Below are 115343 nucleotides of genomic sequence, written 5' to 3'. Positions count from 1 at the left end.
CTTGTCGTCGATGAGCCGCCCTGGGCGCGTGCTGCGCTCGTAAGGCATGTCGATGGCCCGATCGCAAGGAGAATCGAGAGGAACTGTGGAGCGCAACGCATGTCACGACCGTAGTCGTGTCAACTGCTCGGCGTCAACAGCGGGTGAAATCGCCCTGCGCGTGCATTTGCCGCGAGAAATTTCAGCGCGAGCTAGCAATGTTGTCATCTCTCCTGGGCGCCGAGTGCTGCGCGAGTGCGCAGGTGGCGCACGGGGACACATTGTCCTACCAAAATGACCCGGACCGTTCACTTTTCTGACCCCGGGAGGGCCGCTCAGACGTGCTACCGGCATGGGCAAGCCAGCAGGGACCTTCAGCAGCTTCGAGCTCTTCCGGCGCCTGGCGAGGCGCTTCGGGGTCCCGGCGCGCGATGCCGAGGACGTCGCGCAGGACGCGCTGCTGCGGGGGCTCGACGCGGAGGGACGGATCGAGGCAGGCGGGGACCCGGCGCCGTACCGCGTCGCGATCGCGGCCAACCAGGCGCGCGACCATGTTCGAAGCGCGCGCCGCCTGCGAGAGGTGCTGACGCCGTCGGGCGACCTCGAGCTTCACGACGACCACCCCACGCCGGAAGAGCTGCTCAGGTGGCGCGAGCGGGAAGCCGTGTTGCGGGAGCTCATCGACGGTGTCGAGCCGAAGTACCGGGACATCTTGATCAAGCACGACCTTGAGGAGATCCCGCTGGCCCAGATCGCCGTGGAGCTCGGGCTCCACCCTGACGCCGTGAAGACGCTGCACCGTCGAGCCCGCGAGCAGCTGGAGGAGGCGGCGCAGCGCCGGAGGGCGAAGCAACGCTCGCGCGGATGGGACGAAACTCCCTGCGTCGTTCCGTTCGGGCTCACTCCACGCCAGGGGAGGATGGCCTCCCTGCTCCGCTGGAGTTGGAGGTTTCTGTTGCAAGGTGCGACCATCGTGCTCATGAGCGCCATCGTCATTGCTGTGACCTCCTCGTCCACGCTGCAGGCGTGGGTTCGCTCGGCTCTCGATGACGGTTGGCCCGCGCTGTCGGGGCAGGCCTCCGCGCCGCTCCCCGCGGAGCGCCGCGCCGGGCAGACGGGGACGTCCTCCGCATCACCCGCAGCGCAGGCCGATGCGCTCCCCATGGAGCGCGGCGCCGGACAGGATGGCGCCGGAGCGACCACGACGCCGCCTCCGTCGGTAACGGCTGCTTCTCGTGCGTCGTCCTCGACGACGCACGAGAAGCAGGCGATCAGCGCGCGCGAGAGGAGCCTGATCAGCCAGGCCCGGAGGGCCATCGAGGCTCGCAGCCCAGAGGCGGATCTCGAGGCCCACCGGCTGCTCGAGGCACACGCGGAGGAGTTCCCGCGCGGTCGGCTCGCCGCGGAGCGCGAAGAGATGCTCAGGCAGCTTCGCTGACAGGTCGGCTGACCATCGACAGCCAAGCCAGCAGTGCGGTCGGTGCTGTCGCCGGGCAGAACGAGGCCGGGTTCCGCCATGCGTCGGACAAGAATGCTCACGGTTCAGGAGGGAAGATGGAGGACATGCTGGGTGCGATGTGGCTCGTCTCGCCGCTCGGGCTCGCGATGATCGCCTGCGTCGCGATCGGGTTCGCGGTCACCGCGCGCGAAGCGCTGGGACGCGAGCGCGGGCTTCGTGAGGCGCGCGAGCACGCGCACGAGGACGAGGTGTCAGCCCTCACCGAGGCGAAGGAGAAGGCGGAGCGGGAGCGGGACAGCTACCGTCGCCTGCTCGGTGAGCCCACCACCCGGCGCGAGGGCTCGGCGCGTCCGGCGGCGCCGCCCGCGCCGACCTCGGTACCGCCGAGTCCGCTCGCGATACCCCCTCGCGCATTCGATGCTCCTCCGCCTGTGGTGCCATCTCCTGAGCGCGCTGCCGAGAGCCCGCGGGCCAAGCTCCCGCCGCCTCCACAGCTGCGGCTGCGATCGCCGCTCCCCGCTCGCGCCGGGGCGGGGGCCGAGCCCGCGCGTCGCGCTGCCGACCTGACGAGCTTCCCGCTACAGCACGAAGATGGTGGCGAAAGCCCTGCACGCGGCTCCGATTGGGAGGACGTCGAGCGCTCACCGCTGAACACGACCCTGCCGGGCGTAGGAAGCGGAGGATGAGTGGAATCCGAGGACCAAAGATCGAAGCTCAAGCCATTGGTTCAACGAATGGAATGGCGTGTTGTCCCGTTGAGCAAGGGGCACGTGCAGGCGCTCATCGAAGAAGGATTCAATGCCTACCACAGCGCTCCAGCGGGTAAGGTGGCGGCGGCGCTCCTCTCGTTCGCTCGATCGGTCCTGGACGAGGCGACTCCTGGATGGCAGAGCGAGCCTGAAGCTCCCGAAGACCGCGCGCCGATCTGCCGCATCTCACCGCTCGAGGAAGCGATGAACCGTTGGGCCTGTGGCGACGAAGAAGGGCGACGGCGGGTACTCGCAATCCTCGACGCGATGGGCGCGAAGGACCCCGCCGCCCGCGCTGCGCACGCGGTCCTGGCCTGGGGCGCGCAAGTATACGAGCTCGCGACGAGAGCGGGCGTACACGGTTAGCCTGCGCCGGTGCTCTGGTGAGGGCACCACTCGGCTGGTCGGATCAGCGCGCCGCGCGCGCCGCTCAGCGGGTGACGCTGGTGTCCGGCCCGGCGCCCTTGGGGGGCTCATAAGGCTCGGGGCTCTTTCCGACGGTCCTGAGGTTCACGAGCTTGTTGAGCAGGTCGAACCAGAACGGCGCGCCGAGGGAGGCGGCGGCCGCGGTGATGAGGATGCCCGGGGTCAGGAGCCTGTCGAGCACCCCGCGGATCCAGCCGACGATGCCCTGACCGAGGATCGCCGCGATCGCGCTCCAGAGCTTCGGGACGCTCGTGTGCTCGGGGGCCTTCACGCCCCAGGTGATCTCGACGTCGAGCCCGGTGAGCCGGGAGCGAGCGCCGCTTCCTTCGGCGATCGCGGCCATGATGTCCTCGTTCTGGTCGACGCCGCCGGCCTGGGGCGCGGGGCGGGGCGGGGACTTCGCGATCTCCTGCGCCGCCGCGATCAGCCGGGCGCGCACCACTGCGTCGCGCGAGAGGGCGCCCGCGAGGCGGATGCTGTCGACGTTGAACCCGACGCAGAGGACGAGCGCCGTCGCGCTGATGATCAGCTGCGCGCGGCGCTTGTACCGGCCGGCGGCCCGGTCCATGGCGTCATTGAACCAGCGCTCCAGCCGGATGTTGGCCTCGCGCATGTCCTTGACCGTGGAGTCGACGATCGTGGTGAGGGCGCGCCGGAGATCGCTCTTCGGCGGCATGCTCCGGATGATGTTCTTCAGCTCGTCGAGCGGGTCCTCGTCGCGGCTCGGCGCCGCCGCGATCTCGCCCGGCGCAGGCGCGGCGGCGCTCGCCTGCGGCGGAGGGACGCCGTCGCTCGCCTGCTGCAGGGGCGCGGAAGCGGCGTCGCCCGCCGGCGCAGGCGCGGCGCCGGTCTGCGCAGGTGCGGCGCCGGCCTGCGCGGGCAGCGCCGCGGCGCTGTCGGGCCACGGGACCTGCCGCAGGGTGTCGATGAGCGCGGCCACGAACGCGTGCGACGGGATGTAGGACGGCCCTACCCAGCCGTACTTGAGATCCTTGATCAGCGGGTGCTCGCGGAGCTTCGCCGCGAGCGGGCTCGGGAGCGGCCCCGGCATCACCCGGGTGCGCACGAGCTCGACAGCGCGCCGCGCCGCGCGCCTCATGACCTGCTCCGGCGGAGAGCTCTTGGGGGCGGCGGTGTCGGCGGCGCCGGGCGATTGCTTCACGTGCGCGTCGAGCTCGCTGTCGGCCAGCATGATCTCGATGCTCTGCGCCAGGTTGAGCGCGCGCAGCCGGAGCACGCCAGCGAGCGCCTCGTGGATGGCCGAGCAGAGGACGCTGAGCAGGAAGAAGACGCTGACGAGGCCGATCGCGATGTCGAGGGTCGTTCCCATGGGCATCCGGAAGGGCAGGGCGCGCGGCGGCGCGAGGCGCAGGCCGGCGCGCGCCGCGCGCTCCCCCGGCCAGCAGGGACAGGGAGGAAGAGGCGGCCCTGCGAGCGCCCGCTCCCCGCCGCGGCCCGACCAGCATCTCCCCTCCGCGGCCCGATAAGCATACGCCACCCGGCGCCGCGGAGCGAGCGCGAGCGCGCTCGCTCCATCGCGTCATCCATCGCGTCATCCCGTGCTCGATACCGCGGGATCTTGATCTACCATCACGCCCCCGTGACGAGCTCCACGCTACCCCCCGAGTCGCGGCGCAGCAGCGCGCCGCAGCAGCGCGCCTCCTGGGTCCAGGAGAAGGCCGACCTCGACCGGCCGACGCTGCGGCCCAGGCGCGACAGGCTCGGGCACGAGCCGCCGCCGGCGTCGCCGCCCGGGACGCTCGTCATCGAGGACACGCGGCGGCCGAAGATCTTCGTCATCGACTACGACGCCGAGGTCGTGTCCGAGAAGGAGATCCAGAGCGTCGACGGGTGCATCCCCTACCTCACGGACGACCGGCCCTCCATCACGTGGGTCGATGTCCGGGGGCTCGGGCACAAGGCGACCTTCGAGCGGCTGGGCGAGATCTTCCATGTCCACCCGCTCGCGCTGGAGGACATGGTCAACGTGCCCCAGCGGCCGAAGGCGGACGTCTACGGCGGCGAGCACGTCCTCATCATCGCGCGGATGGCGCAGGTCGACGAGCGCTGCGTGCTGCGCACCGAGCAGCTGGCCATCCTGGTCGGCAAGAGCTTCGTCCTGACGGTGCAGGAAGAGGCCGACTGGGACGTCATGGAGGCCGTGCGGGAGCGAATCCGCACCGGCCGGGGCTCGATCCGGGAGCGGGGCGCCGATTACCTGGCGTACGCGCTGCTCGACGCGGTGGTCGACGGCTTCTTCCCGGTGCTCGAGCGGCTCGGCGAGCACATCGAGGACCTGGAGATCGAGGTCATCGACGCGAAGCGCCGGATGTCGAAGCCGATCCACGATCTGAAGCGGGATCTGCTCACGCTCCGGCGCGCCATCTGGCCGCAGCGCGATCTCGTCAACGCGCTGCTCCGCGAGGACAACCCGCTCATCTCCAAGGACACGCGGCTCTACCTGCGCGACACATACGATCACGCGGTGCAGCTGATGGACATGGTCGAGACCTACCGCGAGCTGAGCTCGGGCCTCATGGATCTCCACCTCTCCGGGATGTCGAACCGGATGAACGAGATCATGAAGGTGCTCACGATCATCTCGACGATCTTCCTCCCGGTCACCGCCATTGCGGGCATCTACGGGATGAACTTCCACCACGAGAGCTCGCCGTACAACATGCCGGAGCTCGACTGGTATTACGGCTATCCGTTCGTATGGTGCCTGATGCTGGCGAGCGTCGTCGGGCTGCTCACGTACTATCGCCGCAAGGGCTGGATCAGGAAGGACGACGACGGCGCCTGAGCGGCGGCGAGCGCGGCGCGTCAGCGCTCCTTCGCGGGCGCGTAGAACGCGAGGTTCCCGAGCAGGCGCGGATCGCCGGGGCGGCGCGCGAGGGCCTTGCGCAGCGCCGCCTCGCCGGCGGCGAGCTCGCCGACGTGGAACGCGCTGGTGGCGACGAGGTCGAGCAGCTTGTGGTCGTAGACCTCGGCGTCCACGAAGAGGGTGGCCTGGGCGGGGAAGGGGAGGGCGGCGCCGCGGGAGGCGAAGAGGTAGGTGAGCGGCCAGCACCGCTGTCCGTACCAGTGCCAGGCGACGGCGAAGAGCGGCTCGGCGCGGTGCGGGCTGTGGGCGTGGGCGTCGAGGTAGCGCTGCTGCACCTCGGGCCAGGGGCGCCCGAGCGCGGCGGCGGCGCGCGCCATGCGGAACAGCGATTCGTAGACTTCCTCGTGCCAGCCGCCGAGCGCGGCGCGCCGCTCGTAGGCCTCGAACGCCTCCGCGTGCCGGCCGAGGCACTCCAGCGTCTGCGCGAGGTAGAAGGCGGCGCGGCCGTCGCGGGGGGATCGGGCCAGCGCGGCGGAGAGCAGCTCCAGGTCGCGCTGCCACCTCCGGGTCTGGGCGGCGGCGTCGCGGCGAGAGAGGTCGTGGACGATGTGGGCGTCGGGGACGCGGATCGAGGGGGGCGGCTCGCCCTCCCTGGAGAGCACCTCGTGGGTGGCGCCGACGTAGCGCCACCCGGCCGAGGCGCGGGCGAGCCGGGCGGAGTCGTAGACGGAATCGCCGTAGCGCACGCGGACGTGGTAGGCGCCGTGCCCCGGGCCCGACGCGTCGCGGCGCTCCTCGCAGAAGCGACGGAGCGCGCCGCCGGCGACGAGGCGCTCGTCGCCGCTCAGCATGAGGGTGAACACGGCCGCGTCGCCCGCGAGGTCGAGGGCGCGGCTGCGCGTCGCGCCGAAGTCGACGAAGGGCTCCTCGACGAGATCGCCGGGGACGCCCGCCATGGCGGCGCGCGCGAGGGCCTGTGTGCCGTCGGTGGAGCCGGTGTCGAGGAGGGTGAACCGGTCGACGTGGGGCCTGGCCGAGGCGAGGGTCTCGCGGATGGAGGGGGCCTCGTCCTTGACGATCATGACGAGCGCGAGGAGGGGGGGCGTCACGGGGGCAGTATGCCGCCGGACGCCGGTGGGCCGGGGGTTTTAAAAAGTGAAGAGGGGGTGGGCGCGCGCACGCGCGCACCACCTCGCGCGCGCCGGAGCGGGAGAGGTGACGCGCGGCGGCGGAGGTGTGGGCGCTGTTTGCGAATTGGTCGCGGCCCTTTCGTTCTGTATACTCTGCTTGTCGTCTCAATGAGCATGCGCGGACGCTGGAGTGCTCTCCTTTTCATCGGCTTCATCGGCGCTGCGGCGGTCCTCGCGCTCGCCGGCAGCGCGGAGCGCGCCTCGCCCGATTCGGGCTCTGCTCCCGGGGGGCACGGACCGCCGGGCCGCCCGCGCTTCGAGAGGGCGCTCGACGTGGAGGTGTTCCAGCGCGGGAACATCCACACCCACACGTCCCTGAGCGACGGGGACAGCGAGCCGCGCGACGTCGTCCGCTGGTACCGCGAGAACGGGTATTCCTTCGTGGCGCTGACAGACCACAACCAGCGCGTCGATCCTGCGATGTTCCAGGAACCCTCGTCGACGTCGAGCTTCGCCGTGATCCCCGGCGAAGAGGTCACGATGTGGGCAGAGGGGAAGGCCGTGCACGTGAACGCGCTCTGCACGCGGGCGACGATCGGCGGGGGCGCCTTCATGACCAAGGGGGAGGCGCTGAAGTGGGCGATCGGGCGTGTGCGGGCGGAGGGGGGCGTGGCGCTCATCAACCATCCGAATTTCGACTGGTCGTTATCCGCCGGCGACCTCCTGGCGGCGCCTGCGGCGGAGCTCCTCGAGATCCACAGCGGGCACCCGTACGTGTACACGGACGGCGACGCGACGCGCCCGTCGCACGAGGCGTTATGGGATGCGGTGCTGACGGTGCGCGGCGCCGCGGGAGGGGGGATCGTCGGCGTCGCGGTGGACGATCTGCACCAGCTCACGGCCGGGTCGGGCGCGCCGCCCGCGGGGCCCGGCCGCGGGTTCATCGAGGTGTTCTCGCGGGAGGCGTCGCGCGCCGCGATTTGCAGCGCGCTCGCCAGGGGGCGGCTCTACGCGTCGTCCGGGGCGAGGCTGCGGAGGATCGCGATCGCCGGGGACGCCTTCTCGGTCTGGCCTGTGGCGGCGGGCGCGGTTGTCGAGTTCGTCGGGCGGAGCGGGCGCGTGCTGGAGCGGCAGCAGCCCACGGCGGGGCGGGCGACCTACCGGCTCCGCGGCGGGGAGCGGTACGTGCGGGCGCGGATCACGCGGCCGGACGGGAAGCGAGCGTGGACGCCGGCGTACGCGACCGTGGAGCCGTGAGCGCCGCGGGCGTCGTGGACGCCGGATTGCCCTCCGCAGCGGCTCACGCCCCCCCGCGCTTCCCGTCCAGGCGGGCCAGCACCGCCCGCGGCGACATCGTCGCCCGGTAGACGTAGATCTCCCCGGCCTCGTCGTCGCCCAGCACCTCCTCGCTCACGCGGAGCTGCTTGCCGACCGCGAGCAGGATCCTCGCCGGAAACCCCTTCCGGATCAGCTCGACGCGCCGCCACACCGCGTCCCGGCTCCAGAACCCGAACGCCTCGAGGTACACCTCCTCCCCGGTCTCCGCGTTCAGGAACACCAGGTCGGGGACGCACACCACCTCTCCGGGCAGCGCGAACAGCCGCTCGTTCGGCGACACGGTCCAGGGCGACCCGAGCTTCCTGAACCCCTCGCAGAACGCGTCCAGCTCGGGCGTCGTCTCCGCGAGCTCGCGCCCGTGGTACAGGAGGCCATCCGCCGGGCCGATCTCGACGGCGAGCGGCTCCTTGTCGCGCCCCCAGCGCAGGTCGGCGCGCAGCCGGAACGAGGCGCACGAGAGCACCGACGGCAGGAACATCGCGAGCCGCAAGCCATACCGCTGCACCGCGTCGAACAGGCTGAACGGGCCGTCGAGCGCGATCGTGTAGCCGGAGACCGGATCGCCCTGGACCACGTGGATGAGCCCGTGAAAGCGCGCCGCCCGGAAGATCCGCCGGTAGCGCTGGGCGCTCTCCCCCTCGACGCGGATCGTCACCTGCGTCGCCCGGAGGAGGATCGACTGCGCCAGCGCCAGGTTGTACCGATCCAGCAGGATCTCGGGCGCGTCCGCGGCCGCGCGCCGGAGGATCTCGGCGCCGCGCAGGTCGGCGTAGAGGCCCGCCTCGATCGCGGCGGGCGTCGTGCCGAGCCGGGCGGCCACCTCGTCGAGCACGGCGGCCCGGTCGAAGCGGGCGCGGACGTCGAGGGCGCGGTGCGCCGCCGCCGCCGCGTGGAACAGCTCGCGCCGGAGCGCCTCGGGATCGACGCCCTCCTGCACCTCGTACTCGCAGCCCTCCTCCAGCACCTTCCTCAGGCCGAGCGAGGCCACGCGATCCCGCGCGGGCACCTCGATGGCGTCGAGCGCGGCCTCGACGTCGTCGCGGCGCTCGCCGACGCGCTGCGCGAGGATGTCGATGTACGCCCGCGCGACCGGCAGCAGGCGCTCGGCGGCCGCCCCGCGGAGGTACTGCGGGACGACCAGCCCGCCCCGGCGGCGGACGCGGACGAGGTCACTGGTAAGCAACGTGCTCCCGGCGCTTGTCGCTCACCCGCTGCTCGCTCGTGCCGAGCGCCACGAGCTCGTAGAGGATCGCCGTCTTGTTCTCGCTCCGGCGCAGGATGCGGCCGAGCCGCTGGACGTGCTCCCGCACCGAGCCGCTGCCCGACAGGACGATCGCGACGTTCGCCTCGGGCACGTTGACCCCCTCGTTCAGCACCTTCGACGTGACCACCGCCGACAGCGTCCCGCGGTTGAACGCCTCGAGGATGGCGCTGCGCTCCTTCACCTTGGTCTGGTGGGTGATGGCCGGCAGCAGGAACTGCCGCGAGATCTGGTAGACCGTGGCGTTGTCCTCGGTGAAGACCAGGGTGCGATCTGCGCGGTGGGCGTGGAGCAGCCGCGCGAGGACGTCGATCTTGCCGGGCGCGCACAGCGCGAGGCTGCGCTGGCGGCGGTACGCCTCGAAGGCGCGGCGGCCGGCGTCGGACTGCGAGCTCAGCAGGATGAACTGGCCCCACCCCTCGGGCATGCGGATGCCGTTCGCGCGCAGGAAGCCGATGTACACGGCGCGCGCCGCCTCGTACGCGGCGCGCTCGTCGTCCGAGAGCGGCACCTCGAGCCGGACGACGTCGTAGGCCGCGAGGTACTGCCCGGAGAGCTCGGTGATCTCCCGGCGGAAGACGATCGGGCCGATGAGGTCGTCGTAGCCCCGGCCGTCGGCGCGCTCGGGCGTGGCGGTGAGGCCGAGGCGGAAGGGCGCGAGGCACATCTTCGCGGCGAGCGCGTACGACGGGCTCGGCAGGTGGTGGCACTCGTCGAAGATCACGAGGCCGAAGCGGGCGCCGAGCCTGTCCATGTGGGCGTGCGCGGAGTCGTACGTGGTCACCGTCAGGTCGAGGACGTCGTGGTAACCGCCGCCGAGCAGGCCGATCGGGACGCCGAACGCGGCGGAGAGCCCGTCGTACCACTGGTTCAGGAGATCCAGGGTGGGCACGACCACGAGCGCGCTGCGCTGCCGCGCGGCGATGGCGAGCGTCGCGACGAACGTCTTGCCCGCGCCCGTCGGGAGCACGACGACGCCCCGGCTGCGCCGCCCGGCCCAGGCGTCGAGCGCCTCGCGCTGGTAGGGGAACGGGTCGTGCTTGGCGAGCGGCGCGAGCGGGAGCGCCTCGTACTTGCGGGCGGCGTCGGTGAACGGGACGCCGCGGGCGCGGAGCCTCAGGACGAGCTCGGCGTAGTCGATCGCCGGCACGCGGTAGACGCGCTCCCGCGCGTCCCAGCGGCAGGACGCGGGCAGGCACGCGGGGTCGAGCGGCGCGCCCTCGGCGGGATCGCCGGCGGTGCCGCCGTCGGGCTCGCCCGCGCGCTCGTCCGCGTTCGACGGCAGCGCGCTGCTGTCGAGGGCGGGCGCCGCAGCGAGCGCCGGGCGCGGGGCGAGGCCTTCGATGCGGAGGGTGCCGCCCTGGAAGCTCAGGACGATCGGCGCTGTGCGGACCGGCTCGGTCATCGGCGCGCTCTTTTGCCGCGGGCAGGGCCGCGTGCCAAGCGGAGATGGCCGGCGATCAGGCCAGCTCGGTCGGCATGACCGAGGCGCCCCGGAGCGGCGCGCGGTAGCGCACCCAGACGAGGGGGGACTCGTTCAGCGTGATCGTGAGGGCGCTGCCGGCGCTCACCGGGAGCTTGCGGCCGAGCTCGCGGTGGATGTAGCGCGCGATGAGCTCCGGCGTCGAGCGCTTGCCCTCGAACGCGGGGTGCTCGTCGAGGTTCCGGTAGTCGATCTCGGCGAGCACGGCGCGCAGGCTGTCCCGCAGCGCGCTCGTCTCGACCACCTGGCCGAGGGGCGAGAGCTCCTCGCGCTCCACCTCCACGCTGACCGTGTACGTCGCGCCGTGCAGGCGCTGCGCAGGGCCGAACTGCACGCCCTTGAGGCTGTGGGCCACCATGATGTGATCGCGGACGCCGACGGTGTACATGGCTCCACTATACCCGCCGCGCCGGCGCTGGAGGGAGATCCCAATCGCCTGTCACGGCCCACCGGAGTAAGGTGGGGGCGACCCCCCGTCCGGCCCCCGCCGCGGCGGACGGGTTCGTGCGGGACGCAGTGACCGGTTGACCGTTGCGAGGGAGGATCGCCGATGAACAGCGAAGCGAGCGTGCTGGCCCCAGGGTTCCTCATCGCGTCGCCGCCGCTCGGCGATCCGAACTTCGACCGGACGGTCGTGCTCCTCGCGGTGCACAGCGAGGGCGGGGCGCTGGGGTTCGTGGTGAACAGGCCGGCGCCGATGACGCTGGGGGAGCTCCTGTCGTTCGCGGGTTATGGCAACGACCTGAAGAACCCGGCGCCGGTTTACCTCGGCGGGCCGGTCCAGCCGAGCTCGGGGTGGATCCTGTGCCTCGATCCGGCGCTCGGGGCCGAGGAGACGGGGGTGATCCCGGTGGGCTCCCGGGTGCGTGTCACGTCGTCCCGGAGCGCGTTCGACACGCTCGCGGCCGACGCGGTGCGCGGCACGGCCGCCGCGGACCCGCGGCGCAGGACGGTGCTCCTCGGCTACAGCGGCTGGGGGCCCGGCCAGCTCGAGCGAGAGATCGCCGCGGGCGCGTGGCTGCCCGTGGCCCTCGACGAGGGGATCCTGTTCGACGTGGCGGCGGACCAGCGCTGGGAGCAGGCCTATGCGCTGCTCGGCCTGCGCCCGATCGAAGTGATGTCGATGCGCAGCATCGGCGAAGCCTGAGAGCACACGACACGAGAGGAGTCCTATGGAGATCAATATCGGAATCGACGCCAAGAACCGCGAGCTGATCGGCGCGGGGCTGGGACGCGTCCTCGCTGACACGTACACGCTCTATCTGAAGACCCACAATTTCCACTGGAACGTCACGGGGCCCATGTTCCAGACGCTCCACCTCATGTTCGAGCAGCAGTACAACGAGCTGGCGCTCGCCGTGGACCTGGTCGCCGAGCGCATCCGGGCCCTCGGCCTCCCCGCGCCGGGGACCTACAAGCAGTTCGTCGCGCTCTCGACCATCAAGGAGGACGACGGCGTCCCCAAGGCCACGGACATGATCAAGCGCCTCGTCGAGGGCCACGAGACGGTCGCGCGCACGGCGCGTGAGCTCTTCCCCGTGGCCGAGAACGCCAACGATCAGCCCACCTGCGATCTGATCACCCAGCGCCTGCAGGTCCACGAGAAGACCGCCTGGATGCTGCGCAGCCTGCTCGAGTAACCCCCGCGTCGCGGCCGCCGAGCTGCGGAGAGGCGAGGCCTCGATGCAGCCGGCCGGCCGGGAGCGGCTTGACAGCGGTGATCGAAGAGGGAGACGCTGTCGGGTCATGGGTGGAACCTGGGCGAAAGCTGGTTGGATCGGCGGGGTGGGAGCGCTCGTCGCCGCCGGATGCTCGGACCTCATCGGCGCGGACTGGGGACGATACTCGCGCGGCGGCGGAGAGGGCGCGGCGGCCGGGAGCGGCGGTGAGACGGCGGCCGGGAGCGGCGGTGAGACGGCGGCCGGGAGCGGCGGTGAGACGGCGGCCGGGAGCGGCGGTGAGACGGCGGCCGGGGGCGGCGGAGAGGGCGCGGCGACCGGGGGCGGCGGAGAGGGCGCGGCGACCGGGAGCGGCGGAGAGGGCGCGGCGACCGGGAGCGGCGGAGAGGGCGCGGCGACCGGGGGCGGCGGAGAGGGCGCGGCGACCGGGAGCGGCGGCGCGGGGGCCGGGGGCGGTCCGGTCGCATCGGCCCCGAGCTGCCGGGACCTGGAGACGCGGTGCGGACCGGACCAGATCAGCTGCTGCGACAGCCGGCTGGTGTACGGCGGCGCGCACACGCGGCGCTACACGAGGAACCATGTCGAGGCGACGGGCTCCAGCGCGCAGAAGCAGGCGTCCGTCAACGACTTCTGGCTGGATACCTACGAGATCACGGTCGGCCGGTTCCGCGAGTTCGTCGAGGCGGGGAAAGGAACGCAGGAGAGCCCTCCCGCGGTGAACGCCGGACGGCACCCGGCGCTGGCTGGCAGCGGATGGCAGACCAGCTTCAAGCAGTACCTCCAGCCGAACAAGGCGACGCTGATGGCGGAGCTGAAGAAGTGCACCCCTCCGGGCGTCGACACCTGCAGTGCTATCGGGGACCCCTGCTCGACGTGGACCGACAGCGCCGGCTCGGACGACGACGAGCGCCGCCCCATGAACTGCATCACATGGCACGAGGCGATGGCCTTCTGTGCGTGGGACGGCGGGCGCCTGCCAACCGAGGCCGAATGGCACTACGCAGCGGCCGGCGGCGACGAGGAGCGAGCGTATCCCTGGGGCGACACGTTCGTCGATAACCACGCGGTCTTCGGCTGCTACGGGGTCACGGAATCGTCAGGCGGCCCGTGCACGATAGGCGACATCCTGACGGTCGGAGCGGCATCGAGCGAGGGAGGAGACGGACGGTGGGGGCAGGCGGACCTGGCGGGGAGCCTGTGGGAGTGGACGCTGGACGGGTACAGCAACAGCTATGCGATCTCGAGCGGGGGCCTCGATCGCTGCGACGACTGCGCGAACCTGACCGATACCGCCGATCGCGTCATCCACGGCGGGTCGTTCGAGGACGATCCGGACCGCCTGATGGCGTCCGAGCGCCTTCCAAGCAAACCCGCCGAGCGCTACTACGGCATCGGCGCCCGGTGCGCGAGGGACAGGTAGCGTCGCCCGCGCGGCGCTCCGGACACGGCGTCCGCCGCGGGGCGCCGCGCCTTCATTCCGCTTCCGCCTTCGGACCGGCTCAGCGCGCGCTCTTGACGAGAAACCCCTCGCCGTCGATCGCCACCGCGCGCTCCTTCAGCAGGCGGCCGACGGCCCGCTTGAACGCCTTCTTGCTCAGGCCGAAGAGGGCCCGGATCTCCTCGGGGCTCGAGCGATCGCCGACCCTCGGCGCGCCCGGGCGCGAGAGCCGCGCGAGGATCTCCTGCGCGTCGCTCTCGACCTCCTCGTGCGCGTGACCGCGGAGCGAGAGATCGATCCTCCCGTCGGGCAGCACGCTCGCCACGCGGAACCGCGCCGCCTGGCCGCGGGAGAGCGCGTGCGGCTCGTCGGCGGGGAGCAGGCCGACGAACCTGCGCTCGACGATGACGAAGAGGCCGATCCCCGGCTCGTTGCGCCACGCCTCCCCCTCGACCCACTCGTCGAGATCGAACTCGCCCTGGTCGCGCAGCATCTCGCTCACGCGCATCGTCCCCGCGAGGCGCCCGGTCCTGTCCACGAGCAGCCCCACCGGGTGCCGCTGGCCGACCTGCGGGTCGCGGGTCTGCTCCGCGCGGGGGACGAGCAGCTCCTTGGGCAGGCCCCAGTCGACGAAAGCGCCGAAGGGCGCGACGTCGGTGACCGCCAGGAAGGCGACCTCGCCGAGCGTGACCTTCGGCCGGCGCGTGGTGGCGATGGGGCGATCCTCCGAGTCGAGGTACACGAAGACCTCGAGCTCGTCCCCCTCCCTGGCGCCCTCGGGCACCTCGCTGCGCGGCAAGAGGAGCACCGGCGCGTCCGGGCGCAGGTCGTCTGGATCGGCCGAGAGGAAGGCGCCCGGCGGGCCGAAGCGCCGCACCGGCAGGGTCACCACGCGCCCGAGGAGATGGTCGTACGGCATCGGCGCGCAGTCTTGCACAGGGCGGGGGCGCGCGGTCGGCCGGTCGCGTCTCTTTGGGCGCGATGATCTCCGATCCCACAAATCGGTTGAAGCTGCCTGAAAGACGCTGAATGGTGAGGTGCCGAGGCGCCAGAACGCCAGGAGTTGGAACTCCTCTTGGCGCGCTCGATGGTTCGTTTCTCGCTTGAACGACGTGATCGATCGTCCAGGAAGCCGAACGGGGTGAAGCTCCTCCAGGTCCTTCGGCGCGCGCCGCCCGCCGTGGCTCCGCGAGCGACGAGCGCGCCCCGCCGGGCGTGGAAGCGACTCGCGGCCGCCGCAGGTCTCCTGCTCGTCGCGCCCCTCGTCGTGGCGCACGGCCGCGTCTGGCTCGACGGCGAGGCGCCGTCCGAGAGCGTCGGCAGCCCCGCGCGCGGCCGGCTGCTGCACGGCCGCCCGCTCCGCCCCTCGGGGCCCGGTCATGTGACCTACTCCTACCTGGGCGCCAGCCTCGGACGCCAGTACGTGCACGGCGCGGTTCGCGACGCGCTGGAAGAGGCGTTCGCCGCGTGCGCGGCCGCCAGGCCAGGGCGGCGCTTCGTCGTGGGGGAGACGGGCCACCGCGATGGCGGCCCGTTCTGGCCTCACCGCACGCACCAGAACGGGCTCAGCGTCGATATCTTCGTCCCGCTGCGCGACGGCGCGGGGCAGCCCGCGGAGGTGTCGACCTATCCCTGGAACAAGCTCGGTTATGGCCTCGAGCTCGACGCGCAGGGCCGGTCGGGCGAGCTGACGATCGATTTCGACGATCTCGCGCGGCTCCTGTCGGCGCTGGAAGAGAAAGCCAGGCCAAGGAAGCTCCGGATCCAGCGGATCATCCTCGCGCCGGAGTACGTGCCGCTGCTGCTCGCGAGCCCCGCGGGCCGCAAGCTGGGCTCGCTCGCAGGGGCGATCCCCCGCGGCCCGGTGTGGTGGCGGCACGACGAGCACGTGCACATCGATTTTGCGTTCGCGGCCGGCGGCCCGCGCTGAGCGAAGGTATCGACGGCGATGGCGCCGGCGCCGCTCGCGCTGCCGCCCCCAGCCACGACCGAGTCAGGCCCGTCGCTCCCCTCCACGCACGAGGCCGATGGCTTGACGAGCCGGTTCCATGACGTTACCGCTGGGGAGGCCCGCGAGCGGCGCGGGTCGCGCGTCGCGCAGCGGTGAGGCGCGGAGCCCGCCATGGACGACAGCTCCGGATACCGCATGTACGTGTTCCGCAGCGGCCGCCGCGACGTCCCGGGGCGGCGGCTCGTCGACGAGCTGGCGGCCGACCTCCGGGCGATCGCCGGCCCCGGAGGCGCGGAGCGCCCTCGCGACCTCGTGCTCGGCGCCTTGATCCGCGCAGGCGAGCTCGAGTCCCTCCTCGCCGACACCGGCGCGGAGAGCGCCTCGGCGCTGGCGCAGCTCACCGACGATCTCGCCGCCGCGCTGATCCGCGGCGACGGCGCGGGCGCGCTCGCGGTCGCGGGCGGCCAGCCAGCTGGCCACGGACAGCCAGACGTCGGGCCACGGGCGGCCAGACGCCTGGCCACGCCCGAGGCCCTCACGGCCGTCGAGGTCCCGGCGATCGTCTCGACGTCGCCGCCCGAGGGGTTCTCGTTCTACGCGCTCCACCCGCTCGATTTCGCCCGGCTGGCCGAGCGGCTCGCGTCCCCGCCGGCGCCGGTCCGGGTCGTCGGTATCCGCAGCATCGGCACGACGCTGAGCGCGGTGACGGCCGCGGCGCTCCGCGAACAAGGGATCCGGGCCGGCCGCACCACCGTGCGCCCATCAGGTCACCCCTACGACCGCCGCGTCGAGCTCGACGCCGGGCAGATCCGCTGGGTCGAGGACGGCATCGCCGAGGGAGCGCGGTTCTGGGTCGCCGACGAGGGGCCGGGCCTCAGCGGCTCCTCGTTCCTCGCCGCCGGCGACGCCCTGGTCCGCGCGGGCGTCCCGCGCGCCAGCATCGTTTTCCTCGGCTCCCGCGCGCCCGACCCCGACGCGCTCGTCGCGCCGGACGGTGCCCGCCGCTGGCGGTCCTTCCGCTCGGAGCGCGCCGAGGGCGGGGCGCGGCTCCCCGGCGGCGCGGGCGAGCCCATCGGCGCCGGGGCGTGGCGCCGCCGCTGCTATTATGAGGACGAATCGCGCTGGCCGCCCTCCTGGACGTCCATGGAGCGCCTCAAATACCTCTCCCGGGACGAGCGCCGGATTCTGAAGTTCGAAGGGATGGGCCGCTACGGGGCGGAGTGTCTGGAGCGGGCACACGGCGTCTTCCGGGCCGGCTTCGGGCCGGAGCCGCGCGACGAGGGCGAGGGCTTTCTCTCGTATCCATGGCTCCCTGGGCGGCCGCTCCAGGCCGATGACCTGTCCGCCGCGGAGCTCGAGCGCCTCGCCGACTACTGCGCCTTTCGCGCCTCGGCCTTCCCTGAGCCGAGCCCTGCGGCCGACGAGCTCATTGCGATGGCACGCACCAATTTCTCGCTGGAGATGCGGAGAGAGCTCCCGGGTGAGCTCCACCTGGAGCTCGCGCATCCGGTGATCGTCGATGGCAGGATGGATCCCCACGAGTGGCGCAGGTCCGCCGCGGGCGAGCTGGTCAAGGTGGACGCCTGCGGGCACGGCGACGATCACTTCCTCCCTGGCCCCACGGACATCGCCTGGGATCTCGCCGGCGCCATCGTCGAGTGGCGGATGTCGCGAGGCGCCCGGCGCGCCTTCCTGGAGCGGTATCGGCGCCGCTCCGGCGATGATCCCGAGCGGCGCCTGCCTGCGTATCTCCTCGCCTACACGCTCCTGCGTCTGGGTCACGCCGCGATGGCCGCGGCGTCGCTCGCGGACGAGGGCGAGGCGCTGCGCCTCTCCGCGGCGCGACACCGCTATCGCGCGGCCCTGATCGAGGGCCTCCGCCCCGCGGCCGCCCCGGGGGCGTTTGGCTAGCGCCGGGTGCCGGAGATCGCGCCACGATTCCTGCGACGGCGAGGCGGGCGCCGATGACGTCTCAATGAATCCCATGCTGTTCCGAGTGAGTCACAGCCGAGCGGCTCTCCGGCGTGGCCCAACGCGTCGCCGGCAGCCGTCCGGTTAGCCGCCGCTCTCTCTCGAAGTCATCTTTGCGCCTTGATCGGCTCTCCGGGAGCGGAGCGCGGTGCCGGAGAGCGTCGGCACCGCGACGGTGAGCGCCGGGGAGCTGTGCTTTGCGGTCAGCTCGCCTTAAGAAAAAAGTAGCCACGCAGGGTCATGTGGGAGGGTCGCCATGAGAAATACGCTCGCAAGTCAGGTGCCGGTCTGCATTCCCAAGCTGCCGCCGCCGGAAAAATGGAAGGAGCTGGCCGCGCAGGCGAAGGCCATTCGCCCGGACAACCTGCCGCCGGGCTTCGATCCCGAAGACATCGATCTCACCGAGCAAGGCAAGCTCGCGCTCGTCATCAGGCTGCGGTGGCCGAAGAGGGGGGTGAGGCTCACCGTCGGGTTCCTCGACAATCCGGAGCCCGCGCTGCGGCGCAAAATCCTCGCGTACGCGAACATGTGGAACAAGACTGGCAATATCGAGTTCGTCGAGACGCAGTCCTTCGCGGAGAGCGCGAACGTCCGCATCGCGCGTGGCGCAGGCGGCTACTGGTCGTGGCTCGGCATCGATATCCTCAACCACCCGGGTCAGCCGACGATGAACCTCCAAGGGTTCACGCTGCGCACGCCGGAGTCCGAGTTCAGACGCGTCGTTCCTCATGAGTTCGGCCACACGCTGGGGTTTCCGCACGAGCACCTCCGCGCGCAGCTCGTCGAGCTCCTCGATTTCGAGAAGACGGTCGACTACTTCATGCGGACCCAGGGCTGGAGCCGAGAAGACGTGATCTTCCAGGTGCTGACGCCGCTCGAGGAGAGCTCGTTCTTCGGCACGACCATGCCCGACCAGGAATCGATCATGGCCTACCAGATCCCTGGCGAGTGCACGAAGAGCGGCATACCGATCCTCGGCGGAGAGACGATCAGCGAGACAGACTACGCCTTCGTCGCGCGCGAATACCCGAAGCCCTAGCGCTGAGCCGCGCCGAGCGCTAGGGCCACAGGCGTCCGCCGCGCGCGACCGTCGCGCGCGGCGGATTGATGCTCAGCAGTCTCCGACCGTGAAGGCTCGCCATGAAATCCAGGAAGACCAAGCCAGCTGCTCCCCGCGCTCCCAGGGGAACGAGGCAGCCTGAGATCCCGTCCTCTTCGCCCGTGGAACGCGCCGCGGCGAGCTACCACGTCGTGCTGATCGGTATCGACGTTTACTCCGGCGGAGTCTACCCGCTCCGCGGCTGCGTCAATGACATCGACGAGATCCAGGAGTTGCTGCTGAATCGGCTGGGCGTTCCGGCGGACCGGATAAAGCGGTTCGCCGCCCCTCTGCGCGGCGGCCCGCCACGGCCGACGACGGTGCCGACGCAGAGGCCGACCCGGGCGAACCTGATCGCGGCGCTCACCGCGCTCGGCGATGAGGTGAAGCCGGGCGACCGGGTGTTCATCTATCACTCCGGTCACGGCACGCGGAGCGAGGTGATCGATCCGAGGGACAACGGTCGCTACTATCGCGAGGCGCTGCTGGCGACGGACAGCAATGTGGCGGAGGGGGAGAGGCTCGTCTTCGATTGGGAGCTGAACAGGCTGCTCGGGAAGATCGCGGAGCGAACGCCGGCCGTGACGGTGGTGCTCGATTGCTGCTTCTCCGCGGGGGCGACGCGCGCCGCGCCGGAGAAGGGGGCACGCCCGCGGTACGTGAAGTCGCCGCGGCCGATCGTGCTTCGGCCCGAGATCGCGCCGCCTCCGGCGACGGGGGAGCGAGGTGCAGCGAGGAGGCTGGGCGTCGGTTCGGGTGATTTCATGGTGGTAGCGGCCTGCCTCGACGACGAGCGGGCCCGCGAGTCGGACGGCAGCGGCGGTGGGCCTCCCGCGCCGGGCCGGCAGCAAAAGACGCATGGCCTGCTCACGCGGGCGCTCGTCGAGCAGCTGAGCGCGCTCGAGGATACCACGCTGTCGGAGCTGCGCTGGGGCCAGATCTGGCGCACGGTGGCCGCCAGGGTGGAGGCGATGAACGCGTACCAGCACCCGTGGCTCTCGAGCAACCCGGTGAGACGGGTGTTCGGCGGGCCGCCGGAGGCGGGCGACATCGGCTATTCCGTGACCTTCGACGCGGCGAGCGCGACCTATCGACTCAACGCGGGATCCCTGGTGGGCGTGACCGAGGGCGCGGTCGTGGCGCTCTATCCAGAGCTGGGGTCGCCAGGGGCGGCGGCCGTATTCCCGCCGGTCGGCACGCCGGAGGATCTGAGAGAGCGAATCGGCCTCGTTCGCGTGATTTCGACCGGCCGCGCGACGTCGGATGCGAAGGCCGATCCTGCGATGCCACCGCCTTCGTCGCCTCCGAGCGCGGTCTTGCGCGGTCGATTGATCCGGCCCGGAGTGGGAGCGAAGCTCGTGGTGGCGCTCGCACCATACGACGAAGCGATGGCGAACCGGCTCGCCGCCTCGCCGTTCCTGGAGATCGCGAAGGCGGGGAACAAGGGCCAGATCACGCTGGTGCAGCGCTCCGACAAGGCGTGGGCGATCACCGACGACATCTACGGGACCGGGGAGGAGCCCGGGCCGCCCGTGCCCACGCTGCCCTTCCTGGCGAACACCGCGCCGGCGGCCGGCGCCGCGGACATCGCGGTCGCTCTGGTGGAGCACTATTACCTGTACGCCGCGCCCCTGCGAATCGCGCGCAACTGCACCGATCTGGCCGATTGCCTCGAGATGAGGCTCCTCGATTGCAACGAGCAGCGCGGAGTGCTGCCACCGGAGCTGGTCCACAATCCGCCGCTGCCGGAGCTGCAGCCGGCCAAACAGCCCAATTACGAGGTGAAGGCGGGGCGCTTCGACGCGGTGAACGACAGGTGGATCGCGCTCGGGGACTGCTACTGTATCCAGATCGAGAATACATCGGACATTGACCTGTGGCTCACGCTCGTCAATTGCGACAGCGAGGGGCGGGTGAACATCCACGCGAGTCGCTACCCCATCGCGAGGAAGAGCCGGAAGACCTTCTGGTCTTCCTCCGGCGTCCTCGGGGATCCGATGTGCGCGACGCTCTCGGCGGGACAATCGCTCGGGGTGGATCGCTTCGTGGCGATCGCGACGACGAACAACACAGCGTCGCTCGATTATCTCAAGCGTGATACGTCCTTCGCCGAGATAGCGAGCGGCGTCGGGGAAAGGGGCGAGCACCCGCGCGGCGCATCGGAGCGCTGGACCGCGGCCGTCGTGGTGGTGCGAATGACAGCGACATAGAGCCACTTCGGATCGGGGGTCGAGCGGTGAAGATGGCAGGATGGATCCCCACGAGCAGCGCAGGTCCGCCTCGGGCGAGCTCGTCTCGCCTACGCGCTCCTGCGGCTGGGTCACGCCGCTATGGCTGCGGCGTCGCTCGCGGACGAGGGCGAGGCGCTGCGCCTGTCCGCGGCGCGCCACGCCATCGCGCGGCCCTGATCGAGGGCCTCCGCCCGGCGGCCGCCTCGGGGGCGCTCGGCTAGAACAACGATCACGTTGAAACCCGGAGAATTTTCACAGGGAGGCGGGGAGGAAGAAAAGAATGATTTTCTCCCTCTTGCCGTCTCTCGCTCCCCGCCTCCCCGCCTCCCTGTGAAATTCCTGCTTTTTCTCGTGGTTTCAACCCGTTTGTCGCTCTAGCGTCGCGTGGCAGAAATCCCGCCAGGGATCGGGGACGCCGGGAGGACGCCCGGAACCAAGGCGCGCGCGAAGCCCCGCACGCCTGTCATGGGCGCGGCGTTTCGGCACCGGACGGAGTGACACGACGTGTGCCCGGATGTTTACAGGGGAGCATCCGAAATGACACTGCGTGTGCCCGGACGTTTACAGGAGGGCATCCGAAATGACACGACGTGTGCCCGGACGTTTACAGGAGAGCATCCGAATCCTTGGCGGCGTGGCCGAGCACGAGGCGGAAGGCGCGCGCCGGTGGACAGGGGGAGCGGTGCGGCAGTAGGACTGAGCATGGCGAAGCGGAAGGGCGCGAGATGGCTGTGGGCCGGGTGGGCGCTCACGGCGGGCGGGTGCGGGTGGTTGGCGGGGCTGGAGCCCAGCTACTCCGTGGTGGCGGCGGGCAGCGGCGGGAGCGGAGGAGCCGCAGGCGCAGGCGGCGAGGCAGGCGGCGCGGGAGCGGCGGAGACGGCGGGAGCGGCGGAGACGGCGGGAGCGGCGGAGACGGCGGGAGCGGCGGAAGCGGCGGCAGCGGCGGGAGCGGCGGAGACGGCGGAGACGGCGGAGACGGCGGAGACGGCGGGGGCGTGGAGGTGGAGTGTACGCCCGGGGGAAAGGAGTGCGTGGACCAGGCGTGCGTGGAGGGGAAGTGCCGCGGGGAGTGCGGGCCGGAGCAGGTGCGGTGTACGGCGACCGACAACCGGCCGCAGCGCTGCGATGAGCGCGGGGAATGGGAGGATGCGGCGCCGTGTGGAGCGGCAGCGCCAGCGTGCGACCGAGGGATGTGCGTGCCGCGGAGCTGTGTCGGGCTGACGGAGACGTGCGGTCCTGGGCGCAACGAGAGCTGCTGCGCGACGGGTGCGGCGATACCTGCGGGAACGTTCAACCGGAGCAACGACCCGGCGTATCCGGCGACGGTGAGCGGCTTCCTGCTGGACAGGTACGAGGTGACCGTGGGACGGTTCCGGAAGTTCGTGGAGGCCTATCCCGGGAGCGAGCCCAGGGCAGGAGCAGGAGCGCACCCGAAGATCCCGGGGAGCGGGTGGAACGCGGCGTGGGACAGCAGCCTGCCCGCCGGCGCAGCGGCATTGAAGACCGCGGTGAAGTGCGAGTCGACCTACCAGACATGGACGGATGGCTCCGGCGCGAACGAGCACCTTCCGATGAACTGCCTGGACTGGTACGTCGCGTTCGCGTTCTGCGCGTGGGACGGAGGCCGGCTGCCGACGGAGGCGGAGTGGAACTACGCGGCGGCGGGAGGCGGCGGAGCGGACGGGCAGCGGGTATATCCGTGGTCGATGCCGCCGAGCTCGACGACGATCGACAGCACGTACGCGGTGTATGGCTGCGGGCCCGACGTTTCGTGCGCGTTCAGCGATGTTCTGGCGGTCGGGTCGAAGTCGCCGAAGGGCGATGGAAAGTGGGGTCAGGCGGACCTGGGCGGGAGCCTGTAGGAGTGGGTCCTGGATTGGTACGAGAACCCGTACGACCCATCGTGCAATGATTGTGCAAATCTAACCCCCTCCTCGGACCGGGTGATCCGGGGCGGGGGCTTCTACGTCGGTGCGTCGGAGCTGGTCTCGTCCTTCCGCGTCGACTTCGACCCGGCGTTCCGCGCCCGCGGCGTCGTGGCCCGGTGCGCGAGGACGCCGTAGATCCGCGAGCCGCGCGCCCCGGCGCCGCCGCTCGACATCGACGGCTGGTACTCCGTCGAGGAGCTCCTGGCGACGGGCGTGACGGGCTCGGGCTGGTAGGAGCGAGCGCGCGGAGCGGCCAGCGCTCTCGCGTCGCGCGGCTCACCCTTCCGGTGTCACCGGTGGCCCGCGCAGGCGACCGATCGTCTCGTGGACGACCCGGGCCGCCACCTCGTCCACCTCATCCCCTTGGAGCGACGGCGTTCGTGCCGGCACGGGGTGCTCAGAGCCGCTGGGGTCGCGACAGAAATCCCCGCCAATCGGATCGAAACCCCCGCCCTGTCGAGGCCGCAAGAGGGGTGATACTCCTCTGCTGAAGGCGGCCCGGGCGACCCGTCCGCCGAGGAGAAGGCGTGATGAAGACGGACGAGCACGGGAAACACGCAGCGAACTTCGGGCGCGAGCGAGCGTTGAGCTACGACGACCAGGTGCGCCGCTTCTGGCCGGCTTATGGCGTCATGCAGCAGGTCATCGCCGAGGTGATCGCCGCTGCGCTCCCCGACGAGGAGGCCGCGTCGCTGCTGATCGTCGGCGTCGGGACCGGGAGCGAGGTGAAGCCGCTCGCGCGTTATGCGGGGGCCGGCGTTCGTTTCACGGGCGTCGACCCCGCGCCGGAGATGGTCGCCGTCGCGAGAGAGAAGCTCGCGGCGGAAGGCCTCCTCGAGCGGACGAGCCTGCATGCCTGCGAGCTGCGCGATCTCGCGCACGGGCCCTTGTTCGACGGCGCCCAGATGATCGGCGTCCTGCACCACGTCCCGGGCGACGAGGCGCGCCTCGAGCTCCTGCGGGAGGTCGCCGGGCGCCTGAAGCCGGGGGCGCCGTTCGTGATCGGCTGTCGGACTGGAGACGATCCGCTGCTGAGCGCCGTCGAGGACCGGCGGGCCCTCGCGGAGGGGCGGCCGCCCGAGGCGGCGGAGCAACGACGGAAGGCCATGGCGTCGTTGAAGATGCCGGCCTCGGACGCCGAGGTCTTCGCGCTCCTCACCCAGGCAGGCTTCATTGCGCCTCGCCTGATCTTCTGCGAGCTGCAAATCAAGACCTGGGTGACGCGCTACGAGCCATCCACGCTCGGCGCGTGACGCGGCGACACGCGGGGCATGCTGCTCTGGCGGGCTTCGGGCGCCGGTCCGACCGTACGGCCACGCTGCGCGCGCTGGTTGACATAGAGAACCTTACATGACCGCCTCTGCCGGCGGGATCACACCGGCCCAGCACGGACGGACGCGCGCGGCCGAGGCGCAGGCCGTGGGTGGCTCGGCCGCGGCGGGATCCAGCCCCGTGGAATCAACCGTTCTCTGGCCACCAAGCGCCCCGGCGCGCCGCCGCACGGCGCCGTTGCGCTCCACGAACCCGCTCGGTACCCTCGGAGGGAAAAATGACGTCCACCGCGCCGCGGGGCTGCTGCGAGAGGAGCCGTGTCGACCGTTCGGCTCCCCCTTTGACCGGAGCCCTGCCTCCCGCCGCCGCTCCCTCCGGCCCGATGAACAAACGGCGCGGCGCCCCGTCCGCCCTCCGAGGCATGTCGCGCTCAGCGGCGCGCACCGACATGCGAATCAAGCACCACGCCAGGGCCGAACGCCGTGGCTTCGCCGACCGATGAAAGGAGTTGTGACGACATGAAGAGGTTCTTGGGTCTTTTTGCCGCCCTGGGCTGCTCCCTCGCCACCTCGCTCGCGCTCGCGGATCCTCTCCCTGTGACCGGCCAGTGGCGGACGATCGATGAGCAGGGGGTCGAGCAGTCGGTGGTCGAGATTTACGAGAGGGGCGGGAAGATCTTCGGCAAGATCGTGAGCCTGAAGCAGCCGCTCGACGAGAAGGGGAAGCCGAAGATCTGCACCGCCTGTGAGGGGGCCGACAAGAACAAGCCCATCGTGGGGCTCGTCATCATCAGGAACATGGTCCGCGATGACGACGAGTACGACGACGGTACGATCCTGGATCCGAACAACGGCGAGACCTATAGCTGCAAGCTCGAGGCGATCGAGGGCGGCAAGAAGCTCAAGGTGCGCGGCTTCCTGGGCATCTCCCTCCTCGGCAGGACCCAGACCTGGCTGAAGAAGTAAGATTTTTCATCGACCAGCCGTCGGCCGCGCGCGGGCGGCGTGGGGGCGGCGGCCGCCGCGCGACGTGCTACACCGCGGGCTCACGCTGGACCTCCGGGGCGATCGCCCCCCGAGCATCGGTATGACTCAGCCCCAGCCCGGCAATCCTCTTCACGGTGTCACGCTCCAGATGATCCTCGAGCACCTGGTCGCGCAGCATGGCTGGGAGCAGCTCGGGCGCATGATCGACATTCGCTGCTTCAAGTACGATCCCAGCATCAAATCGAGCCTTCACTTCCTGCGACGGACCCCGTGGGCCCGGCAGCAGGTGGAGGCCCTCTACCTGCGGGACAAAGCCAAGCCCATCCCGTGACCGGCCCGCTCGATCGCACGCCGAACACCGGGATCCGGGAGCGGCGCTGTGTCGTCAGGCGCCCGGGGCGCGCACGAACTGCTCGTAGACCACGAGCGTGACCGGCTTGTCGGTGGCGACCTTGACGAGGATGCTCTTGACGCGCAGCCATTCGAGGCCGGTCTTGCCGGCGCCCACGCGCGGCACGCCGATCCGCGCGATCCCCGCTCCGGCGGCGTGCGTCACCATCGCGGCGAGCGAGCGCTCGAGCGCGGCGAGCGAGGGCCTCTTCGTCGCGTTCTCCTGGATCGCGAGGGTGTACACCGTGTCGCCGCCCTCGCTCCAGACGAAGGCCTCCCCGAGCTGGAGCTTCCGCTCGGCGCTCCGCTGCTCGAACGCCGGGAGCAGGCCCGGCCAGCGCTTCTTGAAGGTCACGGAGATCCCCGTGTCCATCGTGCCCACGCAGCTCACGCCGTGCGCGTACGCGTGGAGATCCGGGGTGTTGAGGAGATCGCCCTTGGTGAAGATCGTCGGCACGCGGCGCACCCTAGCACCGCCGCGGTCGGCTTCGTGAGATCCCGACGGGCCCGCGAACGCGAGGCGAGCAGCCGCCTGTGCCCCCGCCACCTCGAGCGCGCCGTCCCGGCCCGCCCGGTACGTCCGCACCGGCATCCCCCGTGCCACGGCGAGCTCCCCAGGCGCGGCCCTTGACCGCTGGGCCCGGGTCAGGGCCATGCCTTCCGACGGGGTGCGATCCGAGCTCGGCTGCCGGGGCAACTCTACCGGGATCGCGAGCGCCGGCGCCGCACGCCGAGCGCGGCCGCCGCGATCGTGAAGAGCGAAGCGTACGACGCGCCCCGCGGCGACTCGCCGCCGGTCACGCGGCAGCCGCAGCCGCCGTCATCCTCGCTGCCGCCCGCGCCGCCGGTACCGGTCGTGGCGGCCGTTGTCGCGGATGTCGTGTCGCCGCCAGTGCCCATACCGCCGGTGCCATCGCCGCCGGTGCCGCCGGTGCCATTGCCGCCGGTGCCATTGCCGCCGGCGCCGCCGCTGCCATTGCCGACGGTGCCATTGCCGCCGGCGCCGCCGCTGCCATTGCCGACGGTGCCGCCGCTACCATTGTCGCCGGTGCCGCCGGTGCCATCGCCGCCTGCGCCGCCGGTGCCATCGCCGCCTGCGCCGTTGCCGCCGGCGCCACCCATGCCACCCCCGCCGCCCGCGCCGGACGCGTCGCAGGCGTCGCCCATGCCATTGCCATTGGAGTCCGCCTGGCCGGGGTTCGGTGCGGTCGAGCAGTTGTCGCAGGCGTCGCCGACGCCGTCCGCATCCACATCCGACTGCGCCATATTGGCCACGATCGGGCAGTTGTCGCAGGCGTCGCCGACGCCGTCGGCGTCGGCGTCGATCTGCGCGGTGTTGGACACCGTGAGGCAGTTATCCATGCTGTTGAGGACCGTGTCGAGGTCGATGTCGGCGGCGCTCGGCACGGCGCACGCGGTCCAGGTCGTCGCCCAGGGCTCGCTGGTCTCGTCGCGGCCGTTGACGCCATTGCTGTCCATCATGACCTGGCCGGTCTCCGCGAGGTCCACGCGACACGTGTTGACCGTTGTCGCATTCATCGACAGGGGCGCGTGCAGCGCGGGAATGTCCGCCGTATCCGGCAGATACGTCGAGTCGTTGACCGTGACGCCCGTCTTGTTCACCGGTGCCTGGGTCCCCGCCGTTCCATAAAACACGTAATCGACGTCGGTCACGAGGTTCGTCATGCCATCCCAGTAAAACAGAATGACCGGCTCGCCCCCGTTGGTGAACCCCCACGCGGTGCCGACCCCGTTCATGACCGGTACGAGCATGTCAGGGACAGCGGGGCTCGTCGTGGTCGCGTCGCCCGTTGCGATCTCGTACGTGGGATAGACCCCGTACCCGGTGAACGCGCTCGTCGCGCCGCACGAGGTCCGGAAGCACTCGCCGCCGGCGATCGACACGTACTGGGTCTCACCCGGCTGGATGACAGCACCGGCGGGGAATCGCACGATGAAGTCGCTGGTGCCGGCGGGTGCCCCGGCGATGACCACGTTGTGGTAAGTATTGTAATCGGCGAGATAGTAATCGGTCAGGACGATCGGCGTGTCTCCGGGGTTCCGGATGGCGACGGACTCGGCCTGTGTCGGAGAGACGACGACCTCCATCAGAAGGAGCTTCTCCGCCGCGGCGTACGCCGCCGCTGGAAGCAAGACCATCGTGGAGAAGGAGAGAATCGATGCGAGGCGCTTCATGGGGCGTACCCTAGACCAAACCCGGAGAGAGTGAAAGGCCCAGGGGCCGCCCCGATGCGGGTTAACCCGGCGGATCTGCTGAATTATCCAGGGCGTTTGGGGGGCCCGACGGAGATCCCGTATCCAGCCGCGGTCCGGGTCGGACGCGACGAGAAGACGGCAGTGGGTGGACCGTCATCTAGACGACGTTGTCGAGCAGCCGCTTCGCAGCTGTCTCGATGACGTCACACAGATTCAAGACCAGGACCTGGGAACAGCCGACTCGACCTCCGGCGCGCTGCAGCGATGTCCGACGCGCAGGAGGTCGTCGTGCAGTAGCCGCTACCTGCCTGCACGATCGCGGGCGCAAGCTGGAGAACCGCGTACCCTTTGGCCGGGTCAACGTGTCACTGGATCGCCTCCAGTGCGTGCAATCTGTGTTCGGGGCTCACCATGGCGGGTTCGCCCGTTAGCTCGATCTCCGCCCAGTGCACCTTGCCGGGGAAGCGGTTGTTCCCGCTACCCGCAAAGTCGGGGCACAACGGGCCGCCGGTCTTCTTGCCGACCATCAGGAAGGCGTCCACGTTGAAGATGATCGGATTGGTCTTGAGGATATGGCCCGGCGGCATATCCTTCGGTGTATAGTTGAGCGGGTCCTCACCGATGGCCGGGAACGGGACGAGCGTGAGCGTCTTGAAGTCGTTCTCCCTGGGCCACTTGATGAGGAGCTCCACCCTGCCGCCCTCGCCAGTATCCGTGCCTGTGTAGGTAAACTTCATGCGGACCTCGTACGCTTCGGACAGAGGCAGCAGCAGAGATTCGGCTTGGACGTAGTACCGTTCGAGCCCAAGGTAGTTGTAGACGTAAGTAAGCCTTGCGTTTTTGACATAGAGGCCAAAGCCGCCGAAATCGTTGCCCCGGGCGAGGATCACGCCATTCGGCGCTTCCCCGTGGGGGCCCTCGATCTTTGCCGTGATCATGAATGAGCGGTTGAAGTTGTTGATCACGCACGGGTCGGAGACGAAACTGCCGTCGACGTACCTCTGCTTCGCGTCGACCGGAGGGGGCGACTGTTCTAGGCGCTCTGTCTTTTCGTCGTTGAGGGGAAAGACGTTATATCGGGCCGCGGTGATCTCAAAAAGGTTCTTCAGCTGCGCTAGCCTTTCGGGCTCCCTTTGGGCGAGGTTGTTTGCCTGGGTCCAGTCCACCTTACGCGGCGACTTCTCGCCCCACGGGTACGTGTAGTAGAGCTCCCACGTATCCTTCTCGTAGTCCGGGTTGGATTCCCAGTCCCAGGGTTTCGAGTGGAGGGTGACGGCGGTCCAGCCGTTATGGTAGATGCCACGGTTGCCAAACATCTCGAAGTACTGGGTCGTGCGGAACTCGGGCGCATTCTGCTCCCTGAACGTCCGGAGGAAGCTCGTACCCTCGATGGGCATCTGCAGCACTCCGTCGACGCTCAACGGCTCCGGCAATCCGGCCGCTTCGAGGATCGTCGGAAGTACATCGATCACGTAAGTGAATTGGTGGCGCAGCCCCCTGTCGCCCCGGTCGATGTGGCCTGGCCAATGGACGATCATGCCGTTGCGCGTGCCGCCGAAGAAGCTGGCGACTTGCTTGGTCCACTTGTACGGCGTGCACATGGCCTGGGCCCAGCCGATGGCATAGTGATTGTACGCTTCCTTGGTGCCGAACTTGTCTATGTTGTCCTTGATGATCGTCTTTTGCTCGTCGAGCGATTTCTGGATGCCATTGAAGCCGATCATCTCGTTGAAGGTGCCCATGAAGGTGCCTTCGGCGGAAGCGCCGTTGTCGCCGAGGATGTAGATGATCAGCGTGTTATCCATGAGGTGGAGGTCCTCGAGCGTCTTGATCACCCTGCCGACCTCCTCGTCGGTCTGTTGGAGGAAAGAGGCGTAGAGCTCCATCTCGCGGCGCAGGGAATCCCTCATGCCGTCGAACATTTCATCGTCCCACTTTGGAACGTCTTCGTTGACCGCCGCCTCCGCGTCCTCTGGAATGACGCCAAGGGATTTTTGTTTCTTGCAAATCGTCTCGCGCAGCTCGTCCCAGCCCTTGGCGAAGTCCTCGTTGTCCTTGTACTCGTCAAGCCAGTCGTCCGGGATCTGGTGGGGCGCATGGGTCGCGCCGGGCGCGAAATAGATGAAGAAGGGCTTGTCCGGCGCCATGGCCGTCTGCTGCTCGATCCACTTGATGGTCTGGTTTGTCAGATCCGTGGTCAGGTGGTAGTCCCCGTCGTGAGGCGTTTCGATGTAGGTCGTTCCATCGTAGAGGGTAGGGTAGAACTGGTTGGTTTCGCCTGCCACGAAGCCATAGAACTTCTCGAAGCCCATGTAGGTGGGCCAGTGGTCGAAGGGCCCCGATGGGCCGGTCTCCCAGACGGGCACCTCGTGGCACTTGCCGAAGTGAGCCGTCGAGTAGCCGTTGTACCTGAGGATCTTGGCGATCGAGGCGGCGGTGTTGGGGATCATCGAGGTGTAGCCAGGCGCGCCGGTATACAGCTCGGTGATGCAACCCATGCCCACGGAGTGGGGGTTGCGGCCAGTCAGCAAGGCGGCGCGCGTCGGGCTGCACAGGGCTGTCGTGTGGAAACGGGTGAATCTGAGTCCGCCTTCGGCGAGCCGCTTGGCTGTCGGGGTATGAATGACCCCCCCGAAGGGCTCCGCGGCGCCGAAGCCGACATCGTCGAGCAGGATGAGGAGCACGTTGGGGGCTTTCGAGGGCGGTCTGATCGGCTCGATGGGAGGGAAGTGGGAAGCTGGGTCCTGGGCGTTGTACATCACCGGGCCGACATAGGGACGATCCGGAATCGGCAGGATTTCGCGCTTCAGAAGGTCTCGATCCAACGGCATGGGTGACTCCTTTCGATGGGAAGTTGCCAAGGAATATATGAAATGATTGAAGGTATGGAAAATGGTACTGGATGAAGCTCTCGGAGCGCTCAGGAAGAATAGCTCGCTGATTTCAGGAACACGATACGTCCGAGACGTCCATCAAAGGCGGCGCATCAGGGCCTTCAGCGGCGTCCTCCCTCTGATCCACCCCTCTAACCTCATCCCGATCCACGGCGCTATATCGTGAGGACGTATTCCTGGCCGACATGACGGCCGATTCCGAGCGCACGTGACGGCTCGTCCCGAGGGGACGTGACGGCCGTTCCGACGGGGGTGACGGCCCGCCGGCGGCGCTCGCGGTCGCGGCCTCATCGCGACCATGAGCGCGATATCGGAGCGGCTATCGATGCGGCGCGCGCTTTTTATTGCGTGGTGGAGACGGATGGAGTCCTCCGCAACGAGGGGTTGATGGACGCGCTCGCGACGATCCGCGTGCTCCTTGAGCCGCCGATGACTCCATGGGGCATCGCTGCTCATTCAGCAGGGGAACGTGAGGCATTGCCACAAGGCCGTTCCCGTCTCCGGATTCAGCGCGCACGTGCAGCGCACGGAGGTGCAGCCGGGCGCCTTGGGGCGCTCGAGGCCGACGTGCTCCGGACACGCCGCGCCGTCCAGCATGAGCAGCGCCTCGCTGTCCGTGGGGCACACGGGGGGCTGACACGCGGCCGGCGTCGTGCAGGACCACACGCCGCCCTGGCAATGACAGACCGGCCCGCAGTGGCGTACACGCGCCGCCCGCGCTGCCGCAACCGTCCGCCGCGCCCGCGCCGCCCGGCCCGCCGGCGCCGCCGGAGCTGGCCGTCATGCCCGCGCCGCTGGAACCGCCCGCCGCGCCCGCAGCGCTTGTCGCTTCACCGCTGAGATTCGAGGATCCGCAGGCCGCTGAAACGCTCAACGCAAGGAGGAGCCAGGTGCCCATGCCCCTGGCACAACAAGCGGAGCGCTCCGCTCCGAACGCAACATGCGTTGCTACCCAGAGGACCCACGATTGCGTCGCTAGGGCGCGCTTGCTTTCCTGACAGCGCTGACGTTTCATGCCGTCCGATCCGCGATCGATCCTGGAGGCGAACCCCCCATGCCCCGCGCGACTCACGAGGACGTGCCCCGCCGGTTCGAGATCCACACCCGCGACCACCACACCGCCGTATCCATATGGGAGGGGCTTTACGGGGAAGTTGACCCCACGCTCCCGCGCGGTTTCGAGTGGCGCGCCCACGCCGTGGACTTCGGCCCCATCCTCTTCGTCCAGGACCATACCAGCGACGCGATCTACCTGGACGCCCAAGTGGACGCGCCGATGCTCGTCATTCCCGTCCGCGGCAGCGGACGCGCGGCGCTGGGACGCGACAGCGCGACCCTGGGACACGGCGGCGGCCCAGCCATCTTCTCGGCTCATGGCCGCTCGAAGGTGAACTACGACAGCGCGATGGACGTCATCACGGTGCGCTTCGACCGAGGCTATCTCTGCGCTCAGCTCGAGTCGATCACCGGCGAGGTCGTCCGCGAGGACTTCCAGTTCCAGCTCTCGCTGGACTCCCGCGCCGGAAGCGGATCCTACGTTGAGCGATTCTGCCGCTTCATGGCCGCCGAGATCAACGCGGGCACGGACATCGATCACCCCCAGCTGTTCGCCGGGCTGACCGAGTCGCTCTCGCGCGCCCTGCTGATGGGGCAGCCTCACAACCTCGCTCACCTGCTGGAGCGGCCCGCGCCGCCGTCGAGCCGGACGGTGCTCCGGCGGGTCGAAGAGTACGTGGACGCGCACGCCGCCGGGCCGATCAGCGCGATCGATCTCGCCGCCGTTGCCGGGACGAGCGCCCGCTCGGTCGAGGCGGCGTTCCGCGCGCACCGCGGGACCTCGCTCGGGACGTTCCTTCGCGATCGGCGCCTTGTCCGCGCGCAGCGGATGCTGCTCGCCGAACCGCACCTCGCCGTGCTGCATGTCGCGCGCGCCGCCGGCTTCGCCCGGCGCGAGGTCTTCGAGTCGGCGTACGTGCGCGCGTTCAGAGAGCGCCCGGAAGAGACTCGCCGGCGCGGTCTCCTCGCCGCCGGAACGGCGCCCGGCGAGGCCGAGCCGAGCCGGTGCACGGCGCCATCCGCGGCCATCGAGCCTGCCACCCTCGCGGCGCGGATGGCGCTCCTCTCCGCGCGAGAGCGCGAGGTCTGCGAGGCCGTCGCGCGGGGGCTGCTCAACAAGCAGATCGCGGGGGCGCTCGGGATCACCGAGCGGACGGTCAAGGAGCACCGGGCGCGCGTGATGGCCAAGCTGGGGGCGAGGTCCGCGGTGGAGCTGGGGATCCTGCTGCAAAAGGCACATGGATAGCCTCACACCTACGTCTCCTCGGCGCGACGACCCGTGACGCTGCCCAGAGGCTGAGGTCGCCACCGAGCCCGTTCAGCGTCTCGACGGCCGCCGCGCGCAGCTCGCCGAGCGTCTCGCGCGCCTCGCCGGAGACGGCGCCGCCCCCGGGAGCGCGATGCCGCCCTCGATGGCGGCGGGCCATTTCCAGTCGCCTGTCCTCCGTGGCAGGTCGCGCCCTTCTGCTGTGCCCAGCTCAGGATCTCCGCCTGGCAGGCCGAGTTCTCCGCCGGGGTCACCGGGAGGGATATTTCAAGATGCCCGTAATAGGAGCAGTAGGTGTTGGTCAGAATGTCGTAGATGCCGCAGAAGGAGGAGCTGCCGCCGTGAGGACACCCACTGTAGAGCGTCCAGGCCGCCGATCCGTCCCCGGCGTTCAGGTAGGCCAGGTTCGACCCCGGCTCGACGTTGGCGACGCTGCCACAGGGACCCGGCCAAGAACTGGCGCTCCCCAGGTGGTCATCCTCTGCCGGTGTGGGGGTACACCCGTTGAGCGTGGTCACGGACTTCGCGCCCAGGAGCGTGAAGCGGGACATGAGGACGAGCGGCGTCTTGCGCTTCATCGGCGATACTCCTTTCCGGTGGAAGGTGCCGCGCGCAAGCTAGCGGTACGAAGTGGGATCGACCATCCGTACCTTGGTACGACTTGTGGACCCCGGCGAGATGTGGTTCAATCGCGAAGGCGCCGACTTCGTCTTTTCGTCGCTCGCTGCCCGGGTGAACACCGCGCAGCGCTCATCGACGAGACATGTACACGTCGATCACCGTCCCCCGGCGCCCCGTGCCCGCGGCGTCCGTGAAGGCGAAAGCGCTCCGCTCGCCCTCGCAATTGCCCCGCGCGTCGCAGCGCATGTCGCGGAAGTCGCGGAGATCGATCGACGTCACGCCGAGCGCCTCGAGGGGCGTGATCTCGCTCGGCGCGCTGTTCCGGTCGAGGTTCTTATCCGACCAGACGAGCACCCTGGCGAACGCCGGATCCTGCCTGTCGAAGACGCCGTTGTTGTCCGCGTCGAGCTCCCGCAGCGCCTCGAAGCCGTTCTTCGCGAACCCCCCGCTCCCCAGCCGCGTGGCCGAGCCGAACAGCTCGCCTCCATCCTGGATGACGCCGTCGCCGTCGCGATCCGACCCCAGCCGCTCGCTTTGCCACGCCTGGCCGGAGCGCGACGGTGGTTCCAGCTCAGCGCTTCCTTGAACGCGAGAGGCCCTGGGCGATGGAGCCCACCAGGGTGATGCCCGTCCCGTCAAAGCCCGATGCCACCAGGGCGCGGGCCAGCGCGGGCTGGATGCCCGTGATCATGGCGGACGCGCCGAGCAGCCGGATGGCGCGCACCATCTCGATCAGGTGCCTGGCGCCGGCGTCGTCGAGCGCCGCGGCGCCGGTCATGTCGAGTATCACGCGGTCGACCCCGCCGCCGGCGATCGCAGGCAGGAGCCGCGCCGCGAGCTCCGCGCTCCGCTCTCGGTCGAGCGCCCCGATGATCGGCAGCGCCAGCGCGCGCTCGCCCACGTCCAGGATGGGCGCGGAGAGGGCGAGGATCTCACCGCGCTGCTGCTCGACGAGCGCCAGCGTCGCGTTCAGCTCGTCCAGCAGGCGGCCGCGCTCCTCGGCGGAGCGCTCGGCGCCTATCCGCGCCGTCTCGTCCGTGTGGTGGAACAAGACCCCCAGGGCGCCCGTCACGGGATCACGCACCGCTCTCCCCTCGATCGCGTGCAGGCGCTCCCCATCCACGGTGCGGACGAGCATCTCTCGCGTCACGATGTCGCCGTCGAGCGCCGCCCTGAGCATCGCGACCGCCTCGCCGGGCTCACCCAGCCAGGCGCTCCACGTCCCGGTGCGGCCGAACGCCCGCAGCGCCGCTGGGTTCTGCATCAGGAGGTCTCCGCTCGGGTCGACGAACGCGATCATCACGGAGGTGTGGCGCAGCGCCTCGATGCCTCGGACGAGCTCCGGCTCAGGCGCTCCCGCCATGGGAAGCGCCTGGCTCAGGATCGCGAATCGCCCATCGTCGAGCGCGACGCTCGAGGAGTGGAGCGTCACCGTCACCGGCACCCCGCTCGGGTAGAACGTCCAGCTCTCGCGCACGACGCCCCCCTCGCGCACCTGCGCGGCGAGGGCCTGGAAGCGCGTCCGGATCGGCGCCGGCACCGTCGAGAAATCGCGCGCGAACAGCTCGTCCCGATCCTGCGCCCGCCACAGGTCCAGGCCGGCCTCGTTCACCCAGCAGACCCGCGAGCTGTCCACGTCGAGGACCCACACCGGGATGGCCGACAGCTCAAGCCCGGCCAGGCGCTGCGCAAGCTGCATCGGCACCACACTCGCTTATCGGGCTGCGGCACGCAATAAAAGCCGGTGAGCCGCGTGATGCTCCTCGTAAATTCGGCGTACGTGTTCGTGCTCAAGAGGGGGGCAGACGGCAGTGAGCGGGAGATGGGGTATCGGGGGCGGTGGGCCACGCCCGGGCGACCCCGGCCGGCGCGCGCGTAGCCCCGGCGGACCAGGTACGGCCGTCGTGGCAGGGCGGCCGCGGAGCGGACGCCGGGGCTCGCGGCGGAGCATCGAGGGGAGATGGCCGCGGCTGGCGCGGCTACGGCGATCCCACGTCTCGCGCTCATTTCTTTCCCGACGTTGCTCTACGGAATTTCCGCGATGGTGCGGTGAGGACCGCGGCGATAGGTTCCCCACCTGCGATCCCGGTTCGTCCGCGGCAGCCGCGCGCGGCAGCTGTGTCGAGATCCATCCCGGTGGCTGACCGGAGAGCGCACGCTCATGCTCAAGCGCCTCATCCTCATCGACGGCCCCTCTTCGAGCAGCGATGGACGCTCGATCCGCGGGACGCCGCTCCTCTCCCCGTCCGACAGGGCGGCGCTCTCCAGGGAGTTCCCTGGCGTGGAGGTGGAGAGCGGCGCGCCCGGCCCGTCCGCGGGGGCGCTTCACGCCGTCGTCGACGCCCGCGCGTGGCGCGCGTCGGCGCTCGACCTGTGGGCGCTCGACACCCGCCTGCACGCGCTCGACGCCGGCGGCCTCTTCGACCTCCGGATCGAGGGGCTCGAGCGAGCGGGCGCCGCGCGCGCCGCCTACGAGGTCCTCACACGGTGCCAGCGCTTCCTCCGCAGGAGGAACCTCGCCTCCGCGACCGAGGTGTTCGACCGGATCCTCGGGCGGCACCGGGAGCTCCACGATCTCGACAGGCCGCTCGTCCGCGCCGACCACGATCATGCGATCGACGTCTGGCAATGGATGCTCCGCCTCGAGCCGCGCGCCGGCGTCGCCGTCCAGGTGGCGGCGCTCTTCCACGACGTGGAGCGGCTCGTCTCCGAGGCGGACGTCCGGAGGGAGCACCGCGCCCCGGACTACCAGGCGTTCAAGGACGAGCACGCGCGGCGCGGGGCCGCCCTGACGCGCGCCGCGCTCGCCGGCGCCGGGCTCGCGCCGGAGGTCCTCGACCGGATCGGCGCCCTGGTGGCGTCGCACGAGCGGCCGGGGGACGACGCCGAGCTCGCCTTGCTCAACGACGCCGACGCGCTCTCGTTCTTCTCGCTGAACAGCGCCGGGTTCCTCGACTGCTACGGGCCCGAGCACACCCGCGCCAAGGTGGCGTACACGCTCCGCCGCCTCCGGCCCGAGGCAAGGGCGCTCTTGCCGCGGATCCGCTGCCGCCCCGAGGTGGAAGCGATGATCCCCGGCGAGCCGGGCAGGCCGCCGGAGACGCAGGCATCGAGGAGGTCCGCTTCGCCATGAGGCTCGTCATCTTCGGTCTGACGATCAGCTCGTCCTGGGGCAACGGCCACGCCACGCTGTGGCGCGGCGTCGTCTCCGCGCTCGGGCGGGCCGGGCACCGCGTCACCTTCTTCGAGGGCGACGTCCCGTATTACGCCGCGCACCGGGATCTGACCGCGCTCTCGCACGGCAACACGCTCCGGCTCTACACCTCGTTCGAGGACCTCCTCCCCGAGGCCAGGCGCGCCGTCCGCGAGGCCGACGCGGCGATGGTCACGTCGTACTGCCCCGACGGCGGCCTCGCGACCGACGTTGTCCTCGAGTCCGGCGCGCTCAAGGTCTTCTACGATCTCGACACGCCGGTGACGTTGGATCGCATCCAGGCCGGACAGCCGGTCGGCTACATCGGCCCTCGAGGCCTCGTCGATTTCGACTGCGTGCTCAGCTACACCGGCGGCGCGGCGCTCGATCGGCTCCAGGCGCAGCTCGGCGCCCGGCGGGTGTTCCCGCTCTACGGCAGCGCGGACCCCGCGGTGCACCGCCCGGTCCCGCCGCGGGACGGCTTCCGCGGGGATCTCTCGTACCTCGGCACGTACGCCGCCGACCGGCAGGCGGCGCTCTCCCGCCTCTTCCTCGAGGCGGCCAGGAGGCTGCCCGAGCGGCGGTTCGTCCTCGGGGGCTCGCTCTATCCCGAGGACTTCCCGTGGGCGCAGAACGGCGACAACATCCATTACCTGCGCCACGTGGCGCCGCCGGATCACCCGGCGTTCTATTGCTCCTCGCGGCTGACGCTCAACGTGACGCGGGGGGCGATGGCGGCGATGGGCTATTGCCCTTCCGGGAGGCTCTTCGAGGCCGCCGCCTGCGGGACGCCGATCCTGAGCGACGGGTGGGAGGGGCTCGACCGGTTCTTCACGCCGGGGAGGGAGATCCTCGTGGCGGCGACGACGGACGAGGCGGTCGCGGCGCTCTCGCTGCCGGAGGGCGAGATCGCGGCCATCGCCCGCGCGGCGCGGGAGCGGGCGCTCGCGGAGCACAGCGCCGCGCGCCGCGCGGCGGAGCTCGTGGCCATTCTCGAGTCGGTCTCGGCTCATTGAACGGAGCCGAGGTCGGCTCATCGAACGGAGGGACGGCGCGATGTGGGGAGTGATTCCGGCGGCGGGCCTGGGCAGCAGGATCCAGCCGCTCGCGTTCTCGAAGGAGCTGCTCCCGGTGGGGACGCGCAGGGACGGCGACGTGGAGCGGCCGCGCGCGGTCAGCGAGTACCTCATCGACCGGATGGTGCTCGCCGGCGCGACCCGGCTCTGCATGGTGATCTCGCCGGGCAAGTCGGATATCGTCGAGTACTACGGCGCGAGCGTCGGCCCGGCGCACATCTGTTATGTGGTGCAGCCGGCCGCCGCCGGGCTCTGCGACGCCATCTTCCGGTCGCTCCCCTGGATCCGGCCCGAGGAGGACGTGCTCGTGGGGCTCCCCGACACGGTGTGGTTCCCGGAGCACGGGCTCTGCTCGCTCGGCGGCGGAGGGCTCTCGTTCCTGCTCTTTCCGGTCGAGCATCCGGAGCTCTTCGACGCGGTCGTCACCGACGAGGAGGGCCGGGTGCTCGAGATCCAGGTCAAGCAGCGCGACGCGCGCTCGCGGTGGGTCTGGGGCGCCTTCAGGCTCACGGGGGCGGTGATGCACGAGCTCCACGACCTCTGGCGCGAGCGCGGGCGGGAGGACCCGTACATCGGGACCCTGGTGAACGAGTACCTCGCGCGCGGCGGCAGCGCGCGCGCCGTGCGGGCCGGAGCGGCCTATGTCGACGTGGGGACGCTGCACGGCTACCACGAGGCCATCCAGCTCCTCAGCCGCGCCGCCGCGTGAAGGGAGGAGCCATGGAGAGGTGCGTCGAGGGAGCGGCGAAGTGGACGCGGGAGCAGATCCAGGAGCGCGTGCGCGGGCTCGGGCCGTGGTTCCACAACCTCGATCTCCGCGGGGTGAAGACGGCGCCCGACCATTTCCTGGGGGATTACCCCGCGTTCAAATGGAGGGGCTTCGCCGACGCCGTCCCGGCGGATCTCACGGGCAAGACGGTGCTCGACGTCGGCTGCAACGCCGGCTTCTACTCGCTCGAGATGAAGCGGCGCGGGGCGGCGCGCGTCCTCGGGATCGACAGCGACGAGGACTACCTGGCGCAGGCGCGCTTCGCCGCGGAGGTCTCCGGGGCGGACATCGAGCTCCGGAACCTCTCCGTGTACGACGTCGGCAGCCTCGGAGAGCGCTTCGATCTCGTGCTCTTCCTGGGCGTCCTGTACCACCTCCGCCACCCGCTCCTGGCGCTCGATCTGCTCCACGAGCACGTGGTCGGACACACGCTGATCTTCCAGAGCATGCAGCGCGGCAGCGCGGAGGTGGCGCCGCTGGAGGAAGATTTCCCCTTCTCCGAGGAGGAGATCTTCGACGAGGCCGGTTATCCCAGGCTCCATTTCGTGGAGCACAGCTATGCGCACGACCCGACCAACTGGTGGGTGCCCAACCGCGCTTGCGCCGAGGCGATGCTGCGGAGCGCCGGCTTCGAGATCGTGAACCACCCCGAGCCCGAGGTCTACCTCTGCCGCCGGCGCGAGCGGGCCGCCGGTCGTCCGCCGGGCGCCGTCTACCCGGCGAGGCGCGCTTTCGTGAAGGGAGAGCAGGCGTGATCGAGGCGGTGATGCTCTGGAACGAGCCCAACAACAGGTCGCACTGGGATTTCGAGATCGATCCCGAGTGGACGACGTACGGAACCATGGTGAAGCTCGCCGCGGACGCGATCCGGAGCGAGCGCCACTGGCTGCTGCGCGTGCTGGGCGGCATCTCGCCGATCGATCCGGGGTTCATCGCCAACATGGGGCGGCAGGGCGTGCTCGAGCACGTCGACGTTGTCGCGGTGCACGGCTTCCCTCTCGACTGGAATCACTGGCAGATCCACGAGTGGCCCGCCAGGCTCGAGGAGATCCGCGTGGTGACCGACAGGCCGCTCTGGATCACCGAGATCGGCGTCTCCACGTTCGGCGCCGAGGAGGTGCAGGAGTTCGGTCTCCGGCGGAGCGCCGAGCTGCTCCGCGGCAAGGTCGAGCGGATCCACTGGTACAGCCTCTACGATCTGCCGCGCGCGTGGCCGGCGACGACCCGGCACCGGGAGGCCGAGGGCTCGTCGTATTACCGGCATTTCTACATGGGCCTGCTCCGCGAGGACGGGACGCCCAAGCGCGCTCTCCGGCTCTTCCCGGAGTACACCCCTGAATTCGGTCTATGCCAGTGGTTCCACTTCGAGGACCACCGGCTCGACGACGCGGTGGCGTGGCTGAAGGAGCTCGGGGTGCGCCACCTCCGCACGGGCCTCAGCTGGGCCGACAGCTTCCGCCCCGGCGCCGAGGCCTGGTTCGACCGGCAGATGAAGGCGCTCGAGCCGTTCGAGGTGACCCTGACCTACTGCTTCACCCCGGAGCACGCCGGCCTCCGGCCCCATCACACGAGCCCTCCGCAGCGGATCGAGGAGTTCGCCGAGTTCTGCGCCCGGATGACGCGGCGCTACGCATGAGACGACGCCGTGCGTAACGTGCGTAACGTGCGTAACGTGCGTGACGTGCGTGACGTGCGTGACGGGCGTGACGGGCGTGATGTGCGTGACGCGCGCAAAGAGGCGAGGGGCGGGTACGCGTCGGCTCGTCTGTCCGCGCTTTACGCGCCGTCTGGCGCGCCGCGTCGCCGTTTGGTAGTGTGGAGATCGCTGCGTTTTGCGCCAGGACGACCTGACCGCATGCGCTCCAGGTGGCTCATGTCCCACGTCGCGAGCACGCCAAAGCGAAAGAAGAGACCCGAGGAGCACCGCGGCATCCCGGTGGGGCGACCGGGGCCGCGGGTCGAGCTGCGCCGCGGGCGCGCGGAGGTGCCGTCGTGAACCTCGCCGTGCTTCGCCGTCAGGGGCCCTCCGCCCAGGAGCTCGCGTGGCCGCCGTTCTCGTGGCTCTCGTCGGGCCGGGCGCCGCGCTGTCTCGTCGTGCTCGCCCATCCGGACGACGAGACCATCGGGCTCGGCGCGCGGATCGGCCGGCTCAGCCCGATCGAGGTGGTCCACGTGACCGACGGGGCGCCGCGCGACGAGCGCTTCGTGCCGGCGGGCCTCGCCGGCATCGGGCGCGAGCGCTACGCCGCGCTCCGGCGCGAGGAGGTGACCCGCGCGATGGCGGCCGGCAACGTGCCCGCGGGGCGCCTCAGGTGCCTCGGCGCGGTCGACCAGGAGGCGATCGAGGAGGCGCCGAGCCTCACCCGGCGGCTCGTCGAGCTGTTCGCCCGGACGCGGCCCGAGGTGGTGTTCACCCACCCCTACGAGGGCGGCCACCCCGATCACGACGCGGCGGCGCTCGCCGTCCACGCGGCGGCGGTGCTCGCCCTCTGGAACGGCGTCACCGCGCCGCTGATCTTCGAGGCGGCGTCGTACCACGCCGCGCGCGGCCGCCTCCTCACCGGCGAGTTCATCGCGCACCCCGGCGTCCCCGAGATCGCGCTCCGGCTCTCGGACATCGAGGCGTCGCGGAAGCGCGCCATGCTGGCCTGCTTCGCCAGCCAGCGGGAGGTGCTCGCCCCGTTCGGCGCGGAGGTCGAGCGCTTCCGGCCTGCGCCCGCGTACGATTTCCGCAGGCCGCCGCACGATGGCCCGCTCCACTACGAGCGCCTCGGCTTCCCGATCGACGGCGCGCGCTGGCGGCGGCTCGCCGCGAAGACGCTCACGCTGCTCGGCCTCGAGCGCGAGCTGTGCCTCTGACGGTCCTGCTCGTCGGTTATCCGCTCGCGCCCGTGGGTCCGGACGCCGTCGGCGGCGCCGAGCTCGCCGTGCTGGAGGATGCAGGGCGACGCTCGCGGCCTGCGGCCGCGCCGCGGGATCACAAAGGCCCCTCAGCGAGCGTTGCAGGCGAAGACGTGCTCGATGGCGTCCACGCACATCTGCTCCGCGACCTCCCGGGTGACCCGAGCCAGCACCCGGAACCGCGTGAGCTCGGTCAGGGTCTGGTGAACGTTGACCTCGGCGATCACCTCTCCGTCGCCCGCGGCATCGGCGCTGTAGAAGAGGCGGATCAGGTTGTTCGCCTTCGCCGGCACGCCCCGGAGCAGGAGGTGAAGCTCGATGCTGGGGGTCTTCTCGCCCACGTCCTGCTCGATCCGGTAAGCGTGGCCTGACGAGGCGAGCTCACGGCCGATGGCCTCGAACGTGGGAACGAAGATGTCGGCCAGGATCCGCCGGAATTCATCGATGAACAGCTGGCGCCGGTCCGGCGGGCTATCGCCGTTCGTGCTCCGGGCCAGGCGATCGCCGTATTTCTTTTGAATGATCCCCAGGCGGATGCGGGTAGTTTCATCGATGGCCACGTGGGTGTCCCTCGGCGGTCAGAACGGGGCGGGATCTCGGGGCGCTCTCGCGGGTGATCGAGCGGACGTCATTTGAGGAGCAGAACCTTGAACTGGCTCGGGACAATGGTCGTCCCGTTCGTATTGATCTGATTCTGAAGGCCGGTGCAGCTGAGCCGCACCGCCGGTTTCCCCTGAAGAATCACCCCGCGAACGGGGACGAGGTGCCTCCGGGGGCCCATGTTGCGACGGGAGACCACGCCACCGAGGATCCCGGGGTTATCGCCGGAGGATAGGGGAATGCTGGTTGTCAAGGTGTGGGCGAAGCCGCGCCCCAAAATCACCTTGTACGCGACGCCCGTCGCCATGTTATTGGATGCAAAGTTTGGATAGGGGACGGGGATGTTCGGCGGATTGAGGCAGACATCCGGCATGCCAAAGTTGAGCCCACCGCCCGACGTCGTGGCAAACATGTCCGGTCACCCTACCTGGATCTGGTCGCCATCGATTTTCACGAGGTGGGACGCGGTGATCTTGGCGTTCTCGCCGTGGATGGCGAGGTTGCCCTTCGCCGCATAGTCGATGCGCTCGGCGCGCACATGGTCGGCCTCCTCCACGATGCGGTAGGAGCGCTTCACCCTCTGCGACAGCCGGTCGAGCGCCGAGTCGAGGCTCCGGCCGATCAGCTTGGCCCGGTCGACCTCCCCGCGCGCCATCTTGCTGAGGAACGAGAACACCTCCAGCGCGACATGCCCCTCCTTGGCCTCGACGCGGAAGGTCGACGCGGCCATCGAGAGGTCCTTGCCGGCTACCACGTGTACACCGTCAGGCGCCGCGAGGCCCAGCGAGCCGCTCCGCAAACGGATCTGGAGATCCCCTTCGGCGACGAGGCGCGAGGGAGCGCCTTCCTCCCGCTCGAGAACGGCGAGGATGTACTGCGCGCCATTCACGGCGGTGAGGAGCACCAGATCTCCGATCGCAGGCTCCAGCAGGCAGCTCGTCGCGCGCCTCGCGCGGACCTCGCCATGCTCGGTCTCGACGATGTACGCGGGGCTGTCGATCCGGAGCACGGCGCCGTGTTCACCGTAGGACTCGCGCTGGTAATGTCTCGTTCTTGCTGCGCTCTGCATGGTTTCCTCATCCGTGAGGGGTGCGGTGACTGCCGGCAGGCCTCCCAAGCACGTTGGCCTGCCAGTCTTCTGCTTCCTTGAGCTCCTGGTCGTCGCCGTATGCTAGCGCCTTGTCCGCCGGCCAGATCGTGTCCTTGTCCGTCACACGATGGAGCCGCGCGCGCGCCAGCGTCGCACCGGAAAAATCGGCGAGAGATACGTCGGCGTGGGAGAGGTCCGCATGGCGCAGGTCTGCCTGGCAGAAGCGTGCCCCCGCGCAGATCGCCCGGTGCCAGACGCTCATCTCGAGCCGCGCGCCTGAGAGGTTCGCGGCGCCAGCGCGCGCGTCGACGAAGATCGACTGGCTCAGGTCGGCCTGGGTGAGGCTCGCGTTCATCAGGATCGCTTCGACGAAGTCGGCCTGCTGGGCGATGGCTCCATCCAATCGAGCCCCGGTCAGGTCGGCGCCCTTGAAGCTGCAGTTCGTCAGCGTGGCCCCTGAGAAGTCGCAACCGTGCAGGTCGGCGTTGGTGAAGAGCGTCCTGCTGAGGTCCATCCGCCGGAAGTCCTTGGGGCCCAGCCGCGCCTGGACGAGGATCGCCTCCACGAGGGTGATCCCCGTGAGGATGGCCTGGGACAGGTCCTGACGGAACAAGACAGCCTTGGTCAGGTTGGCCTGGGAGAAGTCGGCGCCTTCGACCTCGGCCTCAAACAGGCTCGCGTCGGTCAGGTTGGCACGGACCAATCGGGCGTTCTTGAGCGTGGCATGGTCGACGGTGGCCGACGAGAGGTCAGCTCCCGTCAGATCGGCCGATTCAAGGTCCACGCCCGCGAAGCTCGCTCCAACCAGCGAGGCGTCGGCGAGCACGGCCCCAGCGAGCGTACAGTCCATGGTGGTGCCAAGGTGAAGATCCAATCCCTTCAGGTTGGCTCCCGTGAGATCACAGCGGTGAAAGATCGCCTCGCGCACCTTGACGCCCGCGAGGTTGGCGCTCGTGAAGCGGACGTCCTCGAAGATCCCGCCGGAGAGGTCGAGGCCCGAGAGGTCGAGGCCCGACAGGTCCAGCTCCGAGAGGACCTCTCCTTGTTCAATCAGCTTGCACAGCGCTTCCCTATCCATGCTGCCTCTCGGCCGGTACCACCCTGAGTCGCTTGAGGTTGGCGCCGGCAAAGCTCGTGTCGTCATCTCCGACCATCCGGTCGGCGCACACGCCGAACAGGTTGGCCTTCACGAATCTGGCCCCCCGGACGCATGCATGGTTCATGATGCTCAGCCTCAGGTCGGCGGCGTAGAGCGACGCCTTGGTGAGGTTGGCTCGGGTCAGCATGGCTTCGGCGAGGTTCGCGCGATCCAGGCTCGCCTCCGTCAAGTCAGCCTCATCGAGCAGCGCGCCGCGCATGTCGGCGTCGGAGAAGTCGCTGCCGACGAGGTTCGTCCCCATCAGGTTCGCGCCGGTGAGCGTCGCGCCGGCGAAGTCTGCGCCCGCGAAGGACGAGCCCTTCACGCTGACGATGTCCTTCGCGATCGCGTTTCGGAAGACGGCGCGGTCGCCCTGGGCGGCGATGAAGGTGGCGGCGCTCAGATCGACGCCGGTGAAATCGACCTCGGTCACGTTCACCTCGTTGAAGGTGCACTCCGAGAGCCGCGCGCCCGCGAGGCGCGTCCCCGTGAGGTCCACGTTCTGGAACGTCGCCTTTTCTGCGACGACGTTCTCCAGGTTGGTGTCGCAGAGATTGGCCTCGGAGAGGTCAGCGCCCGAGAGGTTGGCGCCGGAGCAATCCGCGCCCCAGAGGTCGGCCTTGACGAGCACGGCCTCGCCGAAATTGACGCCTCCCGTGGCCTTCACGTCCCGCAGGCACGCCGAACCAAAATTGGCTCCGTCGAGCTTGGCCTCCGAGAGATCCGCCGCCTCCAGGTTTGCGTGCGCCAGGATGGCTCTTGTGAGCTTCGCCTTTCGCAAGATGCTCCCGGTGAGGAAGGCGGACTCGAGATTGGCGCCCTCGAGGTCGATCCCCTCGAGGTCGAGGTGAGAGAGGTCGGCGCCCGCGAGATCGCACCCCGCAAAGCTCCGCCCCTCCTTGTGCCCGGCCTCAACTTCGCGGCGAAGCCGCAGGGATTCTTCGCTGTCGAGGGGCGCGGAGGCCGCCAGGAGGTGCGCGAGCCGCGGCCCGTCTTCGCCCCACTCGTCGAAACGCGAAGCCTTCTCGTCCAGCTCCTCCGCAAACGCGAGGTCATCGTCGTCCGCAGGCTCACCGCCCCAGGCCTCGTCCTCTGGCAGGGGGTCCCCGGCTGGCTCCTCGGGCAGCGCGTCGGCGACCTCGGGCGCCTCGTCGGGGATATCGGACGTGTCGTCGAGGTCCGCGTCAGCGGCGGCCTGGGTCTCGTCCTCGAATGCTTGCCAATCGAGCGACGACACCAGCTCTTCGGTCTTCTCCGGCGTGAAGCCCTCGCTCGCCAGCGACTGCCGCACGCGCTCGCGGACCTCCGATATCCTGATCTCGCTCGGATGCTCGGCGGGGTTCTGACGCGCCTTCGAGAGCAGCGCACCGACGTCGACCCCGTGCGCCGTCAGCGCGCTGCTGAGCTTGCTCTCGACCAGGCTGACCAGGGCCTCGTCGGATTCGTCCGATTCGGCGAGGGACGCGAGATCGTCGGCGGGTTCTTCCTGGCCGAGGTGCGCCGCTGGGTCGATGCCATGGTCCCGCAGCTGCTTCCTGCCCCACTCCATCAGGGCATCCTGCTGGCGAAGCGCTCCGGCCTGCTCGGCGTCGTCTTCCAGGGTGGGGGTCGCCGCCGAGGCCGCAAACGCGATGGCCTCCGGGTCCTCCTCGTGGCTCACCCCCGTGTCCGCCTGGGACCACGCGGGGCTCTCCTCTTCCTCCGTGCCCTCTGGGACGTCGTCCGCGGCTTCCTCGTCCTCGTCGGCCGGGGCGGCGAGGCGCTCGGGGCCGATCCCCATCTCGGCGAGCTCGGCTTCGGTGGCCTCGACGTCGAGGTCCCCCTCGAGCTCGGCCTCGAGCGCTTCGACGTCGAGGTCCCCCTCGAAGTCGGCCTCGGTCGGTTCGGCGTCGAGGTCCGCCATGGCTTCGGCTTCGTGGACGCCCGTAGCGACGACGCCGGCGCCGGCCGCAACGGCGGCCGCGCGCTTGACGGATCGAGCCGGGGTACCTCCCAGAAACCCTTGCCGCCTTAGCCTTGACGCAAGCCCGGAGAGCTGGTCATCGGGCAGCGGCGGCGCGTCCGGATCCTCGGGCTCGGGCATGAGCACGTCATCTTCGTCATCCGGGAGGTCCGGGTTCCGGGGGCCGAGCCGGGGGGCCAGGTAGTCATGGTAATACGCGACGGGCCTGGGAGCGCCCATGGCTTCGCAGGCGACCAGCACGGCCACCACGTCCTTTGCGTCGTCCTCGGAGATCTCGATGCCGCCGCGAAAGAGAACGACCCCCCGTTCGCGGTGCGGGAACAGGCGCACCGTATCGAGCTTCATCGCGGGCTCGCGGACTTCCACGCCGTCGTTCGTCTTGAGGCAGACGAAGCATCGGGTGGCGACCCCGGGAAGGGAGCTCTCGATCCGAGGCTCGTCGGGGTGCATGTTCTCGACCACGAAGGCCTCGTCGCCCCGGAAGAAGCCGTCGATCTGCTGGTCGTCCGGAGCCATGCTGAAGAACGTTGGGTCCAGATCCCGCGCGAAGCCAGGGAAGCACTCGTTACGCCACGCTGCATCGTGGGTGCCGATCTTGGAGAACCTCTGGGGCCAGGTCAGGTCGTAGCTGTCGAGACCGGCGGGCACCGGGCAGTCGCTGCGTGCGTGGATGAGGTGCTTGGGCGACTCGATGTTGGGGAGCGCTGCGCTCTTGTCGCCGTGGCCCTTGCCCAGCGGGTTCCTGGCAAAACCGCTCCCGCCAAAGGCGTTCTTCCAGGTGACGGGCATCTCGGTGAAAGGCGCCGGATCCGACATTCCGAGCAGACCCCACGTTCGGTCGCCGATGACATAGAGGCTCTTGTCGATGGGTCCGAGCTGGACGCGGACCGAGCTCGCGGGCCGAGCGATGCGTCCCGGCGGATAGCAACGGCCCGTGACGAGGAGCTCGCCCCGGGTCTTGGGATTGAACTCGTCGAGGAGGCCATCATCGCCGAGGTCCTCCGTGACCATCTTCCAGACCGACGGCTCGTAGAGCAAGCGGGCCGGTCGGTCATAGGAGAAGCCGACGAAGGTGGTGACCAGGAGGTGCGGGGTGCGCTGGTTCATGAAGACCCTCGGCACCACCCCGAGGCGCATGGGTTTGACAATTTTCATCCGGCGGGCTCCAGGGTAGCGGGCTCGATGGATCTATGACTCGGCGGCGAGCGCGAGCCTGTTCCACGCTCGATGGGTGGATTACTTCAGGATGTGCAAGTCCGCGTTCGAGAGGCCGAGCCGAGTCTTGATCGTCATTATCTCGGCTGAGGCCTTGTAGCCCTTTGCCGAGATTTCCGCTGCGTTCAATTTCTTTATCTCCAAGGGGGCGCGTTTGAACGCTAGCCCCTTGATGTTCTCGTATTTTGTTCCGTTGATGATCTCGACGCGCGACCCGATCTTGGTCGTGTAGAGGCCTGTTATCTTGCTCTCGGCGGGGCCATGGATGGCGCTCGAGCTCGGTCCATAGACCGTGGTTTTTCTGGGGCCATAGATCTTGGCGGTGTTACCGCCTCTGATCGTCTTCGAGCTCCCCCCCGCGTGCACGGTGGTCGTTCGCCCTGCGTAAAAGTTGCCGGTGGCATGGCCGCGGACGTCTGTGCGTCGGGTCCCGGTGACATCGGTCTCGCTGGTGCCGTTGATCGTCGTTTTGTTCGATACGAAGACCGTCGTCTCTCGCCCGTTGAAGAAGGTGCTGTCGTCCTTGCCTCTGATCTGGGTGTTGCGCTTCCCCATGATGCGCAAACTGCTGTTGCCCCTGATTGTGGCGACGCGATCGCCCACGAGCGTGAACGTGTCGTCGCCCCCGATCTTCGTGCTCCGATTCCTCGTGATGGCGGTCTTTCGGTTGCCGCGGAGGGTCGTCTTTTCATTGCCGAGGATGGTCGTGTGGCGATAGCCCAAGATCACGTTCTGTGAGTATCCAGCGATGAAGCTCCCGGCGTACCCTCCGACGGCGCTCAAGCTGAAGCCCCCGATCACGCTCTCGGAGATGCCCACGGTGATCGCCGTTCGGTTGCCAGTCACGATGTTCTCGGAGCTGCCTCCGATCCACACATAAGCGTGGCCTTGCGACTTGACCTCGTACGAGGCGCCGCCGTTGGGCGCCCCCATCCGGAGGTAGGTGTTGTCATAAGGCGTCGACAGCGTGATCCGCTCTTGCCCGGCCTGGTCTTCGAGCTCGAGCCGGTTCCGCCCGCCCGTCTGGATCACGTTCCGCGTGTTGTTCCCCGACGTGACCGGGCTCGGCGTCAGCGCGTTGGGCGCGACGCCGACGATGGCCGGCCGGTCGGGATCGCCCCCCTCGAAGGCGCACATGATCTCGACGCCGGCGCGCAGCGGGAAGTGGAAGCCCTCGATGCCGCCGCCGTGGGGCTGCAGCATCCGGACCCAGGTCGACGCCTTCCCCCCGCTCAGGTCGCTCTCGTCGAAGTGGAACTTGATCCGGTAGCGACCATGGGTGTCGATCTGCGCGTACTCGCTGACCGCCGCGCCCTCGACGATCGCGATCTCGGTGCCGTAGATGCGCGGCCACTCGGTGACCTGCGGCGCGCGGAACTGCGTCGTCACGGGGATGGCCCTGGCCTCCATGCGGTAGTTCTCGGTCCACGTCGCGAAGTCGCGGAGCTCGGGCATGTCCGGGGCCTGGTTGGACCAGTGCTCGACCTCGATGGTCAGGTACTTCGTGTTGAACGCGGCCCGCGGGTGGTCCTCGATCTCGAAGGTGAACCCGGGGACCACCGTCGCCGCCTTGCCCATCGCCTGGTAGACGACGCCGGTCGCGGAGAGGCTCTCGGCCTTGATCCGCGCCAGCCGCGCCCCGTCGCCCGACGAGAAGAACCGCGCGCCGTACAGGCTGACCTCGCCGAAGCCGCTGGGGCTGACCGACGCCTGCCCGGTGACCGGTACGGCCGGCGTGGCGTAGTTGTAGTCCTTGAGGCGGACCGTGCCGGGCATGGCGTCATGCCGGCAGGTGAAGGCGTGGAACGTGTCCTTCGCTGTGTTGGCGCCGCCTGGCTGCGGGTAATAACGAATGGGCTTGCCGCCATGGGGCTGATGGGCCGACTTGTCATCGACGAGCACCAGCGTCTCGCCGCCCTCCCCATGCTCGAAGTGATAATAGATGCCTTCGCGCTCCATCCACCGGGCGACGAAGGCATAGTCGGTCTCGCGGTACTGACAGACATGCTCTTCGGCGGTGTAGGAGCCCTGGAGCTGGAGGGAGCAGTCCGTGACGCCGCCCTTCTGAAGGACGGCTCGAAGGATCGCCGGGATGGCCTGCGCGGTGAAGACCCGGCTGTGGAACGACATGGCGAGCAAGGCGAGGCGCGGGACCATGGTGGCCCGGAAGACGGACCGGCCGGCGAACTCGTTGATGAGCTCGATGCTGCCGAGGACGCCGCTCCGCAGGAATGGCTCGCCGCCGTCGCTCCGCTCCAGGGAGATGCTCACCGGCTGCCCCACGGCCGCCGCCATATCGAAGCTCTGGCCGACGTCGTTCGTCATCACCAGGTAGAGCTCGAAGCGATAGGGCCTCGAGATGCCCTCGGTGCCATGAAAAGCTACGAGCTTGGTGGAAGAGGGCAGGGCGCTGGATTGGACGACAAAATTGTCGGGCATGGCGAGCCTCACGGGTGGGAAACAGCGGCAGGCGCAGACGCGCTGGAGAGCCTAGACGGAATTTGTGTCAATTGTGTGGCGGGCTACCTGCTTGTTGTTGTCTATCGATGACGATGAAGTGACGGACTCGTCGCAGGCGACGTCGTCCGCTTGACGACATCCTGCTCGCGCCCATCGTCACGCGGCAGTGGTCGGCGATCTGCGCCGGCTCGCCTCTTTAGCTTCCAGCGGCGCAGGACCGCCGTCCTCTCGGCGCGCTACATCCGGATCAGCGGTCGCCCTGCGAGGGCCGTCAGGAAGAGCGCCAGCGCGACGGCGCCGTAGCCGATGGCGAACGCGATCACCCATCGCGTTGCCCGCCGCATGCGCGGCCCTGAGCCCGACGCCCTCGCCGACAGCCAGTAGCCGACCAGCGGGACGGCTTGCAGCGCGTGCATCCCGAAGAAGTGGGCGATGCGCAGGTCGCCTCCGCGCGTGCTCCAGTTGACGACGGGGAGCCCTGGCCCGCCGTCGGCGACGCCCACGCCGTGCGCGGGCTCAGCGAGCGGGCGCTCATGTCAGGCCTCCCCGGCGGGGCGCGGCGCCGCGGTCGCGACGACGGCGCGCGGCGATCGAGCGGCGATCGCGCGGACGGCGAGGTAGAGCGAGAACCCCAGCGGCCCGAGCATCAGCGTCAGATAGAGCACCGGGGCCATGAGCCACGGCGAGATGTCGCGATCGCGGCTGTCGAGGTACACCCACCGGCCCACGAAGAGATCGAAGGCGAGGAAATGAACCCAGCCGATCGTGGCGCCCGCGGGCGAGCCGAGCAGCTGGGCGACCGCCGCGAGGCTCGGCTGGTTGACGATCGGGAACACCTCGCGGATGACCGGGAGGACGAGCGCCGTGTAGAGCAGCGCGGGCGCGACGATCACGAGCGGCGACTCCATGATCCGCCGCGTCCATCGAGCGCGGGGCAGAAAAATCATCAGGAACCAGAACGGCATCACGAGGAGCCCGCTCAGCCCAAAGACCCTATCCATCATACCCTCCACCGGCTGCTGATTGTAACGATGAAACTATTCGTAACAGTGTTAACTTTGCGGGAATAAAGAGAGCGATCAGGGGCGCAGGCCCCGGACCATCATCTTCATGGCGATCTCCAGGGTCCGGTCGACGTCGTCGGCCGTGAAGCGGCCGCGGTCGGCCAGGCCGAGGGCGGTGATCCCGTGGACCAGGGCCCAGACCACCTGGCTGTGGCGCTCCACGTCGCCGCGCTGCATAGCGCCGGCATCCATCGCGGACGCGACAGCGTTTTGCAGCACGTCGAACGAATCGATCATCGGCTGTCGCCGCGCTTTCCGCTGGTCGAAGACGAAGTCGAAGCGCTGCATGAACATCAGCCGATAATGCACCGGGTTATCCATGCCGAAGCGCACGTACGCGGCGCCGAGCGCCACGAGCCGCTCGATCGGGTCCGCCGTGCTCTCGGCGGCCGCGACGAGCGCCCGCTGGAAGTCGGTGAAGCCGTCGTGGACGATGGCGAACAGGAGATCGTCCTTGTCCTCGTAATAGCGGTAGATCGTCGTCGCCGAGTAGCCGATGCGCTCGGCCACCTGGCGCATCGAGAACGCCTCGTAGCCCTGCTCCAGAAACAGCTCGCCCGCCGCCGAAAGGATCGCGCCCCGCAGGTTCTCCTTCTGCTGCTCGCGGCGCTGCTGGCTCGACGCCTGCAGGCGCTCCGCCTGGGTCGTGCCGCTGGTCTTCGTTGTCTTCGGGCGCGCGCTCGCCATGTCCGTGTCGCCTGGCCTCCGGGCGGCGTGACTGCCGCTCCTGTCGTCGTTCGTAACAGTGTTACTTTTTATAACGGTAGCATGGTCTACCGTCAAGGCTCCCTTCTCGAGCGCATTGCGGTGGTCTCCCGGGTCCGCCGTCACCCCCGCCGGCCCTCACGCCTCGCGCCTCGCGCCTCGCGCCTCGCCGACACGCGGCGGATGCTTGCGCGCGCCTGGTGGGAGCAGCGGGCGGGCCGCCCTCGCGGTACACCCCTTGCGGCAGGCGTGATAGGCTCGGTTCATGGTCCAGGCTGCGGCTCGTTCACCCGCACCCGCGTCAGGCCGGCGGATGTCGCTCGTCGAGTGGGCGGCCCTGCCCGAGGATGAGCCGGGCGAGCTCGTGGACGGGTTGCTCGTGGAGGAAGAGGTGTCCGGCTACGTTCACGAGGTCGTGGTCGGCTGGTTGATCCACATGCTCCGCGCCTGGATCACCCCCCGCGGCGGGCTGGTGGGCGGCTCGGACGCAAAATTCGCGGTGAAGCCGCAGCGGGGCCGGAAGCCCGACGTGACCGTCTTTTTCCCCGGAAGCCGGAGGCCACCAGCGCGGGGGCTGGTGCGTATCCCGCCCGATATCGCCGTCGAGGTCGTCTCCCCCACGCCGAGCGACGGGCGCCGCGATCGTGTCGAGAAGCTCCGCGAATATGCCGCCTTCGGGGTGCGCTGGTACTGGATCGTCGATCCGCAGCTCCGGAGCATCGAGCTCCTCGAGCTCGGGGCGGATGGGCGCTACGCGCACGCGCTCGACGCGACCGATGGGAGCATCGATGTGCCTGGATGCGAAGGGCTCCGGCTGGAACTCGATGCGTTGTGGGGGGAAGTCGAGCAGCTCGGCGCCGACGAGGGCGAAGCGCCGGAGGAAGACCAGGAGAGCTTGCCGCGGTAGCCTGCCGGCGGCGCCTCACGGCGCCGCCCTTCGTCAGTTCATCGTCAGTTCACGGTGGGCACGAACTCCACACACGCCTCTTCGATCGCCGCGAGGGCGCTCGTGAGGCCGTCCTCGAGGTGCCCTTCGCAGAGATCCCAGAAGAACCCACGGCCATCGGCGGCGAACAGGTCCACGAGCCTCTGCATGTCCTCGGCCTCCTCCGCGTCCCCATAAGCGCCCTCGCACTGCCGCCTTCCGCCGATGCCGAGGAACACCACGTTCTTCGCGTCGCCCTTCGCGGCGACCAGCCGATCGTGGATCTGCTGCGGCGTCTGGCGCGGGGCGGGCTGCTCGTCCTCGTCGGTGATCGCCACGACCACCAGCAACGCGTCGTTGCGGAGGAACCCCGCGTTCTCGCCGGTCGAGAACGGCGGCTCCAGCGCGGCGGCGATCGAGGACACGGGCTGCTCGTCGTCATTGGTTTCGGTGCACTCGATGTCGTCCACATAGAGATCTGCAGCGCACTGAAACTCGCCCGTGAGGTCGGTGCTCGAGCTCTCCATCCACGCCTTGCCGCTCTGGAACGAGCACTCACCCGCGGCGCCGCGCGTGTGGAAGGTGGCGGGGAGGGGGCAGGCGTCCATCACGGCCGCGCGGAAGTCGCGGATGCCGTCGATATCGAGCAACGCCTGCGCGAACGCCGGGAACACGACGTCGCGCATCGACGCCTTCTCCTCATCCATGCTCGAGGAGTTGTCGAGCGCGAACACGACATCGACGTGCTCGCACCCCGAGGAGCCCGCGCCGCTGCCGCCTCCCCCGGTCGTCCCGCTGCCGGATCCGGACCCGATCCCGGAGCCGACCCCCTCGCCGAAGGAACCCCCTTGGCCGCTGGAACCACTCCCCTGCCCGATGCCCGAGCCCGAGCCGTCCGACGAACCGCCGGTATTGCTCGTTCCCGAGTCCCCGCCGCAGCCCACGAGACCCACCGTCGCCGCGCAGAGCGCCGCGCACCATGCCCTGAGATCCATGCCGCTCTCCTTCGCTCTAAGTTAAGGGCGCAGTGCCCCTGCCGTTCGCCGCACGGCCCTGTGCGACAATCGGGCGTCAGAGAGCTGACGGTATCATGGGCGCCGCAGCGACTCTACGGTCGGCTCGGCTCAGCCGTTCGCCGCACGGGGCAACGGTGCGTCATCGTCCGACATCGGGAGCCCAGGTGCGCGATGGCCCAGCCCGAGCGCGCTCCGGAATCCCTCGATCGTGCGGCGCAGGCCCGTGCGCAACGGCACCTTCGGCTCGAAGCCGAGCACCCGCCGCGCGCGGTCGATCACCGGCTGCCGCTGCCTCGGATCGTCCTCGGGCAGCGGACGGAACACCACCCGACCCCGGCTCCCGGTCAGGTGAAGCACCTCCTCGGCGAGCTCAAGTACGGTGAACTCCTCGGGATTGCCCAGGTTCACCGGGCCCGTCTCGGCCGGGTGCTCCATCAGCCGGACGATCCCGTCGATGAGGTCCTCCACGTAGCAGAAGCTCCGTGTCTGGGAGCCGTCGCCGTACACGGTGAGGTCCTCACCCCGGAGCGCCTGTACGATGAAGTTCGACACCACCCGACCGTCATCGAGCGCCATGCGCGGACCGTACGTGTTGAAGATCCGCGCCAGGCGCACCTCGACGCCGCGGCGGTGGAAGTCCATCATCAGCGACTCGGCGCACCGCTTCCCCTCGTCATAACAGGAGCGGATCCCGATCGGGTTCACCGCGCCCCGGTAGCCCTCCGGCTGCGGGTGGACCTCGGGATCGCCGTAGACCTCGCTGGTCGACGCCTGGAAGACGCGCGCCCCGCAGCCCTCGGCGAGCTTCAGCGCGTGGAGCGCGCCGAGCACGTTGACCAGCGTGGTACGGACCGGATCGCGCTGGTAATGCGGCGGGCTCGCCGGCGAGGCGAGGTTGTAGATGCGGTCGACCTCCCGCTCGTACGGCTGCATGACATCGTGCTCCACCAGCCGGAAGCGCCGGTGAGAGAGGAGATGGGCGACGTTGTCCCGGGAGCCCGTCGAGAGATCGTCGAGCGCGACGACCTCGTGGCCCTCCCGGATCAGCCGATCACACAGGTGGGAGCCGACGAATCCGGCGCCCCCGGTCACCAGGATGCGGAGCGCTGCGCTCATGTCTCTCTGACCTCCTCTCCAGGTCGACTCCCCACGTCGACGTCATCGTCCCCGGCCCCCCGGGCGCTCCGGCGCTCCGGCGCGTCCTGCTCGTCGAGCAGCTCCCGGGTGTACCTCTCCAGCGCCTCGGCGCGGTGCGCCGCCGTGTGTCGGGCGAGCACGCGCTCGCGCGCCCGCTGGCCGATCGCGATCCGCTCCCGCTCGGGGAGCTCGCGGATCAGGTGGAGCACCTCCTCCGGGGAGCGGGCGACCAGGATCTCCTTGCCCGGCTCGAAGAGCTCGTCGAGGCCCGGCCAGTCGTCGCTGATCACCGGCACCCCGCAGGCCGCGGCCTCGAAGAGGCGCACGCTCGGCGAGTACCCCGCCTCGATCATGTCCCGGCGGGTGACGTTGAGCGTGAAGCGCTGCGCGCCGTAAAAGCCGCGGTGCGCGCCCGGCGGGACGTGATCCGTGCGCTCGACGTTGGTGGGCCAGCCGATGTCCGCCGGGTACTGCGGGCCGGCGACAACGAAGCGGCCGCGCCCCCAGCGGCGCGCCGGCGCGACGAGGAGCCGGTCCAGCGTGGGCTGGCGATCGGCGCTGTACGTGCCGAGGTAGCCGAGATCCCACCGGGGCGGCGCGCGCTCCGGGAAATACTCGTCCGGATCCACCGCGCAGTAGAGCGGCCGCGCCCGCTTCGCCCCGTGGCGGCGCTCGATCCGCTCGAGCGTCGGGCCGCCGGTGAACGAGAGGTACAGGTCGTACCGCGGGATGAGCGCCGGAGACAGGTACCCGGCGCCGCCCCGCTCGATCTGCTTGAGCGTCACCGGCGTGTCGATGTCGTAGAACGCGGTCTTCCCGCGCGCCGTCTCCGTCACCCAGGCGCCGACCTCGGCGCCGTCGGGCACGTAGGACCCGACGACCACCAGGTCCGCGTCGCGCACCGCGCCCCCGAAGCGCGCGCGGAGATCGTCGAGCCCCCGGTAGAGCTCGGTCCGGCCGTAGGGCGGGCTCGGGAGGTCGCGGTTCTCGGCGTAGAACGAGAGGTCCCGCTCCAGGAACAGCACGCCGTGCCCCCGCTGGGCCAGCCGCCGGAGCAGCCCGCGGTACGTCGTCGCGTGGCCGTTGCCCCACGACGAGGTGATCGACAGGCCCAGGAAGACGAAGGAGATGGGCTTCACGGCGGCGCGATCGCGGTGAGGGTTGCGCCGTCGGGGCGGGCCAGCAGGGCCTCGACCTGCCTGGCGCGCTCGGCGTAGGTGTGCCCCGCCAGCACGCGCTGCTTCGCCGCCCTGCCGATGGCGCGGGCTCGCTCGGGCGTGAGCGCCCGGAGGATCTCCACGACGTCGTCGCCGCTCCTCGCGACGAGCACCTCGCGCCCGGGCTCGAGGAAGAGCTCGATCCCCTCCCACGCGTCCGTGACGAGGCACGCGGCCGCGCCCGCGGCCTCGAAGACCCGGGTCGCCGGGGAGAAGCCGACCGACGCCATGCTGTCGCGGGCCACGTTCAGCACCGCGCGGGCGCTGGCGTTGAAGGCGTTGTGGTCCGCCGTGTAGACGTGCCCGACGTACCGGACGTTCGGGGGCATCGCCTTGTCCTGCCAGCCGCTGCCGCCAAGGAGGAACCGGAGCCCGGGGAGCGCGGCCGCGGGCCGCAGGAAGAACTCCTCCACGCGCCGCTCCCGGTCCGGCAGGCGGTTGGCGAGCAGCGCAAAATCGCAATGAAATCGAGGGTCTGGCTGGACCTCGAGGTGGGTCTCGGGGTCGAGCGCGTTGTAGATCGGCGCGCAGCGCCGCGCGCCGAGCGCCTCGTAGCCGCGCACCACCGGGTCGCCGCCGCCGTAGGTGAAGACCAGGTTGAAGCGCGGGATCTGCGCGCGGAAGGGGTCCGACGGCGCGGCGCGGACCCGCTCGAGCGTGGCCGGGGCGTCGACGTCCCAGAAGATCGTGGTGAGCCCCGGCCGATCGAGCGCGGCGACCTCGGCCTCGAGCAGCTCGTCGAAGACGCCGACGCCGCTGGCCTTGACGACGACGTCGGCGCTCCGGGCCTGCTCGACGAGCCGCCTGGGCTCCGCGGGGTCGGCGCCGGAGTAGACGACGACGCGGGCCCACGGCGGGTCGTCGATGTCGCGGTGCTTCTGGCGATCGTAGGCGTCCGGCTCGTGGAAGGTGATGCGGTGCCCTCGCGCCGCGAGGGCGCGGAGGATGCCGCGGTAGTAGGTGGCGGCTCCGTTCCAGTAGGCGGAGACGAGGCTCGATCCGAAGAAGGCGATGTCGAGCGATCGGCTCGCGGTCGGGCGTGGGCTGGGTCGGTTCATGACGTGGCTCGCTGGGGTGGGGCGGCGGGCGCGGGGCGGTCGACCTCGACGCCGAGCTCGGCGGCGATGGCGAGGAGCTCGTCGACCCGGTGGGCGCACGTGTGGCGCGCGAGGATCGTCGCGTGCCCCCGCTCCGCCAGCTCGGCGGCCAGGGCGGGCTCGGCGAGCAGGGCCGCGAGGCGCCGCTTCATCTCGTCGCCGTCCCGGGCGACGAGGTAGTCGCGGCCGGGCGAGAACAGCCCCTCCGCGTCGCTCCACGGCGAGCAGACGAGCGGGATGGCGCAGGCCATGGCCTCGAACGGCCGGATGGTCGGGATCCCCGGGAGCGAGGCGACGTAGGGCCTCCTCGGGACGTGGACGGTCACCCTGGCCCGCGCGAACGCCTCGGGAGCGCGGTAGTTGGGGAGCCAGCCCCGGTGCTCGATGCCGGCCGCGTCGAGCGCGGCGCGGGCGTGGTCGGGGTAACGCACCCCGTGCACGCGGGCGGAGAGGCCGAGATCGCGCGCCGGGCCGATCAGGAACGCGTCGAGCTCGCGGGTGCGCTCCTCGTCGCCCCAGTTGCCGATCCACACGAGATCGCGCTCGGGCCGGGCCCCGCGGCGCGGGCGGAACACGCGGACGTCCGCGGCCTCGTGCCAGACGAAGGCCCGGCGGGCCCAGCGGCGCGCGAGGTAGAGGTCGCGGATCACCCGGCCGAAGGCGAGGACGCCGTCGTAGCGGGTGAGGTCGTAGCGGGCCATGGCCCCGGGATCCGTGACCGACCGGTGGTGTGTGTCGTGGAAGAGCAGCCGGTACGACGCGCGCGACGCGTGTGCCCGGTGCGCGCCGATGCGGGCGACCAGCTCGGGCTCGCTCCACTCGTGGACGAGGACGAGCGAGGTGCCCTCGAGCGCCTCGTCGAGGTCGAGCGAGGCAAGATCGTACCGGATCGGATCGACGCGCGGGTAGACCTCCCTCACCTCGCGCAGCGGCGCCTCGCCGTGATCGGCGACGAGGTTCTGGAGGCTCCAGGCGTCCCTCGGCTCGAAGGCGCGGACCTCGTGCCCGCGCTCGGCGAGCTCGGTGACCACGCCGCGGAGGAAGTGCGCGTTCCCGTGGTTCCAGTCGGAGAGCAGGGAGTGGCAGAACAGGGCTATGCGCATGGCGCGTGCTCTCCTCTCCTCCACGGCGAGCGCTCTTCTTCGCCAGGCCCGCGCTCGAGGAGCTCGCCGTAGAGGCGCAGGTAGCCCCGGGCCATCCGCCGCGGCGAGAAGCCGAGGGCGCGGGCGCGGGCGCGCGTGGCCATCTCGCGCCGCGCGCCGGGCGCGTCGATGAGCGCCCGGAGCGCGCGCCGGAGGGCCTCCGTGTCGCCGGGATCCACGTAGAGGGCCGCGTCCCCCCAGACCTCGCGCAGGCTGGGGATGTCGCCCAGGACGAGGGCGCACCCGGAGAGCGCAGCCTCCAGGACCGACAGGCCGAACGGCTCGTAGCGGGCCGGGTGAGCGTAGATCGACGCGCGGCCGAGCGCGGCGGCGACGGCGGACGGCGAGAGCACGCCGAGGTGCTCGAGCGAGGGGAGGTGCGAAGGGAGGGGTGTCGCGCCCGCGCCCGCGCCCGGGCGGACGTCGCTCCCTGCCACCTGGATCGGCCAGGGCAGGTGAGGGGCCACCTCGCCGAGCGCCTCGATGTTCTTGGCCTGGTCCCAGAGCCGCCCGACCGCGAGGACGAGCTCAACCTTGGGGCGCGGGGCGAACCGCGCGGGGTCGGCGGCGTTGGGGATCACCTCCGCCCGCGCGCCCCCGGGGAGCGGGCCGTGGTGGCGCAGGAGCGCGTCGAGCATCGCCCGGGTCGGGGCCACCACCGCCGACGCGGCGGCGAGCCCCCGGGCCACCTCGCGCCGGTAGCGATCGTACCGCGGCGGCGCCTCCCCGCCGAGGACCGCGGCCCACCAGGAGAGGACGCACGAGTGGGCCACAACGAGCTTCGGGGCGCGGAAGCCGAGCGCGCCGTGCGCATAGCCGTTCAGGTGGATCAGCGCCGGCCGGACGCGCTCCTCGAGCTCGAGGAGCCAGTCCCCGGCGCGCGCGACGTCGTCCCAGGGATCCTCCATCCACTCGAGCCGGAAGGAGCTCTCGAAGACGGCGAGCCCGGGCACGCGGCCCGCGGCCTCGCGCTGGGGCGCGGAGAGCGGCCCGCCGAGGGTGGCGAGCGACGTCCGGACCCCGCGCGCCGCGAGCGCGCGCGCGAGCGCGAGCGCGTAGGAGAAGACGCCCCCCACCGTGTCGGCGGTCATCAGGACCGAGCCGGGGGCGCGCGCGGCGTCAGCCATGGCCGGGGGGCGCGATCTCCAGCGCGGAGAGCGGGAGAGGGCGGCTGTCCTGGAGGTCGCTGAAGCGCTCGAACTGATCGAGGTAGTGCGCGACCGAGCGCTCCCACGCCTCGTCGTCGGGGGCGCCCCAGCGCATCGTGTACTCGGGCGAGCCCGGGTAAGGGAACATCGGCACCGGCTCGTTCGCCCACACGCCGTGCTGCCGGAGCCGCTCCCGGAAGGCGGCGACGTCCGCCGGATCGTCGGTCGGCGACTGGATCAGGTTCGCCTGGACGAAGGGGACGCTCTTCTTGGCGTGGATCAGGAGATCACCGAGCTGCTCGGTCGAGAGCCTGCAGCGCTTGGCCAGGAGGCTCCTGCCCTCCCGGGTGACGCTCTCCACCCCTGCCTCGATCGAGACGCACCCCGCTCTCCCGAGCAGGTCGAGCATCTCCCGGCTCCAGTTATCGACGCGCATCTGGACGCCGAACGACACCGGGCGATCGACGAGCGCCTCGAGCAGCGGGCGATCCGGCAGGAAGATCTCGTCGATGAAATAGACGTAACGAACCCCCTGGGCGACGAGCCCGTCGATCTCGTCGAGGAGCACGCCGAGGGGGCGCTTGCGGTAGCCCTCGCGGAAGTTGTCCTTCGCGCAGAAGGTGCAGTGGTACGGGCACCCTCTCGACGCCTCGACCTCGGCGCCGGGGCCGATCGGCGTGGTGTCGAAGCGGTGGTGGTGGTGGGCGTGGCGCGCCACCGTGGCGTCGTCCCAGCGCAGGGCCGGCAGCCGGGCCATGTCCGACGCGCGCGGGCCGCCCTGCACGCGCGCCTCGTCGCCGTCCAGCCAGGCGATCGCGTCGATCTCGCCCCAGCGCGATCGCGGGCGATCGGCGAGCTCCACCAGCACGTCCTCGCACTCGCCCATCACCACGGCGTCGACCCCGAGCTTGCGCAGGGTGGCGCGGGGCGTGGTGGAGGCGTGGGGGCCCACCGCGAACCGGAGCCCTGGCAGCCCGTGGAGCGCGCGGAGCGCCTGCTGCGGGACGCGGAGCTCGGGCGGGGCGCAGCGCCAGAAGAGGTAGCTCGGCGCGGTGGTCATCACGATGGCGTCGGCGCGGAGCGCGGCCACCTCGTCGCGGAGGGCGCCGTCGGCGAGGCCCCGGGCCTGGGCGTCGACGAGGGTCGCCTCGTGGCCCGCGGCCTCGAGCAGCGCCCTGGCGTAGCCGTATTCGAGGGGCAGGTGAGGCTCGCGGCAGCCGAAATAGATGCTCCCCTCGAAGCTCCAGGCCGGGTTGACGAGCGCGAACCTCACCGGACGCCCCCCGCGCACGGCTCCTTCGCGGGCTGGCCGGCGCCGGCGGCGGCCTTCGCGGCGCCGGTCGCCTCCGTCATCTCCCGCAGCCAGCCGTGCAGCCTGCGCACCCCCTCGCGGACCCGGACGCGCGGCCACCACCCCGTGGCCGCGGAGAGCCGGCGGCAGTCGGAGACGTAGTACCGCTGATCGCCCGGCCGCCACCCCTCGAAGCCGATCAGGGGGCGCTTGCCGTCGAGCTCCTCGATGAGATCGAGCAGCTCGAGCAGGCTGAGCGTGTTCTCCGGGCCCCCGCCGACGTTGAACGCCGACGCCGAGATCTGCCGGATGTCCCTGCGGGCGAGGAGGAGCGCGTCGACGAGGTCGTCGATGAAGAGCACGTCACGCACCTGCATCCCGTCGCCGTAAAGGGTGATCGGCTCCCGCCGGAGCGCCTGGAGGAGGAAATGCGCGACCCACCCCTGGTCCTCGGTCCCGAACTGCCGAGGACCGTAGATACAGCTCATCCGGAACACCGCCGCGGGGAGCCCGAAGGTGCGGGCATAATCGATGACGTACTGGTCCGCCGCGCCCTTGGAGCAGCCGTAGGGGCTGTGGAAATCGAGCGGGCGGGCCTCGGAGACGCCGGAGGCCCGGAGCTCCGGATCCGCGGGCTCGTAGCGCCGGCCGCCGCACGAGAGCGGGACGTCGGGGAGGCCGCCGTACACCTTGTTGGTGGACGTGAGGAGGAGCGGCGGCGGGGCGCTCTCGGCGCGGATCGCCTCGAGCACATTGAGCGTCCCGCGGGCGTTGATCTCGAAGTCTTCCACCGGCTGGACGAGGCTCGTCGTCACGGCCACCTGGGCGGCGAAGTGGAAGACGCTCGAGGCGCGCCGGACCGCGGCCGCGACAGCGCGGGCGTCCCTCACGTCGCCGGTGATCAGCGTGACGCGGTCGCCGTGGGTGCGCCTCAACCACTCGACGTTGCGCGCCACCGAGGGGCGGGAGAGGTTGTCGAAGAGGATCACCGCCTCTCCCGCCTGGAGCAGGCGGTGGGCCAGGTTGGCCCCGATGAAGCCGGCGCCGCCGGTGATCAGCGCCGGGCGCCCCGGCGCTGCGGTCGCGCCGCCCGGGCCATCCGCCGCGGCGCTCATACCGTGAGCCCCCTGGACTCGAGCTCGGCGCGGGCCTGGGCGACAGCGTCCTTCGCCACCTGCCCCTCGAGCCAGCCGGCGAGATCGCGGAGCCCCTCCTCGAGCGAGACCCGGGGCGCATACCCGATCTTCTGCTGCGCCGCGCCGATGTCGGCGAAGCAGTGCCGGACGTCGCCCAGCCGGGATTTTCCGACGATCTCGGGCTCGATACCGCTCTTCCCCATCACCTCGCGGACGCGCTCGGCGACCTCACGCACGGTGTACGACCGCCCGCTGCCGATGTTGAGCACCTGGCCCACCGCGGCGTCGGCGCCGAGGGCCCGGACGCAGGCGCGGGCGACGTCGGTGACGCTCACGAGATCGCGCCGCTGCAGCCCGTCCTCGAAGATCACGGGCGGACGGTCGTTGAGGAGCCTCGCGGCGAAGATGGCGAGGACGCCGGTGTACGGGTTGGAGAGGGCCTGACGGCGGCCGTAGACGTTGAAGAAGCGGAGGGCGACGGTCGGGATCTGGTACGCGCGCCCGATCATCAGGCAGAGCCGCTCCTGGTCGTACTTGGAGAGCGCATAGACCGACTCGAGCGACGGGGGCTTGGACTCGGGCGTCGGGATGGGCACGAGCGCCTCGCCCGCCTCGCTCCGGACCTCCCAGTCGCCGCGCTTGAGCTGCTCGAGCGGCCGGCTCGCGCCGGGGACCACCGCGCCGGAGGCCGCCCGGTAGAGCCCCTCGCCATACACGCTCATGCTCGAGGCGACGAGCAGCCTCGAGACAGGCTTCGCGGCGAGCTCCTCGAGCAGCACGGCGGTGCCGAGGTTGTTGATCGAGGTGTACTCCGCGATCTTGTACATGCTCTGTCCGACCCCGACCGCGGACGCGAAGTGGACGACCGCGTCCACGCCGCGGAGCGCCGATTTCACCGCGTCCCGGTCGCGGACATCACCCACGATGAGCTCGACCTCCGGGTCGAGGTACGCCGGGCGGTTGCGGTCGGGGCCGTGCACCTGAGGGACCAGGCTGTCGAGCGCCCGGACGCGGACCCCCTGGCGCAGGAGCTCGTCGGCCACGTGAGAGCCGATGAACCCCGCTCCACCGGTGATGAGGACGTGACTCGTCATATCCCTCTGGTTCGATGATCAGCGCGCGGCGGAGGCGCCGCGAGCCCGGGCAGAACAGGCGAGGCGAGCGAGATCAGATGAGGCCGGAGGCCGAGGTTCCCTTGCGATGACATCGTGCTCCGGCGGATCGCTGCGCGTCGTGTTCGGCTCCGTTCGTTGCAAACAGGGCATGATCGTTGCCCCGGACGCCATCCGAGTATCATGCGACTCACGATCACGCAACACGGTTTGTGAGGTATTCAACAAGGGGCCGCTCCGTGCGATTTTCCGTGCTCCGCTGGGGAATGCTCGAGTCTGGCGAGCCCATAGGGGCTTTCCCGTCTGTCTACCGGGCCAGTCTGTACCGTTCGAGTGCGCGAGATCCGCTGACGTCGGAGCGGTTCGGGTGAATCCGTAGCGATGCTCCTGATCGCTTGCGTGTCGCCAGCGGCATTGCGTTGAGCTCCGGGGGATTCCCAGGCATTCTGCCGGCGCGCGAGCGGCGCCAGCGCGGGAGCGCGCGGGCGGCGCCAGCGCCGCGCGGCCCCGGCCGGGCACGGGCGCTGCTAAGCTGGCCGCCGCCCGCAGCGCGCGGGCCTCCCGTACGAGCAAGAAGCAAGAAGGAAGCAAGAAGGAGAGGAGCGATGATCGTCGTCACCAACCGCATTCCCGTCGCCGAGGGCCACGAGGCCGATTTCGAGGATCGCTTCAAGAACAGGGTCCACCTGGTCGATCAGGCGCCCGGCTTCATCCGGAACGAGGTCCACAGGCCGAAGCCCATGAAGCTGGACCACGCGACCGGCGCGTGGAGCCCGGACCCGGACGCGCAGGGGTTCTACGAGGTGAAGACCTGGTGGCGGTCCATGGACGATTTCATCGCCTGGACGAGGAGCCCCGCGTTCGCGGAGGCGCACCGGAACCGCGCGCCGAAGGAGATGTTCGCGGGCCCGAGCAAGCTCGATATCCACGAGGTGTTCCTCAGCACGGATCTACCAGGGTAGCCTGTGGCCGCCGGTCCTCGCCGGCGGCGCCTGGAACGACACGCGAACGCCCAGAACCAAGGAGACGCAGCGCATGCGGTTTCGTCCGGATCCCACCTTTTACCCGTCGCCGCGCCTGGCGATGGAGGCGCCGCCCGAGCGGCTGGCCTACGTGACCGCGCTCGACGCGGGCGCCGCGCTGAAGCGCCCGGGCGAGCTGCGCCATGACGCGCTCACGGTCGTCGATCTCGATCCGCGGTCGCCGGCCTACGGCACCCTGGTCTCGGTCAACGAGCTGCCGACCTACGGCGACGAGCTGCACCATTCCGGCTGGAACGCGTGCAGCGCCGCCCTGTGCCCCTACGCGCCGCACCCCCACGTCGAGCGCCGCTTTCTCCTGCTCCCGGCGCTCCGCTCGTCGAACATCTTCGTCTTCGACGTCAAGCCGGACCCGCGCCGCCCCGAGCTCGTCCACACGGTGCGCGCCGAGGAGATCGCGAAGCGGGCCGGTTACTCTCGCCCGCACACGCTGCACTGCGGCCCCGACGGCATCTACGTGAGCGCGCTCGGCGGCCCGGACGGCGACGGGCCCGGGGGCATCTTCGTGCTCGACTGCGAGAGCTTCGATGTGCTCGGCCGATGGGAGATCGATCGCGGGCCGCAGTTCCTCCACTACGACTTCTGGTGGCACCTCGGCCACGACACCCTCCTCACGAGCGAGTGGGGGACGCCGAAGATGATCGAGGACGGCGTGGATCCGGAGCTCCTGCTCGGCAAGAAGTACGGTCACCGCGTTCATGTGTGGGACCTGCGGAAGCGCAAGCACCTCCAGGCGCTGGATCTCGGCGATGAGCACCAGATGGCGCTGGAGCTCCGCCCCGCCCACGACCCGACCAAGGCCTATGGCTTCGTCGGCGTCGTCGTGAGCGTCAAGGACCTCTCCGCCTCGATCTGGCTCTGGCATCGCGACGGCGACCGGTGGGCGATCCGCAAGGTGATCGAGGTGCCGGCCGAGCCCGCGGATCCCGACCTCTTGCCGCCGCTGCTCAAGGGCTTCAAGGCGGTGCCGCCGCTGATCACCGACATCAACCTCTCCCTCGACGACCGGTTCCTCTACGTGTCGTGCTGGGGCACGGGTGAGCTCCGCCAGTACGATGTCTCCGACCCGTTCCACCCGAAGCTGGCCGGCTCGGTGCACCTCGGCGGCATCACGCGACGGGCGGCGCACCCCCGCTCCGGGCCGCTGCGGGGCGCGCCGCAGATGGTCGAGGTGAGCCGCGACGGCCGGCGCGTCTACTTCACCAACTCGCTGTATGCATCGTGGGACGAGCAGTTCTATCCCGAGGGCGTGGGCGGCTGGATGGCCAAGGTCGATGTGGCGGCGGGCGGGGGCCTCGCGGTCGATCCCGAGTTCTTCGTCGATTTCGGCTCGCTGCGCCCTCACCAGGTGCGGCTCGAGGGGGGCGACGCGTCGTCCGACTCGTTCTGCTACCCCTAGCCGGCCATGACGCCCTGGCTCACGCTGGCGCTGCTCGGCGCCTATCACGGCATCAACCCGGGTATGGGCTGGCTGTTCGCTGTCGCCCTGGGCCTGCAGGAGAAGAGCAGCGGCGCGGTGCGGCGGGCGCTCGTCCCGATCGCGCTCGGCCACGCGGCGTCGATCGGCCTCACGGTCGCGCTGCTCGGGGTCGGGCTCGCGAGCGTCCCCGCCGCGGCGCTGCGGTGGCTCACGGCGGCCGCGCTCGTCGCGTTCGGCGTGCTCAAGCTGGTGAGGCCGCGCCACCCGAGGTGGGTCGGGATGCGCGTCGGCTTCCTCGACCTGACCTGGTGGTCCTTCCTGATGGCCACCGCGCACGGCGCGGGGCTCATGCTGCTCCCGGTCTTCCTGCTCGGCGAAGGCAGCCCCGCTCCGTGCCACGGCGGCGGGTGCCACAACGCGGCTGGCCTGTCGCTCGCGAGCCCGCTGGGCTACCTCGCCGCGGTCCTCGTCCACACGGCCGCCATGATGGCGGCGGCGGCCGCTGTCGCGCTCGTCGTCTATCACAAGCTCGGCGTCGCCATCCTTCGCACCGCCTGGTTCAACCTCGATCGGGCCTGGGCCGTCGCGCTCATCGGGGCCGGCGTCATCGCGGCGCTGCTCTGACGGTTAGGCCGTTGTGACGGGCGGCGGCCTGGCTGCCGAGCTCGCCCGCATCCACCTCGACACCCCGAGGGGCGACGGCGGCCCGCCTGCGCACCGCTGCGCCGCCGAGCGGCCTGCCGCTTGAACGCGAGCTGCCTCGTGTATTACGAGGCCGGCCGGGCGCGCTCATCGGGCAGCGGCCTTCCGCCGCGGCGCCCCTGTCCCGCGGGATCGCCACCATGTCAGAACATCCTCGAGCAGCGTGGGACACCGGCGTCGGGCCGTTGTGTCCCGCGGGCCCGGGGCAGGCGACGAGCGCGCGCCCCGAGCGCCCGCGCGGCGAGGTGGCGCTGGAGCGGCCGCGGCCCGCGCCAAGGCGGGCCCTGTACCTCCTCCCCAACCTGATCACGCTGTCCTCGGTCTTCTGCGGCTTCGACGCGATACGGCGCTCGGCCTCCGCGCGGTCCGACGACGACCTCCAGCGCGCCGCGCTCCTCATCCTCGTCGCGATGCTCGCCGACACGCTCGACGGCCGCGTCGCGCGGATGACCCGGACCGAGAGCGCGTTCGGGGTCCAGCTCGACTCGCTGGCCGATCTCGTCTCCTTCGGCGTGGCCCCGGCGCTGCTCGTGTATCAGGGGTCGCTCCACCGCCTCGGTCTCGCCGGCGTGCTCGGCGGGTCCGTGTTCGCCGCGTGCGGCGCGATCCGGCTCGCCCGCTTCAACGTCCTCTCCATGGGCGAGGCGGGCGGGCCGCCGTCGCCCGCGAGGTACATCGTGGGCCTCCCTGTCACGGGCGCCGCGGGGATCCTGATAGCGATCGTCATGACCCGCCACGGCGCGGGCGGGCAACTGGGCGGCGCCGGCGTCGCGCCGGCGGTCCTCGCGATGACGCTGCTCCTCTCGATGCTGATGGTGTCGACCCTCCGGTTCCGCTCATTCAAGGATCTCCGGCCGGGCCCCCGCACGCTGCTGGCCATCGCGCTCGCGCTCGGATCGAGCGCGCTCCTCTCCGTCCGCTGGGGGCTCGCGCTCGTCCTCGCCTGGGGGCTCGGCGTCTATGTCCTGCTCGGCGTCGTCGAGTCGCTCTGGCGGCTCCCGGCGCTGCGGCGCGGCGCTCCGGCTGCGCTCGAGGCGCGCGCCGGGGGAGGCGAGGAGCGGCCGTAGCCGGCTCGCCGATCACGGCCTCCCCGACTGCCAGTACCCGTTCCCCTGCTGCTTCCACCACTTCACCTCGGCGCTCGGGGCCCCCGGCCACGCGCGATAGGTGTAGATCCCGTCGTCCAGGAGGCAGATCGGGGCCTGGTGCTCGTGGCTCAAGCAGACCTTCCCGGGCCCTCTGTCGTACTCGAGGTAATAATCCACCTGTTCGGGGTCCTGTAGCCCATCATTCCAGACATTTTTCGTTCGTGCTTCCCATTTGCCCATCGACACATAGGTAAACGTTCGATGGGTGGTCCCGGTGACCCCTCCGTCCCTGGTGATCGGCCCGGAATACGCATAGATCATCATCTGCGCATAGGCGGCCGCCGACGTGAGCGACACGACGGCCAGGGTAGCGAGACCGCGGCGTAGCCTGCTCATGGATCACCCCTCCTGCCATTGAGAGAACGATGCTTGTCCCGGACGACCGGCTGTACGTCAGGCCTCTCTCCGGCCTTGACGCGCTCCACCATCTAGAGCCCTGGTGGTTCCCGTCAACCCTGGGTGCCGGCCTCTGGCGTGGCCCGCGCGCGGCCGCGAGCAGGCTCGTGCTGGTGGCGCACTTGGCACTTCAGCGCTCGGCCTCGACCTCGATGGGTTGTGTCCGGGCGGCGCCTCAGAACGCCGAGCCGTCCGCGCGACGGCTTGGAGAGGCGCTCGCGCCAAGGGTGCTGTGCAGGACGAAGGGCGCTCCCGGGGAGGCGTCGGGGCTGCGGTTCATCGAGACGCCGTCCTGCGACGCGAGCCCGCTCGCGTAGGTGACCTTGTCCACGGTCGCGCCCGAGGCGTTTCGCAGCGTGACCGTGTCCCCGCTGTTGCCGAGGTTCAACGACCCCGTGGACGCCGCGACGGCCCCGCTGCCGCTCGGCACGGCGGAGGCGCCGCCATACACCACGATGGCCGTCGAGGGCGCGAGCGACGCGCCTGTCGGGAAGGTGTGCCGCGTCGACGTGCCGTCAGAGAGCGTCCAGCCGGCGAGGGCCGCCGCTGCCGTGCCGACATTGACGATCTCCACGAGCTCGCCGGCCGTGTTGCTGCCCGCCTCGTTCGCGAGGACCTCGTTGATGATCACGACGGCGGTGCCCGTGCCCCCGCCGCTGCCGCCGGCCCCGCCGCTGCCGCCGGCCCCGCCGCTGCCGCCGGCCCCGCCGCTGCCGCCGGCCCCGCCGCCGCCGTCGGGGACCAGGAAGTCGCGCACGACGCCCATGTGCTGCATGTTCGAGGCGCCGCTGTCCGACGAGAGCGCGGGGCTGATCTCGGAGAGCGGCGAGTAGACGCGCGTGTCCGCCACCAGGCCGTTCGCGAAGCTGCTCCCGCCGATCACGACGGCCGTCTCGTACGCCTCCAGGTCGCCGTCGACGAGCACCCAGTCATAGGGCTTCGTCCTGCCGGCGTTGGTGTTCGCGTTCCCGTTCCGGTCGGCGGGATAGGGCCCGGCCGTGACGACGACGTCCGAGAGGCTCGAGACGCACGCCTCGGTCCGGCTCCCCGTGTTGAAGTCGCCGCCGATCACCAGGTAATCGCCCTGGGCCACGTTCGCCTCGATGAACGACACGAGGTTCTGCGCCTCCGTGTTGCGCGCCGCCGCGCTGGACGTCAGGAGGTGGACGCTGATCGCGAACACGTGGCCAGGGCCGGGGATATCGATGCGCGCCCACGCGAAGTCCCTGTTGCTCACCGACGTGTCGTCCCACTCGCCGGACGCCACGATCGGCCACCGGCTCACGATCCCGTTCGGGATCTGCGCCCCGCTCTCGCGGTAGTAGCTGAACCCGGCGCCGAACGTCGCGTCGACGAAGGCGCGGATCTCGGAGGTGGTGTTGCTGCCGTAGTTGAACTCTTGCAGCAGGGCGATATCTGGCTTGATTCCCTGCAGGATGCGCTTGCCGTGCCCGGGATCGTAGCTCTGGTAGTTGCCGCTCGTGATGTTGGCGGCCATGAGCCGGACGCGCGTCGACAGCGCGTCGCTGTGCTCGCCGAGGAGCTCCGCCTCCGCGCCCTCGTCCACGTCGAGCGGCGGATCGGCCGCGCACGCGGCCATGGCGAGCGCCGAGGCGAGCAGAGGCAGCCGAACCCATAAGGATCGCTTCAAGAGGGAAGACGTCGATCGCATAGCGCTGCACCGGACCTTTCTGGGGATCGTCTCCTGAAGCATCCCCTCGAATTTTTCGAGAGAATTCACAGGGAGGCGGGGAGACGGGGAGGACAATGAATTTCTTTTCTCCCCGTCTCCCCGCCTCCCTGTTGAATTTTTTTTCTCTGAAGATGCCAGCAAAACGAGGGGTTTGTCAGGAGCGTCTCATTACAGCATGGAAGGAGGGCGCGACGGTGTCGCATTCGTCCCTGTTCCATGCAGTGATGATGCCGTTCCGGTCACGGACGGACGACACCCGACGTCGGGCGCGCTGGTCGGCTCAGCGGCTCGCCATCGCGAACGCGATCCCGCTCTGGAGGGAGCTCTTCACAGCGCAGCGGCCCATGTCCGCGCCGCGCTCGGCGAGGCGCTGGGCGACCTCGGGGCGGATCCCCGTGAGGACCACCCGCGCGCCGAGGAGCCCCGCGACCCGCACCGCCTCGAGCAGCGCCTGCATCGCCGGCGGATCCATCTCGTCCACGCCGGTCAGGTCGATGATGGCGATCCGCGTGCGGCGGTCCGCGATGCCGCGCGACAGCGCCTCGATCATGCGGCGCACCCGCCCGGCCTCGAGCGGGCCGATGAGCGGCACGACCACCACGTCGTCGCAAATGGGGATGAGCGGCACGGACAGCTTCGCCAGCGCGGCGTCCTGGGCCTTGATCACCTCCTCCTGCAGCCGCGCGCGCTCCTCCTCGGCGCGCTTGCGCTCCGTCAGATCGATGCCGGTCATGATGACGAACCGGAGCCTCTCGTCCCTGCCACGCAGGACGGCGCCCGACCACGCCGTCACCCGGCGGGCGCCGTCTGCAGCCGTCCACGGCACCTCCACCTGCTTCTTCGACCCGCCCGCGCCGAGCTGCTCGAAGAGGCCTTTGAGCTGCGCCGACGCGCGCGGATCGGGCGTGAGATCCCAGAGGAACCGGGCCTCCCGGAGCCCCCGCGCGCTCCCCAGCGCCTGCTCGGCGGCGCTGTTCATGCGGACGATGCGGCCCCGCGCGTCGAGCACCACGATGAGGCCGTCGACGAGATCCATGACGGCCGCCATGAAGTCCCGCTCCCTGCTCAGCATCTCCTGCCCGTGCTTGCGCTCGAAGATGCGGCCGAGCTGCCGCGCGATGCGGCCGATGGTCGCCGTGAACTTCCCGTCGTCCGCGTGCTCGGCGTCGGAGAAGAACTCCAGCACGGCCACGACGTCCGCGCCGACCACCACGGGGAACGCGAACCCCGCCTTCACCCCCAGGTTCCTCGCGAGCCTGGCGCGCGGGAAATTGGCGTCCACCGTGACGTTGCGCACCCACGCCGGCTGCTTCGAGGCGAGCACCCTCCCGGGGAGACCGAGCCCCGCGGTGAACTGCGTCGCTTCCGTGACCGCCTTGAAGGTCGCGAACTTTGCTTCATCGTTCAGGTGCCAGAGCGCCGTGGGAAGGAGCAGAGACGGATCGTCCGCGGCCGGCACGTACGCATGCCCGACCGGCCAGCCGAGGTGATTGCAGATGTGCGTGATGGTGCGATGCAGCGCCTCTTCGACGCTCGCTGCCTCGTGGACGTCGACGGTGACCACCCGGAGCAGGTCCACGAGCGACCGCTCATCCGTCAGGACATTGTCGAGCCTCAATCGAGCTCGCGCCGCCAGTTCATCCGAGCGTTTGAGGGGGCAAGTCATGCATGACGCCGTACCATGCGCCATGTATCGAATCCGTTTCGACGCGGCGTCGTCGGCGGTCCCTTCGTTTCGCTCGTTCGCCATGGACCGGCGCGGCGCGCGCGGTCGCCGGCCAGCGCCGCGGCGCCGCGGTGACCTCGCCGGGCGGGCGGCGGGCGCGCCGGGGATCCCGGGAGATCACGGCGCTCGCCATCCGAGTCGTCCGAGTCGTCGGAGTCGTCGCTGGACGGTGGTGCGCTCTTCCCCTTAAGGTGTCGGCCGCCGCGGCGAGGCGGCGCGCGCGGGGCCGTGACGCAGGCGACGGCCGCGGCGCCCTGTCCGGCTTCTGCTCCAGTCTCTCACCGCTTCTGACCGCTTCTGACCGCTCTGACGGCTTCTGACGGCTTCTGACGGACAAGGATGATGATGCTCTCGAACTGTCTTCGCCGGTGTGCGTTCGCTGTGACGTTGCTGGCTGCCGTGCCGGCGCTCGGGGCGCCTCCGCCGGACGGCGCCGTCGCCGAGGCGCAGCAGGCCGCCCGGACCAAGGCGCACGAGGGGCTCAAGCTGTACGGCGCGGACCGCTGGCAGGAGGCGTTCGACGTCTTCCAGGAGGCGGATCGCCTCTTTCATGCGCCGACGCTGGTGCTCTACATGGCGCGGTGCCAGCGCAAGCTCGGCCGCCTGGAGGCCGCGCGCGACCTGTACGAGCAGGTCCTCGGCGAGCCGCTCCCGGAGGATCCGCCGACCGCGTTCCTCGAGGCGCGGAAGGACGCCGAGACCGAGCTCGCGGCCGTGCGCGCCGCGCTGGACGCGGCCGCGGTGAAGGCGCCCCCTCGCGCCGAGCCCGCGGCGCCGGCCGGGGTGGAGGGCGGCGGCTCGCTGGTCCCCGCCGGCGTCGCGTTCGGGCTCGGGGCGGTGGGCATCGGCGTCGGCGCCGTGACCGGCCTCATGTCGCTGTCGCAGGTCTCGGACATCAGGTCGCGCTGCGAGGGCCGGCGCTGCCCGGCCGAGCTGCAAGGCGACGCGGACGCAGCGGCCACGCTGGGCCATGTGTCCACCGTGAGCTTCGTCGTGGGCGCGGCGGCGGCCGCGGCGGGCGTCGTGCTGCTCGTTGTCCGGCCCGGCGGCGGCAGCGCGTCCGAGGCCGCTGGCGCGCCTGCGGCTGCGGGCGCGCCGCCGCGAGCGCCGCGCGGCGTGGTCTGGAGCGCCGGGGTGGGCCTCGGGCGGATCGAGCTCCAGGGGAAGTTCTGATGCGAGCGCCGGCGCCACGCGCGCCGCCCCGCGGCGCCTGTCATCGCGACGTCAGTCGCACGTCGCGGTCTGGCAGGCCTCCATCTCCGCGGCGCACGCCTCGCCCACGCACGTGTTGCAGGCCTCCGCGTCCTCGCCGCTGCACGCCTCGATGCAGGCGCCGTTCCCTGCCGTCATCTGGCAGCCGAGCGCCGCCGAGAGCTGGGGCCCGACGCTCTCGCAGCTGTTCACCACGCAGCCGAAGACCTCGGCTTCCCCGTTGCCGTTGTTGATGCATTCGAACGTCTCGGCGCACGTGGCCGTCCCGTCGCCGTACCACGTCGCCGCGTTCAGACCTTCCTCGGTGGCGCAGTTCTCGTAGGCCGGCGAGCGCGGGAAGTACGGTCCGATCAGCATGCACATCTCGTCGCGGCTGGTCAGGCCCTGCGCGATGGTGCGATCCTCGACGTTGTTGTACGCGCAGCGGTAGTCCAGGGACTCTCCCGCCTTGAGCTCGAGGAACGGCGTGAACTCCTGGGACGGGACCCCCTCCCACCGGTCGTGGGCATAGAGCTCCGTCATCTCGCCGTCGAGACCGACCTTGTGTGCGACGTAGCCGACGCCGCGGCGGTGCATGTGCGACTGGATCCTCACGACCGAGATGTCGTTCTCGGTGACACAGCGCATGCGCGCCGTGGACTTGCCGCGCGCCGGCACGTTGATGAAGGGGTTGTAATGGAAGAGCATGCCCGCCTCGACCTTCACCTCGTCGTCCGCGATCGTGTAGAGGTTGATGCGCGCGTCGGTCTCGATGGCCTCGGGCGACGCGTTCACGTAATGGGTGTTCATGAGGAGCACCGTGCCCGGCGCGACCTTGAGCGCCACGCCCTCCGGGAGCCCGTCGAGGAAGGAGTTGCCGTCGGGCGACTGGGAGCCGGCGACCACGCCGGTGACGTCCCAGTCGGCCTGGGGGCCGTCGTTGCAGTCGTGGACCTGGGCCGCGTCCAGGGCGACGCCCCGGCGCGTCTCGGTCGGGATCGACGTGTACGGCGTTGCGTAGAGGAGCACATGGTGGCTCCCGCCGGAGTACCGCACCAGCTCCCGGTTGACGTTGAGCCCCTCCGGCGGCGCGACGAAGAGCTGGCAGCGCTCGATCTCCTGCCCCGGCTCGAGCGTGGAGACCATCCGATACTGCACTCCGGTGCCCTCGGCCGGCGGCGCCAGCAGCTCGTCCTCGGAGGGTTGAGGGCCGGAGTCCGAGGAAGAACAGCCGAAGAGCGCGGCTGCGCCGAGGAGAGCAATGAGTGAGGTCGTTGTTCGCATGCGTTGATCCCTGCCGTGTGTTGGTATCGCATCTCGCGCGCGCCGGTCGTGTCGCGCGCACATGGCTCCCGGGGGCACGCGGAGGGGTGCGCACCCGGGGAAATCGATCGAAGTCGGCCGGTCCGCGCCGGCATGTCCGCGGCCGACCTCATCCCATCGAGGGCGGAGGCGGACGGACGATGAAGTCATCTCCAGGATCGAGGGCGGCCGCGCCAGCTCGGCCGGTCCCGCGAGCCCCATCTCGGGGGCGGCCGAGCAGCGTGTCCATGGCGAGACGCGCCTCGAGGCGAGCCAGCGTCGCCCCGATGCAATAGTGATCGCCGCCGCCAAAAGCAATGTCCTCGTCGGCGCCTCGCTGCAGATCAAACGCGGACGCGCCGGGGACGATGATCGTACCGCTCACCATGTCGACACGTACGCTCGGCGCCGCGCCGAACTCCCCACTGTCGTCGCTGCCGCCCGCCGCGGCGAGGGGTGCATGTGGCGACTTGGCGGTTCCCTCATGCCGGCGGGATGGGGGAATCCCCCTGCCACCCACACGTGACTCTGTCGCGAGAGCGAGGACAGGCTGTGCTCGTGCAGCCGCTCGCGGCGCGCGGTTCAAGGCGCGCTGCGGGTCGTTCGCCGTGAGCGCCCACGCTGAACGATCGGTCGTCAGGCGGCCATCGCGCAGCAAGGATACGACGTCCTCTGCGCCGCAGGACGAGCCACGCGCCCCGCCCTCGTCCGCGTGCCATGGCATATCGAAGGCCTCGGCCGACAGTGCGTACATCCTTTCGCTTCGCTGTGAGTTGTGACCAGGGCGCTCGACCGCGGTTGATTCCGGCGTCGAGCATCGCTGGATGCCATGCGGACGAGCGCCTGTCGAGCCTCGATCCCGGCGCCGATGGCTCACCCGGAGCGGCATTGGCGGGCTGTTTTGCAGCTGTTTTCGCGCTGGTGCCGGTCAGATCATGTGTTGAGTGAAGAACTGTAAAGACGTTTTCATAAGCGTGATGTCGCGAGCGTGGCGCAAGGCAGCGAGGTGGTGGCGCGCGCCGGCGCACCCGCTCTTCCGGCGGGGCGAGGGCGATCCGGGCGCCCACCGCCGCTCGGTCGGCTGCGCCGCTCGGGTCGCCGCGAGCGCACCTCGGCCGCGCTCTCTGGTAGCGTGGGCCCGTGCAGCCTCGCGCCACCGCCTGCCGCGTCCTTCCTGCGATCGTCCTCGGGGCCGCTGTCGCCCTCCTCGCCCCGGCCTCGGCGCAGGCCGCGGATCCGGCGCCCGCCGTCGCGATCGACCTCGGGGGGGTGCAGCTCGATCTCGTGCTGGTGAAGGCGGGGCGCTTCCGCCAGGGCTCGCCGCCCGCGGAGGCCGGGCGCGGCGACGACGAGGCGGTCCGGGACGTGACCCTCGGCCGCGACTTCTACCTGGGGAAGTTTCCGGTCACGGTCGGGCAGTTCGCGCGCTTCGCCGCGGAGACCGGCTACCGCACGGAGGCCGAGGTCGGCGCCTCCGGCGGGTTCGGGTTCGACGGCAAGGGCCTCTCGCAGCGCAAGGAGTTCACCTGGAGGACTCCCGGCTTCCCGCAGACCGACGTGCACCCGGTGACGCTGGTGACCTTCAAGGACGCGGGCGAGTTCACCCGCTGGCTGACGCAGAAGACCGGCCGCGCCTTCGACCTGCCGACCGAGGCGCAATGGGAGTACGCCGACCGCGCGGGGACCCGGACGCGGTTCTACGCGGGTGACGCCGACAGCGCCGCGGCCGGCATCGGGTGGTTCAAGGGCAACGCGGGGAGCGGGACGAGGCCTGTCGGGCAGAAGCAGCCGAACGCCTTCGGCCTGCACGACATGAGCGGCAATGTCTACGAGTGGTGTCGCGACTGGTACGGCCCCTATGCGCCCGGCCCGGCGGTCGACCCCGAGCAGACGGCGCCCCCGGCCGGCGACAAGCCCCGCCGCGTGCTGCGCGGCGGGTCGTGGCTCAAGGACGCGAAGCACCTGCGCGCCGCGGCGCGGTACCGCAACGATCCCGGCAGCCGCAACGCGGACAACGGCTTCCGCGTGGTCGCCGCGCTCTCGGCGAGCGCCCCCGCCGCGGCGCCTGCGCCGACCCCGCCGCCGGCGGCGACCGCGCAGGCGCCTCGCTCGAGCTCCTGGTCGACCGCGGCGATGGTGGGGTTCGTCGGCGGCGGCGTCGTCCTGGCCAGCGCCGTCATCGGCCTCATCGGCCTGCTCGTGCACCGCGCTGTCGGCCGCAGGCCCCTGCGCGGGGCGCCGCCCGGCGTGACGTTCCGGCCGCAGGGCGACGGCTTCTGGCTGCACGCGCCCCCGCACCTGCACGGGTCGATGCTCCACTACCGCTGCCTCGTGAAGGGCGCGATCCGGCGCGCGTCGGTCCCGATCGAGCCGGGCCCGCGCGGGCAGTTCGTCTACACGGGCGGCGTCCCGTCCGCCGTGGAGGTGGAGCAGATCGGCGCGGCCGCGTGGGCCGCTCCGCGCGCGGCCGGGTGGGCCGCTCCGCGCGCGGCCGGGTGGGCCGCGGCGCCGTCCGCCGCGCCGCGCGCGGCCGGCGGGGGGTACCGGTCGAGGGACCGGATCTCGAGCGCGCCGGACGTAGCCACCGCCGCGCCGTTCCGCGGCTATCCGTCGGCCTACTGAGCCGCGCCGCTCGCTCTCGCATGTCTCGCATGTTCCGCAGCTCCCGCATGCGCCGCCCGCTCTGCGCCGTCTTTGCCGAAGCGCCCGCGCACCGCGCCCGCGCCGGCCGCACGCTGCGCGCGCTCCGGCTCGCCGGGCTCGCGCCGGTCGACCTCACGGCGGCGCCGCTCGCTGCCGCGGCGGAGGCGCTCGCGGCGGGGCCTGTGTGGCTCGTGCGCGGGGGCGCGTGGCCCGCGCCCTCCGCGGCGCTCGAGCCGGACCCGTTCCCGCCGCCGAGCGACACCGGGCTGCCGCTCTGCGCGCTCGGCGCCGTCCTTGCGCCGATCGACCTCGCCGCGCCCTCTGTGGCCGAGCCGGACGCCGCGGCGTGGGCCGAGCTGCTGCGCGCCACGGGCGGCGAGCTGAGCCGCGCCGCGCGCGCCCGCCGCGCTCCGGGGCTGCCCCGCGCGGCGAGCGTGTACCTCGACGGGGCGCTCGCCGCGGGCGTCGCGGCGCGGCTCGGCGCGGGCGAGCCGCTCGACGCCGCGCTCCAGGGCGAGCTCGGGGCGCGGCGGGCGCGCGTGGTGCGGCACGCGCCGCTCGACGTGTGCGACGACGCGGCGCCGCGGGTCGCGCAGGTGGTGACCAGCCTGCAGCAGGGGGGCGCCGAGCGGATCGCGATCGACCTCGCGAGGGAGCTGCCGCGGCGCGGCGTGCGCTCGCTCGTCTGCGCGGTGTACCGGCCGACCCGCGCCACGTTCGCCGCGCCGCCGGGGGCGCTCGATCTGTCCGATGCGCGCGGCGATCGGGAGGCGCGCTTCGACGCGCTCGCCCGCGGGCTCGCCGCGTGGGGCGCGGATCTCGCGCACGCGCATCTGTTCGACGCCGAGGATCTCGCGCGGCTGTCCGCGCGCGGGTACCGCCCGCTCGTCACAGTGCACAACGTGGCTGCAGGCTGGCCGGCGGGGCTCGATCGCCTCGCGCCGGACGACGCGGCGCTGCTCGTTGCGTGCGCGCGCGCGGTCGAGGCGGAGCTCGCGGAGCGCGCGCTGCCGATCCCGGCGCGCACGGTCTGGAACGGCATCGACCTGGCACCTGCGGAGGCGGCGCGCCGGGCCGAGGCGGCGGAGGCGCATCGGTCCGGCGGGGCGGAGGCGGTGCGCCGAGCCGGGGGGGCGGAGGCGGTGTGTCGGTCCGGCGGGGCAGAGGCGGTGCGCCGAGCCCGGTCGGCGGAGGCCGCGGCGTGGCGGAGGCGCCTCGAGATCGGGCCGGACGACCTCGTCCTGCTCGCCGTGGCGAACCCGCGGCCGCAGAAGCGGCTGCACCTGCTGCCTGGAATCCTCGCGGCCACGCGGGCCGCGCTGGCGGTGGCCGGCGATCCGCGGGCGGCTCGGCTCGTCATCGCCGGGAGCGCATCGCCGGGCAGCGAGCAGGCGCTGGCCGCGGAGGCGGAGATCCGCCGCGAGGTCGACCGGCTCGGCCTGCGCGCCGAGGTGCGCTTCGCGGGCGCGGTCGGCGACGTCGCCGGGCTACTCGCGGCGGCCGACGTCCTCGTGTCGCCGAGCGCCCACGAGGGGCTGAGCCTCGCGCACCTGGAGGCGCTTGCGGCGGGCCTCCCGGTCGTCGCGACCGGTGCCGGCGGCACCGCGGAGATCGCGGCCGAGACGCCGGCGATGGTCCACCTGCCGCTCGACGCCGCGCCCGAGCGGTTCGCCGGGGCGATCGTGGCGGCGGCGCGCGCCGGCGCCGCGGGCGGCGCGCGCGGCACGCGCGGCACGCGCGACGCGTCGACGAGCGGCCAGGAGGTCGTGGCGGAGGCGCGTGCCGACGCAGGGCCGCCGAGCGGCCGGGAGGTCGTGGCGGAGGCGCACGCCGGCGTGGGGTCGCCGAGCGGCCGGGAGGTCGTGGCGCGGCACTTCAGCCTCGCGCGGATGGCCGAGGGGTATGCGCGGCTCTATCCGCGGGCGATCGCGCGGAACCGCGGCCTGCGCCGGCGAGACGGGCTGCTCCTCGTCACGAACAACTTCTCGATGGGCGGGGCCCAGTCGAGCGCGCGCCGGCTGCTGCTCGGCCTCGCGGCGGCGGGCGTGCGCGGCCGGGCGGCCGTGATCGAGGAGCAGCCGGAGTACCCGACGCCGGGGCGGCGCGCGCTCGTGGCCGCGGGCATTCCGGTGCTGGCGGTGCCGCCGCCGGCCGACATTGAGCCGGCCGAGGCGGTGGAGCGCCTGCTGCGCGCGATCGAGGAGGACCCGCCCGAGGCCGTGCTGATGTGGAACCTGATCGCCGAGCACAAGGTGCTCCTGGCCGACGGGCTGCTCGACGTCCCGCTCTTCGACATCAGCCCGGGCGAGATGTACTTCGCCTCGCTGCGCCGCTATTTCGCGTCGCCGCGCCGGGGGCTGCCGTACCGCGCGCCGCGCGACTATGGCGCTCGCCTCGCGGGGGTGATCGTCAAGTACGGGGCCGAGGCGGCGCTCGCCGCCGAGGTGCTCGGGGCGCCGGCGCACGTGGTGCCGAACGGCGTGGCGCTCGGCCCGCGCCCGATTGCGGCGCCGCGCTCGACGCAGCCCGAGCCGCGCGCGTCCGGCGGCGGGCGCGCGTTGCTCGCGATCGGGACGGCGGCGCGCATCCACCCGCACAAGAAGCTCGACGAGCTCCTCGCCGCGCTGCGCCTCGCCGCGCCGCGCCTGCCGCCGCACGTGCTGCGCATCGCGGGCGGCGTGGAGCGCGGCGCCGAGGCGCACGCCGAGGAGCTGCGGCGGATGGCGGCGGGGCTGTCGGTCGAGTGGGTCGGCGAGCTCGCCGACACGCGCGCGTTCCTGCGAGAGCTCGACGTGTTCGCGCTGATCGCCGAGCCCGCCGGGTGCCCGAACGCGTCCCTGGAGGCGATGGCCGAGGGGCTGCCGGTGGTAGCCACGGCGGTCGGCGGCATGTCCGAGCAGGTGGACGACGGCGTGACAGGCCGGCTGGTGCCGCCGGGCGACGCGGAGGCGCTCGCCGCGGCGCTCGTGGAGCTTGGCGCGGATCCGGCGCGACGGGCGCGCATGGGGGCGGCGGGGTGGGAACGCGCGCGGGAGCGGTTCTCGCTGGAGAGGATGGTCACCGACTACGTGGGCGTGTGCTTGGGCGGGCGGAAGGTGCGGGGGAGGTGAGGTGAGGCGCTAGCCCCGTGGAACGTTCTTCGTGTCGATGCTCTGGGCAGGCTGGCACGCGCTATGATTCCTCACGAACGAGGGCGAACGGCAGATATTTACGACGATGATCCTCGGCGCTTTCCTGTTCGGCCTGGCGTGCGGCGAGATCGTGCGCTCGTTTGTCACGTGCCGATCGGTGAGAGCATCGCCGCCGCCCTCATGTCTCTGGATGCGCTCCGGAACAGGGCGGCGTTAGCTGTTCTCGGCGCCTTTACGCGGACTCAACAGCATGACCCGCATGTCGCGCGCGAGCTGCATAGTATAAGTCGCGTTCTCGCGCACGAAGTCGTCGAGCCCGCGAACCGGCGCCGTCAAGGGTCGCAGCCGCAACTTCCCTTTCACGACGGCGAGGCGCCGGACGCTTGTGGGAGGCGCGCCCACGAACTCGAGCAGGGACTCCGCGAGATGATGCCGGGCAAGGTCTACCTGATATTCCATCTCCCGCGGAGCGAAGACGTTGATGATCCCCGGCTCACGAAACGCCTCAGCAGGGGCGACGGTCATCGGCGCGCCGCTCCATTCGAGAATGCCATGGACGCTCGCGACATACGACCCATCAACGACGAAGAGCTCGAGGAAAGGCGGGTCCGCGCCATTCTCACGCAACACCGGATGGATCGCCGGGATGATGTTCAGCGGATTGAAGATGTAGAGCGAGATCGTCGCGTTGTGGCGCTTCGACGCAACAGCGCCAAGGTACTGCAGCAACGGCTCGGTCCAGGCAGAGCGCCTCCCGAGAAAGCACCTCAGGGAATCGATGGCGTGCTCCCACGACCGAGCATGCCGCGGGCTCCCGGAGAACTGGAACGAGAACCGGTTGTCTCCGTCGATGTCCATGATGCGGCGATGGATGTCGACATCGGTGAAGACGACGTCGTTCGCGACCCGTCTTCCGACGCGGATCGTCCTGCTTACCTGCCACTCGTTCAGTATCTCGATGGACTTGCTCGGGGTGCCCCGCTCCCAGTCGGCATACTTCCCGCGCAGGTGCCTGCGGATCTCTTCGGCGAGCGCGTCGGCCAGCCGCCACGGACCATCGGCGTACGCGTCGGGAGCGTGGATGGGATGATCAGGATCGAGGCTCTCGAGGACCTGCTCCTCCATCTCGTCCGAGAGCGCCGTCATCACCAGGTAGAGCCCGAAGGGGAAGATGCCGTGCCGTCGCTGATTGTGATCGACGACGAGCGCCACAAACTCCACAAATTCGTATGTCTCGAGCTTCGGCAGCAGGGCTGAGATGAACTCCGTCCGGTGGCGCTCGCTCTCGAAGAGGAAGAGCTCGTGCTCACTATCGAACTCAAGCTCGGCCGGCTCCTCCGACAAGGGCGGGACTTGCTTCGCCTTCAGCACCTGGCCATCGGGGCTCACGTCGATCTCGAACCCACAGATTTCGTAATCTCCGATCCGAGCAAGCTCGGAGAAAGGGACGAGCAGTTCGTGCCAGACCGTCGAGACCAGAAAGCAGCGGATGCGGTGCTGTGGAACCCCGAGGCTGACACGGAGCAGGTAAGTGTACTTGATGAGTTCGTGAACCGCCTGCCGTGCGGACTGGTCGCTGCGCTTGACCTCGATCACGACGAGGTTGTTCGATGAATCGCGCGCGAGGATATCGAGGCGCCCGCCAGCGCCATGGGGGCTGGAGAGCTGCACTTCCCTATCGCGCTCGCTCACCGTCAGCCCAGGCTCGAGCAGATCGAGCCTGGTTGCCAAGCTGTCGCGGATGTGCTCTTCTCGCATCGTGCTCCTGGATGACACTCAGGTCATGCGCGTGGAGGGGTAGCCTACTCTCCAGCGGCCCTGCCCTGTCAAGCGCCCTCAGGTGAAGCTTACGTTCTGCACGGAGGGCGCTTGCCCCCACCGAGCTGGGCTGGTGCCGGCTTCCCTTCAGCTCTCGAGCAGCAGTGAATTTGCCTATGTGTGCGCGAAGTACGTACCGTGCTCGAGGTCGGCGAGCCTGCGTTCTCGGGCTTCCAGCCGAACCGCGCCTGCGTGAGCGCGCTCGCCGCTGGGCTGTCGAGCGCGAAGAACCCGCCGAGCCAGCCGAAGCGCTCCTTGGGGACCGATTCGACCGGCAGCTCGAGCTTGCGGCCGATCACGCCGGCAATGTCGCGGATCGGGATCCCCTTGTCGCCGATCGCGTGGAGTCGCGCGCCGGCCGGCGTCTTCTCGGGCGCGAGGACGAACAACCGCGCGGCGTCGAGCTGATGCACCGCGGGCCACGGGTTCTCGCCGCCACCGATGTACCGAATGAGGCCTCGGAAGGCGGATCGCCGCCCAGCCGGCGTCACTTCAGGCGCAGGTAGAACTCCGCCACGTCGAGGCGGTTCATCGAGCCGGCCGGGCCGGCGGTGATCGCATGTTGACCGGCGACCAGCAGACCGGGCGCGGACAGCGCCTTCATGCCGCCTTCGATCTGCGTCGCCGTGGCCCCGGACGCGGACAGATCGAGGCCGTCGAGTGAACCGCTCAGGTTGGTGTTCAGGCTGTGCTCGGAGAAGGAGGGACAGGGATACGTCACGCACACGATCCCGCTGCTGTCGACCCGAGAAAAGTGGCCCTTCGGCGCATTGCCCGTCGCCCCGAGCCAGATCTCGCTGGCGATGAGGACGTCGGCCGGCCGCGACCGCAGGTCGCCGAGCTGGACCTGCTTCAGGCCGCCGCGGACCAGCGCCTGCCCGGCACCGAACGCCTCTCTGGCTTTGGCCTCGGTCGAGCGATCGAGCCCGAGCCCGGATAGATCCAGCTCGAACATGTGGCATTCTTCTTGCCAAGTTCCATCGGCGCAGCGGGTCACGCTTGTGTTGACGCGGGCGACGAAATGGCCGCCGCACATCGGCGCGGCGCATCTGCGGTAGTCAGGATGGGTCGCGATGAAATAGTCCGCCACGGCGACCTCGGCCGCGGCCAGCGCGCCGACATCGTCCTCGACGTCGAGCTCGGCCTGGGCGAGGTCCCCTGCGACGCCGCCCTCGCGCGGGGCTTCGCAGGCGAGCGCTGGCGCGGCCAGCACGCCGAGCAGGGAGAGCAGCGAGAGGCGATGATGGGTGAGATTGAACATCGGTGTTCTCCAGGAGCGGACACGGGTCAACGTGGATGCGAGCGCCTCGGCCGGTCCGCTAGCTCGGGGCGCCTTCATGGGCTTCCACGCGTCGAGGGGGCGAGCTGTCGCGAGCACGGTTCGCCCCTGCCGCCCTGCCATCTTCGTGCTTCGCCCGGAGACGATCGCTTCCAACGAATGAATGTAGTGTGCTAGCAGGCCTGCCGAGTGAAAAGCTGGTCGGAGCAAGAATTCGACGAGCGGCGAGGCGTCGCGAAGTTGGCCTGCCTTTAATTCTTCAGAATAAATTCACAGGGAGGCGGGGAGGGAAATCTTTGAAGTTACTCCCTGTCTCTCGGCTTCTTCGCCACGACGAACGCAACCATCTTCCCGCCACCAACCTCCCGCTCCTCGATCTCGACGAACCCTGCCTCGCGCATCTCGCGGAGGATCGTCTCGCGATCGTAGCTGTGGACGGCCGGCGCTTTCCCGAACCAGCGCATTACCGTGATGATCGCGCTGTAAGGTACCCAGGTGCCGCCGAGGCAGACGTTGGACGAGATGAACGAGCCGCCGGGCTTGAGGAGCTCGAAGATTGTCTTGAGGGTGCGCCGCCGATCGGGGACGAGGTGGAGGATGGAGTAGGCCCAGGCGCTGTCGAAGTGCTCGGGCTCGTACGGCGTAGGTCCGTCCAGCGTGCCCTGGCGAAAGGTGACGTTGGTCACGTTTTGGGCCTGCTTCTTCTGGTTGGCGATGCGGATCATCTCGCCCGAGACGTCCATCGCGTGGATGTGGCCGGCGAACGGCGACATCTCCAGGGCGAGCGAGCCGGTGCCGCAGCCGATCTCGAGGACCGTCGAGCCCGGGCGCAGGTGCTCGCGGGTGATGGCCTTCTTGCGCTCGAAGGCGGTGACGTTCTCCACCGGCTTGGCGGCGTACTTCTCGGCGATGTCGTCCCAGAATTTGGCGTCGGCGGTCGTGGTCGTCATGGTCGACGAATCTACGCACGCGGCGCGCCTGCGCCCGGTGCAAGTTCGTGACGCAGGGGCGCAGTTTCGCGCCACCCCTCGGCCTCGCCGCGAAACAGCGCCGCGCGCTCCGTCATCGCCGCGGTGATGCCCTCGCGCGCGGCCCGCAGGCGCGCGTTGTCCCGGAGATCGCGGTGGCTGAGGAGCCAGAAATCGGCGACGTGGCGGAGGTCCGGCCTCGCGAGGCGCTGCAGCCCGGGCTCCGGATCACCGGCGTACGTGGGTAACATCACCCAGCCGAGGCCCGCGTGTGCGGCCTCGATCATGATCGCCATCGACTCGAACGTGCCCCAGAGGGGAACCTCGGGATAGCTCGACGAGGCGACGAGCTCCCTGGCGAGCCTGTTCACGGTGGATCCGAGCCAGCGCGCGGGGCGCGCGCCGCGCTCGGGATCGAGCTGGGCAGCGTGCGCGGTCGCGACGTAGTTGCAGAGGGTGATGGGGACGAGCCGCCGCCCGATCAGGTGCTCGGGCGGGGACGCGCTGGGCAAGAGCGCGCGCACCGCGACGTCGGCCTCGCGCTTCGACAGATCCAGGTTCTTGGCGTCGGCATCCAGCTCGAGCTCGATGCCGGGATGCTGCTCGCAGAGGCCGGCCAGGGCGCGGAGGAGGATCTTCGCGATGAACGGGTCGGTGCACGTCACCCGCACGGACCCCTCGAGCCGCGCGTCTTGCCCGGCGAGGCCGCGCTCCAGCGCGGCCATCTCCCGCTCGACGCGCTCCGCCCCCGAGACCATCTCGTTGCCCGCGTCCGTCAGCTGGTACCCGTCGCGGTGCCGGTCGAACAGCTTCACGCAGAGCCGTGCCTCGAGGGCCTCGACCCGCCGCGCCACGGTCGAGTGGCTCACGCCGAGCATCGAGCCCGCCGCGCGGACGGAGCCCGTCCGAGCGAGCGCGAGGAAATGGCGCACGTCATCCCAGTCCACGACGCCGCTAGAAGCCCTGGTAGTCGACCTTCATCTGATCATACGGAGCGATCATGCTCTCGATGACATCGCCGTTCGGCGAGAAGATGCGCTCATGCCACTCGGTCGGCTCCCAGATGAAGGTGCCGAGCCCGCGCTTGTCGGGGATGTTGAACATCAGGTCGTTGGCCGCGCGCTTCTCCCACGAATACTCCGCCACAACGAACTTCAGGTCGGGATAGCGCTTCACGAGATCATCGAAGTTCGCCTTCCACCCCGAGGGCGGCCCCTGGTACTCCGTGTAACAGGACTGGCCGAGCACGTCGAACTTGACGCCCTGCCCGAGCACCCCGTCGACCCACCAGCGCGTCGCCGCGTTGTCGTCGCAGCGGTCGAGGTGCAGCATGACGGTGATCGTGTCGTCGGCGTCCTTCACGCCCTGGATCCCGGCCTTCAGGAGCGAGCCGAGCCCCTGGAACGCCTGCCCGGTGACGAACCCGTCAGGCCACAGCAGCCCCTGCGGGATCTCGTTGCCGATCTGGACCATGTCCGGGCGCGCGCCGGCGGCGCTCAGCTGCTCGATCGCGTCCCGCGTGAACTCCCGCATGGCGCTCGCCAGCGCGCCGCCCTCGAGATCGGTCCAGGCGACGGGCTTGTGTTGATCGTCGGGGTCGGCCCATACGTCGCTGTAGTGAAAGTCGAGCAGGAACCCCATGTTCGCTCGCTTCACGCGCCGCGCCATCTCGATCGTGTGCTCGAAATCGCAGAAGCCCTCGCGCGAGTAGGGGTCGTCGTCGACGGCCGCGTCGGCGTATACCGCTGTCGGGTCGTTGAACAGGCGCAAGCGGATCCAGTTGAACCCGTGCGCCTTCAAGATCTCGAGGATGTCCTTCTCGACGAGCTCACCCGTCCGCGGATCGATGTCGCGGAACACCTTGCCTCCGGCCTCGCGCTCCTGCACCCAGGAGATGTCCGCGCCGAGGATGAAGCCCTGGGGCGCGCCCGGCGTCCCGTCGCCACCGCTCCCGCCCGTGCCCGCGCTGCCCGCGCCCGCGCCGCCCGCGCTCGCGGAGGTTCCACCCGCGCCGCCGGTGCTCGCGGACGTTCCACCCGCCCCGGCTCCGCTGCCGCTCGTGCTGCCGCTCGCGCCGCCCGCTCCGCTCCCCGTGGACGCCTCGGCGCCCGTCGACGCGGCCTGACCGGCGCCGCCCCCGCCGGCCGCCCCGGCCCCCGAGCTCTCACCGCACGCGGCGAGCGCCGGAAGCAGCGTCACCACACCCATCCTTCTCAGCTTCTGTCGCAGCATCCCTGACCCCGGCCAGGATCCTACCATTGGCCATGCGCGCGATCACGGCGCACGAAGAGGGCGCGCCCACGATCGCGGCGCTGCCGGTAGAAAGATCCGCTGTCGATAGGTGCCAGGGCGCAGAGCGCCAGGGCGCAGAAATGACGAGAGCCCGCCGCACAGCGTGTGCGCAGCGGGCCCTCGGACTGCTCACAGACGATGGTTGATTGCTATTCCGGTCCCTTGCCCATCCAGTAGCTCTCGGGCGGGCCCAGGAGGCTCTCCTTCACGCCACCGGCGTCCACCACGATCTTCTGGACGATCACGCCCGGATGGACCATCCACACCTTCAGCGTGTGGTCACCCGCCGCGGCGATCGTGTGCTTGGTGCGCATGATGTTGGCGTTGTCCGAGGTGTGCCGCTCCCAGATCTTGTTGCCGTTGCCGTTGAGCTCGACGGCGTGGCTCGTGTTGACCTTCTGGACCGGGCCGTTGTCGAACGACACGGCGTACTGCAGGCCCTCGGCCCAGTTCTGGAAGTTGTTCCTGGGCGACACGTAGACATAGACATCCACCGGGCCGCTGCTCGTGAGGTGCATGTCATACTCGAGGCGAGGCGACGCGCCGCCCGGCTCCTGGGGCTCGGCCGTCACAGGGAACGGCGTCACGCCCGACCCGGTGCGCCCGATGTCCGGGAGCAGCTTCCACTCGACGTCATCCGTGCCGATCGCGCGGCTGAAGTGGTCCGCTTCCATCGAGACATAGCCGTTCGCCTCGATGAAGCGGTTCGGCTTCCAAGCGACCTGCCGCGGGTCCTCGACGCGGGCCGTGACCACCACCGAGCTGCCGTCCGAGCCGGTGACCGTGATCGGGACCTCGACCGGGAACGTCTGGTTCGTGGGGATCATGACCCAGTCCACCCGCACCGTCGCGCGCACCTCCTTGTCGACGACACCCTGGCTCGGGTAGACGTTCAGCCACGGCGGGCACGGCGTGTTCGCGGCCCAGCCGGTGGGGCACTCGACCGGGAGAGCGACGTCGATCGTGTACTCGAGCGGCGCGCTGCCGCGGTTGAACACCTCGATGTACTGCTCGGGCTGCGTCTGATACCGGCTGAACGCGGGCAGCACGGGGGCCGTGGTGCTCCCGTCGCCTGCGCCCGTCCAGAAGTCGCTCGATCCGTCGATCGCCACGCCGAGCTCCGCCGCTTCGGGGACATCGATCGAGACGAGCTCAGGCCAGATGAACTCCTGGATGTTGTTGTACTGGTGCTCGGGCTGCTGCCAGGACGGGTTCCCCGGCGCGCCGTAGCCGATGTGCGGCTGCGTCTGGAAGCCTTCCCACTTCCCGTCGGCGAGATCGTGATTGTAGTAGTAGGAGAGCGCCAGATCGTCCTGGAGCCGCGCCTCCGCGACGGCCGCCATGTCGTTCGTGGCCGCGCGCCCCTGCGCCGCGTAGAGCTTGTTCTTGAACCCTGCCAGGCGCAGCGCGTACAGGTTGGCGGTCGCCTTCACCTGGTAGAGCACGAGCTGGAAGTAGGCGTCGTGCGCCTCCTCCGGCAGGAGCCTCTCCACGAACTCCGCCTGCGACGCCAGCGCCTCCCACTCCTCCGTGACGCTCTCGAGCTCACGGTAGTTCGTGAGGCTGAACGGGCTCGCGCCGTCGTCGTACGTGATCGCGGCCGTGTCAGGATCCGGAACGTCGGTCGTGGGCGCGCTGACCATGAGATCGTAATCGACCGTGATCTTCCGGTTGGTCAGCTCCGGTTTCCGATCCGACTGCAGCAGCGAGTAGCCGTGCAGGATGTCGGCGATGATGTCCGCGTGCTCGGAGCCGAACTGCTGCTCGGTCCACCGCCGCTCCCAGTCGCCGATGCGCTCGACCGGCCAGCGGTCCGGGTTCCACGCGTAGTCGAGGAAGAACTGGAGCGGGAGTTCCTCGTTCTTGAAGTCTCCGACGTTGACGACCCAGAGCCGATCCACGCCGTAGTTGTAGGCGAGGTGGAGCTGCTCCCAGACGTTGGGCAGGAGGATCGTGTCGACCCACTTGTAGTTACGGCCGCCGCCGACGTAATCGAAGTGGTAGTAGAGGCCGTAGCCGCCGGCTCGCTCCTTGCCGAGCTCCGGCAGGCGCTTCATGTTGGACCAGTTGTCGTCGCAATAGACCACCGTGACGTCGTCCGGCACGGTGATGCCTTCGTCCCAGTAGCCCTGGATCTCCTTGTACAGCGTCCAGACCTGGGGGATGGTCGTCACGTCCTTCCCCGTCACGTCGGCGAGGATCTTCCGCTGGGACTCGACGATGTTCTTCATGAGCGGGATGCCGTCCGCCGGGGGCAGGCTGACGTCGCCAGGGCCGCGCATGCCGAGCGTGACGACGCCCTCGATCTTCTCGTCGACCATCCGCTGGATGCCCTTGGTCCAGTGCTTCTTCAGCGCATCGGAGTTCACCGAGAAGCGCCACTCGCCGGTGCCGCCGTACGGATCGCTCCCTGCCTTGGTGATGGTGCCTGCCGCATCCCTCTGCGCCGCGACCACGTGGCGATTCCACTCCTCGATACCCTGCATCATCGGGGCCTCGTGCGAGGTCCCCATCACGATGCCGTACCGCGTGGCCGTCGCGTGGTTCTCCGGGTCGTCCTCGCCGAACGCACGGCCCCAGACGGCGGGCCAGATGTAGTTCGCCTTCATGCGGAGCGCGACCTCGAAGATCTTCTCCCAGTAAAGGTGGTTGAGCCCTCCGGGGAAGCCCTCCGCCTTGCCCGGCCCGAACATCTTGGCCGCCCAGTTGCCCGTCGCCGGGTTCTCGTCGTTGATGAAGAACCCGCGGTACTTCACCTTCGGCTCGCCCTGGGTGTGCTGCCCGGGGAGCACGAAGAGCGCCTGCTTCTTCTGGGCCGGGACGTCGTCCCACCAGTACAGGGGCGACACGCCGATCTGCGAGGAGAGGTCGTACGCGCCGAAGATGGTGCCGCGCTGGTCGCTGCCCGCGATGACGAGCGCTCGGTCCACGCCCTCCACCGGTTGCTCGACGATCTGCGTGACGAACGTCTCCCACTTCCCCGTCAGGCCGGAGACGTCGAGCCGATCGTCCGCCACCAGCTGATCGATGATCGGGCTGTTGCCCACCGTCCCGACCAGGACCACTTCCTTCGCCGACGCCGGGATCTCGTTGCTGACGGCCGCGGCAGCGCCGGTCACCCGCTGGATGTCCGTCGCGAGGTCGTCCACGACGCGGTTCACGCCCGCATAATCGCTCTCGCTGACGACCAGCGGAGCGACCTTGCCGCCCACGGCGAGGGGGAAGCGACCCGCTCCATCTTCGGTTGAAACGTACTTCTCCAGGGAGCCCGTCACCGGGTCGACCGGCGACACGGGCGTCTCGCCGGGCGGGCCCTCGGGCCCCGGCGCTCCGGGCGTGCCGGGCGCGCCCGGCTCCCCCGGATCGCCCTTCGCTCCATCCGACCCGCAGGCGGTCAACGAAGCGAGCGACATGGGGAGCAGCAAGCAGAGTAGCGAGGATCCGATTCGACCCTTCCTGATGACCATGCGTGCGTAACTCATAACGGTGTTTCCCTCGTTGATGCGGCTGACCGGCGTCGTCGACGCGCCCGCGCTGGACACGGGCCGTGACCTCCGGCGCTGAGGCCGGGCGCTCCTATGCAATCGTCCAAATCCCTGCGGCGATCCGCGCGATCGTGATCGCGATCCCGGTGATCACGAGGCGCTGTTCCGAGCGAACACGCGGTGGCGATCCGGGTGATCACCAGAGCGTGACATGCACACCGACGGTCCCGAGGCCCGCAGCGAGGCGCCCTTGACGCGCGGACACGGTCCGGCGCGGAAGGCCCCTCGCTGCACGCCGCGTCGCCTGCGGTCGGGCTGGGTTCCGTGGTCGATAAGTTGTTGACAGATGAAGCTCGGAGGCAGAGTACGCCTTCTCTGCACAAGTTGGCTGGGTGTCACCCAGGTTGCACCTCGCTGGTGTGGCCCGGGAGAATTCCCGCAGCACGCCGATCTGATCACGCAATCGCCTCGATTTTTAGGGTCGGCATCCGTTTTCGTGATCGTGGCGCACGGGGGACGCTGCCGTGCGTCGCGGTGGCTGTGGCCCGGTGCGCGCGTTTCCTGGCGTACCGCAGCGGTGATGAGTGACAGTGTTTATGAAGTTCCGCTCGTCGGTGGGGAAGAAGGCGTTGTCCTGGTAAACGATGTTTCCCTGAGCATCTGCAACCGTCGAGAGCGACGGCGCAACGACATTTAAAACGCCAAGATGCCGGGTCAGCCACGCTGCCTCGAAGTGAACAGAGATAAGTAGGACTCGTTACAAATAAACGAAGAGAGGGGTAAAGCCAGGTTGGCCCGTTCCGCCGCGATACTGCTTCGAGAACAGCGCCATTGCAAGAGGAGGCTTTGGGGCGCTCCAGCAGAGCTTCGAGGCACGGGATTGCGTCATTGTGTGCCGGGTGGTGGGTACGATGGCCCGTTTGTGCCATCGTGGGTCAGCGGCAAGCGCTGAAGGCGCCGCGTCAATTTCGTGGCGCTTCGGGTTGCGACGTCGCTTCCGCGCTGTCCGCCTGCGGATGGAGGCTGGAGCCGCGGAGCGCAACGGCGCCGCCGCGATGCGAGGACGGTGTGGCGCGCCGCTTGCTTTGCGCCATGCATGGCACGGTCTCCACAGGCTCGTTGGGAAAGGGCAATACCATGAGAGCGCATCGCGTCATCCAGGGAGCGCTCCTGCTGGCAGCGGCACAGCTTCCTTTCATCGTCGCTTGCGCGCGCGTCGAGGGCTCGGACGGCGCCGAGGCCGAGGCGGAGCCGGACAGGGGCGACGACACGGATCCCGGGCCGGAGTCGTCCGACACCACGTCGGGCGGCGGCGCGGACGCGCCCGATCCGGCTCTCGATCTGTTCGCTTGCGGCTTCGAGCCGAGCTGTGAGCCGGTCACGATGCACGCCTATCCGATCCCGCCAGAGGCGCTCCCGTGCGCGGCCAAGCTGGTGACCGGAGGCGGCACGGGCGTCCTCAGCTCGCTGCTCGCGCCTGGCCCGTACATCGACGAGACCGAATCGCTGATCTTCGTGCTGGGCGACGGCACCGCGCTGGTGCAGACGCGCGAGAGGCACTGCGGGCGCGAAGGGATGGAGTGCGGGCCGACACCGGTGTGGGAGGCGCCGTCGCCGCATCGGATCTGCGACCTCGTCGTCTCTCCGGACGTCGAAGCGGCGTGCGAGGAGGACGCCGAGGGGTGCGGCTGGCGGCCGTGGGCCGACGTGGCGAACTGCCGGGCCGTCGAGGAGCACTCCTGCGAGGACGTCACCGCCCTGCTCGCGGCCAGGTGACCGCGGCGGGGCGCGCCGGCCGCGAGCCGCGCTCGCCGGCAGTGACCGGTAGATCGTGCTTCAGAACGGCCAGATCGTCTGTTCCAGCTCGGGCAGCGAGGAGACGCGGGACTCCCATCCTTCGAGCCTGAGCTGGAACCTGAGATGGCTGTACCGGTGCAGCAGCGCGAGGGCCATCAGCTTGCGGCGCAGCGCTGGGCCCAGGTCGGCAGGCGCGTATCCGTAGGCGCCGAGAAAGCCGCGCTGGAGGTCCGCGCTGCCGGCCGACAGGAAGAGGCACGGGCCCAGGAGATCGTACTCGGGTGCTCCGAGGCACGCGTCCGCGAAGTCGATCATGCCGGTGACGCTCCACCTCCCGCCCGCTCGGGTCACGAGGAGGTTCTCCGGCGTGTATTCGCCGGTCAGCAGGACCGGGACCACGGACGTCGGCAGGAGAGCGCGGGCGGACTCGAGGTAAGCCGGGATCTGCGAGACGAGGCGCTCGGGCAAGCCCATCCGCCGGTGCCGGCCCTCGCATCCGGCGATCTGGCGCTCCAGGAACGCGTCCCAGCCGAGATCGATGCGCTCCAGTCCAGAGGTGGGCAGCGCGTGGGCGGCCCTCATGATCTCGGCGACGCGGGCGAGCGCCTCGGCGCGCTCCGCGCCGCTCATCGCGGGCCAGGCCTCTTCGAGCGTGCGCCCCGGGAGGCGCGAGAGCACGAGATAGGGCCAGCCTTCGAGCTCCGCTTGCCAGAGGAGCTCCGGCGTGGCCACCGGGACGTTCCCGTGGAAGCGCCCCAGCGAGAGGCGCTCGGCCTCGAACTGGTGCCGGAGGAAGGGCGGGAACAGCTTGATGATCTGGCCTGCGTCGTTCGAGACGACCACGTTGGTCCCGCGCGCGAAGGCGGAGAGCCCGCCCGACGAGAGCCCGTGGCGCTCGCACACCGCGCGGATCGCCGGGAGAAAGGCCGGGAGGTCGGCGCGGATCCGGTCGAAGCCGCCGGGGCCGTCGAACGATGGGAACAGGGAGCGATCGCCGGGGGGCGCGCTGGGATCGGGCGGCATCGCGGTGGCAGGCACCGTAACCCGCGCGCGCCGGCGCGGCCATCGCGGAACCGGGGCGCGCGCTCCTGGTGAGCGTGCGACCTGGCCGCCCGACCGAGGTCCAGTATGCTCCCGGGCCGCCCGTGAGACCCTGGCCGCCACCATGCCGCTGATCGTCGTCGAGGACCTGCGCAAGGCGTACCGGGTGGCCGAGCGCCGGCCGGGCGCCCTGGGCGCGCTCGCCGGGCTCGTGCGCCCGCGCTACCGCGCCGTCGACGCGCTGGCGGGCGTCTCGTTCTCGCTCGATCGGGGCGAGCTCGTCGGGTACATCGGGCCGAACGGCGCAGGCAAGTCGACGACGGTCAAGATCCTGGCGGGCATCCTCGTGCCGGACTCGGGGCGATGCGAGGTGGCCGGCCGCGTCCCGTGGCGCGAGCGCGTCGCGCACGTGGGGCGCCTCGGCGTCGTGTTCGGCCAGCGCACCCAGCTCCTGTGGGATCTGCCGGTGATCGACTCGTTCGAGCTGCTCCGGGACATCTACCGCGTCGGCGCGGCCGATCACGCCCGCGCGCGCGACGAGCTCGTCGCGATGCTCGACCTCGGGCCGCTGCTCGACACGCCGGTGCGGCAGCTCAGCCTCGGCCAGCGCATGCGGTGCGATCTCGCGGCCGCGCTGCTCCACGCGCCCGACCTGCTCTTCCTCGACGAGCCCACGATAGGTCTCGACGCCGTCTCGAAGCTCGCGGTGCGGCGCTTCGTGCAGCGGCTCAACCGCGAGCGCGGCGTCACGGTGATCCTGACGACGCACGACATGGACGACATCGAGGCCCTCTGCTCGCGGGTCATCCTCATCGCCGGGGGGCGGGTGCTCTCGGACGGCTCGCTCGAGGCGCTGCGCGCGCAGGTCACCGCGGAGCGCTGGCTCATCGTGGACCTGGCGGACCCGGCGGCGGAGATCGCCGAGCCGCGCGCCGAGGTGATCCGCCGCGAGGGCGCCCGCGTGACGCTGCGCTTCGACCCCGCCGCGATCTCGACGGCGGAGCTGGTCGGGCGCGTCACCGCCCGCGCCCCGGTGCGCGACCTCCTGGTGCAGAACCCGCCCATCGACGAGATCGTGGCGCGGCTCTACGGCGAGGGCGGCGAGGGCGGCGAGGGGAGCGCGCCGCCGTGAGCGCGCCGTTCGAGGGCTTTGCGGCCAATTTCGCCGCCTGTGTCGCCGTGTTCCGGGCGCGCTGCCGCGCGCTCCTGCAGTACCGCGCCGCGGCCGCGGCCGGGTTCGGCACGCAGCTGTTCTGGGGGTTCATCAAGGTGATGGTGCTCGAGGCGTTCTACGGGAACGCCGTCTCGGGCGCGCCGCCGCCGATGGCGCTCGGACAGGCGATCACGTACACGTGGCTCGGACAGGCGTTCTTCCAGCTGCTGCCGTTCTCGACGAACCCCGACCCCGAGGTGCGCGAGCTGATCCGCACCGGCGCGGTGGGCTATGAGCTGGCGCGCCCGCTCGATCTTCACGCGCTCTGGCTCGCCCGCGCGCTCGCCGCGCGCGTCGCGCCGACGCTGCTGCGCGCGATCCCGATGTTCGCTGTCGCGGTGCCGCTCCTCGGGATGGGGTTGCCGCCGTCGCTGGCCGCGGCGGGCGCGTGGGCGGCGGCGATGGTCGGCGCGGCGGCGCTCGTGGGCGCGTTCGCGACGGCGGTGACGTCGACGATGCTGTGGACGACGTCCGGCGACGGCATCGCGCGGATCGTGCCGTCGCTCGTGCTCGTCGCCTCCGGCATGATCGTGCCGCTGCCGCTGTTTCCGGCGTGGATGCTGCCGTGGCTCGACGCGCTGCCGTTCCGGGGCATGGTCGACGCGCCGTTCCGGCTCTACCTCGGGCACCTGCCGGCGGGGGCGCTCCCCGGCGTGCTGCTGCACCAGGCGCTGTGGACCGCCGTGTTCGTGGCGCTCGGCAGGGCGATGGTCGCGCGCGGCCTGCGCCGGCTCGTGGTGCAGGGCGGCTGAGGGACGAGGGCGAGGCGAGGAACAGACGAGATGTCGCTCGATGCAACGAGGCTTTACCTCCGGCTGGCCGCCGCGTCGCTGCGGGCGCAGATGCAGTATCGCGCGTCGTTCGTGATGTGGTCTGTCGGGCAGTTCATCACGGTGGGCATCGAGCTGCTCGGGGCGTGGGCGCTGTTCGACCGGTTCGGCGCGGTCCGGGGGTGGCGCTTCGCGGAGGTGGCGCTGCTGTTCGGCCTCGTCAACGTCTCGTTCGCGCTCGCCGAGTCGTTCGGCCGCGGGTTCGACACCTTCTCCGCGATGGTGAAATCGGGCGATTTCGACCGGCTCCTCCTGCGCCCGCGCTCCACGGCGTTCCAGGTCGCCACCGGGGAGTTCCAGTTCCTGCGCGCAGGGCGGCTCGCCGTCGGCCTCGTGATGCTCCTGTGGGCCGGTAGCGCGCTGGGCGTGGCGTGGACGGCGGCCAGGCTAGCGCTGCTCGCCGGCGCGATCGTCGGCGGCGCCTGCGTGTTCTACGGGCTCCTCGTGCTCCAGGCCACGCTGTGCTTCTGGACGGTCGAGTCGCTGGAGATCATGAACGCGTTGACCTATGGCGGCACGGAGGCGGCGCAGTACCCGCTGACCCTGTACCGCGACTGGTTCCGGCGCTTCTTCACGTTCGTCGTGCCGCTCGCGTTCGTGAGCTACATCCCCGCGGGCGCGCTGCTCGATCGCCCCACGGTCCCGGCGCTGCCCGAGGCCGCGCGCTGGGCGTCGCCGCTCGTGGGCGTGGCGTTCCTGCTCGTGTCGCTGCGCATCTGGCGGTTCGGGGAGCGGCGGTACCAGTCCACCGGATCCTGAAATACCGGTCACGTCGTTCAAGCGAGAATGAACCGTCAATGCACCATAAGACGCCATGAGAATAACAAAATGTCTTGGCGTCTTGTGGCGGTTCGGTAGCAAAAAAACGAGCTGCCGCGGGACGTTCGCCGCTTGCTGAACCAGCGGATATCACAGATCGTGCTCTGTGGGCGCCCGTTCTCTGCGCAATAAATACAGGACGGTGGCGCCCTCGTCCCGGGTGTCCACCTGGATCTCCATCGTCGCGAGCGATCCGCGGCTCAATGTAAACTGGATGAACTTGTCGCTGGGAATGCGTGGCCATCGGGGGTGGGCCAGCTTCGCGCGGCAAAGGCTGGAGGAACAGACGACGTCGTCGACGCTGACCTGTGGACCCAGCTGCTCGGAGATCACCCGCGTGAGCACCGGCTCTGTCTCACGACGCCATGCTGGGTCGGGCGGCTCGGTGTCGACTCGAGCGCTCAAGCCGTCCCAGAACGCGATTCGCGCCTCGTGCACCGAGCGCTCCTCTTCCTCGGGATCGAGCGGCTCGCGCACGTCCGCACCGTCGAGCTCTTCGCCGTCCTCCGCGCCGGCCGAGCCATGCCGCGAAGGGATGGTAGCCTTCCATGTCGGAGCTCGCGGCCGACGAGCTCCGCGTTCCAAGGCCGCGAGCCGCTGACCGTCCTTCGCGCTCGGGACGCCCGCGCGTTCGCTTGCCGAGGGGGCCGAAACGCGCCCCAGAACGTATGCACCCGCCAGCGCTGCAATGCCGGCTAGCAGGATGAACAGCCGGTGCGGTCGTCGTTCAATCACTGGTCACCACGTGGACGCCCCGAGCTCGTGGCCTGCATGGCTCGACTCGGACCATTCGACTCAAGCTAGAAGACGCGCGCGGTAAATAGGCCAGACGAACCGCCTCCTGGGATCGCGCAGCTGACGGAGTACATGTGTGAGGCGCTCTGCGGCGAAACGGTGAGTGTGGCCGTCCTTGTTACGGTCCCGGTGAAGGTCCCCGTCCCTGACACCATGGCTGACGTCGAGCCGAGATCGTTGCCGTCCTGGTCGTGCGCCAATCCAACGCACGTCGTGTTCATGCCGTCCAAGTCGTTGCCATCAGACATCCGGACCCGAAAGGTCACCGTGCCTCCGAGTTGGTGGTCTATCGGAATCGCGCAGTGGATGGTGATCGGATTGCTCGATTGGTTCAATATGGCGTTGGATGCGCGCAGCACATCGATGCCGTTGACCAGGTGACACGCGGCGCCGTTCATCGTCGCCCCGGCCGACACGTCGCCCGGGCTCAATACAAGACCCAATGCGGGGAGGATTGCAAACGTTGCGAGCTTCTTCATGTGTCCGTCCCACTCTCCCAAGATTGACCAACGATCGGCTTTTCCAAACGATTGGTGTGTATGCTCCAGTGCGGCGCGCTCACGGTTATCGCTCTGCGAGGCGGCTTCGGCCCGTGGATCTGTTGATCCTGCAAAGCTCGGCGCATACGCGGCGTTGCTCCGCGTCGTCGCCTGTGCGCTTCATGTTCGCTCGTCTGGGCGCAATTGCGTGTCGATTGCATTCAGTGGCGTTCAATCGCATTCGATTGAGTTCAGTTGCATGTCGCGTGCCACATTCGGGGATCGCCAGAATTCTCTGCAAGCCGCGCCCGGCACGCCAGTCATGAGACTCCTGGCGCGACATGGGGCCCGATCTTGTGTGACATGTCACGGTTCACGGCGTGACATGTCACGGTCCTCGGCGTGACATGTCACGGTTCACGGCGTGACAGAGATGAAAATGGCAATGGATGCGAGATCGCGGTACCCAGAGTCGGGTCCGCTTGACGCTCGTGCCCGGTGCCTCTATAGCCGCCAAACCCTCGCCGCCCAAGGATCTCAGCGTGTCGATCAAGGACTATCTCTCCATCTCGCCCGAGGTCAGGAAAGCGCTCGCTGACGGCCGGCCGGTGGTCGCGCTGGAGTCGACCATCATCACGCACGGCATGCCGTATCCGCAGAACCTCGAGATGGTGCGGCGCGTGGAGGCGGTAGTCCGCCGGAACGGCGCCGTGCCGGCGACGATCGCCATCATGGACGGCAAGCTCAGCGTGGGCGTGAAGGGGGAAGATCTCGAGCGGCTGGCCAGGGGGGGCGGCAAGGCGGCCAAGGCCTCGCGGCGCGACGTGGCGGCGCTCCTGGTCCTGGGCGGGATGGCCGGGACGACCGTGGCGACCACGATGATGGCGGCGGCCTGGGCCGGTATCCAGGTCTTCGCCACCGGGGGCATCGGCGGCGTGCATCGCGGGGCGGAGACGACCTTCGACATCTCCGCCGACCTCGAGGAGCTGAGTCGGACGCAGGTGGCGGTGGTCTGCGCCGGGGCCAAATCGATCCTCGACATTCCCAAGACGCTGGAGACGCTGGAGACCCATGGCGTGCCGGTTTTGGGCTACAAGACCGAGGATTTCCCGGCCTTCTGGGCGCGGCAGAGCGGGCAGAAGGTGGACCACAGGCTCGAGAGCGCCGAGCAGGCGGCCAGGGTCATCGCGCTGCAGTTCGAGCTCGGCATGGGCGGGGTCCTTGTGGCCAACCCGATCCCCGAGAGCCATGCGATGGACGCCAGGGCGATCGAGGCGCGGATCGAGGAGGCGATCCGGTGCGCCGAGGCAGAGGGGGTGAGCCGCAAGGACCTGACGCCGTTCCTCCTGAAGCGCATCTTCGAGCTCACCGAGGGCAAGAGCCTCATCGCGAACATCGCGCTGGTCGAGAACAACGCGGCGGTGGCGGCGGAGATCGCGGCGGCGATGAGCGAGCTCGGGGCCAGGCCGAAGTCGAAAGCGAAGTCGAAGTCGAAGTCGAAGGCCAAGGCATGAGCGCGGCCGACCGCGTGCTCGTGGTGGGCGACGTGATGACGAACGTGATCGTCCGCCCCGAGGGGCCGCTGGTGCGCGGCTCGGACCGGCGCGCCAAGATCGAGAGCCGCCCCGGCGGCTCGGGGGCCAACGAGGCGGTGTGGCTCGGCGCGATGGGAGCGAAGGTGTCGTTCGTCGCCCGGGAGCAGGCGGCAGCCTGGGCGGCGATCAGCTCGCCTGCGCCTCCGCTGCGGCCGCGGCCTCGTGCGCCGCGGCGAGCTCTGCGTCCTTCGCCGCGATCCGCGCGAACGCCGGCCGGCTGCACACCCGCGCGACGTAGTCGGTCACCTCCGGCAGCTCGGGCACGAGCTTGAACTTCACCATCCACTCGAGCGCCTTGCCCCAGAGGACGTCGGCCGCCGAGAATCGATCGCCGAGCAGATACGGCCCCTTCCGGAGCGCCTCCGCGACCACGCCGAACATCGTATCGAAATCTCCGTACGGAGACGTCGCGGCCGGGGCCGGATCGCGCTTCATCGCCCGATCGACGACGGCCGGCTCGAAGCACGACCCGTAGTACGCGATCCACCGGAGGTACGGCCCGCGCAGCGGATCCCCGATGGCCGGGGTCAGGCCGGCCTCCGGGAACAGATCGGCGAGGTAGATGACGATCGCGACCTGCTCGGTGACGAGCGCGCCGTCGTGCAGGATCGCGGGCACCTTGCCGAGCGGGTTCACGGCGAGGTAAGGGGCCTTCCGCTGCTCCCCGGCCTTCATGTTCAGCACGCGGAGCTCGTGGGGCGCGCCCAGCTCCTCGAGCAGGATGCGCGTGCCCATCGAGCGCGAGTTCGGGGAATGGAACAAGACGAGGTTGCCCCTCGGGGTCGTGGTCGAATCAGCCATGTTGCTGCCTCCGGGGCGGACGCTACTGCCGCGGCCTGGCCCGGTATTGTAAAAGAGCGCCACGCGCGATCATGAGCCCGAGCATCACCCCCGAGGACCCCACCCGCGGCATCCTGAACCCCGCCGCGGGTCTCCAGCGCTTCTTCGAGCTGCACCGCCACGCGCCCGCGCCGGACCTGGCCAGGCTCGTCGACTGGCACTGGGTCGTCCGCTGGTCGCTCACCGCGCCGTTCGAGCAGGAGGTCTTGCCGCACCCCTGCGTCAACCTGGCCGTCGAGGCGCCGGGCTCGGCGGTGCACGGCATCGGAACCCGGCGCGAGGTCGTCCGGCTCGAGGGCACGGGGCGCGTCGTCGCGACGAAGTTCAAGCCAGGCGGCTTCTTCCCGTTCGCGCCCCTCCCCATGCGCCGGCTGGTCGACCGTGTGGTCCCCCTCGCCGAGATCTTCGGCGGCGCGGCCGGGCCGCTCGAGCGCGCCGTGCTCGACCAGCCGGACGACGCCGTCGCGATCCGCGCCGTGGAGGCGCTCCTGCGCGCGCGCAAGGGTCCGGAGGACGCCGGGCTCGGCGAGGCGATGGCGCTCGCCGTCCGCGCGCAGGAAGACCGCGAGATCCACCGCGCCGAGCATCTCGCCCGGGTCGCGGGCGTCTCGGTGCGCACGCTGCACCGCGCGTTCGAGCGGTACATCGGCGTCGGGCCCAAGTGGATCATCCGGCGGTCACGCGTGCAGGAGGCCGCGGAGCGCGTGGCCACGGGCGCGCCCGTCGCGTGGGCGGCGCTCGCGCAGGAGCTCGGATATCATGATCAGGCGCACCTGATCCGGGAATTCAAGGCCCAGGTCGGCTTCACACCGGCCGTCTATGCAGAGCGGTGCGCGGCAGCGAGGTCGAGAGGCGGCCCGCCCGGCGTGAACGGGTGAGCTGCGGGTTTACGGCCATTCACAGCGCGAGAAGGCTCTATGACGCGCGAGGTCGTGGTTCAATTTTCGCGGACTGGAAGAACCCATAGCGGCCTGCGTCAAAGTTCCTCGCTTGCGTCAAAGTTCCTGTATCGATAGCATCCACGCGCCAATCGCGCGCCGTCGTCGGCGACGCCAGCTTTAGAGGTAATCGAACATGCGTCGATTTCAGAATCGTGTTTTCGTGGTCGCGTCGTTCTCTTTGGGGCTGTTCGCGGCCATGCCCGTGTACGCGGCGTCGGTGCAGGCGGTGAGCCAGGCGACGTGGGGAGCGAACGGCGTCCCGAGCTACGTCAACATGAACATCTACGTCCCGGACAAGCTGGCCGAGAATCCGCCCATCGTGGTGGGCTGCCACTCGTGCAGCACGCCGGTGAGCTCGTTCTTCAACAGCATCTCGGGTATCAAGGCGGGCGCCGACAAGAACGGCTTCATCATCATCCTTCCGGAGGCCACCGGCCGGAACTGCTGGGACGTGGGCACGGCGAAATCGCTGACCCACGACGGCGGCGGCGACACGCAGGCCGTCGCTCAGATGGTGAAGTACACGCTCGAGAAGTACAAAGGCGACCCGAAGCGCGTCTACGTGATGGGCGGCTCGTCCGGAGCGATGATGACGCAAGCCATGCTGGCGGTGTACCCGGACATCTTCCGGGCCGGCGCGGCGCGGGCGGGGGTGGCGGCCGGGTGCTGGGCGGACGGCTTCGACGCGGGCCAGCAATGGAGCAACAACTGCGCGGGGGGCAGGACGAGCAAGTCGGCGCAGCAATGGGGAGATCAGGTTCGGGGGATGTTCCCCGGGTACACGGGGCATCGCCCGCGCCTCCAGATCTTCCACGGCACGGCGGACGCGACGATCAACTACAAGAACCAGGCCGAGGCGATCAAGGAATGGACGAACGTGCTCGAGCTGAGCGAGACCCCGACCTCGACCGACATGATCACATCGGGCGGGACCACCTATGATCGCCAGTTCTGGAAGAACGAGTGCGGCTACACGGTGTTCGAGGCCTGGTCGGGAAGAAACGGCGCGCACTCGATGCCGTACGACAGCGACGCCATCCTCGCGTTCTTCGGGCTCGACAAGGCCGGTGGTGCCGATCCGGAGACCGACTGTTCCGAGGCTGCCGGCAGCGGCGGCACCGGTGGCTCGGGCGACGGCTCCGGGGGTGATCAGAACGTCGGCGGCGCCGGGCCTGCTGCGGGGAGCGGCGGCGCCTCGGGGGACGGCGGAAGCACCGGCGAGGGCGTGACCGTCGGCTCTGGCGGGCAGCCCGCTGGCGGCGGCGAGGTCACCACGACGGGCGGCAGCGACCCGAGCGGGGCGAGCGGCACGAGCGGTACGAGCGGCGCTGCGGACAGCGCCACCACCGGCGCGGGCTCGGAGTCTGCAGGTGAATCGGGCGAAACGGGCGGGTGCGCCGTCGTCGCCGGCGATGCCAGGCCGAAGAGCTCGTGCGCAGCGGTCGTCGCCATGGGCCTTGCGCTGTTGGCGCTCCGTCGCCGGCAGCGAAACGCCCGGAGCTGACACGTGTCTTGTCGATGAACTGAAGCAACCCCCCGGCACTTTCGAGAGAATTCACAGGGAGTCGGGGAGACGGGGAGCGAAATCCCATCACTCTCCCCGTCTCCCCGCCTCCCTGTTCAATTATTCTTTTAATAATGCCAACAAGGGGTCTCCGCGCTAGAAGGGCACCTCCGGAATGGGCGCGCGGTCGTGCCCCGGCGCCGTCGTCGGCGGGATCGGCGGCCTCCTCGAAGGAGCGGGGACACCCGTGTGCGGTGTCCTGGGTGTGGCGCTCGACGGCGGCCGTGCTGCCTTGGTGGACGTCGGGGGCGCCGGCGGCGCCGCGGTCTCGCCGGCCGCGTCCGCTGCAGAGCCCGTCGCCTCTGCAATGGGCGCCGCGGGCGTCACGCTCTCCAGCGGCTCCGAGGAGCGCTCGACCTCTGCCGACGCGCTGGCGGCGACCTCCTCCGACGCAGGCGCGCCGGCCGAGGCGACCTTCGCGCCCGCCTCGCCCCCGGCGCTCGATCCGCCCCGACGCAGCGCGATGGTGACGCTGGCGCCGACGAGCATCGCCATCGCGATGCCGATCGCCTGCCTCGCGCGCTGAGGCTTCTGAAGTCGGGCCTCCTGCGCCGTCGATCCGGCGCCGGTCAGGGTGCCTGGCCTCGCCGAGCGGGGCGAGGCCGCCGGCTCGTCGAGCTTGGCGACGTCGAGCGCTATCGTCCCGCTGAGCCTCGGCCGAGCGGTGCTCGGCACGCCGGAGCACGGGGATTGCAGATCCGGAATCGACGGCGACGCCATGCCCGCGACACGGCGGAGCTCGCCTATCATCTCTCCGACCGACTGGAAGCGCTCCGCCCGCTCGCGGGCCAGCGCCCGCGCGAAGAAGGCATCGATCTCCGGCGGCAGGTCGGGCGCGATCAGGGACGCGCTGGGCACCGGACCGACCAGGATGTTGGCGAGCACCGCGCCGAGCTGGGCCCCCTGAAAGGGCAGCTCGCCGGTGACGCCATAGAAGAGGATGACCCCGAGCGACCAGAGATCGCTGCGCTGATCGATGTCCTTTTCGCCCCGGACCTGCTCCGGGCTCATGTAGTGAGGCGAGCCGAGCAGCTCCCCGGTGCGGGTCACCTCTTCCGTCAGCGCCGCGCCGGTGTCCTTGACGATGCCGAAGTCGAGGATCTTGACGACCTCGTCCTGCTCTCCCTCCACGCGCACGAGGAACAGGTTGGCAGGCTTGAGATCGCGATGGACGAGGCCGGCGTCGTGCGCGCGACGGATGGCCTTGCCGGCCTGCACCAGGATCAGGGTGGCGTCCACGAGAGAGAGCCGGCCGACACGCAAGAGGCGCGTGCCCAGGTCCTCGCCCTGAAGCAGCTCCATCACGAGGTACGGAGTGTCGTCGTCGACGCCAAAGTCCTGGACGTAGACGACGTGTGGGCTCTGGAGGCTCGCCGCGATCCTGGCTTCACGCTCGAAGCGGGCGAGGAACGTCGATGACGCCGCATAGGTCGGGTCCATGAACTTGACCGCGACGAGAGAGCCCAAGTTGACGTGTCGCGCCACCCACACCGAGCCCATCCCGCCGTGCGAGAGAGGTCGTTCGAGACGATACTTCCCACCTACGACGGAATCCGGAGCGAACTGCATGGTGATGGCTTCCTCCTGATAGCCGAGGGAGGCGAGGGGAGCGTACAGGATAGGAAAGGCGCCGGCCACGACGAGGCGGGAGATGTCAGATGGATTATCCTTCTGTGCGCCACGTTCCGGGCGCCTCGGGCTCGACACGGCCGCGAGATGGCTCCCCGGATCGCCGTGGCTGGTCCGGGTCCGGCGCGGGCGTCGAGAGCGCCATCGGTGCGTGACGTTCCTGACAGCGGCGGTGTTCGGCGAGGGGATGCGCTCGGGACGACGGCGAGCGCGGACGCCGCGCGCGCCGGCGCTGCGCGTTCGCGCGCGGGGCACCGGGGGCCTTGCTTGCGCAGCGCAGCGCGCCGGGCCTCCGCGGCGGTCCGCCGGAGCCCGCGCCGGCGCCGGCGCCGCGAGAGAAGACCACGACGCCCCCACCTCCGAACCCCCGCGCCGCAGCACGAGACCGCCCGCGAGAGCTATTGCGATCCCCTTGCCTCCGTCTAGAATCCACACTGCAATGAACAAATTATTTTGCAATTCAACTATCATCGCAGCTGGTCTCTCCCTCGCGCTCGGCGTGCTGGCCTGCGGAGAAGACGACAGCCCGGCAGACCAGAGTGGAACGGGCGGCGGGGCGACCACCGGATCGGGCGGCGGGGCGACCACCGGGTCGGGAGGCGGGGCGACCACCGGGTCGGGCGGCGCGTCGACGTCGACGTCGGCGTCGGCGTCGAGCGGCGGGGTGACGACGGCGTCCGGCGGCGATCCCAATCCCGATCCCGCGAACGCGCGGACCTTCGACCACCGGCACGCGAGCCTGGACGGTATCCCGGCGAGCTGCGCCGATGCGCTCAAGTCGGGGGACTTCGTCTTCCACTACGCCCACCGCTCGCACGGCTTCCAGATCATCGTCGGCGCCGAGAGCATCGAGGCGAAGACCCCTACCTACGCCTTCGAGACGGAGTATTGCGACGTCCCGCAGCAGGAAGGCGCCTTCCTGATGTGGGACGGGATGATCGACACCGACCTCATCCCGGGCGAGCAGTACTGGGCGACCGAGGCCGGGATCAACGACGTGCGCGCCATCCTCGGAGGGCACCCGGAGATCCGGTACTCGATGTGGGCGTGGTCCTCGGAGATCTCCGTGCAGACCGAGGAGGACGTGCAGCGGTACCTCGACGTGCTCGACGCGCTCGGGCAGGAGTTCCCGGAGGTGACCTTCATCTACATGACGGGGCCCGGTGACGAGGAGCACAACGGCGTGAACCGCGCGGAGCGCAACCAGCAGATCCGCGATTTCTGCCGGGATCATGGGAAGATCCTCTATGACTTCGAGGACCTCGACGTCCACGCGGACGGCGAGCGGCACACCACGACGGTGGGCGACGTCGAGATCCCGATGCAGCACCCGCGTTACGACGTGGAGACGTCCGGCAACACGGAATACGAGTACACCCACACGACCCAGGGCGCCTGCGAGAACAAGGCCATGGCGTTCTGGCGCATGATGGCCGAGCTCGAGGGGTGCGCGCAGTAGCCCCCGAGGCCGGCGGGCGCGCGGGCTGGCGCTCGGCCGCGGCGCGCCGCGCCGGCCGGCGCGCGGCCCCACGAGCCGCTGTCTTTCCTGTCGGTTAAGTCCCGGTTTCCGGCGGAGGACTCCGCCGGATCGCGTCGCTCACGTCTTGCGGGCCTCCTTGCGCCCATGCTACTCGGCTGTCGCACGGGCATGCTCCCCCGCGCGCCTCCCGCGCAGGGGCGCCGCCTGGCAGCCGATCGGCGGCGGGCCATGGAAAGCGCGATACCGCTCGGGAAGAAGCAGATCATCGACGGCCAGCTGCGGGTCTACTACTACGGTTACTGGATCAAGGCCTACGAGGCGCCGGCCGACACGCTGCTCGCGAAGAAGCGCCTCATCGAGGCGCTGACGCGGCGCCTGTTCAACCACGTCGAGCACGGCATCAACGTCCCAGGGAAGCGGCTGGACGAGGCGCGGCTCGCCTTCGAGTCGGAGACCGATCCGCAGCGGAAGCGCGTCAAGGCCGCCATGCTCGTGGGCGCGATCTTCAATCGAGCGACGGATATCTTCACCAAGCTCGTCGAGATCCAGGAGCTCGGCGTCACCATCGAGCCCGACAACGCCCTGATGCGCGAGTGCGGAGAGCACCTCCTCGAGGCGCTGACGCTCGGGAAGATGGTGCTCCACCGCAGCGGCGAGGAGGGGCTCGACGAGCTCTGGGGCGAGCCCTTCAAGGCGTTCTCGTTCCCGATCGAGGCGTTCTACAACAGCCGGTATGTCAAGATCGCCCAGAGCATGAGGGCGATCGACGGCATTCGCGACGCGATGATCGCCACCTTCGCGGGCTCGCCGATGTTCGCCGGGCTGGACCGCCTGGCCCGCGAGTTCGCGCACGCGGCCAAGATCAAGTCCGAGACGCTGCGCACCGACGACGACATCTTCGAGGTCTGGACGTCGTTCGTCGTGTCGGCGGAGAAGCTCGCCGGCTTCCAGCCGCTGCTCGGCGCGGACGCCTCGCCTCACGAGCGGGAGCAGGCGGCCCAGGGCGTCGAGCTGATCGTCCGTGGCAAGAACGTGATCTCGTACATCACGCGCGCGCGCGTGCCGATGCCCAAGACCACGGGCGAGCTCCTCGAGCGGTACGAGCGTTATCGCGTCACCTACGGCGCCGCGCCCGCGTCCGGGCCCGCGCGCAGCGTCGCCTGAGCGCCCGGGCCGGCCGCGCTCACCCCGCGTCCTGCGCCGCCACGAGCTGAATGGCCTCCTCGGGACAGGCGACGACGCAGAGGCCGCACGCCTGGCACTGGGCCGCGTTCGGCGTGAACGCGGTCTTCCGGCCGTGGACGAGCGACTTGAGCTTGCCGAGCGGCGAGAGGGCCTCGAACTGAGGGATCCCCTCGTTCGTCACGGAGCCGGAATCCATCGCCCGGCGGATGGTTGATGCGGCATGATGCCACCCGTGACCGTTGCCGATTCGCTTTCGACCCAGAGGCCCGACCGAGACAAGCTCGGTCTGGAGCACACCCGGGAGTTCGTGGACCGCGTTTTCGGCGCTGACTTGCACGCCTTGCGCGTGCTGTCGCTGGCAAACGGCGTCGCCGGGGTCCTGAACGCCGCCGTCCTGTCGATCCACGCCATCGGGCAGGCCTACGCGAACGTGGCGAAGATCACCGCCAAGAGCGGCGTCAAGCAGGTCGACCGCATGTTGGGCAACGACGCCCTGTCGCTCGACATCGTGCTGGCGCGCTGGGTCCGGTTCGTCGTGGGAGAGAACGCGTCGATTCTCATTGCCCTCGACTGGACCGACTTCGACAAGGACGACCACACGACGCTCTGCGCCTACATGGTGACGACCCACGGTCGGGCGATGCCGCTGGCTTGGAAGACGGTGAAGAAATCGACGCTGAAGGATCGGCGCACCGGACATGAACTGGAGATGGTCGAGCGGCTGCACACCTGGCTGCCCGAGAACGTGAACATCACGCTCCTGGCCGACCGGGCGTTCGGCTATCAGGAGCTCTACGCGCTCTTGGAAGCGTTCGGCTGGGACTTCGTCATCCGGTTCCGAGGCTGCATCCTCGTCGAATCGGCCGAGGGCGCGGTGCGTCCCGCCGAGGACTGGGTGCCGTCGAACAGCCGGCCGAAGTTGTTGGTGGGCGCGCGAGCGACGGACAAGCGTGGCGCCGTGGTGCTCGTGAAGGCGGCGCGCATGAAGGAGGCATGGTGCCTGGCGACGTCGCTCGCGACCACGAAGGCGGCGGAGGTGGTCAAGCTCTATGGCCGGCGGTTCACGATCGAGGAGACCTTCCGCGACACCAAGGACCTCCACTTCGGCATGGGGCTGTCGGCGACGCACATCCGCGATGCGGCCCGGCGCGATCGGCTCCTGCTGCTGGTCGCCATGGCGCACACGCTCTTGACGCTGCTCGGCGCCGCCAGCGAGGCCTCCGGGCTCGATCGAACTCTGAAGGTCAACACGGTCAAGAAGTGAACGCACTCGCTCTATCGCCAGGGGCTGTACTGGTACCACTGCATCCCCACGATGCGGGAGGAGTGGCTTCGCCGCCTGGTGGATGCCTTTGACCGCATCGTCCGCGAGCATGCGTTCTTCAGCCATTTCTTCGAGGTCAAATGAGGGGATGTCTCAGCCAGGGATCTGCTGCTCACGAACGCGATGTTCTACTGGGCGCCGAACAGCATCGCCAGCGCGGCGAACCTCTATTACGAGACCGCCCGCAACGAGGCCATCCCGCCGTATCTCTTCGAGAGGGATCGCGGCGCCGACCGCCGTGGCCGATTTCCCGGCGGAGATCTACCGCTCGCCGCGCGCCTGGGTCGAGAGCAGGGCCAACCTGGTGCGGTGGACGGAGATGCCGCATGGCGGGCACTTCGAGGCGCCAGAGCTCCTCCTCAAGGACGTGCGCGCCTTCTTCCGGTCGCAGCGCGCCGGCTCGGGCGCCTGATCCGCGACCCCGGGCCCGCCGGCGGCCGGCGGTGAGCGGCGTCGCTCGCTCGCGCGGGTTTTGCTCGCTGAGCCCGCCCGGGCTCCAGCCGAGCGGCGGCATGCGCGCCATCGGGTGTACAATCGGATTATGAAACGTGATCTTCGTTCTGCGTTGCTTGCCGTGTTGCCGGCGCTGACGGGCGCATCGTGCGGGGCGCTGCTCGGCCTCGATGACTTCACCGACGCTCAAGCGCCGGGCGGCGGGGGTAGCGGAGGGATTGACGCCTCCTCTGATGGAGCCGGGGCTGCCACGTCGGGCGCCGTAGATGGATCTGGGGGCGCACCGTCGGGCGGAGGCTCAGGCGGCGCTCCCGGCGGTGTGTGCACTCCGAACAGCGACACGCGGTGCTCGGGAAACACGCCGCAGCGGTGCGACGACCGCGGAGCGTGGCAAGACGAGGCGCCGTGCCCTGCCAGGGCGCCGGTGTGCCGCGGAGGGTCCTGCGTGACACCTCCGAGCTGCGCCGACCTGGCACCGACGTGCGGGCCGATGCGCAACGAGAGCTGCTGCGCGACGACGGCGGTATCGGGCGGGAGCTTCAACCGGAGCAATGTCAGCGAGCATCCGGCCAAGGTGAGCGACTTCCTGCTGGACCGGTTCGAGGTGACCGTGGGGCGATTCCGCGCGTTCGTCGATGCGTACCCGGGGAGCTTCCCCGAGCCGGGAGCCGGGAAACACCCGAAGATCGAGGGGAGCGGGTGGGATTCGAGGTGGAACGGGTATCTGGCTTCGAGCGCGGCGTTGCTCAAGGACGAGGTAAAGTGCGACTCGATGTTCCGGACGTGGACGGATACGGCGGGCGACAACGAGAGTCTGCCAATGAACTGCCTGAGCTGGTATGCTGCGTTCGCGTTCTGCGCCTGGGATGGGGGCCGCTTGCCAACGGAGGCGGAGTGGAACTACGCAGCGGCGGGCGGAGACGAGCAGCGGCCGTACCCGTGGTCGACGTCGCCCACGGATGAGACGATCGACCAGAGTTTTGCGGGGTATGGCTGCACCTTCACGGATACTCCAGAGAAGTGTACGTTTATGGACATCTTGCCTGTCGGATCACGGAAGACAGGAGATGGAAGATGGGGGCAGGCCAACCTGGCCGGGAACGTGCGAGAATGGGCTCTGGACATGAAGTGGGACTATTCCGAAGATTGCACGGACTGCGCTAACTTGGAGGGGGAATACGAGCGGGTGTTGCGGGGCGGCTCCTTCTCGGATGACGCGCAATACCTGCTTTCATCCACCCGCGACAGCAACGACGCGACGACGCGTCGCCCCTACGTCGGGGTCCGTTGCGTGAAAGAACCGTAGTTACGAGGCGAGTCCACCGAGCGGATCCGTTCTGCTGCGAGCTGGAACGGCGGCCGCGGGCTACTCCGTCCGCCATCAGCAGCAACGCCTCGCCCCGCCGTACGATGCGTTTCCGTCTTGTCCGGACGCAGGGCCGCCTCCACCGCCGTGCGCTGGTCTTCCCCGGCTGGAAATTCTTTGGCGGAGTACTGCGACGTCCCCTCCGAGACCGGCGTCTTCCCGATGTGGCACGGGATGACGGACAGCAACCTCATCCACGGCGAGCAGTACTGGGCGAGCCAGGCCGGGGTCGACGATCTGCGCGCCATCCTGAGCGCGCACCCTGAGATCCGGTACTCGATGTGGTCGTCGTCGTCGGAGATCTCCGAGCAGACCGAGGAGCAAGTGCAGCGCTACCTCGACACGCTCGACGAGTACGAGCACACCCACACGACGCAGGATAGTGTGAGGACAAGGCCAGGGCCTTTTGGCGCATGATGGCCGAGCTCGAGGGGTGCAGCGCGCACTAGCCGCGCGGCGCGGGCGCAGGGCCGCGGGCGCGGCCGCCCCCGTGAGCCCCGGCGCCGCGCGCGCCCGGGCCCGGCGTCGACCCAGCGTCCGGGCCGGCGCCCGGCCGCGGCGATGACCTCACGAACCACACTCTTTCCTGTCGGTTAAGTCCCGGTTTCCGGCGGAGAACTCCGCCGGATCGCGTCGCTCACGTCTTGCGGGCCGCCTTGCGCCCATGCTACTCGGCTGTCGCACGGGCATGCTCCCCCGCGCGCCTCCCGCGCGGGGGCGCCGCCTGGCAGCCGATCGGAGGCGGGCCATGGACAGCGCGATACCGCTCGGGAAGAAGCAGATCATCGACGGCCAGCTGCGGGTCTACTACTACGGTTACTGGATCAAGGCCTACGAGGCGCCGGCCGACACGCTGCTCGCGAAGAAGCGCCTCATCGAGGCGCTGACGCGGCGCCTGTTCAACCACGTCGAGCACGGCATCAACGTCCCAGGGAAACGGCTGGACGAGGCGCGGCTCGCCTTCGCGTCGGAGACCGATCCGCAGCGGAAGCGCGTCAAGGCCGCCATGCTCGCGGGCGCGATCTTCAATCGAGCGGCGGATATCTTCACCAAGCTCGTCGAGATCCAGGAGCTCGGCGTCACCATCGAGCCCGACAACGCCCTGATGCGCGAGTGCGGAGAGCACCTCCTCGAGGCGCTGACGCTCGGGAAGATGGTGCTCCACCGCAGCGGCGAGGAGGGGCTCGACGAGCTCTGGGGCGAGCCCTTCAAGGCGTTCTCGTTCCCGATCGAGGCGTTCTACAACAGCCGGTATGTCAAGATCGCCCAGAGCATGAGGGCGATCGACGGCATTCGCGACGCGATGATCGCCACCTTCGCGGGCTCGCCGACGTTCGCGGGGCTCGACCGCCTGGCCCGCGAGTTCGCGCACGCGGCCAAGATCAAGTGCGAGACGCTGCGCACCGACGACGACATCTTCGAGGTCTGGACGTCGTTCGTCGTGTCGGCGGAGAAGCTCGCCGGCTTCCAGCCGCTGCTCGGCGCGGACGCCTCGCCGCACGAGCGGGAGCAGGCCGCCCGGGGCGTCGAGCTGATCGTCCGCGGCAAGAACGTGATCTCGTACATCACGCGCGCGCGCGTGCCGATGCCCAAGACCACGGGCGAGCTCCTCGAGCGGTACGAGCGCTATCGCGCCACGTACGGCGCCGCGCCCGCGTCCGGGCCCGCGCGCAGCGTCGCCTGAGCGCCCGGGTCGCGGCCGCGCTCACCGATCCGGCCGGCAGCGGCGCCACGGGGGGCGGTGGCGGCGGCGGCTCCGCGGAGGGCAAGGCGCCTCGGGGATGGGCAGGGCCATGACAGCGCCGTGGCCGCTCCTCTCCGGCGAGCGGTCATGGCATAGTCCGTTCATGAGACATGCACTCCTTGGCTCCGTGCTGTGCGGACTGCTCCTCGCCGCCTGCGGCTCTGATGAAACCGTGTCCCCGATCGGAGCGGGCGGCAGCACGAGCAGCAGCGCTGGCGGCGGCACGACCGGCGACGGCGGAGGCGGAAGCGGAGGCGCAGCGCCGGTCGTCTGCGGAGGGGACGCGGGAGCGACCTGCGGCGAGGCGGAGTACTGCGCGACGCCCGACCTGGCGTGCTCCGCAGAGGCGCAGGGCGAATGCACGCAGAGGCCGCGGGTCGGGGAATGTCCGGACGAATGTCAGGGGGTCTGCGGGTGCGATCAGCGCACCTATTGCAACGAGTGCATGGCGCACGCGGCCGGGGTGAACGCGTCGAGGGATACGGTCTGCGCAAGCGCAGACTACGTGATCGCCGATCACGACCGTGTCTATGTGCACCACGCGGACCTGCGAGAGGATCGGTGTCTGGTGATCTCGATCGCGGCGTTCGCCGACAGCGATCCGCTCTATGCCGGGGTCGAGCTGGAGGACTTCTGGGGCGTGCTGGACGTGGCGCTCACCGACCAGATGGGCGATTGCACCGACACGGGCATGCCGCCCGCCGACGAGCGCACGTATACCGTGACCGGGGCCACCGGGACGATGTCGTGGGAGGCTGAGCCGAACACCGGCATCCCGTGCATCATCGACATGGATATCACCGTCACGCTCGACGGGGAGCCCGGGACCGTGCGCTTCCGGGAGACCGGCGTGGTCGTCGACAACACGTGCCTGTAGCGTCTAACGCGCCTCCAACGCTAGCTCCGCTCGTCGGTCCTCACCGGGGTCATTGACCATCGATCGGTCAACGAGCGACTTCAGGCGCTGCTCGCGTCGGTTGCGGGTGAGCCTGCGAGCCGTCCACCAGGACGCTATGTCCCGGAGCCTACGCCGCGGATGGCAAGGACACTTTTTTGCCCGCTCTCCTTGCCTCGATGATGTGAGCGGTGTTGACGAGCCCGATGTGAGAGAACGCCTGGGGAAAATTGCCGAGCTGCCGGCGCAGCTCGGGGCTGTATTCCTCGGCGAGCAGCCCGACATCATTGCAGAGGGAGACCAGGCGATCGAGGAGCGCCTCCGCCTCCTCGAGGCGACCGACCATCGCGTAGTTGTCGGCGAGCCAGAAGCTGCAGATGAGGAACGTCGCCTCGTGCCCCGGCAGGCCGTCCACCCCCGTCTCGGTCGCGTAGCGCAGGACGAGGCCATCCCGGGTGAGGCCCTTCTCGATCGCCGCGACGGTGGACAGCATGCGGGGATCATCGGCGGCCAGGAAGCCCATGTGCGGGATCAGGAGCACGCTGGCGTCGAGGGCCTCCGAGCCGTACGATTGAGTGAAAGCCCCGACGCGCGTGTTGAATCCGCGCTCGAGCAGGTCGATGCGGATCTCCTCGCGCAGCGCGCGCCAGCGCTGGAGCCGCTTCTCCAGTCGATGCTGTCCACCAAGACCGAACTCCTCGACCATGCGCACGGCGCGATCCACGGCCACCCAGGCCATCAGCTTCGAGTGCGTGAAGTGCAGCAGCTTCGACCCGCGTATCTCCCAGATGCCTTCGTCCGGCCGCTGCCAGGACCTCTCGACGAAGTCCACGATCTCCACGATAGGGTCCCAGGTGTGCGGCAGATCCGGCAGGCCGTGCGCGTGGGCATCGTAGAGCGTGTTGAGCACCTCGCCGTAGACGTCGAGTTGAAATTGATCGTATGCGCCGTTGCCGATCCGCACCGGCCTCGATTCCTCGTATCCCGGGAGCCACGGCAGCTCGATCTCGGTGAGCCGATGCTCCCCGGCCACGCCGTACATGATCTGCAGCTGCGCCGGAGCGCCGGCGACCGCGCGCATGAGCCAGTCGCGCCAGGCCTGCGCTTCCTCGAGGTACCCGCCGCGCATCAGGGCGTCGAGCGTGAGCGTGGAGTCACGCAGCCAGCAGTAGCGATAGTCCCAGTTGCGAACGCCGCCGAGCTCCTCCGGCAAGGACGTTGTCGGCGCCGCCACGATCCCACCCGTGGGCGCATAGGTGAGCGCCTTCAGCGTAAGGAGCGACCGCACGACGGCGTCACGCCAGCGGCCCTGATAGCGGCAACGACCCGCCCACTCTCGCCAGTGACGCTCGGTCCGCGCGAGCTCCTGCTCCGCGTCGACGGGGTGCGCCGGCGCGTGTTCATGCGACGGGTAGAACGTGAGGGTGAACGGCAGGCGCTGGCCCGCGCGGACGACGAAGTTCGTCTCCAATCGGGCGGCGTGCCAGTCGGGGTCGAGCGAGGCTGGGCTGCTGAACGCAAGCGCGGCGGGCCCGGACGTGAGCGTGGCTCGGCCTCCGTCACACTGGATCCACGGGATCACGCAGCCGTAGCCGAACCGCGCCCTCAGGTCGGAGTGCATCGGGACTTCGCCCTCGATTCCCTCGACGATCCGGATGACGTCGTGGGCTCCGTCGACGAGCCGGGTGGCGTCGTGCGGGGCGACGCCCGGGGGCATGAAGTCGATCAGGCGCACGCGGCCGCTCTCACAGGCGAACTCGGTCTCGAGGACCAGCGTGTCGCGCCGATAGCGCCGCTCCAAGCTTCGTATCGCCGTGGCTGGCCGGATGGTCCAGTAGCCGTGGTCGTCGCGCCCGAGCAGCTTCGCGAAACACGCGTCGGAGTCGATGCGTGGCAGGCAGAGCCAGTCGAGCGAGCCGTAACGCGAGACCAGACCGACCGTGGTCGTGTCACCGATGAGACCGTAGTGTTCGAGCGGAGCTGACATCGCTACACTATGCGTGTCCATGCCTGGACCGCAATCCTGGAGCTGATCGTTCTCCGCCCAGACTGGCTGATCCGATCCGCGCCCGCAGCGCCGTGCCCCGACGCGCTCGCTCGCTCATGCCGCAAGCAAGAAAGCTCATCAAGGCCCTCGTGGCGGGGCGGCACGACGCTCGTCTGCGAGGAACATCCAGCGGCGAGAGGTGATTGACCTTCAGGTTGAGCCGCGTCGTGGGTTGCCCCTGTTCTGGACCACGGCATCTCGCGGGCATCCTCGCGCCCCTTCCCACGTGCGTATCAATCTACAGCACGCGGGTGGTCCTGGCCGACGAATGAATTGTGCCTGCCCGCCGCGTCACGACGGAGGCTTTCGGCCGTCCGCCGGCGGTGCAGGGGCCTCGGTCACGGCAGCCACGCCGGCCGCGGCGGCCACGCCGGCGACGATGCCGTCCCAGTGGCTGCCCTTCCACAGGACCTTGCCGCATCGATCGCACCGCCAGAACTCGTCGTGGCGATCCGCCACCACCGCCGGCACCGCATCGCGGACGCTGTCCTTCGGGACGGCCGTGAGCGCGCCGCCGCACGCCATGCAGCGGGGGTCCCGCACGGGCAGCCCGAGCTCCCGCAGCACGAAGCCGGCCTGCTCCGTCGGCCGCAGCCCGCGCGGCACGTAGAGCCCGCGCACGGCCGCGGTGCGCAGGGAGCGCCGCTCGAATACGCCGGCGTCGGAGCTCAGCAGCACCCGGCCGGTCTGCTGCGCGAGGCGCACGAGATCGCCGTCGTCGATGCCATGCTCGAACTTGGCGTCGTAGCCTGCGCCGCGCAGCCAGCGCGACAGGCCGCCCAGCATCGCGTCGCATAGGAAGCTCGGCGCTGCCGCGCCGCCCTGCGCCGGGGCCGCGCAGTCCTGCGCCGCCGCGCCGCCCTGCGCCGGGGCCGCGCAGTCCTGCGCCGCCGCGCCGCCCTGCGCCGGGGCCGTGCCGCCCTGCGCCGGGGCCGCGCCGCCCTGCGCCGGATCGGCTCCGCCGCCCGCCTCACCCACGAGCATGCCCCATCACGCTCAGGATGGCGGAAGGCCAGCTGGGGGCAAGGGCGCCGCCTGCGAAATCCCCACGCGCCCGGCGCGCGCTGCTACCGTCGCTGCAGGGTCAACCGATCGTGGAGGAGTCGATGTCGATGAAGCGTGCCAGGTGCTCCTGCGTGGCGGCCGCCCTCGCCGTGCTGGCGAGCGCGCAGCAGGCGTCGGCCTACTGCCGCTCGAACACCTGCAAGAGGTCGGAGCTCTGTCTGCAGGACGACCAGCCCGTCGGCGATTGCAAGCCGCTCCGCTGGCCGGGCGATTGCATCGGCTTCAGCATCCAGGAGGACGCGTCCAGCGAGATCTCCTACCAGGAGATCTCCGACGTGCTCGAGGCCGCGTTCGACACGTGGATGCAGGCGCCCTGCGACGGGGGAACGCCGGGGCTCCGCGTCCAGAACCTCGGGCCCGTCGCCTGCGGAGCGGTGGAGCTCAACGCGAGGGACGGCAAGACCAGGATCGTCGATGGCCTCGTGCCGGGCAACACCAACGTGGTCGTCTTCCGCGATCTGGAGTGGCTCGCGGCCGCGGGACACAACACCGAGATGCTCGCGCTCACGACGGTGCAGTTCGACAGGAAGACCGGTAATCTCTGGGGGGCCGACATGGAGATCAACACCGATCTCTACGATTTCACCGTCGGGGACGACTCCGCCGCGCCGAGGGAAGATCTGCTCGCCATCGTCACGCACGAGGCCGGCCATTTCCTGGGCCTCGACCACACCATGGCCGGGCCCGAGGTGACCATGCACTCCAGGTACGACAGGGCGGACCCGATGAGCTTCCGGACGCTGCACGAGGACGACATCGCGGGCATCTGCCAGATCTACCCCCCTCGGGATCTCTCCACGTCGACCTGCAACCCCATCCCGCCGCACGGGTTCTCGCCCGAGTGCGCCGACGACCAGCTGGTCCGCTGCAGCGCGGCGCCGCCGGCCGCCGGGGGCCCAGGGTGGAGCGCCCCGCTGGCCGCCGCCGCGATCGGCGCGATCGCCTGGCTCCGCGCCGCCG

At 70.1% G+C, this 115343-nt stretch carries 95 protein-coding genes and 3 pseudogenes (1 of these 98 cut by a window edge); 47 read left to right on the top strand and 51 right to left on the bottom strand.

All coding sequences use genetic code 11. The features are described from left to right. Positions 1–331: 331 nt before the first annotated feature. The 3 genes from WMF22_RS36640 to WMF22_RS36630 all read left to right on the top strand — a co-directional run bounded on the left by WMF22_RS36640 (position 332) and on the right by WMF22_RS36630 (position 2553). Positions 332–1417: an RNA polymerase sigma factor gene (locus WMF22_RS36640; RefSeq protein WP_438032759.1), complete on the top strand. Its 1086-nt coding sequence runs from the start codon at positions 332–334 to the stop codon at positions 1415–1417. A 116-nt stretch (positions 1418–1533) separates the two neighbouring features. Continuing rightward, positions 1534–2124, top strand: coding sequence for a hypothetical protein (locus tag WMF22_RS36635; RefSeq protein ID WP_438032758.1), 591 nt, complete (start codon positions 1534–1536; stop codon positions 2122–2124). Continuing rightward, positions 2125–2553 carry a hypothetical protein gene (locus tag WMF22_RS36630; RefSeq protein ID WP_438032757.1) on the top strand — a complete coding sequence of 143 codons (429 nt, stop codon included), beginning with the start codon at positions 2125–2127 and terminating at the stop codon, positions 2551–2553. 64 nt (positions 2554–2617) lie between these two features. Here the strand turns inward: WMF22_RS36630 and WMF22_RS36625 are convergent, their stop codons facing one another. Then, on the bottom strand, positions 2618–3943 hold the full coding sequence (locus tag WMF22_RS36625; protein ID WP_438032756.1) for a hypothetical protein: 1326 nt from the start codon (positions 3941–3943) through the stop codon (positions 2618–2620). A gap of 270 nt (positions 3944–4213) precedes the next feature. On the opposite strand from WMF22_RS36625, the gene corA reads away from it, so the two are divergent. Continuing rightward, a complete protein-coding gene (gene corA / locus WMF22_RS36620) occupies positions 4214–5419 on the top strand; it encodes a magnesium/cobalt transporter CorA (RefSeq protein WP_438032755.1) in 1206 nt (401 codons plus the stop codon). A 20-nt stretch (positions 5420–5439) separates the two neighbouring features. Here the strand turns inward: corA and WMF22_RS36615 are convergent, their stop codons facing one another. Continuing rightward, complete coding sequence (locus tag WMF22_RS36615; protein ID WP_438032754.1) at positions 5440–6549, bottom strand: glycosyl transferase; 1110 nt, start codon at positions 6547–6549, stop codon at positions 5440–5442. Between the two features lie 189 nt (positions 6550–6738). Between WMF22_RS36615 and WMF22_RS36610 the strand changes: the two genes are divergently transcribed. Next, positions 6739–7827 carry a PHP domain-containing protein gene (locus WMF22_RS36610; protein ID WP_438032753.1) on the top strand — a complete coding sequence of 363 codons (1089 nt, stop codon included), beginning with the start codon at positions 6739–6741 and terminating at the stop codon, positions 7825–7827. A gap of 43 nt (positions 7828–7870) precedes the next feature. On the opposite strand, the gene WMF22_RS36605 is transcribed toward WMF22_RS36610, so the two are convergent. From WMF22_RS36605 to WMF22_RS36595, 3 genes are read right to left on the bottom strand one after another with little or no spacing between them, the layout of a single operon-like run. Beyond that, entirely contained in the window at positions 7871–9091 is a 1221-nt protein-coding gene (locus tag WMF22_RS36605; protein ID WP_438032752.1) for a DUF790 family protein, read from the bottom strand. Continuing rightward, complete coding sequence (locus WMF22_RS36600; protein WP_438032751.1) at positions 9078–10574, bottom strand: DEAD/DEAH box helicase; 1497 nt, start codon at positions 10572–10574, stop codon at positions 9078–9080. The genes WMF22_RS36605 and WMF22_RS36600 overlap by 14 nt, the downstream gene beginning before the upstream one ends. 55 nt (positions 10575–10629) lie before the next feature. After that, a complete protein-coding gene (locus WMF22_RS36595) occupies positions 10630–11040 on the bottom strand; it encodes a 6-pyruvoyl trahydropterin synthase family protein (RefSeq protein ID WP_012239418.1) in 411 nt (136 codons plus the stop codon). A 162-nt stretch (positions 11041–11202) separates the two neighbouring features. Between WMF22_RS36595 and WMF22_RS36590 the strand changes: the two genes are divergently transcribed. The 3 genes from WMF22_RS36590 (at position 11203) to WMF22_RS36580 (ending at position 13751) form a co-directional block, all read left to right on the top strand. Then, positions 11203–11799, top strand: a complete 597-nt coding sequence (locus WMF22_RS36590; RefSeq protein WP_438032750.1) for a YqgE/AlgH family protein — start codon at positions 11203–11205, stop codon at positions 11797–11799. Positions 11800–11824: 25 nt separating this feature from the next. After that, complete coding sequence (locus WMF22_RS36585) at positions 11825–12292, top strand: Dps family protein (protein WP_157907930.1); 468 nt, start codon at positions 11825–11827, stop codon at positions 12290–12292. A 145-nt stretch (positions 12293–12437) separates the two neighbouring features. After that, entirely contained in the window at positions 12438–13751 is a 1314-nt protein-coding gene (locus tag WMF22_RS36580; protein WP_438032749.1) for a formylglycine-generating enzyme family protein, read from the top strand. 79 nt (positions 13752–13830) lie between these two features. On the opposite strand, the gene WMF22_RS36575 is transcribed toward WMF22_RS36580, so the two are convergent. Next, positions 13831–14688 (bottom strand): CvfB family protein, encoded by an 858-nt coding sequence (locus tag WMF22_RS36575; protein ID WP_437294582.1) that lies wholly within the window; start codon positions 14686–14688, stop codon positions 13831–13833. Positions 14689–14910: 222 nt separating this feature from the next. Here WMF22_RS36575 and WMF22_RS36570 point away from each other — a divergent pair, with 222 nt between their 5' ends. From WMF22_RS36570 to WMF22_RS36550, 5 genes are all read left to right on the top strand, one after another. After that, complete coding sequence (locus tag WMF22_RS36570; RefSeq protein ID WP_438032748.1) at positions 14911–15699, top strand: penicillin-insensitive murein endopeptidase; 789 nt, start codon at positions 14911–14913, stop codon at positions 15697–15699. Between the two features lie 192 nt (positions 15700–15891). Next, a complete protein-coding gene (locus tag WMF22_RS36565) occupies positions 15892–17631 on the top strand; it encodes a hypothetical protein (RefSeq protein WP_438032747.1) in 1740 nt (579 codons plus the stop codon). 316 nt (positions 17632–17947) lie between these two features. Next, positions 17948–18730, top strand: coding sequence for a M12 family metallopeptidase (locus WMF22_RS36560; protein WP_437294579.1), 783 nt, complete (start codon positions 17948–17950; stop codon positions 18728–18730). 182 nt (positions 18731–18912) lie between these two features. Continuing rightward, positions 18913–21000 carry a caspase family protein gene (locus tag WMF22_RS36555; RefSeq protein WP_438032746.1) on the top strand — a complete coding sequence of 696 codons (2088 nt, stop codon included), beginning with the start codon at positions 18913–18915 and terminating at the stop codon, positions 20998–21000. Positions 21001–21746: 746 nt separating this feature from the next. Further along, on the top strand, positions 21747–22883 hold the full coding sequence (locus tag WMF22_RS36550) for a formylglycine-generating enzyme family protein (protein WP_438032745.1): 1137 nt from the start codon (positions 21747–21749) through the stop codon (positions 22881–22883). Between the two features lie 101 nt (positions 22884–22984). On the opposite strand, the gene WMF22_RS36545 is transcribed toward WMF22_RS36550, so the two are convergent. Beyond that, on the bottom strand, positions 22985–23122 hold the full coding sequence (locus tag WMF22_RS36545; protein ID WP_438032744.1) for a hypothetical protein: 138 nt from the start codon (positions 23120–23122) through the stop codon (positions 22985–22987). Between the two features lie 357 nt (positions 23123–23479). On the opposite strand from WMF22_RS36545, the gene WMF22_RS36540 reads away from it, so the two are divergent. The 3 genes from WMF22_RS36540 to WMF22_RS36530 all read left to right on the top strand — a co-directional run bounded on the left by WMF22_RS36540 (position 23480) and on the right by WMF22_RS36530 (position 25538). Then, positions 23480–24202 carry an SAM-dependent methyltransferase gene (locus WMF22_RS36540; protein ID WP_438032743.1) on the top strand — a complete coding sequence of 241 codons (723 nt, stop codon included), beginning with the start codon at positions 23480–23482 and terminating at the stop codon, positions 24200–24202. A 537-nt stretch (positions 24203–24739) separates the two neighbouring features. Continuing rightward, a complete protein-coding gene (locus WMF22_RS36535; RefSeq protein ID WP_437294575.1) occupies positions 24740–25186 on the top strand; it encodes a DUF2147 domain-containing protein in 447 nt (148 codons plus the stop codon). Between the two features lie 121 nt (positions 25187–25307). After that, entirely contained in the window at positions 25308–25538 is a 231-nt protein-coding gene (locus WMF22_RS36530) for a VF530 family DNA-binding protein (protein WP_437294574.1), read from the top strand. A gap of 54 nt (positions 25539–25592) precedes the next feature. Here WMF22_RS36530 and WMF22_RS36525 read toward each other — a convergent pair whose 3' ends face one another. The 4 genes from WMF22_RS36525 to WMF22_RS36510 form a co-directional block, all read right to left on the bottom strand. Further along, positions 25593–26054 (bottom strand): macro domain-containing protein, encoded by a 462-nt coding sequence (locus WMF22_RS36525; RefSeq protein ID WP_437294573.1) that lies wholly within the window; start codon positions 26052–26054, stop codon positions 25593–25595. Between the two features lie 242 nt (positions 26055–26296). Then, positions 26297–27793, bottom strand: coding sequence for a thrombospondin type 3 repeat-containing protein (locus WMF22_RS36520; RefSeq protein WP_438032742.1), 1497 nt, complete (start codon positions 27791–27793; stop codon positions 26297–26299). A 386-nt stretch (positions 27794–28179) separates the two neighbouring features. Then, complete coding sequence (locus tag WMF22_RS36515; protein ID WP_437294571.1) at positions 28180–30645, bottom strand: arylsulfatase; 2466 nt, start codon at positions 30643–30645, stop codon at positions 28180–28182. A gap of 519 nt (positions 30646–31164) precedes the next feature. After that, a complete protein-coding gene (locus WMF22_RS36510; RefSeq protein ID WP_437294570.1) occupies positions 31165–31335 on the bottom strand; it encodes a hypothetical protein in 171 nt (56 codons plus the stop codon). Positions 31336–31762: 427 nt separating this feature from the next. On the opposite strand from WMF22_RS36510, the gene WMF22_RS36505 reads away from it, so the two are divergent. Further along, the gene (locus WMF22_RS36505) at positions 31763–33010 is read left to right on the top strand and encodes a LuxR C-terminal-related transcriptional regulator (protein WP_437294569.1); all 1248 of its coding nucleotides are present in this window, start codon (positions 31763–31765) and stop codon (positions 33008–33010) included. A gap of 771 nt (positions 33011–33781) precedes the next feature. Here WMF22_RS36505 and WMF22_RS36500 read toward each other — a convergent pair. Next, complete coding sequence (locus WMF22_RS36500; RefSeq protein ID WP_438032741.1) at positions 33782–34291, bottom strand: hypothetical protein; 510 nt, start codon at positions 34289–34291, stop codon at positions 33782–33784. Beyond that, the gene (locus tag WMF22_RS36495; RefSeq protein WP_437294567.1) at positions 34224–35351 is read right to left on the bottom strand and encodes an STAS domain-containing protein; all 1128 of its coding nucleotides are present in this window, start codon (positions 35349–35351) and stop codon (positions 34224–34226) included. Before WMF22_RS36495 ends, WMF22_RS36500 begins: the two co-directional genes overlap by 68 nt. A 462-nt stretch (positions 35352–35813) precedes the next feature. Here WMF22_RS36495 and WMF22_RS36490 point away from each other — a divergent pair, with 462 nt between their 5' ends. The 6 genes from WMF22_RS36490 (at position 35814) to WMF22_RS36465 (ending at position 41549) form a co-directional block, all read left to right on the top strand. Continuing rightward, positions 35814–36785, top strand: coding sequence for a DUF4202 family protein (locus WMF22_RS36490; protein WP_438032740.1), 972 nt, complete (start codon positions 35814–35816; stop codon positions 36783–36785). Further along, complete coding sequence (locus tag WMF22_RS36485; RefSeq protein WP_438032739.1) at positions 36782–37861, top strand: CgeB family protein; 1080 nt, start codon at positions 36782–36784, stop codon at positions 37859–37861. The genes WMF22_RS36490 and WMF22_RS36485 overlap by 4 nt, the downstream gene beginning before the upstream one ends. A gap of 40 nt (positions 37862–37901) precedes the next feature. Beyond that, entirely contained in the window at positions 37902–38630 is a 729-nt protein-coding gene (locus tag WMF22_RS36480; protein ID WP_438032738.1) for a sugar phosphate nucleotidyltransferase, read from the top strand. 11 nt (positions 38631–38641) lie between these two features. Further along, on the top strand, positions 38642–39445 hold the full coding sequence (locus tag WMF22_RS36475; protein ID WP_438032737.1) for a TIGR04290 family methyltransferase: 804 nt from the start codon (positions 38642–38644) through the stop codon (positions 39443–39445). Then, positions 39442–40326: a beta-xylosidase gene (locus WMF22_RS36470; protein WP_438032736.1), complete on the top strand. Its 885-nt coding sequence runs from the start codon at positions 39442–39444 to the stop codon at positions 40324–40326. Before WMF22_RS36475 ends, WMF22_RS36470 begins: the two co-directional genes overlap by 4 nt. Before the next feature lie 356 nt (positions 40327–40682). Then, entirely contained in the window at positions 40683–41549 is an 867-nt protein-coding gene (locus WMF22_RS36465) for a PIG-L deacetylase family protein (RefSeq protein WP_437294560.1), read from the top strand. Positions 41550–41680: 131 nt separating this feature from the next. Here WMF22_RS36465 and WMF22_RS36460 read toward each other — a convergent pair whose 3' ends face one another. From WMF22_RS36460 to WMF22_RS36420, 9 genes and pseudogenes are all read right to left on the bottom strand, one after another. Further along, on the bottom strand, positions 41681–42151 hold the full coding sequence (locus WMF22_RS36460; RefSeq protein ID WP_438032735.1) for a hypothetical protein: 471 nt from the start codon (positions 42149–42151) through the stop codon (positions 41681–41683). Between the two features lie 68 nt (positions 42152–42219). Next, the gene (locus WMF22_RS36455; RefSeq protein WP_437294558.1) at positions 42220–42603 is read right to left on the bottom strand and encodes a DUF4150 domain-containing protein; all 384 of its coding nucleotides are present in this window, start codon (positions 42601–42603) and stop codon (positions 42220–42222) included. A 6-nt stretch (positions 42604–42609) separates the two neighbouring features. Then, a complete protein-coding gene (locus WMF22_RS36450; protein ID WP_438032734.1) occupies positions 42610–43260 on the bottom strand; it encodes a DUF3540 domain-containing protein in 651 nt (216 codons plus the stop codon). A 7-nt stretch (positions 43261–43267) separates the two neighbouring features. Further along, a complete protein-coding gene (locus WMF22_RS36445) occupies positions 43268–44359 on the bottom strand; it encodes a pentapeptide repeat-containing protein (protein ID WP_438032733.1) in 1092 nt (363 codons plus the stop codon). Then, complete coding sequence (locus WMF22_RS36440) at positions 44352–47537, bottom strand: DUF2169 domain-containing protein (protein ID WP_438032732.1); 3186 nt, start codon at positions 47535–47537, stop codon at positions 44352–44354. Before WMF22_RS36440 ends, WMF22_RS36445 begins: the two co-directional genes overlap by 8 nt. Before the next feature lie 81 nt (positions 47538–47618). Next, a complete protein-coding gene (locus WMF22_RS36435) occupies positions 47619–50036 on the bottom strand; it encodes a type VI secretion system Vgr family protein (RefSeq protein ID WP_438032731.1) in 2418 nt (805 codons plus the stop codon). Between the two features lie 257 nt (positions 50037–50293). Further along, positions 50294–50569, bottom strand: a pseudogene (locus WMF22_RS36430) (hypothetical protein); the annotation flags it as partial. Between the two features lie 24 nt (positions 50570–50593). Then, positions 50594–51058: an ABA4-like family protein gene (locus WMF22_RS36425; RefSeq protein WP_438032730.1), complete on the bottom strand. Its 465-nt coding sequence runs from the start codon at positions 51056–51058 to the stop codon at positions 50594–50596. Between the two features lie 78 nt (positions 51059–51136). Continuing rightward, positions 51137–51904 (bottom strand): TetR/AcrR family transcriptional regulator, encoded by a 768-nt coding sequence (locus WMF22_RS36420; RefSeq protein ID WP_438032729.1) that lies wholly within the window; start codon positions 51902–51904, stop codon positions 51137–51139. 187 nt (positions 51905–52091) lie between these two features. On the opposite strand from WMF22_RS36420, the gene WMF22_RS36415 reads away from it, so the two are divergent. Beyond that, positions 52092–52733, top strand: coding sequence for a Uma2 family endonuclease (locus tag WMF22_RS36415; RefSeq protein WP_438032728.1), 642 nt, complete (start codon positions 52092–52094; stop codon positions 52731–52733). A gap of 44 nt (positions 52734–52777) precedes the next feature. Here WMF22_RS36415 and WMF22_RS36410 read toward each other — a convergent pair whose 3' ends face one another. The 9 genes from WMF22_RS36410 to WMF22_RS36370 form a co-directional block, all read right to left on the bottom strand. Next, complete coding sequence (locus tag WMF22_RS36410; protein ID WP_437294551.1) at positions 52778–53746, bottom strand: hypothetical protein; 969 nt, start codon at positions 53744–53746, stop codon at positions 52778–52780. Positions 53747–53875: 129 nt separating this feature from the next. After that, positions 53876–54883 (bottom strand): UDP-glucuronic acid decarboxylase family protein, encoded by a 1008-nt coding sequence (locus tag WMF22_RS36405; RefSeq protein WP_437294550.1) that lies wholly within the window; start codon positions 54881–54883, stop codon positions 53876–53878. After that, positions 54880–56043, bottom strand: a complete 1164-nt coding sequence (locus WMF22_RS36400; RefSeq protein ID WP_438032727.1) for a CgeB family protein — start codon at positions 56041–56043, stop codon at positions 54880–54882. The genes WMF22_RS36405 and WMF22_RS36400 overlap by 4 nt, the downstream gene beginning before the upstream one ends. Then, positions 56040–57179, bottom strand: coding sequence for a CgeB family protein (locus tag WMF22_RS36395; RefSeq protein ID WP_438032726.1), 1140 nt, complete (start codon positions 57177–57179; stop codon positions 56040–56042). The genes WMF22_RS36400 and WMF22_RS36395 overlap by 4 nt, the downstream gene beginning before the upstream one ends. Beyond that, positions 57176–58321, bottom strand: a complete 1146-nt coding sequence (locus WMF22_RS36390; protein WP_438032725.1) for a CgeB family protein — start codon at positions 58319–58321, stop codon at positions 57176–57178. Before WMF22_RS36390 ends, WMF22_RS36395 begins: the two co-directional genes overlap by 4 nt. Then, positions 58312–59487 (bottom strand): glycosyltransferase family 4 protein, encoded by a 1176-nt coding sequence (locus WMF22_RS36385; RefSeq protein WP_438032724.1) that lies wholly within the window; start codon positions 59485–59487, stop codon positions 58312–58314. The genes WMF22_RS36390 and WMF22_RS36385 overlap by 10 nt, the downstream gene beginning before the upstream one ends. Continuing rightward, positions 59480–60781: a TIGR04295 family B12-binding domain-containing radical SAM protein gene (locus tag WMF22_RS36380; protein ID WP_438037315.1), complete on the bottom strand. Its 1302-nt coding sequence runs from the start codon at positions 60779–60781 to the stop codon at positions 59480–59482. The genes WMF22_RS36385 and WMF22_RS36380 overlap by 8 nt, the downstream gene beginning before the upstream one ends. Beyond that, positions 60778–61914 carry an SDR family NAD(P)-dependent oxidoreductase gene (locus WMF22_RS36375; protein WP_437294545.1) on the bottom strand — a complete coding sequence of 379 codons (1137 nt, stop codon included), beginning with the start codon at positions 61912–61914 and terminating at the stop codon, positions 60778–60780. The genes WMF22_RS36380 and WMF22_RS36375 overlap by 4 nt, the downstream gene beginning before the upstream one ends. Further along, on the bottom strand, positions 61911–63029 hold the full coding sequence (locus WMF22_RS36370) for an NAD-dependent epimerase/dehydratase family protein (protein WP_437294544.1): 1119 nt from the start codon (positions 63027–63029) through the stop codon (positions 61911–61913). Before WMF22_RS36370 ends, WMF22_RS36375 begins: the two co-directional genes overlap by 4 nt. 623 nt (positions 63030–63652) lie before the next feature. Here WMF22_RS36370 and WMF22_RS36365 point away from each other — a divergent pair. From WMF22_RS36365 to pssA, 4 genes are all read left to right on the top strand, one after another. After that, positions 63653–64009 carry an antibiotic biosynthesis monooxygenase family protein gene (locus WMF22_RS36365; RefSeq protein ID WP_437710456.1) on the top strand — a complete coding sequence of 119 codons (357 nt, stop codon included), beginning with the start codon at positions 63653–63655 and terminating at the stop codon, positions 64007–64009. Between the two features lie 73 nt (positions 64010–64082). Further along, a complete protein-coding gene (locus WMF22_RS36360) occupies positions 64083–65486 on the top strand; it encodes a selenium-binding protein SBP56-related protein (RefSeq protein ID WP_438032723.1) in 1404 nt (467 codons plus the stop codon). A gap of 6 nt (positions 65487–65492) precedes the next feature. Next, positions 65493–66131, top strand: coding sequence for a hypothetical protein (locus WMF22_RS36355; RefSeq protein WP_438032722.1), 639 nt, complete (start codon positions 65493–65495; stop codon positions 66129–66131). A gap of 218 nt (positions 66132–66349) precedes the next feature. Continuing rightward, the gene (pssA, locus tag WMF22_RS36350) at positions 66350–67276 is read left to right on the top strand and encodes a CDP-diacylglycerol--serine O-phosphatidyltransferase (RefSeq protein WP_438032721.1); all 927 of its coding nucleotides are present in this window, start codon (positions 66350–66352) and stop codon (positions 67274–67276) included. Positions 67277–67288: 12 nt separating this feature from the next. On the opposite strand, the gene WMF22_RS36345 is transcribed toward pssA, so the two are convergent. The 3 genes from WMF22_RS36345 to WMF22_RS36335 form a co-directional block, all read right to left on the bottom strand. Further along, a complete protein-coding gene (locus WMF22_RS36345; protein WP_437294539.1) occupies positions 67289–67693 on the bottom strand; it encodes a hypothetical protein in 405 nt (134 codons plus the stop codon). A 235-nt stretch (positions 67694–67928) separates the two neighbouring features. Continuing rightward, positions 67929–69425, bottom strand: coding sequence for a lamin tail domain-containing protein (locus WMF22_RS36340; RefSeq protein WP_438037314.1), 1497 nt, complete (start codon positions 69423–69425; stop codon positions 67929–67931). A gap of 301 nt (positions 69426–69726) precedes the next feature. Continuing rightward, the gene (locus tag WMF22_RS36335; RefSeq protein WP_437294537.1) at positions 69727–71064 is read right to left on the bottom strand and encodes an STAS domain-containing protein; all 1338 of its coding nucleotides are present in this window, start codon (positions 71062–71064) and stop codon (positions 69727–69729) included. A gap of 489 nt (positions 71065–71553) precedes the next feature. Here WMF22_RS36335 and WMF22_RS36330 point away from each other — a divergent pair, with 489 nt between their 5' ends. Further along, a complete protein-coding gene (locus WMF22_RS36330) occupies positions 71554–72345 on the top strand; it encodes a tetratricopeptide repeat protein (RefSeq protein WP_437294536.1) in 792 nt (263 codons plus the stop codon). Positions 72346–72396: 51 nt separating this feature from the next. Here WMF22_RS36330 and WMF22_RS36325 read toward each other — a convergent pair whose 3' ends face one another. Together WMF22_RS36325 and WMF22_RS36320 are read right to left on the bottom strand one after the other, a co-directional pair. Continuing rightward, entirely contained in the window at positions 72397–73647 is a 1251-nt protein-coding gene (locus WMF22_RS36325) for a hypothetical protein (RefSeq protein WP_437294535.1), read from the bottom strand. 148 nt (positions 73648–73795) lie between these two features. Continuing rightward, positions 73796–74053, bottom strand: coding sequence for a hypothetical protein (locus WMF22_RS36320; protein WP_437294534.1), 258 nt, complete (start codon positions 74051–74053; stop codon positions 73796–73798). A gap of 752 nt (positions 74054–74805) precedes the next feature. Between WMF22_RS36320 and WMF22_RS36315 the strand changes: the two genes are divergently transcribed. After that, a complete protein-coding gene (locus tag WMF22_RS36315; RefSeq protein ID WP_438032720.1) occupies positions 74806–76287 on the top strand; it encodes a formylglycine-generating enzyme family protein in 1482 nt (493 codons plus the stop codon). A 29-nt stretch (positions 76288–76316) separates the two neighbouring features. Continuing rightward, the gene (locus WMF22_RS36310; RefSeq protein WP_438032719.1) at positions 76317–79418 is read left to right on the top strand and encodes a glycosyltransferase; all 3102 of its coding nucleotides are present in this window, start codon (positions 76317–76319) and stop codon (positions 79416–79418) included. A 234-nt stretch (positions 79419–79652) separates the two neighbouring features. On the opposite strand, the gene WMF22_RS36305 is transcribed toward WMF22_RS36310, so the two are convergent. The 7 genes and pseudogenes from WMF22_RS36305 to WMF22_RS36275 all read right to left on the bottom strand — a co-directional run bounded on the left by WMF22_RS36305 (position 79653) and on the right by WMF22_RS36275 (position 89209). Continuing rightward, entirely contained in the window at positions 79653–81197 is a 1545-nt protein-coding gene (locus tag WMF22_RS36305; protein ID WP_438032718.1) for an endonuclease NucS domain-containing protein, read from the bottom strand. A 174-nt stretch (positions 81198–81371) separates the two neighbouring features. Then, positions 81372–81718 (bottom strand): annotated as a pseudogene (locus WMF22_RS36300) (3-beta hydroxysteroid dehydrogenase); the annotation flags it as partial. Between the two features lie 26 nt (positions 81719–81744). After that, complete coding sequence (locus tag WMF22_RS36295; protein ID WP_437294530.1) at positions 81745–82518, bottom strand: DUF6748 domain-containing protein; 774 nt, start codon at positions 82516–82518, stop codon at positions 81745–81747. 320 nt (positions 82519–82838) lie between these two features. Beyond that, complete coding sequence (locus WMF22_RS36290; RefSeq protein WP_437294529.1) at positions 82839–83486, bottom strand: class I SAM-dependent methyltransferase; 648 nt, start codon at positions 83484–83486, stop codon at positions 82839–82841. Positions 83487–83497: 11 nt separating this feature from the next. After that, on the bottom strand, positions 83498–84451 hold the full coding sequence (locus WMF22_RS36285; protein WP_437294528.1) for a LysR family transcriptional regulator: 954 nt from the start codon (positions 84449–84451) through the stop codon (positions 83498–83500). 7 nt (positions 84452–84458) lie between these two features. Continuing rightward, complete coding sequence (locus WMF22_RS36280) at positions 84459–85703, bottom strand: glycosyl hydrolase 53 family protein (RefSeq protein ID WP_438032717.1); 1245 nt, start codon at positions 85701–85703, stop codon at positions 84459–84461. A gap of 242 nt (positions 85704–85945) precedes the next feature. Next, positions 85946–89209, bottom strand: a complete 3264-nt coding sequence (locus tag WMF22_RS36275) for a glycosyl hydrolase 115 family protein (protein ID WP_438032716.1) — start codon at positions 89207–89209, stop codon at positions 85946–85948. Between the two features lie 1209 nt (positions 89210–90418). Here WMF22_RS36275 and WMF22_RS36270 point away from each other — a divergent pair. Further along, on the top strand, positions 90419–91057 hold the full coding sequence (locus WMF22_RS36270) for a hypothetical protein (protein WP_438032715.1): 639 nt from the start codon (positions 90419–90421) through the stop codon (positions 91055–91057). A 60-nt stretch (positions 91058–91117) separates the two neighbouring features. On the opposite strand, the gene WMF22_RS36265 is transcribed toward WMF22_RS36270, so the two are convergent. Then, positions 91118–92101: a phosphotransferase family protein gene (locus tag WMF22_RS36265; protein ID WP_438032714.1), complete on the bottom strand. Its 984-nt coding sequence runs from the start codon at positions 92099–92101 to the stop codon at positions 91118–91120. A gap of 142 nt (positions 92102–92243) precedes the next feature. On the opposite strand from WMF22_RS36265, the gene WMF22_RS36260 reads away from it, so the two are divergent. The 3 genes from WMF22_RS36260 to WMF22_RS36250 are packed head-to-tail and all read left to right on the top strand — an operon-like array spanning position 92244 to position 94921. Beyond that, complete coding sequence (locus tag WMF22_RS36260) at positions 92244–93251, top strand: ABC transporter ATP-binding protein (protein WP_438032713.1); 1008 nt, start codon at positions 92244–92246, stop codon at positions 93249–93251. After that, positions 93248–94084 (top strand): ABC transporter permease, encoded by an 837-nt coding sequence (locus WMF22_RS36255; RefSeq protein ID WP_437294522.1) that lies wholly within the window; start codon positions 93248–93250, stop codon positions 94082–94084. Before WMF22_RS36260 ends, WMF22_RS36255 begins: the two co-directional genes overlap by 4 nt. 30 nt (positions 94085–94114) lie before the next feature. Beyond that, a complete protein-coding gene (locus WMF22_RS36250; RefSeq protein ID WP_437294521.1) occupies positions 94115–94921 on the top strand; it encodes an ABC transporter permease in 807 nt (268 codons plus the stop codon). A gap of 150 nt (positions 94922–95071) precedes the next feature. Here the strand turns inward: WMF22_RS36250 and WMF22_RS36245 are convergent, their stop codons facing one another. After that, entirely contained in the window at positions 95072–95716 is a 645-nt protein-coding gene (locus WMF22_RS36245; RefSeq protein WP_437294520.1) for a hypothetical protein, read from the bottom strand. Between the two features lie 65 nt (positions 95717–95781). After that, a complete protein-coding gene (locus WMF22_RS36240) occupies positions 95782–96255 on the bottom strand; it encodes a hypothetical protein (RefSeq protein WP_437294519.1) in 474 nt (157 codons plus the stop codon). 548 nt (positions 96256–96803) lie between these two features. On the opposite strand from WMF22_RS36240, the gene WMF22_RS36235 reads away from it, so the two are divergent. Further along, entirely contained in the window at positions 96804–97769 is a 966-nt protein-coding gene (locus tag WMF22_RS36235) for a pseudouridine-5'-phosphate glycosidase (RefSeq protein ID WP_438037313.1), read from the top strand. Positions 97770–97976: 207 nt separating this feature from the next. Here WMF22_RS36235 and WMF22_RS36230 read toward each other — a convergent pair whose 3' ends face one another. Further along, positions 97977–98651: a glutathione S-transferase family protein gene (locus WMF22_RS36230; protein WP_438032712.1), complete on the bottom strand. Its 675-nt coding sequence runs from the start codon at positions 98649–98651 to the stop codon at positions 97977–97979. A 71-nt stretch (positions 98652–98722) separates the two neighbouring features. Here WMF22_RS36230 and WMF22_RS36225 point away from each other — a divergent pair, with 71 nt between their 5' ends. Then, positions 98723–99568, top strand: a complete 846-nt coding sequence (locus WMF22_RS36225; RefSeq protein ID WP_438032711.1) for an AraC family transcriptional regulator — start codon at positions 98723–98725, stop codon at positions 99566–99568. 196 nt (positions 99569–99764) lie between these two features. Then, positions 99765–101135 carry an extracellular catalytic domain type 1 short-chain-length polyhydroxyalkanoate depolymerase gene (locus WMF22_RS36220; RefSeq protein WP_437294516.1) on the top strand — a complete coding sequence of 457 codons (1371 nt, stop codon included), beginning with the start codon at positions 99765–99767 and terminating at the stop codon, positions 101133–101135. Positions 101136–101291: 156 nt separating this feature from the next. Here the strand turns inward: WMF22_RS36220 and WMF22_RS36215 are convergent, their stop codons facing one another. After that, complete coding sequence (locus tag WMF22_RS36215) at positions 101292–102764, bottom strand: protein kinase domain-containing protein (RefSeq protein ID WP_438032710.1); 1473 nt, start codon at positions 102762–102764, stop codon at positions 101292–101294. A gap of 559 nt (positions 102765–103323) precedes the next feature. On the opposite strand from WMF22_RS36215, the gene WMF22_RS36210 reads away from it, so the two are divergent. Both WMF22_RS36210 and WMF22_RS36205 read left to right on the top strand, forming a co-directional pair. Beyond that, positions 103324–104283 (top strand): hypothetical protein, encoded by a 960-nt coding sequence (locus WMF22_RS36210; RefSeq protein ID WP_438032709.1) that lies wholly within the window; start codon positions 103324–103326, stop codon positions 104281–104283. 249 nt (positions 104284–104532) lie between these two features. Further along, positions 104533–105468, top strand: a complete 936-nt coding sequence (locus WMF22_RS36205) for a hypothetical protein (RefSeq protein WP_438032708.1) — start codon at positions 104533–104535, stop codon at positions 105466–105468. A 19-nt stretch (positions 105469–105487) separates the two neighbouring features. On the opposite strand, the gene WMF22_RS36200 is transcribed toward WMF22_RS36205, so the two are convergent. After that, positions 105488–105685, bottom strand: coding sequence for a 4Fe-4S binding protein (locus tag WMF22_RS36200; RefSeq protein ID WP_437710388.1), 198 nt, complete (start codon positions 105683–105685; stop codon positions 105488–105490). A 27-nt stretch (positions 105686–105712) separates the two neighbouring features. Between WMF22_RS36200 and WMF22_RS36195 the strand changes: the two are divergent. The 6 genes and pseudogenes from WMF22_RS36195 to WMF22_RS36170 all read left to right on the top strand — a co-directional run bounded on the left by WMF22_RS36195 (position 105713) and on the right by WMF22_RS36170 (position 111253). Continuing rightward, a pseudogene (locus tag WMF22_RS36195) lies at positions 105713–106897 on the top strand (IS4 family transposase). Between the two features lie 154 nt (positions 106898–107051). Further along, positions 107052–107225: a hypothetical protein gene (locus WMF22_RS36190; RefSeq protein WP_437710386.1), complete on the top strand. Its 174-nt coding sequence runs from the start codon at positions 107052–107054 to the stop codon at positions 107223–107225. 531 nt (positions 107226–107756) lie between these two features. Continuing rightward, on the top strand, positions 107757–108572 hold the full coding sequence (locus WMF22_RS36185; protein ID WP_438032707.1) for a formylglycine-generating enzyme family protein: 816 nt from the start codon (positions 107757–107759) through the stop codon (positions 108570–108572). A gap of 117 nt (positions 108573–108689) precedes the next feature. Beyond that, positions 108690–109049 carry a hypothetical protein gene (locus WMF22_RS36180; protein WP_438032706.1) on the top strand — a complete coding sequence of 120 codons (360 nt, stop codon included), beginning with the start codon at positions 108690–108692 and terminating at the stop codon, positions 109047–109049. A gap of 331 nt (positions 109050–109380) precedes the next feature. Further along, on the top strand, positions 109381–110316 hold the full coding sequence (locus tag WMF22_RS36175) for a hypothetical protein (RefSeq protein ID WP_438032705.1): 936 nt from the start codon (positions 109381–109383) through the stop codon (positions 110314–110316). A gap of 232 nt (positions 110317–110548) precedes the next feature. Further along, entirely contained in the window at positions 110549–111253 is a 705-nt protein-coding gene (locus WMF22_RS36170; protein ID WP_438032704.1) for a hypothetical protein, read from the top strand. Positions 111254–111401: 148 nt separating this feature from the next. Here WMF22_RS36170 and WMF22_RS36165 read toward each other — a convergent pair whose 3' ends face one another. Both WMF22_RS36165 and WMF22_RS36160 read right to left on the bottom strand, forming a co-directional pair. Further along, entirely contained in the window at positions 111402–113258 is a 1857-nt protein-coding gene (locus tag WMF22_RS36165) for a glycoside hydrolase family 15 protein (protein ID WP_438032703.1), read from the bottom strand. Between the two features lie 351 nt (positions 113259–113609). Beyond that, the gene (locus WMF22_RS36160) at positions 113610–114302 is read right to left on the bottom strand and encodes a Mut7-C RNAse domain-containing protein (protein WP_438032702.1); all 693 of its coding nucleotides are present in this window, start codon (positions 114300–114302) and stop codon (positions 113610–113612) included. 128 nt (positions 114303–114430) lie between these two features. Between WMF22_RS36160 and WMF22_RS36155 the strand changes: the two genes are divergently transcribed. After that, positions 114431–115343: the 5' portion of a matrixin family metalloprotease gene (locus tag WMF22_RS36155; protein WP_438032701.1), read on the top strand. 77 nt of this gene lie beyond the right edge of the window; the window shows 913 of its 990 coding nt (coding positions 1–913); its start codon is at positions 114431–114433; its stop codon lies beyond the right edge, outside the window.

Source organism: Sorangium sp. So ce204, assembly GCF_051526795.1.
Classification (GTDB): Bacteria; Myxococcota_A; Polyangia; order Polyangiales; family Polyangiaceae; genus Sorangium; species Sorangium cellulosum_B.
The sequence above is the reverse complement of the archived record's forward strand: the minus strand, read 5'-3'. Positions and strand labels throughout refer to the sequence as shown.

Excerpts from the sequence above, each read along its gene's own strand:
- WMF22_RS36640 (WP_438032759.1), top strand. The coding sequence starts at position 332 with ATGGGCAAGCCAGCAGGGACCTTCAGCAGCTTCGAGCTCTTCCGGCGC.
- WMF22_RS36345 (WP_437294539.1), bottom strand. The coding sequence starts at position 67,693 with ATGAGCAGGCTACGCCGCGGTCTCGCTACCCTGGCCGTCGTGTCGCTC.
- WMF22_RS36160 (WP_438032702.1), bottom strand. The coding sequence starts at position 114,302 with ATGCTCGTGGGTGAGGCGGGCGGCGGAGCCGATCCGGCGCAGGGCGGC.
- WMF22_RS36415 (WP_438032728.1), top strand. The coding sequence starts at position 52,092 with ATGGTCCAGGCTGCGGCTCGTTCACCCGCACCCGCGTCAGGCCGGCGG.
- WMF22_RS36320 (WP_437294534.1), bottom strand. The coding sequence starts at position 74,053 with ATGGTGAGCGGTACGATCATCGTCCCCGGCGCGTCCGCGTTTGATCTG.
- WMF22_RS36535 (WP_437294575.1), top strand. The coding sequence starts at position 24,740 with ATGAAGAGGTTCTTGGGTCTTTTTGCCGCCCTGGGCTGCTCCCTCGCC.
- WMF22_RS36305 (WP_438032718.1), bottom strand. The coding sequence starts at position 81,197 with ATGCGAGAAGAGCACATCCGCGACAGCTTGGCAACCAGGCTCGATCTG.
- WMF22_RS36260 (WP_438032713.1), top strand. The coding sequence starts at position 92,244 with ATGCCGCTGATCGTCGTCGAGGACCTGCGCAAGGCGTACCGGGTGGCC.
- WMF22_RS36205 (WP_438032708.1), top strand. The coding sequence starts at position 104,533 with ATGGAAAGCGCGATACCGCTCGGGAAGAAGCAGATCATCGACGGCCAG.
- WMF22_RS36295 (WP_437294530.1), bottom strand. The coding sequence starts at position 82,518 with ATGTTCAATCTCACCCATCATCGCCTCTCGCTGCTCTCCCTGCTCGGC.
- WMF22_RS36425 (WP_438032730.1), bottom strand. The coding sequence starts at position 51,058 with ATGGATAGGGTCTTTGGGCTGAGCGGGCTCCTCGTGATGCCGTTCTGG.
- WMF22_RS36560 (WP_437294579.1), top strand. The coding sequence starts at position 17,948 with ATGAGAAATACGCTCGCAAGTCAGGTGCCGGTCTGCATTCCCAAGCTG.
- WMF22_RS36185 (WP_438032707.1), top strand. The coding sequence starts at position 107,757 with ATGCGCAACGAGAGCTGCTGCGCGACGACGGCGGTATCGGGCGGGAGC.
- WMF22_RS36600 (WP_438032751.1), bottom strand. The coding sequence starts at position 10,574 with ATGACCGAGCCGGTCCGCACAGCGCCGATCGTCCTGAGCTTCCAGGGC.
- WMF22_RS36165 (WP_438032703.1), bottom strand. The coding sequence starts at position 113,258 with ATGTCAGCTCCGCTCGAACACTACGGTCTCATCGGTGACACGACCACG.
- WMF22_RS36635 (WP_438032758.1), top strand. The coding sequence starts at position 1,534 with ATGGAGGACATGCTGGGTGCGATGTGGCTCGTCTCGCCGCTCGGGCTC.
- WMF22_RS36220 (WP_437294516.1), top strand. The coding sequence starts at position 99,765 with ATGCGTCGATTTCAGAATCGTGTTTTCGTGGTCGCGTCGTTCTCTTTG.
- WMF22_RS36395 (WP_438032726.1), bottom strand. The coding sequence starts at position 57,179 with ATGAACCGACCCAGCCCACGCCCGACCGCGAGCCGATCGCTCGACATC.
- WMF22_RS36200 (WP_437710388.1), bottom strand. The coding sequence starts at position 105,685 with ATGGATTCCGGCTCCGTGACGAACGAGGGGATCCCTCAGTTCGAGGCC.
- WMF22_RS36390 (WP_438032725.1), bottom strand. The coding sequence starts at position 58,321 with ATGCGCATAGCCCTGTTCTGCCACTCCCTGCTCTCCGACTGGAACCAC.
- WMF22_RS36290 (WP_437294529.1), bottom strand. The coding sequence starts at position 83,486 with ATGACGACCACGACCGCCGACGCCAAATTCTGGGACGACATCGCCGAG.
- WMF22_RS36475 (WP_438032737.1), top strand. The coding sequence starts at position 38,642 with ATGGAGAGGTGCGTCGAGGGAGCGGCGAAGTGGACGCGGGAGCAGATC.
- WMF22_RS36540 (WP_438032743.1), top strand. The coding sequence starts at position 23,480 with ATGAAGACGGACGAGCACGGGAAACACGCAGCGAACTTCGGGCGCGAG.
- WMF22_RS36375 (WP_437294545.1), bottom strand. The coding sequence starts at position 61,914 with ATGAGCGCCGCGGCGGATGGCCCGGGCGGCGCGACCGCAGCGCCGGGG.
- WMF22_RS36440 (WP_438032732.1), bottom strand. The coding sequence starts at position 47,537 with ATGAAAATTGTCAAACCCATGCGCCTCGGGGTGGTGCCGAGGGTCTTC.
- WMF22_RS36515 (WP_437294571.1), bottom strand. The coding sequence starts at position 30,645 with ATGCCGTTGGATCGAGACCTTCTGAAGCGCGAAATCCTGCCGATTCCG.
- WMF22_RS36565 (WP_438032747.1), top strand. The coding sequence starts at position 15,892 with ATGGACGACAGCTCCGGATACCGCATGTACGTGTTCCGCAGCGGCCGC.
- WMF22_RS36405 (WP_437294550.1), bottom strand. The coding sequence starts at position 54,883 with ATGAGCGCAGCGCTCCGCATCCTGGTGACCGGGGGCGCCGGATTCGTC.
- WMF22_RS36585 (WP_157907930.1), top strand. The coding sequence starts at position 11,825 with ATGGAGATCAATATCGGAATCGACGCCAAGAACCGCGAGCTGATCGGC.
- WMF22_RS36360 (WP_438032723.1), top strand. The coding sequence starts at position 64,083 with ATGCGGTTTCGTCCGGATCCCACCTTTTACCCGTCGCCGCGCCTGGCG.
- WMF22_RS36325 (WP_437294535.1), bottom strand. The coding sequence starts at position 73,647 with ATGCGAACAACGACCTCACTCATTGCTCTCCTCGGCGCAGCCGCGCTC.
- WMF22_RS36480 (WP_438032738.1), top strand. The coding sequence starts at position 37,902 with ATGTGGGGAGTGATTCCGGCGGCGGGCCTGGGCAGCAGGATCCAGCCG.
- WMF22_RS36355 (WP_438032722.1), top strand. The coding sequence starts at position 65,493 with ATGACGCCCTGGCTCACGCTGGCGCTGCTCGGCGCCTATCACGGCATC.
- WMF22_RS36490 (WP_438032740.1), top strand. The coding sequence starts at position 35,814 with ATGCTCAAGCGCCTCATCCTCATCGACGGCCCCTCTTCGAGCAGCGAT.
- WMF22_RS36595 (WP_012239418.1), bottom strand. The coding sequence starts at position 11,040 with ATGTACACCGTCGGCGTCCGCGATCACATCATGGTGGCCCACAGCCTC.
- WMF22_RS36590 (WP_438032750.1), top strand. The coding sequence starts at position 11,203 with ATGAACAGCGAAGCGAGCGTGCTGGCCCCAGGGTTCCTCATCGCGTCG.
- WMF22_RS36455 (WP_437294558.1), bottom strand. The coding sequence starts at position 42,603 with ATGTTTGCCACGACGTCGGGCGGTGGGCTCAACTTTGGCATGCCGGAT.
- WMF22_RS36365 (WP_437710456.1), top strand. The coding sequence starts at position 63,653 with ATGATCGTCGTCACCAACCGCATTCCCGTCGCCGAGGGCCACGAGGCC.
- WMF22_RS36215 (WP_438032710.1), bottom strand. The coding sequence starts at position 102,764 with ATGCAGTTCGCTCCGGATTCCGTCGTAGGTGGGAAGTATCGTCTCGAA.
- WMF22_RS36410 (WP_437294551.1), bottom strand. The coding sequence starts at position 53,746 with ATGGATCTCAGGGCATGGTGCGCGGCGCTCTGCGCGGCGACGGTGGGT.
- WMF22_RS36310 (WP_438032719.1), top strand. The coding sequence starts at position 76,317 with ATGTTCCGCAGCTCCCGCATGCGCCGCCCGCTCTGCGCCGTCTTTGCC.
- WMF22_RS36625 (WP_438032756.1), bottom strand. The coding sequence starts at position 3,943 with ATGGGAACGACCCTCGACATCGCGATCGGCCTCGTCAGCGTCTTCTTC.
- WMF22_RS36265 (WP_438032714.1), bottom strand. The coding sequence starts at position 92,101 with ATGCCGCCCGATCCCAGCGCGCCCCCCGGCGATCGCTCCCTGTTCCCA.
- WMF22_RS36575 (WP_437294582.1), bottom strand. The coding sequence starts at position 14,688 with ATGCCGTACGACCATCTCCTCGGGCGCGTGGTGACCCTGCCGGTGCGG.
- WMF22_RS36240 (WP_437294519.1), bottom strand. The coding sequence starts at position 96,255 with ATGAAGAAGCTCGCAACGTTTGCAATCCTCCCCGCATTGGGTCTTGTA.
- WMF22_RS36610 (WP_438032753.1), top strand. The coding sequence starts at position 6,739 with ATGAGCATGCGCGGACGCTGGAGTGCTCTCCTTTTCATCGGCTTCATC.
- WMF22_RS36520 (WP_438032742.1), bottom strand. The coding sequence starts at position 27,793 with ATGAAGCGCCTCGCATCGATTCTCTCCTTCTCCACGATGGTCTTGCTT.
- WMF22_RS36225 (WP_438032711.1), top strand. The coding sequence starts at position 98,723 with ATGAGCCCGAGCATCACCCCCGAGGACCCCACCCGCGGCATCCTGAAC.
- WMF22_RS36505 (WP_437294569.1), top strand. The coding sequence starts at position 31,763 with ATGCCCCGCGCGACTCACGAGGACGTGCCCCGCCGGTTCGAGATCCAC.
- WMF22_RS36230 (WP_438032712.1), bottom strand. The coding sequence starts at position 98,651 with ATGGCTGATTCGACCACGACCCCGAGGGGCAACCTCGTCTTGTTCCAT.
- WMF22_RS36175 (WP_438032705.1), top strand. The coding sequence starts at position 109,381 with ATGGACAGCGCGATACCGCTCGGGAAGAAGCAGATCATCGACGGCCAG.
- WMF22_RS36385 (WP_438032724.1), bottom strand. The coding sequence starts at position 59,487 with ATGGCTGACGCCGCGCGCGCCCCCGGCTCGGTCCTGATGACCGCCGAC.
- WMF22_RS36370 (WP_437294544.1), bottom strand. The coding sequence starts at position 63,029 with ATGACGAGTCACGTCCTCATCACCGGTGGAGCGGGGTTCATCGGCTCT.
- WMF22_RS36495 (WP_437294567.1), bottom strand. The coding sequence starts at position 35,351 with ATGCAGCTTGCGCAGCGCCTGGCCGGGCTTGAGCTGTCGGCCATCCCG.
- WMF22_RS36550 (WP_438032745.1), top strand. The coding sequence starts at position 21,747 with ATGGCTGTGGGCCGGGTGGGCGCTCACGGCGGGCGGGTGCGGGTGGTT.
- WMF22_RS36450 (WP_438032734.1), bottom strand. The coding sequence starts at position 43,260 with ATGCAGAGCGCAGCAAGAACGAGACATTACCAGCGCGAGTCCTACGGT.
- WMF22_RS36445 (WP_438032733.1), bottom strand. The coding sequence starts at position 44,359 with ATGGATAGGGAAGCGCTGTGCAAGCTGATTGAACAAGGAGAGGTCCTC.
- WMF22_RS36545 (WP_438032744.1), bottom strand. The coding sequence starts at position 23,122 with ATGTCGAGCGGCGGCGCCGGGGCGCGCGGCTCGCGGATCTACGGCGTC.
- WMF22_RS36530 (WP_437294574.1), top strand. The coding sequence starts at position 25,308 with ATGACTCAGCCCCAGCCCGGCAATCCTCTTCACGGTGTCACGCTCCAG.
- WMF22_RS36485 (WP_438032739.1), top strand. The coding sequence starts at position 36,782 with ATGAGGCTCGTCATCTTCGGTCTGACGATCAGCTCGTCCTGGGGCAAC.
- WMF22_RS36435 (WP_438032731.1), bottom strand. The coding sequence starts at position 50,036 with ATGCCCGACAATTTTGTCGTCCAATCCAGCGCCCTGCCCTCTTCCACC.
- WMF22_RS36340 (WP_438037314.1), bottom strand. The coding sequence starts at position 69,425 with ATGCGATCGACGTCTTCCCTCTTGAAGCGATCCTTATGGGTTCGGCTG.
- WMF22_RS36275 (WP_438032716.1), bottom strand. The coding sequence starts at position 89,209 with ATGTCGCTCGCTTCGTTGACCGCCTGCGGGTCGGATGGAGCGAAGGGC.
- pssA (WP_438032721.1), top strand. The coding sequence starts at position 66,350 with ATGTCAGAACATCCTCGAGCAGCGTGGGACACCGGCGTCGGGCCGTTG.
- WMF22_RS36250 (WP_437294521.1), top strand. The coding sequence starts at position 94,115 with ATGTCGCTCGATGCAACGAGGCTTTACCTCCGGCTGGCCGCCGCGTCG.
- WMF22_RS36270 (WP_438032715.1), top strand. The coding sequence starts at position 90,419 with ATGAGAGCGCATCGCGTCATCCAGGGAGCGCTCCTGCTGGCAGCGGCA.